The 111086-nt window shown below is 66.2% G+C and carries 110 protein-coding genes, 1 tRNA gene and 1 pseudogene (2 of these 112 only partly in view); 52 read left to right on the forward strand and 60 right to left on the reverse strand.

Going from position 1 to position 111086, the window contains the following annotated elements:
* The 5 genes from GXW78_RS03230 to GXW78_RS03245 form a co-directional block, all read left to right on the forward strand.
* Nucleotides 1-291: the final stretch of an ABC transporter permease gene (locus GXW78_RS03230; protein ID WP_211866015.1), read on the forward strand. It extends 666 nt beyond the left edge of the window; the window shows 291 of its 957 coding nt (coding positions 667-957); the start codon falls outside the window, past its left edge; its stop codon occupies nucleotides 289-291.
* The gene (locus tag GXW78_RS27750; protein ID WP_211866016.1) at nucleotides 288-1118 is read left to right on the forward strand and encodes an ABC transporter permease; all 831 of its coding nucleotides are present in this window, start codon (nucleotides 288-290) and stop codon (nucleotides 1116-1118) included. The genes GXW78_RS03230 and GXW78_RS27750 overlap by 4 nt, the downstream gene beginning before the upstream one ends.
* A gap of 1122 nt (nucleotides 1119-2240) precedes the next feature.
* Complete coding sequence (locus tag GXW78_RS27755) at nucleotides 2241-2837, forward strand: transglutaminase N-terminal domain-containing protein (protein ID WP_338147671.1); 597 nt, start codon at nucleotides 2241-2243, stop codon at nucleotides 2835-2837.
* Entirely contained in the window at nucleotides 2783-3262 is a 480-nt protein-coding gene (locus tag GXW78_RS27760) for a transglutaminase-like domain-containing protein (protein WP_246521819.1), read from the forward strand. Before GXW78_RS27755 ends, GXW78_RS27760 begins: the two co-directional genes overlap by 55 nt.
* A 34-nt stretch (nucleotides 3263-3296) precedes the next feature.
* A complete protein-coding gene (locus tag GXW78_RS03245) occupies nucleotides 3297-4106 on the forward strand; it encodes a transglutaminase-like domain-containing protein (RefSeq protein ID WP_211866017.1) in 810 nt (269 codons plus the stop codon).
* Nucleotides 4107-4143: 37 nt separating this feature from the next.
* Here the strand turns inward: GXW78_RS03245 and GXW78_RS03250 are convergent, their stop codons facing one another.
* Nucleotides 4144-4746, reverse strand: coding sequence for an exopolysaccharide biosynthesis protein (locus GXW78_RS03250; protein ID WP_211866018.1), 603 nt, complete (start codon nucleotides 4744-4746; stop codon nucleotides 4144-4146).
* Nucleotides 4747-4885: 139 nt separating this feature from the next.
* Between GXW78_RS03250 and GXW78_RS03255 the strand changes: the two genes are divergently transcribed.
* From GXW78_RS03255 to GXW78_RS03265, 3 genes are all read left to right on the forward strand, one after another.
* Nucleotides 4886-5359, forward strand: coding sequence for a CopG family transcriptional regulator (locus GXW78_RS03255; RefSeq protein WP_456307072.1), 474 nt, complete (start codon nucleotides 4886-4888; stop codon nucleotides 5357-5359).
* 130 nt (nucleotides 5360-5489) lie between these two features.
* Complete coding sequence (locus GXW78_RS03260; RefSeq protein ID WP_211866019.1) at nucleotides 5490-6731, forward strand: extracellular catalytic domain type 1 short-chain-length polyhydroxyalkanoate depolymerase; 1242 nt, start codon at nucleotides 5490-5492, stop codon at nucleotides 6729-6731.
* Between the two features lie 104 nt (nucleotides 6732-6835).
* Nucleotides 6836-7747: a class I mannose-6-phosphate isomerase gene (locus tag GXW78_RS03265; protein WP_211866020.1), complete on the forward strand. Its 912-nt coding sequence runs from the start codon at nucleotides 6836-6838 to the stop codon at nucleotides 7745-7747.
* 4 nt (nucleotides 7748-7751) lie between these two features.
* Here the strand turns inward: GXW78_RS03265 and GXW78_RS03270 are convergent, their stop codons facing one another.
* The 5 genes from GXW78_RS03270 to GXW78_RS03290 form a co-directional block, all read right to left on the reverse strand.
* A complete protein-coding gene (locus GXW78_RS03270; protein WP_338147672.1) occupies nucleotides 7752-9047 on the reverse strand; it encodes a glycoside hydrolase family 130 protein in 1296 nt (431 codons plus the stop codon).
* The gene (locus GXW78_RS03275; protein ID WP_211866021.1) at nucleotides 9044-11227 is read right to left on the reverse strand and encodes a glycosyltransferase family 4 protein; all 2184 of its coding nucleotides are present in this window, start codon (nucleotides 11225-11227) and stop codon (nucleotides 9044-9046) included. The genes GXW78_RS03270 and GXW78_RS03275 overlap by 4 nt, the downstream gene beginning before the upstream one ends.
* Nucleotides 11228-11656: 429 nt before the next feature.
* Nucleotides 11657-11938, reverse strand: a complete 282-nt coding sequence (locus tag GXW78_RS03280; protein WP_211866022.1) for a DUF1488 family protein — start codon at nucleotides 11936-11938, stop codon at nucleotides 11657-11659.
* Between the two features lie 32 nt (nucleotides 11939-11970).
* Nucleotides 11971-12234 (reverse strand): hypothetical protein, encoded by a 264-nt coding sequence (locus tag GXW78_RS03285; RefSeq protein ID WP_211866024.1) that lies wholly within the window; start codon nucleotides 12232-12234, stop codon nucleotides 11971-11973.
* A 6-nt stretch (nucleotides 12235-12240) separates the two neighbouring features.
* Entirely contained in the window at nucleotides 12241-12600 is a 360-nt protein-coding gene (locus tag GXW78_RS03290; RefSeq protein WP_211866025.1) for a hypothetical protein, read from the reverse strand.
* A gap of 943 nt (nucleotides 12601-13543) precedes the next feature.
* On the opposite strand from GXW78_RS03290, the gene GXW78_RS03295 reads away from it, so the two are divergent.
* Nucleotides 13544-14050, forward strand: coding sequence for a plasmid partitioning protein RepB C-terminal domain-containing protein (locus GXW78_RS03295; protein WP_211866026.1), 507 nt, complete (start codon nucleotides 13544-13546; stop codon nucleotides 14048-14050).
* A gap of 210 nt (nucleotides 14051-14260) precedes the next feature.
* On the opposite strand, the gene GXW78_RS03300 is transcribed toward GXW78_RS03295, so the two are convergent.
* The 7 genes from GXW78_RS03300 to GXW78_RS03330 form a co-directional block, all read right to left on the reverse strand.
* Nucleotides 14261-16087: a pectate lyase family protein gene (locus GXW78_RS03300; protein WP_211866027.1), complete on the reverse strand. Its 1827-nt coding sequence runs from the start codon at nucleotides 16085-16087 to the stop codon at nucleotides 14261-14263.
* Between the two features lie 138 nt (nucleotides 16088-16225).
* The gene (trhA, locus tag GXW78_RS03305) at nucleotides 16226-16876 is read right to left on the reverse strand and encodes a PAQR family membrane homeostasis protein TrhA (RefSeq protein WP_211866028.1); all 651 of its coding nucleotides are present in this window, start codon (nucleotides 16874-16876) and stop codon (nucleotides 16226-16228) included.
* A 37-nt stretch (nucleotides 16877-16913) separates the two neighbouring features.
* Complete coding sequence (locus tag GXW78_RS03310; RefSeq protein WP_211866029.1) at nucleotides 16914-17627, reverse strand: hypothetical protein; 714 nt, start codon at nucleotides 17625-17627, stop codon at nucleotides 16914-16916.
* 271 nt (nucleotides 17628-17898) lie between these two features.
* On the reverse strand, nucleotides 17899-18723 hold the full coding sequence (locus tag GXW78_RS03315) for a phage tail protein (protein ID WP_211866030.1): 825 nt from the start codon (nucleotides 18721-18723) through the stop codon (nucleotides 17899-17901).
* A 126-nt stretch (nucleotides 18724-18849) separates the two neighbouring features.
* Nucleotides 18850-20940, reverse strand: coding sequence for a prohead protease/major capsid protein fusion protein (locus GXW78_RS03320; RefSeq protein WP_211866032.1), 2091 nt, complete (start codon nucleotides 20938-20940; stop codon nucleotides 18850-18852).
* Between the two features lie 22 nt (nucleotides 20941-20962).
* Nucleotides 20963-22456: a ubiquitin-activating E1 FCCH domain-containing protein gene (locus GXW78_RS03325; RefSeq protein WP_211866034.1), complete on the reverse strand. Its 1494-nt coding sequence runs from the start codon at nucleotides 22454-22456 to the stop codon at nucleotides 20963-20965.
* Nucleotides 22453-23940: a phage portal protein gene (locus GXW78_RS03330; protein ID WP_211866036.1), complete on the reverse strand. Its 1488-nt coding sequence runs from the start codon at nucleotides 23938-23940 to the stop codon at nucleotides 22453-22455. The genes GXW78_RS03325 and GXW78_RS03330 overlap by 4 nt, the downstream gene beginning before the upstream one ends.
* Nucleotides 23941-24019: 79 nt before the next feature.
* Between GXW78_RS03330 and GXW78_RS03335 the strand changes: the two genes are divergently transcribed.
* Complete coding sequence (locus tag GXW78_RS03335; protein ID WP_211866038.1) at nucleotides 24020-24265, forward strand: AbrB/MazE/SpoVT family DNA-binding domain-containing protein; 246 nt, start codon at nucleotides 24020-24022, stop codon at nucleotides 24263-24265.
* 1 nt (nucleotide 24266) lies between these two features.
* Entirely contained in the window at nucleotides 24267-24671 is a 405-nt protein-coding gene (locus GXW78_RS03340) for a type II toxin-antitoxin system VapC family toxin (RefSeq protein ID WP_211866040.1), read from the forward strand.
* Nucleotides 24672-24686: 15 nt separating this feature from the next.
* On the opposite strand, the gene GXW78_RS03345 is transcribed toward GXW78_RS03340, so the two are convergent.
* Genes GXW78_RS03345 through GXW78_RS27765 form a run of 3 tightly spaced genes read right to left on the reverse strand, consistent with a single transcriptional unit; the run spans nucleotide 24687 to nucleotide 27483 of the window.
* Nucleotides 24687-24923, reverse strand: a complete 237-nt coding sequence (locus GXW78_RS03345; RefSeq protein ID WP_211866042.1) for a phage head-tail joining protein — start codon at nucleotides 24921-24923, stop codon at nucleotides 24687-24689.
* Nucleotides 24924-24937: 14 nt separating this feature from the next.
* On the reverse strand, nucleotides 24938-26905 hold the full coding sequence (locus tag GXW78_RS03350; RefSeq protein ID WP_211866044.1) for a phage terminase large subunit family protein: 1968 nt from the start codon (nucleotides 26903-26905) through the stop codon (nucleotides 24938-24940).
* A complete protein-coding gene (locus GXW78_RS27765) occupies nucleotides 26905-27483 on the reverse strand; it encodes an elements of external origin (protein WP_246521820.1) in 579 nt (192 codons plus the stop codon). The genes GXW78_RS03350 and GXW78_RS27765 overlap by 1 nt, the downstream gene beginning before the upstream one ends.
* 122 nt (nucleotides 27484-27605) lie before the next feature.
* On the opposite strand from GXW78_RS27765, the gene GXW78_RS03360 reads away from it, so the two are divergent.
* Complete coding sequence (locus GXW78_RS03360) at nucleotides 27606-27842, forward strand: hypothetical protein (protein ID WP_246521821.1); 237 nt, start codon at nucleotides 27606-27608, stop codon at nucleotides 27840-27842.
* Nucleotides 27843-27935: 93 nt separating this feature from the next.
* Nucleotides 27936-28712, forward strand: coding sequence for a DUF3489 domain-containing protein (locus tag GXW78_RS27770; protein ID WP_246521822.1), 777 nt, complete (start codon nucleotides 27936-27938; stop codon nucleotides 28710-28712).
* Nucleotides 28713-28731: 19 nt separating this feature from the next.
* Here the strand turns inward: GXW78_RS27770 and GXW78_RS03370 are convergent, their stop codons facing one another.
* The 18 genes from GXW78_RS03370 to GXW78_RS03455 all read right to left on the reverse strand — a co-directional run bounded on the left by GXW78_RS03370 (nucleotide 28732) and on the right by GXW78_RS03455 (nucleotide 45115).
* Nucleotides 28732-30000, reverse strand: coding sequence for a site-specific DNA-methyltransferase (locus GXW78_RS03370; RefSeq protein ID WP_211866046.1), 1269 nt, complete (start codon nucleotides 29998-30000; stop codon nucleotides 28732-28734).
* Entirely contained in the window at nucleotides 29990-31456 is a 1467-nt protein-coding gene (locus GXW78_RS03375; RefSeq protein WP_211866048.1) for a site-specific DNA-methyltransferase, read from the reverse strand. The genes GXW78_RS03370 and GXW78_RS03375 overlap by 11 nt, the downstream gene beginning before the upstream one ends.
* A 340-nt stretch (nucleotides 31457-31796) precedes the next feature.
* Nucleotides 31797-32852 carry a DUF4917 family protein gene (locus GXW78_RS03380; RefSeq protein ID WP_211866050.1) on the reverse strand — a complete coding sequence of 352 codons (1056 nt, stop codon included), beginning with the start codon at nucleotides 32850-32852 and terminating at the stop codon, nucleotides 31797-31799.
* A gap of 48 nt (nucleotides 32853-32900) precedes the next feature.
* Entirely contained in the window at nucleotides 32901-33449 is a 549-nt protein-coding gene (locus GXW78_RS03385; RefSeq protein WP_211866052.1) for a hypothetical protein, read from the reverse strand.
* Nucleotides 33450-33706: 257 nt separating this feature from the next.
* On the reverse strand, nucleotides 33707-34210 hold the full coding sequence (locus GXW78_RS03390; protein ID WP_211866053.1) for a Panacea domain-containing protein: 504 nt from the start codon (nucleotides 34208-34210) through the stop codon (nucleotides 33707-33709).
* A complete protein-coding gene (locus GXW78_RS03395; protein ID WP_211866055.1) occupies nucleotides 34207-34809 on the reverse strand; it encodes a DUF6456 domain-containing protein in 603 nt (200 codons plus the stop codon). The genes GXW78_RS03390 and GXW78_RS03395 overlap by 4 nt, the downstream gene beginning before the upstream one ends.
* Nucleotides 34799-35029: a hypothetical protein gene (locus GXW78_RS03400; protein ID WP_211866057.1), complete on the reverse strand. Its 231-nt coding sequence runs from the start codon at nucleotides 35027-35029 to the stop codon at nucleotides 34799-34801. The genes GXW78_RS03395 and GXW78_RS03400 overlap by 11 nt, the downstream gene beginning before the upstream one ends.
* Nucleotides 35026-35553: a crossover junction endodeoxyribonuclease RuvC gene (locus tag GXW78_RS03405; protein WP_246521823.1), complete on the reverse strand. Its 528-nt coding sequence runs from the start codon at nucleotides 35551-35553 to the stop codon at nucleotides 35026-35028. Before GXW78_RS03405 ends, GXW78_RS03400 begins: the two co-directional genes overlap by 4 nt.
* 493 nt (nucleotides 35554-36046) lie before the next feature.
* The gene (locus GXW78_RS03410; protein WP_211866060.1) at nucleotides 36047-38638 is read right to left on the reverse strand and encodes a VapE domain-containing protein; all 2592 of its coding nucleotides are present in this window, start codon (nucleotides 38636-38638) and stop codon (nucleotides 36047-36049) included.
* Nucleotides 38635-39960 (reverse strand): ATP-dependent DNA helicase, encoded by a 1326-nt coding sequence (locus GXW78_RS03415; protein ID WP_211866061.1) that lies wholly within the window; start codon nucleotides 39958-39960, stop codon nucleotides 38635-38637. The genes GXW78_RS03410 and GXW78_RS03415 overlap by 4 nt, the downstream gene beginning before the upstream one ends.
* Complete coding sequence (locus GXW78_RS03420; RefSeq protein WP_211866062.1) at nucleotides 39957-40733, reverse strand: hypothetical protein; 777 nt, start codon at nucleotides 40731-40733, stop codon at nucleotides 39957-39959. The genes GXW78_RS03415 and GXW78_RS03420 overlap by 4 nt, the downstream gene beginning before the upstream one ends.
* The gene (locus GXW78_RS03425; RefSeq protein ID WP_211866063.1) at nucleotides 40730-41503 is read right to left on the reverse strand and encodes a hypothetical protein; all 774 of its coding nucleotides are present in this window, start codon (nucleotides 41501-41503) and stop codon (nucleotides 40730-40732) included. Before GXW78_RS03425 ends, GXW78_RS03420 begins: the two co-directional genes overlap by 4 nt.
* Before the next feature lie 7 nt (nucleotides 41504-41510).
* Nucleotides 41511-41966 (reverse strand): DUF6511 domain-containing protein, encoded by a 456-nt coding sequence (locus tag GXW78_RS27775; protein ID WP_246521824.1) that lies wholly within the window; start codon nucleotides 41964-41966, stop codon nucleotides 41511-41513.
* 7 nt (nucleotides 41967-41973) lie between these two features.
* A complete protein-coding gene (locus GXW78_RS03435) occupies nucleotides 41974-42720 on the reverse strand; it encodes a hypothetical protein (RefSeq protein ID WP_211866064.1) in 747 nt (248 codons plus the stop codon).
* Nucleotides 42721-42724: 4 nt separating this feature from the next.
* Nucleotides 42725-43564, reverse strand: coding sequence for an ATP-binding protein (locus tag GXW78_RS03440; protein WP_211866065.1), 840 nt, complete (start codon nucleotides 43562-43564; stop codon nucleotides 42725-42727).
* Nucleotides 43564-44106 carry a hypothetical protein gene (locus GXW78_RS03445; RefSeq protein ID WP_211866066.1) on the reverse strand — a complete coding sequence of 181 codons (543 nt, stop codon included), beginning with the start codon at nucleotides 44104-44106 and terminating at the stop codon, nucleotides 43564-43566. The genes GXW78_RS03440 and GXW78_RS03445 overlap by 1 nt, the downstream gene beginning before the upstream one ends.
* On the reverse strand, nucleotides 44106-44489 hold the full coding sequence (locus GXW78_RS03450) for a hypothetical protein (RefSeq protein ID WP_211866067.1): 384 nt from the start codon (nucleotides 44487-44489) through the stop codon (nucleotides 44106-44108). The genes GXW78_RS03445 and GXW78_RS03450 overlap by 1 nt, the downstream gene beginning before the upstream one ends.
* Before the next feature lie 65 nt (nucleotides 44490-44554).
* Nucleotides 44555-45115, reverse strand: a complete 561-nt coding sequence (locus GXW78_RS03455) for a sigma factor (RefSeq protein WP_211866068.1) — start codon at nucleotides 45113-45115, stop codon at nucleotides 44555-44557.
* A gap of 289 nt (nucleotides 45116-45404) precedes the next feature.
* Between GXW78_RS03455 and GXW78_RS03460 the strand changes: the two genes are divergently transcribed.
* The 6 genes from GXW78_RS03460 to GXW78_RS03485 all read left to right on the forward strand — a co-directional run bounded on the left by GXW78_RS03460 (nucleotide 45405) and on the right by GXW78_RS03485 (nucleotide 49637).
* A complete protein-coding gene (locus tag GXW78_RS03460) occupies nucleotides 45405-46133 on the forward strand; it encodes an ImmA/IrrE family metallo-endopeptidase (RefSeq protein WP_211866069.1) in 729 nt (242 codons plus the stop codon).
* Nucleotides 46133-46414 (forward strand): helix-turn-helix domain-containing protein, encoded by a 282-nt coding sequence (locus tag GXW78_RS03465; RefSeq protein WP_211848865.1) that lies wholly within the window; start codon nucleotides 46133-46135, stop codon nucleotides 46412-46414. The genes GXW78_RS03460 and GXW78_RS03465 overlap by 1 nt, the downstream gene beginning before the upstream one ends.
* Before the next feature lie 10 nt (nucleotides 46415-46424).
* A complete protein-coding gene (locus tag GXW78_RS03470) occupies nucleotides 46425-47096 on the forward strand; it encodes a hypothetical protein (RefSeq protein ID WP_211866070.1) in 672 nt (223 codons plus the stop codon).
* A 284-nt stretch (nucleotides 47097-47380) separates the two neighbouring features.
* Nucleotides 47381-47899, forward strand: a complete 519-nt coding sequence (locus tag GXW78_RS03475; protein ID WP_211866071.1) for a DUF2924 domain-containing protein — start codon at nucleotides 47381-47383, stop codon at nucleotides 47897-47899.
* Entirely contained in the window at nucleotides 47896-49248 is a 1353-nt protein-coding gene (locus tag GXW78_RS03480; RefSeq protein WP_211866073.1) for a recombinase family protein, read from the forward strand. Before GXW78_RS03475 ends, GXW78_RS03480 begins: the two co-directional genes overlap by 4 nt.
* Complete coding sequence (locus GXW78_RS03485; protein WP_211866075.1) at nucleotides 49245-49637, forward strand: hypothetical protein; 393 nt, start codon at nucleotides 49245-49247, stop codon at nucleotides 49635-49637. The genes GXW78_RS03480 and GXW78_RS03485 overlap by 4 nt, the downstream gene beginning before the upstream one ends.
* 201 nt (nucleotides 49638-49838) lie before the next feature.
* Here GXW78_RS03485 and GXW78_RS03490 read toward each other — a convergent pair whose 3' ends face one another.
* The 3 genes from GXW78_RS03490 to GXW78_RS03500 form a co-directional block, all read right to left on the reverse strand.
* Nucleotides 49839-50504, reverse strand: coding sequence for a hypothetical protein (locus GXW78_RS03490; RefSeq protein ID WP_211866077.1), 666 nt, complete (start codon nucleotides 50502-50504; stop codon nucleotides 49839-49841).
* Nucleotides 50505-50930: 426 nt separating this feature from the next.
* Nucleotides 50931-52628 carry an ATP-binding protein gene (locus GXW78_RS03495; protein WP_211866078.1) on the reverse strand — a complete coding sequence of 566 codons (1698 nt, stop codon included), beginning with the start codon at nucleotides 52626-52628 and terminating at the stop codon, nucleotides 50931-50933.
* Between the two features lie 50 nt (nucleotides 52629-52678).
* Nucleotides 52679-53764 carry a dsDNA nuclease domain-containing protein gene (locus GXW78_RS03500; RefSeq protein ID WP_211866079.1) on the reverse strand — a complete coding sequence of 362 codons (1086 nt, stop codon included), beginning with the start codon at nucleotides 53762-53764 and terminating at the stop codon, nucleotides 52679-52681.
* Between the two features lie 416 nt (nucleotides 53765-54180).
* Here GXW78_RS03500 and GXW78_RS03505 point away from each other — a divergent pair, with 416 nt between their 5' ends.
* Entirely contained in the window at nucleotides 54181-54333 is a 153-nt protein-coding gene (locus tag GXW78_RS03505; RefSeq protein WP_211866080.1) for a hypothetical protein, read from the forward strand.
* Between the two features lie 287 nt (nucleotides 54334-54620).
* Here the strand turns inward: GXW78_RS03505 and GXW78_RS03510 are convergent, their stop codons facing one another.
* Nucleotides 54621-55187, reverse strand: a complete 567-nt coding sequence (locus GXW78_RS03510; protein WP_211866081.1) for a fatty acid desaturase family protein — start codon at nucleotides 55185-55187, stop codon at nucleotides 54621-54623.
* A gap of 202 nt (nucleotides 55188-55389) precedes the next feature.
* Between GXW78_RS03510 and GXW78_RS03515 the strand changes: the two genes are divergently transcribed.
* The gene (locus GXW78_RS03515) at nucleotides 55390-56268 is read left to right on the forward strand and encodes a hypothetical protein (protein ID WP_246521825.1); all 879 of its coding nucleotides are present in this window, start codon (nucleotides 55390-55392) and stop codon (nucleotides 56266-56268) included.
* A 42-nt stretch (nucleotides 56269-56310) separates the two neighbouring features.
* On the opposite strand, the gene GXW78_RS03520 is transcribed toward GXW78_RS03515, so the two are convergent.
* Complete coding sequence (locus tag GXW78_RS03520) at nucleotides 56311-56547, reverse strand: hypothetical protein (RefSeq protein ID WP_211866082.1); 237 nt, start codon at nucleotides 56545-56547, stop codon at nucleotides 56311-56313.
* A 44-nt stretch (nucleotides 56548-56591) separates the two neighbouring features.
* On the opposite strand from GXW78_RS03520, the gene GXW78_RS03525 reads away from it, so the two are divergent.
* The gene (locus GXW78_RS03525) at nucleotides 56592-57548 is read left to right on the forward strand and encodes a LysR family transcriptional regulator (RefSeq protein WP_211866083.1); all 957 of its coding nucleotides are present in this window, start codon (nucleotides 56592-56594) and stop codon (nucleotides 57546-57548) included.
* Here GXW78_RS03525 and GXW78_RS03530 read toward each other — a convergent pair.
* Nucleotides 57514-57966, reverse strand: a complete 453-nt coding sequence (locus GXW78_RS03530; RefSeq protein ID WP_211866084.1) for an OsmC family protein — start codon at nucleotides 57964-57966, stop codon at nucleotides 57514-57516. The genes GXW78_RS03525 and GXW78_RS03530 overlap by 35 nt on opposite strands.
* A gap of 330 nt (nucleotides 57967-58296) precedes the next feature.
* Here GXW78_RS03530 and GXW78_RS03535 point away from each other — a divergent pair, with 330 nt between their 5' ends.
* From GXW78_RS03535 to GXW78_RS03545, 3 genes are all read left to right on the forward strand, one after another.
* On the forward strand, nucleotides 58297-58968 hold the full coding sequence (locus GXW78_RS03535) for a mechanosensitive ion channel family protein (protein WP_211866085.1): 672 nt from the start codon (nucleotides 58297-58299) through the stop codon (nucleotides 58966-58968).
* Nucleotides 58969-59144: 176 nt separating this feature from the next.
* Complete coding sequence (locus GXW78_RS03540; RefSeq protein WP_211866087.1) at nucleotides 59145-59429, forward strand: hypothetical protein; 285 nt, start codon at nucleotides 59145-59147, stop codon at nucleotides 59427-59429.
* Nucleotides 59426-60688, forward strand: coding sequence for a cation:proton antiporter (locus GXW78_RS03545; protein WP_211866090.1), 1263 nt, complete (start codon nucleotides 59426-59428; stop codon nucleotides 60686-60688). Before GXW78_RS03540 ends, GXW78_RS03545 begins: the two co-directional genes overlap by 4 nt.
* Nucleotides 60689-60705: 17 nt before the next feature.
* On the opposite strand, the gene GXW78_RS03550 is transcribed toward GXW78_RS03545, so the two are convergent.
* The gene (locus GXW78_RS03550) at nucleotides 60706-62040 is read right to left on the reverse strand and encodes a DUF2254 domain-containing protein (RefSeq protein ID WP_211866092.1); all 1335 of its coding nucleotides are present in this window, start codon (nucleotides 62038-62040) and stop codon (nucleotides 60706-60708) included.
* Nucleotides 62041-62511: 471 nt separating this feature from the next.
* Between GXW78_RS03550 and GXW78_RS28415 the strand changes: the two genes are divergently transcribed.
* The 4 genes from GXW78_RS28415 (at nucleotide 62512) to GXW78_RS03570 (ending at nucleotide 68474) form a co-directional block, all read left to right on the forward strand.
* A complete protein-coding gene (locus GXW78_RS28415) occupies nucleotides 62512-65976 on the forward strand; it encodes a CheR family methyltransferase (RefSeq protein ID WP_211866094.1) in 3465 nt (1154 codons plus the stop codon).
* 15 nt (nucleotides 65977-65991) lie between these two features.
* Nucleotides 65992-66390, forward strand: coding sequence for a response regulator (locus GXW78_RS03560; protein WP_211866096.1), 399 nt, complete (start codon nucleotides 65992-65994; stop codon nucleotides 66388-66390).
* A gap of 501 nt (nucleotides 66391-66891) precedes the next feature.
* Nucleotides 66892-67728: a DUF3489 domain-containing protein gene (locus GXW78_RS03565; RefSeq protein WP_211866098.1), complete on the forward strand. Its 837-nt coding sequence runs from the start codon at nucleotides 66892-66894 to the stop codon at nucleotides 67726-67728.
* Nucleotides 67728-68474, forward strand: coding sequence for a recombinase family protein (locus GXW78_RS03570; protein ID WP_211866100.1), 747 nt, complete (start codon nucleotides 67728-67730; stop codon nucleotides 68472-68474). The genes GXW78_RS03565 and GXW78_RS03570 overlap by 1 nt, the downstream gene beginning before the upstream one ends.
* On the opposite strand, the gene GXW78_RS27780 is transcribed toward GXW78_RS03570, so the two are convergent.
* Both GXW78_RS27780 and GXW78_RS28705 read right to left on the reverse strand, forming a co-directional pair.
* On the reverse strand, nucleotides 68381-68851 hold the full coding sequence (locus GXW78_RS27780) for an exodeoxyribonuclease III (RefSeq protein WP_246521848.1): 471 nt from the start codon (nucleotides 68849-68851) through the stop codon (nucleotides 68381-68383). The genes GXW78_RS03570 and GXW78_RS27780 overlap by 94 nt on opposite strands.
* Complete coding sequence (locus GXW78_RS28705) at nucleotides 68775-69413, reverse strand: endonuclease/exonuclease/phosphatase family protein (RefSeq protein WP_246521827.1); 639 nt, start codon at nucleotides 69411-69413, stop codon at nucleotides 68775-68777. Before GXW78_RS28705 ends, GXW78_RS27780 begins: the two co-directional genes overlap by 77 nt.
* Here GXW78_RS28705 and GXW78_RS03580 point away from each other — a divergent pair.
* Both GXW78_RS03580 and GXW78_RS03585 read left to right on the forward strand, forming a co-directional pair.
* Nucleotides 69329-70081 (forward strand): Crp/Fnr family transcriptional regulator, encoded by a 753-nt coding sequence (locus GXW78_RS03580; protein ID WP_246521828.1) that lies wholly within the window; start codon nucleotides 69329-69331, stop codon nucleotides 70079-70081. The genes GXW78_RS28705 and GXW78_RS03580 overlap by 85 nt on opposite strands.
* A 116-nt stretch (nucleotides 70082-70197) precedes the next feature.
* Nucleotides 70198-70440 (forward strand): DUF3072 domain-containing protein, encoded by a 243-nt coding sequence (locus GXW78_RS03585; RefSeq protein ID WP_211866103.1) that lies wholly within the window; start codon nucleotides 70198-70200, stop codon nucleotides 70438-70440.
* Nucleotides 70441-70491: 51 nt separating this feature from the next.
* Here the strand turns inward: GXW78_RS03585 and GXW78_RS03590 are convergent, their stop codons facing one another.
* The 9 genes and pseudogenes from GXW78_RS03590 to GXW78_RS28430 all read right to left on the reverse strand — a co-directional run.
* The gene (locus GXW78_RS03590; protein WP_211866105.1) at nucleotides 70492-70872 is read right to left on the reverse strand and encodes a hypothetical protein; all 381 of its coding nucleotides are present in this window, start codon (nucleotides 70870-70872) and stop codon (nucleotides 70492-70494) included.
* A gap of 59 nt (nucleotides 70873-70931) precedes the next feature.
* Entirely contained in the window at nucleotides 70932-72392 is a 1461-nt protein-coding gene (gene terL / locus GXW78_RS03595) for a phage terminase large subunit (protein WP_211866107.1), read from the reverse strand.
* On the reverse strand, nucleotides 72382-72759 hold the full coding sequence (locus GXW78_RS03600; RefSeq protein WP_211866109.1) for a hypothetical protein: 378 nt from the start codon (nucleotides 72757-72759) through the stop codon (nucleotides 72382-72384). Before GXW78_RS03600 ends, terL (GXW78_RS03595) begins: the two co-directional genes overlap by 11 nt.
* Nucleotides 72756-74018, reverse strand: coding sequence for a site-specific DNA-methyltransferase (locus GXW78_RS03605; RefSeq protein WP_211866111.1), 1263 nt, complete (start codon nucleotides 74016-74018; stop codon nucleotides 72756-72758). Before GXW78_RS03605 ends, GXW78_RS03600 begins: the two co-directional genes overlap by 4 nt.
* Before the next feature lie 409 nt (nucleotides 74019-74427).
* Complete coding sequence (locus GXW78_RS03610; protein ID WP_211866113.1) at nucleotides 74428-76701, reverse strand: AAA family ATPase; 2274 nt, start codon at nucleotides 76699-76701, stop codon at nucleotides 74428-74430.
* Nucleotides 76702-76913: 212 nt separating this feature from the next.
* Complete coding sequence (locus GXW78_RS03615; protein ID WP_211866114.1) at nucleotides 76914-77096, reverse strand: helix-turn-helix transcriptional regulator; 183 nt, start codon at nucleotides 77094-77096, stop codon at nucleotides 76914-76916.
* Between the two features lie 96 nt (nucleotides 77097-77192).
* A complete protein-coding gene (locus tag GXW78_RS03620; RefSeq protein ID WP_211866115.1) occupies nucleotides 77193-78032 on the reverse strand; it encodes a hypothetical protein in 840 nt (279 codons plus the stop codon).
* 240 nt (nucleotides 78033-78272) lie between these two features.
* Complete coding sequence (locus GXW78_RS28425; protein WP_338147680.1) at nucleotides 78273-78395, reverse strand: GFA family protein; 123 nt, start codon at nucleotides 78393-78395, stop codon at nucleotides 78273-78275.
* 12 nt (nucleotides 78396-78407) lie between these two features.
* Nucleotides 78408-78671 (reverse strand): annotated as a pseudogene (locus GXW78_RS28430) (GFA family protein); the annotation flags it as partial.
* 213 nt (nucleotides 78672-78884) lie between these two features.
* Between GXW78_RS28430 and GXW78_RS03630 the strand changes: the two are divergent.
* From GXW78_RS03630 to GXW78_RS03640, 3 genes are read left to right on the forward strand one after another with little or no spacing between them, the layout of a single operon-like run.
* Nucleotides 78885-79397: a DUF2924 domain-containing protein gene (locus GXW78_RS03630; RefSeq protein WP_211866117.1), complete on the forward strand. Its 513-nt coding sequence runs from the start codon at nucleotides 78885-78887 to the stop codon at nucleotides 79395-79397.
* Nucleotides 79398-79423: 26 nt separating this feature from the next.
* Nucleotides 79424-80746 carry a recombinase family protein gene (locus tag GXW78_RS03635; RefSeq protein WP_246521829.1) on the forward strand — a complete coding sequence of 441 codons (1323 nt, stop codon included), beginning with the start codon at nucleotides 79424-79426 and terminating at the stop codon, nucleotides 80744-80746.
* Nucleotides 80743-81138: a hypothetical protein gene (locus tag GXW78_RS03640; RefSeq protein WP_211866119.1), complete on the forward strand. Its 396-nt coding sequence runs from the start codon at nucleotides 80743-80745 to the stop codon at nucleotides 81136-81138. Before GXW78_RS03635 ends, GXW78_RS03640 begins: the two co-directional genes overlap by 4 nt.
* On the opposite strand, the gene GXW78_RS03645 is transcribed toward GXW78_RS03640, so the two are convergent.
* From GXW78_RS03645 to GXW78_RS03655, 3 genes are all read right to left on the reverse strand, one after another.
* Entirely contained in the window at nucleotides 81102-83165 is a 2064-nt protein-coding gene (locus GXW78_RS03645) for an AI-2E family transporter (protein ID WP_246521830.1), read from the reverse strand. The genes GXW78_RS03640 and GXW78_RS03645 overlap by 37 nt on opposite strands.
* Before the next feature lie 613 nt (nucleotides 83166-83778).
* Nucleotides 83779-86649, reverse strand: coding sequence for a TrlF family AAA-like ATPase (locus GXW78_RS28435; RefSeq protein ID WP_338147674.1), 2871 nt, complete (start codon nucleotides 86647-86649; stop codon nucleotides 83779-83781).
* A gap of 626 nt (nucleotides 86650-87275) precedes the next feature.
* Nucleotides 87276-87665, reverse strand: coding sequence for a nuclear transport factor 2 family protein (locus GXW78_RS03655; protein ID WP_211866121.1), 390 nt, complete (start codon nucleotides 87663-87665; stop codon nucleotides 87276-87278).
* A 222-nt stretch (nucleotides 87666-87887) separates the two neighbouring features.
* On the opposite strand from GXW78_RS03655, the gene GXW78_RS03660 reads away from it, so the two are divergent.
* The gene (locus tag GXW78_RS03660; protein ID WP_211866123.1) at nucleotides 87888-88151 is read left to right on the forward strand and encodes a DksA/TraR family C4-type zinc finger protein; all 264 of its coding nucleotides are present in this window, start codon (nucleotides 87888-87890) and stop codon (nucleotides 88149-88151) included.
* 469 nt (nucleotides 88152-88620) lie between these two features.
* Complete coding sequence (locus GXW78_RS03665) at nucleotides 88621-88881, forward strand: hypothetical protein (protein ID WP_211866125.1); 261 nt, start codon at nucleotides 88621-88623, stop codon at nucleotides 88879-88881.
* Between the two features lie 382 nt (nucleotides 88882-89263).
* Here GXW78_RS03665 and GXW78_RS03670 read toward each other — a convergent pair whose 3' ends face one another.
* Nucleotides 89264-90280 (reverse strand): LysR family transcriptional regulator, encoded by a 1017-nt coding sequence (locus GXW78_RS03670; RefSeq protein WP_211866127.1) that lies wholly within the window; start codon nucleotides 90278-90280, stop codon nucleotides 89264-89266.
* A gap of 350 nt (nucleotides 90281-90630) precedes the next feature.
* Between GXW78_RS03670 and GXW78_RS03675 the strand changes: the two genes are divergently transcribed.
* The 8 genes from GXW78_RS03675 to GXW78_RS03710 all read left to right on the forward strand — a co-directional run bounded on the left by GXW78_RS03675 (nucleotide 90631) and on the right by GXW78_RS03710 (nucleotide 102146).
* On the forward strand, nucleotides 90631-92655 hold the full coding sequence (locus GXW78_RS03675; RefSeq protein WP_211866129.1) for an alkyl sulfatase dimerization domain-containing protein: 2025 nt from the start codon (nucleotides 90631-90633) through the stop codon (nucleotides 92653-92655).
* A gap of 225 nt (nucleotides 92656-92880) precedes the next feature.
* Entirely contained in the window at nucleotides 92881-94215 is a 1335-nt protein-coding gene (locus GXW78_RS03680) for a DUF1254 domain-containing protein (protein ID WP_211866131.1), read from the forward strand.
* A gap of 172 nt (nucleotides 94216-94387) precedes the next feature.
* A complete protein-coding gene (locus tag GXW78_RS03685) occupies nucleotides 94388-95827 on the forward strand; it encodes a Hint domain-containing protein (protein ID WP_211866133.1) in 1440 nt (479 codons plus the stop codon).
* 320 nt (nucleotides 95828-96147) lie between these two features.
* Nucleotides 96148-96936, forward strand: coding sequence for a transporter (locus tag GXW78_RS03690; protein ID WP_211866135.1), 789 nt, complete (start codon nucleotides 96148-96150; stop codon nucleotides 96934-96936).
* Between the two features lie 311 nt (nucleotides 96937-97247).
* Nucleotides 97248-98159 (forward strand): Hint domain-containing protein, encoded by a 912-nt coding sequence (locus GXW78_RS03695; RefSeq protein WP_211866137.1) that lies wholly within the window; start codon nucleotides 97248-97250, stop codon nucleotides 98157-98159.
* Nucleotides 98160-98351: 192 nt separating this feature from the next.
* The gene (locus GXW78_RS03700; RefSeq protein ID WP_211866139.1) at nucleotides 98352-99848 is read left to right on the forward strand and encodes a DUF3300 domain-containing protein; all 1497 of its coding nucleotides are present in this window, start codon (nucleotides 98352-98354) and stop codon (nucleotides 99846-99848) included.
* An 11-nt stretch (nucleotides 99849-99859) separates the two neighbouring features.
* A complete protein-coding gene (locus tag GXW78_RS03705; protein WP_246521831.1) occupies nucleotides 99860-100834 on the forward strand; it encodes a DUF2950 domain-containing protein in 975 nt (324 codons plus the stop codon).
* A 58-nt stretch (nucleotides 100835-100892) separates the two neighbouring features.
* Complete coding sequence (locus GXW78_RS03710) at nucleotides 100893-102146, forward strand: cation:proton antiporter (protein ID WP_211866141.1); 1254 nt, start codon at nucleotides 100893-100895, stop codon at nucleotides 102144-102146.
* An 86-nt stretch (nucleotides 102147-102232) separates the two neighbouring features.
* On the opposite strand, the gene GXW78_RS03715 is transcribed toward GXW78_RS03710, so the two are convergent.
* Entirely contained in the window at nucleotides 102233-102625 is a 393-nt protein-coding gene (locus tag GXW78_RS03715; protein ID WP_211866143.1) for a hypothetical protein, read from the reverse strand.
* A 57-nt stretch (nucleotides 102626-102682) separates the two neighbouring features.
* On the opposite strand from GXW78_RS03715, the gene GXW78_RS03720 reads away from it, so the two are divergent.
* The 3 genes from GXW78_RS03720 (at nucleotide 102683) to GXW78_RS03730 (ending at nucleotide 104746) form a co-directional block, all read left to right on the forward strand.
* On the forward strand, nucleotides 102683-102940 hold the full coding sequence (locus GXW78_RS03720) for a dodecin (protein WP_211866145.1): 258 nt from the start codon (nucleotides 102683-102685) through the stop codon (nucleotides 102938-102940).
* A 235-nt stretch (nucleotides 102941-103175) separates the two neighbouring features.
* A complete protein-coding gene (locus tag GXW78_RS03725; RefSeq protein ID WP_211866147.1) occupies nucleotides 103176-104003 on the forward strand; it encodes a DUF3489 domain-containing protein in 828 nt (275 codons plus the stop codon).
* Nucleotides 104003-104746 carry a recombinase family protein gene (locus tag GXW78_RS03730; RefSeq protein ID WP_211866149.1) on the forward strand — a complete coding sequence of 248 codons (744 nt, stop codon included), beginning with the start codon at nucleotides 104003-104005 and terminating at the stop codon, nucleotides 104744-104746. The genes GXW78_RS03725 and GXW78_RS03730 overlap by 1 nt, the downstream gene beginning before the upstream one ends.
* 2 nt (nucleotides 104747-104748) lie before the next feature.
* Here GXW78_RS03730 and GXW78_RS03735 read toward each other — a convergent pair whose 3' ends face one another.
* Complete coding sequence (locus GXW78_RS03735) at nucleotides 104749-105630, reverse strand: LysR substrate-binding domain-containing protein (protein ID WP_211866150.1); 882 nt, start codon at nucleotides 105628-105630, stop codon at nucleotides 104749-104751.
* 85 nt (nucleotides 105631-105715) lie between these two features.
* On the opposite strand from GXW78_RS03735, the gene GXW78_RS03740 reads away from it, so the two are divergent.
* Entirely contained in the window at nucleotides 105716-106459 is a 744-nt protein-coding gene (locus GXW78_RS03740) for a TSUP family transporter (protein ID WP_211866152.1), read from the forward strand.
* A gap of 10 nt (nucleotides 106460-106469) precedes the next feature.
* Nucleotides 106470-106694, forward strand: coding sequence for a hypothetical protein (locus GXW78_RS03745; RefSeq protein WP_211866154.1), 225 nt, complete (start codon nucleotides 106470-106472; stop codon nucleotides 106692-106694).
* Nucleotides 106695-106832: 138 nt separating this feature from the next.
* Here GXW78_RS03745 and terL (GXW78_RS03750) read toward each other — a convergent pair whose 3' ends face one another.
* Together terL (GXW78_RS03750) and GXW78_RS03755 are read right to left on the reverse strand one after the other, a co-directional pair.
* On the reverse strand, nucleotides 106833-108416 hold the full coding sequence (terL, locus tag GXW78_RS03750; RefSeq protein ID WP_211866156.1) for a phage terminase large subunit: 1584 nt from the start codon (nucleotides 108414-108416) through the stop codon (nucleotides 106833-106835).
* Between the two features lie 579 nt (nucleotides 108417-108995).
* A tRNA-Gly gene (locus tag GXW78_RS03755) sits at nucleotides 108996-109070 on the reverse strand.
* 141 nt (nucleotides 109071-109211) lie between these two features.
* Here GXW78_RS03755 and GXW78_RS03760 point away from each other — a divergent pair.
* The 3 genes from GXW78_RS03760 to GXW78_RS03770 all read left to right on the forward strand — a co-directional run.
* On the forward strand, nucleotides 109212-110183 hold the full coding sequence (locus tag GXW78_RS03760) for a Bug family tripartite tricarboxylate transporter substrate binding protein (RefSeq protein WP_211866158.1): 972 nt from the start codon (nucleotides 109212-109214) through the stop codon (nucleotides 110181-110183).
* Entirely contained in the window at nucleotides 110184-110693 is a 510-nt protein-coding gene (locus GXW78_RS03765; RefSeq protein WP_211866160.1) for a prolyl-tRNA synthetase associated domain-containing protein, read from the forward strand.
* 108 nt (nucleotides 110694-110801) lie between these two features.
* Nucleotides 110802-111086, forward strand: partial view of a tetratricopeptide repeat protein gene (locus GXW78_RS03770; protein ID WP_211866162.1) — the beginning only. 660 nt of this gene lie beyond the right edge of the window; 285 of the gene's 945 nt are visible here — the first part of the coding sequence; it begins with the start codon at nucleotides 110802-110804; its stop codon lies beyond the right edge, outside the window.

The raw sequence follows: 111086 nt of genomic DNA on the forward strand, positions 1-111086 counted from the left end.
CGCTCGCTCGGTGCCGCGCGGTGGCACCATGCCCTGCCCAACGCTCTGTTGCCGATGCTGACGCTCACCGGCGTGCGGTTTGGCAACCTGATTGGCGGGGCGCTGGTGATCGAGGTTGCCTTCGCTCTGCCGGGCCTCGGCCGGCTCGCAGTGACGGCGGCGATCGCCCGCGATCATCCGGTGGTCATCGGGACTGTCGTGCTGGCCTGCGCTGTCGCCTGGACGGCGAACCTGATCGTTGATCTCGTTATGCCGATGCTGGACCCACGGCTTCGGCAGCCCGCGCCGTGACCCCTGACCGGCTCGCGCTGTTCCTTCTGATCGGGATTTACGCTGCCTGCGTGTTGTTGGCGCCGGCTGGGGCGCTGCCTTCATTGCCGGTGTATGCGGCGCTGGAGGGGCCATCCCTATCGCATCCACTCGGCACGGATGACCTTGGCCGTGACATGCTTCAGGCGCTTCTACAGGGCGGCCGAACCTCGCTCACCGTCGCGGCTGCCGCTACTGCCCTCGCGCTCAGCCTGGGCCTCGCCGTCGGCGTTGCGGCTGGGCTTGCCTCGGGAATCGTTGACGAGCTGATGATGCGGACGGCGGAGATCGTCTCCAGCCTGCCTGCCCTGCTGCTAGCTGTGCTGGTCGCTGCGTTGTTCGGTGGCTCGACGTGGAACCTCGCACTGGTGCTCGGCCTGACGCGATGGCCTTTGATCGCGCGGATCGTGCGCACGGAGACGCAGGCGCTGCTGGGTCGGGATTTTCTGTGTGCAGCGTGGGCGCTCGGCGGATCGCCGTGGCATGTGGCGCGCCTTCATCTCCTCCCGCATCTGATGGCGCCGATCTCGGCCAGCGCCGGCATCGTTTTCGGCGGGGCGGTGCTGGCGGAGGCGGCCCTCTCCTTCGTCGGGTTAGGCGACCCAGCAGCAACAAGCTGGGGCCAGATGATCGCTCAAGGTTTTTCAGTGCTCGCCCGTGCTTGGTGGGCGTGGGCGTACCCGACGCTCGTGCTCATTGCAGTCAGCGGTATTGTAGCCGTCGCAGCCGATGCCTCCCTCGCGATGGAGCGTAGCGGAACCGCGACATCTTCCCGATCCCTCGTGGCCACCGAGCGCAACCCGGAATAACCGGCCTGGTAATCCAACCTGAGGAAAATCATCGAGTACCGGAACGAGGGTGACAAAACCCGCATCTACACGCAGTCCATGGCGGCGCAGTTCGAGGCAGACTCGCTGACGCTCAGGGATGAGTACGGCTTGTGACGTATGCAGCGGGGATATGCCGGCTGGATTGGTATTGCCGGCGGGTCCGGCGCGAAGGCTCGTACCTGACCGCGGAGCCGCCAGAGATATTCAGCGCTCGCGAGCATCCGGTAGGGAATTGCATCATCGAACTTCGGCGATGCGTGCCAAAAAAATAGGCCCAGAATTCAATGTTTTAAGCTTGAGGGTAAAATGGGCCTACCCTCAAGGTTCGGAGACTATCCGCTCTCTCCGGCCGCAAAACTCCGGTAGTTGCGCCGTCGAACCATCAAGGTCCGCGCGCGAACCCCGGCCAAACCTGCGCCTTAGCGCGGTGCCCTGACCAAGAGAGACAGGTTGTGAGAGAGAAGAATGGAGCAGCGGTGGGAACCGGGAAACGAAATTCTCTGGAGGGGGATAGTTCGACCCTACGGCGCTGCGAGGTCCGATTCGTACCGGGGACGCTGAGCAGCTGACGGGTGTCAGCCTCATGCTCCATACCATCTTCTCCGTGTCCGCGCGGGAAGCGCCGAGCTCCTCAGCCCGCATCAGGGCGTACATTGCCCACCCGCATGAACGTCGAACCATCGTTGGCCGCTCGGGTGTACCGCGGATCGTCAGCGGCTTCTTGTTGATCGGGTCCACCAAAGAACTGTGACAAGGTACTGCCTAGTAGCAGCCGCACCGCCCCGATCCTTAGACCGCGTGGCTATTTCCCATCGTCGGCTCGCAAAAACGCACCCGAGTCCCCATCTGGGGAGATGCAGCGCCGAATGCCCGGTGAGTTCATCGGGATCAATTTGGCTGTCGGGCAGATCGAAGCCTGAGGCGCCTGCCTCGGAAAGATGAAGATGCCCTCTCACAGCTTTCGCGTCGGCCAAACGGTTGACCTCGTTCCAACCACGGCTTCCGGGGCCAGGCGCGGGCCCTATGCGATACTGCGACTCCTCCCCAACGATGGGCTTGATCGCGAGTATCGCGTGAAGCACCTCGTGGACGGCCACGAGCGTGTCGTGCAGCAGAGCGAGATCGTCGGAGAACCCGCCGCTCCTGCGGCAAACAGCACATTGTCCTGATCGATCGTCCTGCCCGGATGGATGGCAGGACGGTGGGCGCGCCCCGTCGCGCAGGCGTAGCGGGCTGCCCCATGGAGATACCGTCATCCCCGTCCTCGATATCCGCCACCTGACGACCTACCGCTACCGGCAGCCGGTCGCCTTCGGCGAGCATCGGATGCTGCTGCGCCCCCGCGAAGGCCATGACCAACGGATCATCGAGGCACGGCTCGACATCCAGCCCGCGCCATCGGAGATCCGCTGGCTGCATGATGTGTTCGGCAACAGCGTCGGCGTCGCCTGCTTTGATGACCGCGCGCGCGAGTTGCGCGTGAGCAGCGTCGTGCGGCTGGACCACACGCCGACCAACGCCCTCGACTACCCCATGGAGCGCGACGCGGAGACCTATCCCTTCTCCTACGACGTCGACGACATGGCCGACCTAGCCCGCTCCATCGAGCGGCAGTACCAGGACCCCGACCGCGAGGTGGATCGTTGGGCCGGCAGTTCCTGCGGCGCGACGGCCCCACCGGCACGCGCGACCTGCTGACCGGCATGACCAGCGCGATCCGCCGGCACTTCACCTATATCGCCCGCTCGGAGCGCGGCGTGCAGCCGCCGGTGCAGACGCTCGCCAAGAACAGCGGCACCTGCCGCGACTTCGCCGTGCTGATGATCGAGGCGGTGCGCGCTCTCGGCATCGCGGCGCGCTTCGTCTCCGGCTACCTCTACGTGCCCGAGCGCGGCGGTCGCATCGGCGGTGGCGCCACGCACGCCTGGCTGCGCGTCTACCTGCCAGGCGCGGGCTGGGTCGAACTCGATCCCACCAACGGCATCATCGGTAACCGCGACCTGATCCGCGTCGCCGTCGCGCGTGACCACCGGCATGTCCTGCCGCTGCACGGAACCTGGACCGGCTTCCCCTCCGACAGCCTCGGCATGACCGTCGAGGTCGATGTCACGGCTGCCGGCTGACCGCGTCGCCAGCCCGCCCCTTCAAGGAACCCCCATGCGGATCACCGCCGGCTGCCAGATCACCTATGACTGCCCCCAACCCACGCCCATGCTGCTGATGGTCAGCCCGCACCCAGCACGCGAGCCCGACCTCGTCGGTCCGGCAGAGCTGTTCTTCGACCCACCCACGTCTGTCCGCGGCTACACCGACAGCTTCGGGAACCGCTGTTCGCGCATCGTGGCGCCGCCCGGGCAGTTGACCATCTCGACGCGGCTCACGGTGACGGATCCCGGCACGACGGACGTCCACGCGCCCGCCGCCTGGCAGCGCCGGGTGGAGGAGCTGCCGGACGAGATGCTGATCTATCTCCTCGGCAGCCGCTATTGCGACACGGACCGACTGTCCGAAACGGCCTGGTCGCTCTTCGGCCAGGGGCCGGCGGGCTGGGCGCTGGTGCAGAACATCTGCGACTTCGTGCATGAGCGCATCCGCTTCGGATACGAGCATGCCCGGGCGACGCGCACCGCGTCCGAAGCCTTCGAGGAAAGGCGCGGCGTCTGCCGCGACTACGCCCATCTCGCCGTCACGCTCTGCCGCTGTCTCAACATCCCGGCGCGGTACTGCACCGGCTATCTCGGCGACATCGGCATGCCGCCGCCCTATGGCCCCATGGACTTCGCGGCCTGGTTCGAGGTCTATCTGGACGACCACTGGCACACCTTCGATGCGCGCAACAACACGCCGCGTATCGGCCGCATCCTGATGGCGCGCGGGCGCGACGCGACCGATGTCGCGATCGCGACCACCTTCGGCCCCTGCACGCTGTCCGGTTTCAGCGTCTTCACCGACGAGGTTCCGGACTGACGCCGGTGGTGAGTTTCCGCGCGGCACAGTCGCCGGATTAGAGAAGACTCGGCGCCCATCCCGCCGAGCCGAGCGCCTGCCACGCCACCGCGGCGCCGAACGTCAGCAGCACGAACGCCGCGAACAGGGCGAGGCACAGCAGCATGCCGTCCTCCTCCAGATAGGCGAAGGCGATGAGCAGGATGGTCAACGACGGCGGAATGTTGCTCATCGGTACGGGGACGAAGAGGCCGAGGCTTAGCAGGAGCACGACGACGCCCACGACGCGCTTCGTCGACTGGAAGGGCGTTGCCCATCGCGGGCGGATGAATCGCTCCAGATAACGAAGCACCGGAACGACGCGGCGGAGAAGCGCGTCCAGCCTGCGCACCTCGATCTTCCGCAAGGCGAGCCTGCGCGGAAAGACCGGTCCGGCCCGCGCCAGCATCATCTGATACGCCGGGACGATCAGCAGGGCCCCGATGAAGATCGAAATGCCGGGAAGCAGGCCGAGCGGCGCGACGATCAGCAGGATCATGCCGAAGGACCGATCGCCGAGCCGGCTCATGAGCCAGTCGAGCGTCACCTGCTGTGCCGGCGCCTCGCCCAGCAGCTCCGCGAGTATCACCGAGGACGGCTTGCGTGTGGTCGTCTCGAACATGCGACGAAATCTACCATCACTCGCGGCTTCCGACGCGGGCGTTGCCAGCCCCCTCAGGCATAGGGGCCTGACGGGCAGCATGCCCGTCACAGACACCTGCCAGGGATCTTCGCGCCGCCCGGCCCCCGCCTGACCTTGAATGGCGCCTGGTGCCAGCCATATACCATCCACCTGGATGGTGAAATGCGCGATGACCGATAACGTACGATTTCTCCGGCCGAAGCCCGGGGGCGACACCGAAAAGATCACCATCAACCTCGGCTATGTCGATCTCGGGCATATCGACCTGCTGGTGCAGGACGGCTTCTACTCGAACCGGACCGACTTCATCCGCACGGCGATCCGCAACCAGATCGAGCGGCATGCCGACGCCACCAAGCAATCCGTCATCAGGAGAAGCCTGGATCTCGGATTGCGGCACTTCAGTCGCGAGGACCTCGAGGCTGCCCGCGCTGCGGGCGAGCGGCTCGACATCCGGGTCCTCGGCCTCGCCAGCATTGCGGCCGACGTCACGCCTGAGCTGGCGCAGGCTGCGATCGCCTCGATCTCCGTCCTGGGAACCCTCCAGGCCAGCGCCGCGGTGAAGGCCGCGCTTGCCGACAGAACACGCTGAAGCCGCCACCCGATCCCATTCGCCGAACTCCGGGCCGCAACAACCGCTCCCGATAGCATCCCGCCAGAACGACGCAGCGCAATCCTCGTCGCGAGGAGGCATGCCTGCATTTGCCCATTGAAAGCCGGACATGAACACCACGCTTCCGAATCACATGCTTGAGGCAACTCGCCTGACCCGCGAAGGCAAGTTGGCGGAGGCCTCGGCGTTGCTGCGGCGCGCGCTGCACGGCGAAGACCCCTCCGACACCCCGGTGCCGAAGCGGGATGCTCCCGGCCCGCCGCCTGCTGGCGGACGCCCGTCGCGAACCTTCGACATCGATCCCCGAACAGGCGAGGTGCTCGACCCGTGCTCGTCAGGCACCGGATTGTTTAGGACCGGAGCCGACCTTTGGTCGGGCGGTCGGCCGGGCAGGATGGTGACGCCGCCGATCGCGGGCGGTCTGCGTGGCCTGCTCGATCGGATCGCGCCCGGCGCATCGCCGCAGACAACCGACCCATTGCCCCAGGGCGCGCAATTCGTGACCCGGTCCTTCGAGAACCACGCCGGAAGCCGCGGCTACAAGCTCTATATTCCCAGCACGTATCGCGGCGAAGCGATGCCGCTGGTCGTCATGCTGCATGGCTGCACCCAGTCCCCCGATGACTTTGCCGCCGGCACGCGGATGAACATGTTGGCCGAGGAGCATGGCTGCCTGATCGCCTATCCCGGGCAGACGCAGGCCGCCAACGCCCAGAAGTGCTGGAACTGGTTCAGTCCCGGCGACCAGCGGCGCGATCTGGGCGAGCCCGCGCTGATCGCAGGCATCACGGAGCAGGTCATGCGCGACCACGCTGTCGATCGGCGGCGCGTCTATGTCGCCGGCCTGTCCGCCGGTGGCGCCGCGGCGGCGATCATGGGCATGACCTATCCCGACCTCTATGCTGCCGTCGGTGTGCATTCGGGCCTGGCGTGTGGCGCGGCGCGCGACGCGCCGTCCGCTTTCGCTGCCATGCGCCAGGGCGCGGCGGCGGTGAATCAGCCCGGAGACGGTTCCGCCACGGCGAGCAATGGGCGCCCGGTTCCGACCATCGTCTTTCACGGGGACAAGGACGGCACGGTGCACCCGCGCAATGGCGAGCAGGTCATCGCGCAGAGCGGAGCCGGGGGCCTGCGCAGCGAAGTTCAGCAGGGCCAGGTTTCCGGCGGCCACGCCTATAGCCGCATCCTTCACTCGGACGCCGCGGGCCAGGTCGTCCTCGAGCAATGGGTCGTGCACGGCGCGGGCCACGCATGGTCCGGCGGCAGCAGCGCGGGATCCTACACGGACCCGCGCGGTCCCGACGCGTCGCGGGAGATGCTTCGGTTCTTCCTTTCGAAGGCATCAGGTTAGCGCGCCCGATTGAATGCAGCATCGGCGCGCAGCCCGAATGCCCCGATTGACGCCGTGGCGCACCATATCCGTACAGCTCGGTCCCGAGAGGAAAGCCGATACCCATGCGCAAGCCAACGTCGCGGATCATACCCAGACTGGTCGAGAGAATCTGGGGGCGCGAGGACCTCGACGGTTGGGCCCCCGCAGCCCAACCCGCGGCAGGCAAGGTAATCGGCGAAGCCTGGCTGACCGACATTGCCTGCGAGGTCGAAACCGGCGGGACGCTGGGCGCCGTCATGGCGCGCGGGCAAGCCGACCGAAGGGCTCCGCCTCTGCTCGCCAAGCTGCTGTTCACCTCGGCACCGCTGTCGGTGCAGGTACATCCCACAGATGTCGCAGCCCTTGCGTCGGGGACGCTTCCCTCCGGCAAGGATGAAGCCTGGCACGTGCTGGAGGCGGCACCCGGGGCCCTGGTCTGGATCGGGTTCGGCCAACCCGTCACGGCCGGCACGCTGCGTGCGGCGGCGAAGGATGGAACGGTGCTCTCGCTGATGCGTCAGCACGTGGCCCGCATCGGCGAGACCCTTCTGATCCCGGCCGGCACGGTTCATGCGATCGGCGCTGGTCTGGTGCTGCTGGAGGTCCAGGATCCCATTGATGTGACATACCGTCTTTTCGACTACGGCCGACCGCGCCCGTTGCAGGCCGATGAAGCCCTGTCGGTCGCCGATCTCGGCGTGTCCCGTGTCGTCATAGGGACGGCGACGGGCGCCGCGCGACAGACATTGACGACGGGGCCGCGCTTCGTGCTGGAGCGGCTGGCGGTGCCGGCCGGCGTCGCGCTGGCGCCGGATGGCAGCCGCGAGCATATCCTTGTGCCGCTTGCGGACGGCGCCACGCTGGACGGCCGCGCCTTGGCGCGAGGCATGGCCGCGTTGGTACCGGCCACGGGCGACGCTGTCCGTATCTGCGGCGCGGCCATCGCGGTGCTGCATCGTGGCCCGGGCCCGAGCCCCTGCCTGGCGGCGGCCTGAACGGTCAGACCATCGCATCGAGCAGCGCCGCCACAGGCATCACCGCGAAGCGTGTCGCGGTATCCGATGCCGCGTAGGGCAGGATCAGCTGCCCGGCATGCACGATCGAGCCGCAGGAGTAGACGACGTTCGGCACATAGCCGTTCCGCTCGGCCCCGACCGCCGTCAGCATGGGCTTGCGCAGCCGCGCGATCATCCGGCTGGGATCGTCCAGGTCCAGCAGCGCCGCGCCGATGCAGTAGCGACGCATCGGGCCGACGCCATGCGTGATGACGAGCCAGCCCTGCGGCAACTCGATCGGGCTGCCGCAATTGCCAATCTGCACGAACTCCCAAGGTTCCGCCGCGGCGAGGATCTCCGTCGCGTCGTTCCAGACATGCAGATCGTCGGACGTGACCAGCTGCAGCGTCTCGCCATCCGAGCGCGCCAGCATCGCGTACCGCCCGCCGACGCGGCGCGGGAACAACGCCATGCCCTTGTTGCTGACCGCATCCCCGCGCAGCGGCACGAAGGAGAAGCGTCGGAAGTCGTCGGTTCGCAGCATTTCCGGCGCGATCTCCCGTCCGGAATAGGCGGTGTAGGTGGCAAAGTAGGTGATGCGGCCATCATCCTCGACGAAGCGGACGAGCCGCGCATCCTCAATGCCGTTGCGCTGCTGCTGCGTGATCGGGAAGATGACGCGTTCGCCCAGTTCGGTGGCGGGTGAGAAGGTGACATCATAGGCATCGGCCAGCCGCGCGGCCGTGCTGCGCCGCGGCGTCGTGGCAAGGCGGCCTGGCGGATCGAGGCGGATCGCTCGGGCCCCGGCGACGACGCCGGAGCAGAAGCAGATCGAGCTGATGTGACCCTCGCCGGTGGCGCGCAGGCTCATCACGAAGCGCAGCTCATCCGCCGCGAGCCCTTTCTGGTCCGGATGCGGGGTGATCGACGGATTGAACAGCGCGGTGGATTGGAAGCTGTACTCATTGCTGAAGAAGGCGCCGATCAGTAGCCGTCGTGCCTCGACCGCATCGTCCTCCAGGCCCAGCAGGTCGCGGATCTGCGCGTAGCGCTCGGCGAAGATCGTTGCGAGATCGGCGTGGCGCGCGCCGAAGTCATGCAGCGTCGTCGCGAGCTCCGCCTCGACCGCCGCCACATCCATCGCGAGGATCCGGTCGGTCAGGCGTGTCGCGCGCAGCAGGTCCGACCGGTGCAGGTCCCGCGGATCGAAGGCGGAGAGAAACGGACGCAGGATGACCCGCGTAGGGTCGGGTTCCATCAGGATCGGCAGCCTGACCAACCCAGCGAGGCCGTCGGTCACTCGGCGACCTGCATGAAGCCGGGCGATGTCGCAGCGCGTGCCGCACGAAGCTCGGCCGCGGCCATCAGGAAGGCCAGCGTCGATTCCGCGCCCTGGTTTGCGTTTACGCGATCACACAGCAACCCGTCACGGCATCCGCCGCTATTTGCATCGTACAGCGGCTGTCCGAGGTCGTTGTCCCCGAGGAACCAGGCGAAGGCGCGCTGGGCTTCGGTGAGCCAGACGCCGTCGCCGGTGACGCGCCAGGCTTCGAGGCAGGCGCCGACGGTCGCAGCGGCCTCCAGCGGCTGCTGGTCATGGACGGCGCGTTCGCCGTCGCGGCGCCAGAAGCCTTCGGAGCCGATCGGGCGGAAATGCCCGGCCTCGGCGGTCTGGGTCTGGCAGAGCCAATCCAGCGCCTCGATGCCGAGTGCAACCCATTCCGGCCGTCCGGCCTGATGGCCGGCGGCAATCAGCGCCTGCGGAAGACGGGCATTGTCGTAGGAGACGACCTCCTCGAACCAGATCCAGCCCGGACGTCGATTGCCGCGCAGATGATCGTAGAGCCGTTCCGCAAGGGCCGTCCGCAGCCGCACCAGGCGCAGATCCTCCGGCCGCGCAGCCAGGGATTCGACAATCCCCAGCAGCGCAAAGGCCCAGGCACGCTGGGAGGTCAGCGCCAGCACCGGCGGTGCGGCCAGTTCAAGCAGCCGGTAGGCCCAGGCGCGGTGCGATGCGTCGGCGGCCTGCGCCGCGACGGTTCCTATCGCCCAGACGGCGCGCCCATGGCTGTCGTCGGAACCGACGGCCTCGAGCCAGCGCCGGTCATAGGCCATGAAGTTGCGGAACCGCCCGGCCTCGGCATCCCAGGCGTGCTGGACGAAGGCTGATGTGATGCCGAACAGGTCGCCCGCGGGCGGTGGCGTCGTGCGACCGGCGGTCAACTGCGTGGCGAGGATCAACCCTCGTGCATTGTCGTCCAGGCAATAGCCATGCGTGCGGTCGACGATTGCGAGCGTCGCATGCTGCGCGAGGCCGGTCGGGTCCAACAGACGCTCGAGATGCGCGAGGTTCACCGGCGGAACGACGTCGCCCTGCGGCGAGGAACCCCGCCGCAGGGGGGCCACGACGCCCCCTATCCTGGCCGCAGCCGGCGACAGTCGCGGCCTTGCGCGATGCGACGCTTCCAGCCTGACCTGATCGAAGACGTCCCGATAGCGCTCGCCAATGCGCGGCCACCGCATCTCGTGTCCGAGCGTGTAGGCCGTCTCACGCATCGCCCGCAGCCGGTCGGGATCGGCGAGCAGACCCACCACCGCGGCGGCGATGGCCGGCGGATCGGTGAAGGGCACCAGCACCCCGCGCTCTTCCGCCAGCAGTTCCGCAGCGTGCCAGTAGGGTGTCGAGACCACCGCCTTGCCCATGCCGAAGCTGTAGGCGAGCGTGCCCGAGACGCTTTGCTCCTCGTTCAGGTAGGGGGTGAGGTAGATGTCCGCCGCGGCGATGGCGCGGGTCAGCGTCGGCAGATCCACGAAGCGGTCGAGGAACCGCACATGCCCGCTGACGCCGAGCTCCGCGGCCAGACGCTTGAGGGAGTCGCGATGCGCCTCACCTTCGCGACGCAGGATGTTCGGATGGGTGGCGCCGAGCACCAGGTAGAGTGCGTCCGGCCGGCGCGCGACGATGGCGGGCATGGCGCGGATGGCCTGTTCGATTCCCTTGCCGGGCGACAGCAGCCCAAAGGTCAGCAGCACGGTGCGCCCAACGGCGTCGAATTCGACCTTGTGACAGGCGGAAGGCTTTTCCGACGGGGCCTCGGGAATGCCGTGCGGGATCACCGTGATGCGGTCGGCCGGGACATCGTGGACGCTGGCCAGGATGCGCTGCGACCGCGCGGTCATCACTACAAGGCGACCGGCGTGACGAACGATCTCCTCCATCACACGGAACTGGCCGCGCGTGGGCCGGTCCAGCACGGTGTGCAGGGTCGCGACCACGGGCATCGCAGCGCCTTCGAGGAGGGTCAGCACCCGCTCCCCATCGTGATCGCCGAAGATGCCGTACTCATGCTGGACGCAGAGGATGTCGGCGTTCACCTCGCCGAGGAACTCCGCCGCCCGGCCATAGGCGCGTGTGTCGTTCTCCGGGACCTGAAGCCAGACCTCCGGCGGATAGGCATGACCGGCGCCCGTTTCCGTCATGGCCAGCACGAAGCATTCAGCGTCGGGCAGTGCTCCGGCAACGGCGGTCCGCAGATCGCCCGTGAATGTCGCGAGGCCACACATCCGGGGAGGATGATTTCCGAGGAAGGCGACGCGGTGGAGCGGTGAGGCGGGGGGACTCATTGTGGCGCGATTCCTGGTGCTGATCCGTCTAGCGGATGATGTGGATCCAACGCGTGCGAAGCCTCCTTCGTTGACCGGGCCGCCACCTTTGGACGCGCATCGGCGGCACAGAACCGGCGGCCTCAATCCCGTGCGGCAGGTCGGGCGCCGAGCTTGGCTCCCAAGGGTTGGGCGCCAGGCAGGACGCCTAACCAACGCAGCGACCCATTGCGCGCCCAAGGACAATCGCGGCAGGCGACCGCCAGGTTAATGACCACCATGAACATGACGGCCGGCAGCGGTCGTTCAGCCGCGCCTCCGCCCTGATCCCAACGCACAAGCGGCGGTTTCGGTGGGTTCGGGATCGAGGATGTCCTCTTCCCAGATATGCAGGACGCCGAGGGGAAGGCTCGAACGTGCGCGCAGTTTGGTGAGCGCGGCCGCCTCGATGCGCAGGCGCGCTGCTGCGAAGAGGGCCGGCAGGTCCGTGCTGCGGAGCGGAGCGTCCCCGCTGATGCCGAGCAGCGCCAGCCGGGAGATCGCGCAGCGCACCTCCATGCCATCCTCGGTCGACAGCATGAACAGCATGCGGTGGCCGTCCCAGCGCGGCGAGGCCCGCGTCATGGCCGCACCGCGCCATCGGCGGCCAAGACCGCGGCCAGCTCGGTCGGAGTGGTCGAATACGCCTGCAATAGCCGGCCGGAAGACAGACCCTGCTGCGCGATCGTCATGCTGGTTCGCCGCCAGGCGGGAAAGGAGAGCCCGTCCAGCATCTCCTCCTCGATATGCACCCGATAGCGGCCCGCCGGCAGCGGGTTAGGCCGGGCAGAGATCAAAAACGGGTAGCGGAACTCGACCAGTTCCGTCGTTGAACGGGATTCCATGGCGGTTCATCGAGTCAGACGATCGGCGCATGCGGTGGCGACGTCGGGATCGATGCTCGTGCCGCCGGCAGGATAGGTGGCGAAGCGACGTGCCAGCGCATTCCGGGCTGTCCAGTCAAGCCGAGCGGTATCCGGCGTGTCCGCGCGGGCCCGGCCGGCGCAATAGATCGCCTGCTGTTCGACGACGCCATTGTGCGCCAGGGTGCGGGCCGTGCTGGTGCGCATCTGAAAGCCGACCATCCCGGAGATGATTGGGCCGGCGACCAAGCCGGCGCAGAGCGCGAGGAGCAAGGGCTTGGCGCGAGCCCATCGCGCTGAGGCATCGGCGCGGAAGCGGGCGAAGGCGCTCGGCGTGGCGGTGGGCATGGACGTTCTCCTGGCGGCCATGTCATGCGGGGAGGGAGCCCGCATACCCCCCAAATACGAAAGAGGTATTTCGTATGAATGTGGGGAAATAAGCCGTTTCCAGAATTTGGTGAGTATTTTCTGAAATACAATGAGGCTTCAGAAGAAATTTTATGGCGCCGAGTTTAGATCAGGCACAGGCGATAAAGGCGCCCACATGCGCCCGAATGGAGAAACGCCAGCAGGCAGGCTTGCCGATCGACGCATTGCGCTTGTCGCGCGCAGGCCCATGTACGTCCGAGGCCCCTTCCCGACGATGCGAACGCGGATGCGCCTTCAACGGTGGCGCGCCGAGTCATCCGATCGATCCATTGCACCGCTTTTTATCGCAACGCTTTGCTGCAGTTGGCGCCGAGATAGCCCTGCGCAAGTGGACGCGCGACTAGCCCTGCTTGCTCCCATTCAGATCTGTGAGGATGTCCGATCGCCACGATGAAAGCCCTGTCCGTCCGACTCCTACTCGGCTGCGCCGGAGGCGCGAGGTCAGGCACCGCGACGCTGCTTGCGAAGTCCGTCGCGGTTCTGGTGTCGGCCATTGTCGTACTCCGAATGCTCAGCCTGGGATGACGGCATCTCCGACTGGCCAAATGGGCTCAACGCCGCTGAGTTGGCATTACTATACGCGCGCCGAGCAGAATACGGATTTCGCAGTACACATCCTTGGCGTCTCCGCCGCGATGGGCGCCTGCATCATGTTGAGCGTAGTGGGAAAGCCCGACGTCCCCCAGAAGTGCCGTCGCGCTGGGTCTCTACGCTGCAGGGCTCTTTGCGATGCTGGCTTGTTCAGCGCTGCCTCGATCACGCCGTGATCTTCGTCACGATCGCGGTTATCTACAGCCGCCTCGCGGTGCAGGAGCACCGCATGATCTTGCAGGCGGTCGATCGGAACGTTCCTGAATAACGCTTGGCCCGTGCGCTCAACATCGACATCAGCACGCGGCGACAGAAGAAGCGGGCTCTTCAAGGCATCTATCCGGAGGCTGTCGAGGTCCTGAAGGACAAGCCGATTTCGCTCAGCGTATTCTCCATCCTGCGACGTATGATGCCACTGCGACAGATGGAAGCTGCCGAGATGATGGTGGGCATGAACCGCTACTCGAAGGGCTATGTCCAGGCGCTGCTGGTCGCAACGCCAGAAGACCAACTGGTGCAGGACGGCAAGCCGAAGGCGCCAAAGGCGCTGACGCGGGAGCAGGTGGTTCTGATGGAGCATGAGACAGCGCAGCTCGACCGGGAGATCAAGGTCGCCGAGCAACCCTATGGTCCAGACCATCTGCGGATGGTGCTTGCGCGGACCTATTTGACGAAGCTCGTCGCGAATGTGCGTGTCGAGCGCTGGCTCCAGCAGCACCAACCGGAGATGCTGACCGAGTTTCGGAAGCTGGTGGATGGCCAAACGGCTGTCGCATAACGCCTGAGCGGCCGGGCGGGGCCGGCCACTGAGATGGGGACCCGGACCCGAAAGCGCTGGGACCGCCGGAGACGCTGCACGAGGGGCAGATCGAGGGCGGTGGTGGGGATGGCGGCGAACCCGCTGGTGCCCACCAGGTCGGCCGCCATAGGGCCGGCTGCATGGTTGGAGGCGGGTGCGGAGGTGACGGCGCCGCACCCGCCGCCCAGCTCACGGGATTCGCCGCTTCGCCACCTGTACCGACAGTGTTGCTGAGCCCAGGTCGAAGGTAGCAGCGGAGATGTTCCTGGCCATCACCCGCACGGTGTTGGTGGACCACGCGGCGGCGTCGAACTCGATGAATCGCGTCGATGAGGCGAGCGCCGCATAGGCAAGGTCCCCCTGCCGTGCGCCCGCGACGGTGACGTCGAGCAAGCTGGTCGCCCCGGGCGCCAGGCTCGGCAGGTCCCAAGACACCTCGGCCGCGAACTCTCGCTGCCCGACCGGCAGCGCTGGCGTGCCACATAGCAGCGCTGGTGCCGCCTCCGGCAGGCTGTAGAGCCGCAGCGCCTCGATTTCGATCTGCCCGTCGAAGCCGACGATGCCGATCTGCGCGAAAGCCACGCCGGCGCCGAGCCGCACCGTCATGCGCTTGTTGAGCGAGGCGTCGGCCATGGCCGCGCCACCAGTCCAGGCCTTGGACGGGACGTTCCACAGCAGCGTAGTGATCGAGGCCAGCGCGTCGCCGACGAGGTTCTCCCGCACATTCATCGCCGCATCGAAGCAGCGCACAAAGACGCGCCCGCCATCGGCGCCGCCAACGAGGGAATGGGCCAGGGCGAACTCCTTCGCCTGGGAGCACTCCATCACGAAGACCAACCCCCGCTGCGCGGCGAGCAGTAGACCGCGCCCGGTCGGCGTGATGTCGTCCAGCCCGTTGAAGGACAGGCCGGTGAGCGTGGTGGCCGAGGTGGTGGACGTGGCGACCACCGCCAGCCCCTCGACGCCGATCTCGGTCGCGCTGTGGCGGAAGGCCTTGGCACGGACAGTTGGCACGGACCCGAGCAGCCGCAGATGCCGCGACGCCGGCGCCCGGTGCCGGTTGAGCACCGTGTTCCCGCAACGGGTGGCGGTCGCCGTGTAGTCGATGCCGACCTGGTAGGTGTTGCTCCACGCCACCTCGTACTCGCAGTCCTGCGCCGCGGCGGTGTGGCGCGCGACGATCGGCGAGCAGGCCTCCATGCGCAGGGCGCGGCCGATGATCGCCGAGCCGCTCGTCTCGTTGAGGAAGGGGATGGCGACGTTCGGATCGAGCTGCCGCAGCTCGAAATTCGGCGCGTCGAACACATGCCGGTTGTGGTTGTTGTACGCGCCGTCCGCCTTGGATAGCCGGATTCCGAAGCGATCGATGGTGGGGTTGATCCCCGTCGCGATGGCGAAGTGCCCGCCATAGTAGCGGATGGAGGTGTTCCAGGCGGTGGCGGTGGCGCAGTGGATGTCGAGGCCGATGCGGTTGTTGAGGATGCGGCCGAGGTGAAAGGTGCTGTCCTCGACGCCGCGACCGTCGCCCAGCGTTCGCAGGCCGATGGTGAAGCCCGAGACCAGGCGCAGCTCGACCACCGAGGCGTCGATGTTGCGCACCAGGATGCCGATATCGGCCTCGTCGAGCCAGTCGGACTGAGTGGCGCGCACGACCTGCAGCCCGGCATAGTGCTTCTCGCCATTGCGGACGGTGCCGCCGTCGCCGAGGGTCAGGACGATCGCCGGGGCGATGCCGGTGTACCGGATGACGCCATGCATGATCAGCCCGCGGGCGCCGCCGCCGAGGGTGACACCGGCAGAGACGTTCCAGGTGCCGGGCGGGATGACCGCGAGTTTCTGGTCCGCCGCCGCGCGATCGAAGGCCGCCTGGATGGCCGCGCGATCGTCGGCGACGCCGTCACCGAGGCCGCCGAAGTCGGACGGCAGCACGGTCTCGCGGTCGCGCAGATACTTGGCGAGGCCGGTCTTGCTGACCGCGGTGTCGAGCACCAGCAGGTCGTCGATGCGGGCGGGCATGGGGGGGCTCCGGATCAGAGCGAGGTGCTGGCAAGTGGCGGCCGCGCAGACGCGATGCTCTCATCGGGTCCGACATCGTCTGCTTGGCGACCGGCGGCACCGCGCAGACCAGTGCCGCGATCGAGGAGTCCTCGGCTCTTAGGCTTGCTGCGAGAGCACCAAGCGATAGACCGCGACGAAGTGGCACCCTGCGGCGACAAGCACGAACAGGTGCCAGAGGGCATTGTGGTAGCGAAGCCGCGTCGACAGGTGCATGAGAACGCCGAAGCTGTAGAGCAGGCCACCCGCCGCGAGCAGAACCATGTCGGGCGTCCGCAGCGCATCGAGCAGTGGTCCGATCGCCGCCATGCCGGCCCAGCCAAGAACGAGGTAGGCGAGCACCGACAGGCGCTCGAAGCGGCCCGGCGCCAGGAATTTCACCGCGGCGCCCGCAACGGCGCCCGCCCATACGACGGTGAGGAGGCTCCAGCCCCATGTACCGGGGATGGCGAACACGACCACGGGAGTGTAGGTCCCGGCGATCATCACGAAGATCGCCGCATGGTCGAGCCGCCGAAGCCGGGGCCTCCAGCGGCCCTCCTTCACGAGATGGTAGAGTGCCGAGCTGCCGAGCATGGCGAGCAGCCCGATGCCGTAGAGACCCGCCACCGCGCTGACTAGGATGCTGCGCGACTGATGCCCGGCCATCACCAGCGCAGAGCAGGCGACGACCGCGGCGGACAGTCCGACCAGGTGGATGCCACCATCGGCCAGCTGCTCACCGCGGGTATAGACGCAGGTTCCGCTCATGGGGCGGGGATCCGCGACGCTGAACGTCGCGGAACCATCACAGGAAGCGCGGAAGCAGGTTCCGCGCGAGCAGGATCGTGCGATCGAGCGCGGCCTCGGAGAATTCACCCTGTCGAGCCGCGTTCGGGTGGCATCCATGCACGAGGAGATTGCCGGAGGCCTCGTCGCGGAACCACCAGAGGCTGGTGGCCTTGTCGTGTTCGCCGAGCCAGGCGGGCGCGCCATCGAGTGCCTCGCCAAGGATGCCGAAATCGTCGAGCGCGCCCACATAGACGAGGCTGTCCCGGAGATGTCCGAGTTCCTCTCGCAGCGCCGCCGCGCAGGCATGCTGCTGGCGCTCCACCAGTTCGGCGGGCCAGGTCTCCGGGCTGCCTGTGCTCCAGCCGATCTTGAGGAGGTTCGACCAGCCCCAACGGTCGGCGGTCGTGTCGTAGGAGCCACCGAGCAACCCCCGCGTCAGCCGGTCCAGGAACAGCCACACCGGCGTATGCGCCCTTGCGTGCGGCCCACGATCGCAAAGCCGGGCAGCCCTCTCGTGGCAGGCCTCGTATGTTTGCTCGCGGTCCGCGCCGTAGGGACCGTCGGTCCCGGCGCCGATCCAATAGATGCCGCGCCTTACGGCGAGTTGATGGCCGGACCACGGGAGAAAGAGACCCGCGACGCCTGCCTGATCTGAAGTCGCTGATGCAAATCCCTGATCGACGAGTTGCCTGCGGACTTGTGCGAGGCGCTCGAAGGTCGGGCGCGCCATGAAGGTCGTCATTGGTCGCACCTCGACGAGGGAATTCTCATGCGGTGGCATATCGGTGAGATCGACGCTTTGCGCTTCTCTGCCGCGCGCCATTGATGTCCGCCGATAGCGCCCATCTCCGCGCATGCGGCGCAAACTCCATAATCGTTCTAGATGGTGACGCGAGGCGCTGGGAGAAGCCCTGATCGATGCAGCTGGCTGCCTGAACTTGACGGTCGGCGAGATAGGTCGGGCCTGGGTGCCGGCACCGCGGCCGACGAACGCCTACGGGTCAGAGCGCCGTCGCTGTCACCGGCCCGACCAGGGCGGAGACGTTGCCCTCGGCCGAGACGGCGCGCAGCCAGTACCAACGGGTGTCGCCGGCGCTGAGGCCGGTGCGGTCCCAGAAGAGGCTGGTCGGTTCGTCCGGCAGCTTGGTCGCCGCGGCGAGGCTGTTGGAGCTGGCCTCGAACACCTGCAGCCGCACGGCATCGGCCGGGAACCCGCCGGACAGACGGATCCCACCGGCGATCCCCGTCGCCGTGGGCGCCGTCACCACGGCCGGGACGAGGGCCTGCCGCCAGCCCGACACCGCCCCGCTGCGCGCCACGGCGCGCACCCGGAAGCCGGTCGGCTCGGCGGTGGGGATAGCGGCGGCGGTCGCACCCAAAGACCCACCATAGCCCTGCCAGGCCGCGACGGAGGCCGGCAGGAACTCCACCTGGTAGCCGGCGAGGTGCGAGGAGCCGACCGCGGCCCAGGCCAGGGAGAGGACGGCAAAGGCGGTCGTCGTCGACGTCTCCACCGTGATGCTGGCGGGTGCTGCGATGACGCCCGGGTTGGGCAGCACCACGGCGGGGTTCGATCCGGTGGCGCGCTCATCGACCGCCGGGTTCCAGTCCCACACCGCGGCGTCCTCCTCCTCCAGGGTGAGATCAACGCCGCCCTGGGCGGCCAACGACCAGGCGGTGACCCGCGCCGGGAAGGGCGTGAGGCGGTCGAGGGCGACGGTCGCCGCCTCCCACGGCCGCAGGCGCAGCGCCGAGAGGTTGGCGGGGAAGGCCACGGTGCGCTGGCGGCGGTTGCGCTCCAGTTCGACCTTCATCAGCCGCTGCACGGTGCTAGGGGACGGCAACGGCCAGGCTGTCGCCCGGCTGGATGAAGTTCCGCATGAAGGATCTCCTGAAACGCGAAGGGCGGCCCGAAGGCCGCCCCGCGCGTCATGCTGTGGTGATGCAAGGGATCAGGTGCCCGGGTTGAACCAGGCGCCACGCCAATCGATGGCGCCGACGCCGAAATCGAAGATCACGCTGACCTCGATGCCGTCGACGCCGGAGACCGGCCCGGTGGTGACCTGCGGCCCCTCCGCGCCGTTCAGGTAGCCATAGACATAGACCGGCGCGCTGAGCGGGTCGGAGAAGAGGTACCAGCGATTGTTCTGGATCAGCGGCTCGACCAGCGGCTGTACGAAGCCCGCATAGACATTGGCGTTGCTGGTCTGCGTCGCGGCCACGCTGACGGTCAGCTGCCGGGCCGCGAGCTCCTGGTTCGGCCCGACCACCAGCCGCATCGAGGAGCCGACCGCGATCGGCAGCCCGTCGAGGGTCTTTTGCTCCATGATGGCGGCGCGGCCAGCGGCCAGCCCTCCGAGGTCCAGCACCGAGCCGGACGAGGCCTTGTTGGCGCGCGCCGCGGCGGTGCCGAATACCGTGGCGTTACCGGTGGTGAGCGTCGGGCCATCGCCATTGCCGAGGTTCAGCAGGCCATAGGCGGTGGCATTCTCGAAGTCCGCGACGCGGCGACCAATCGCCGCGGCGAAGTCGGTGAAGGCGCCGAGATCGTCGTTCACCAGCATCGGCCGGGTGACACGGATCCGGCGGGCGAAGGTCTGGAGCAGGACGATTTCCTGGCTCTCGGACATCGTCCCGGCCTGGATCTCGCCATTCTCCAGCAGCGGCAGCAGCGTCGGGAAATCGCCGACGCGCAGATGCCGGTGCGGCTTGAAGTCGCGGAAGTCGCGGCGGAGGAAGATCTGCCGGTAGGTCGGCTGCGCCGGCTGGTAGGCGGCCAGCAGCATCTTGTTGGCCGCGGCGGAAAGCAGCAGCGGAAAGTCGGAGGTGGTTTGGAAGGCGCGTTCGGCGAGCAGCGTCGGGTTGCGCGGCACGCTGCGCTCGCCGCGGGCGCGCAGGAGCTCGCCCACCATGTCGGAGGGGCGCCAGCCCATGAATTCGGCGTGGCGGCCGGACCGACCATTCTCCCCCTGGGGCGGCAGGTAGCCGGGCATGGATCGCGCAGCGAGCGCCTCGGCCATGGCGTCAATCAGCATGGCGGGATCCTCGTGACCGGGACCGGTCTCCGGCCGCGCGGGAACGGTCGGCCGCGGGCTGCCTGCCACCAGCGCATCGAACAGGGCGCGGCGGACCTGATCGGCGCTCCAGCCACGCTCCACCGCCTCGGTGCGGATCGGCGTGATCCGCTCGGGGGGCAGCAGGGCACGGGCGGTCTCGATCGCAGCGTCGATGCCGATGATGCGCTCGCGCTCGGCCCGCTGGGCTTCGGCACGGACCGTGTCGAGGTCGGGCGCCGAAGCACGGGTCAGCGCGGGCGCGGCGGCGCTGGGCGGGGTGGGCACGGTGGTCTCCTGGGGCGGGGTGACGGTGGGCGACGCGGCAGGCGGCGCCGACGGGGCAGCAGCCGGCTCGGCCGGCGTCGTCTCGGGCATGGTGGGTTCCTCGATGGGCAGGGCAGGTTCGATGGCGATGGTGGGCGCGCCCTGTGGCGCCTCGCCTCGCACGGCGGCGTCCCGATCCACGGGGATCGGCACGACGGAAATCTCGAAGGGCTCCCAATCCACCGCGCGGTGGACGGTCTCGCCCGAGCCGGCATCCGGTCGCGGCTCGTAGCGGTGCACCCGGTAGCCGACGCTGACCGCCCGCAGCGTGCCGTCGGCGATGCGTTGCCAGACCGGCTCGACATCGGCCGCGGTGGAGAATTGCAAGGTCGCGTAGCCGCGGCCGCGCTCCAGGCGAGCAGCGGTGACCCGGCCCAGCACATCCCGCGCGCCGCCGCGGCGATGGGTGTCCAGCACGGGGGCGTTGCCGGAGCGGAGCGCGGCCATCCGCACGGCGTTGGGCGACATCTCCAGCTCTTCGGTGATCAGGCCGAGGGCGGGGACGAAGTTCCGGGCGCGGGCGCCGGTGGACCACACCACCTCGACGGTGCGGGCAGCCCGGTCGACGGTGGCGGGCGCGGCGAGCGCGCGCTGCGCCAACACGGGCACAGCAGGGATGTCCGGCGCGGGGTCGGCCCCGCCCGGTTCGGTCGTCTCGGTCATGCTGGATCCTGTGACGGCGCCGCTACGGCGCGGCGTAGCCCTGGGCGTTGAGGTAGATTTGCGCCCCGGTGGTGATGCAGGCGACGTTCATCGCCGTCGCCGCCGTGCCCTTGAGCGGGGTCGGGAAGGTGATCTCGACCGGCGCCGGCATCGCCGCCGGCAGCAGCTGCCGCCAGATCACCGTGGCGCCGTCCTTGATCACCACCTCGGTCGCGACCGAGGCATGGGCGTTCCGGACGTCGATGGAGGTGACGTAGTTTCGGACGCCAGCAGCGGCCGCGGCTTTGATGGGCACGTCCGTGGTGCTGGAGATGCCGCCCGAGGCGGCCGCGTATTGCCAATCCGCCTCGGGGATCGAGAAGGGCTTGTTCACCAGGGCGCCGATCAAGGTCGCCATCAGATCGACGCCGCGGCCGGTGGTGACCGAGGTCGGGTTGGCCGAGAGGCCGGTTGCCGCCAGCACCGGCACGGCGCCGGAGGTGTTGCGAGCCTGGCCACCGACCGCGGTGACGCTGGGCGCCACCGAGCTTAGCACGTTCACCCCCAGCCCCTGGCCGGCGACGGATTGGCCGCGGCCGGCGGTGATCTCCGTTGTCAGCTCGGCATAGTCGGCGATGGTGACGAACTGCACCTTCACATCGGTGCTGGAGGCGGGGGCCAGGTTGCGGCTGACCGTGGCCCAGCCGGTGTTGACGTAAGCCCCCGTGAAGGCCGAGCCGACCAGGTCAAAGCTATTGGTGTCGATCACCGTTATGGTGAAGCTGCCATTGGCGCCGGGCACGCCCGCCACATCGGCCAGCGTCACCACATCATTGGTGACAAAGCCGTGGGATGCCCGGGTGATCCGCACCAGGCCGGAGCCGTTGTTCGCCACCGCTGAGATGCCGTTGAGGAACTGCCGGTTGCGCACCCGGATCCGCAGGCGATAGGCGGCGGTGGGGTCCGGGATCTGCTGGTGGCGGACATAGGAGTTCGACCGGGCCGCCGTGTTATCGATCAGCCGGCCGCGGAACCAGCATTCGTCATTGGTCGGCTCGATCTCCAGCACCGACCAGCCGGTCGAGGCGGTGGTCGGGATGGTCGAGCCGGAGGCGCTGACCAGCCTTGGCGCCCCCTCGCTGGCCACCTCGTAATTGGCGAGCGTCGCGCTGGTGCCGTCGAGCCGCCAGGCGGCGATGCCGCGGCCATCCGGCTCGTTGGTGGCGGGATCGACGCTGACGAGCTCGAGCCAGACGGATTGGCCGGCAATGCGCTGGCTCAGGTTGAGCGCGACCATGACCCGCACCGGCACGGTGAAGCTCGCCCGCGTGGCGATGATGATCTCGTCGTCGAGCACCGTGCCGATGGAGACCGTCAGCGTGCCGTCGGCGACGGTCATCGCCATGCCGCTGCCGGTGGCGATGACCTCCCAGCGGGCCGCGTTCAGCGCGGTGCCGTTGAAGCTGTCCCGAAACTTCTTCTGCATGCTCTTGATCTTGAGCATGTCGTCCGTCCAGTCGTAGGCGCCGGCGGTCATGGCTGTGCTCCTGTGGCCGGTGCCGGTTCGGGCCGCGGGGGCGCTGCGGCGCCGGTGGCGGCGATTTCGATGGCGGCGAGCTGCGCGGCGTCCTGGGCGGCGCCGGATTTCGCGACCCGGCGCGGATCGGTGTCGAGCGAGATGCCGGCCTCGTCGAGCAGGGCATTGGCCTCGCGGATCATCTCGACGGCCTGGCGGAAGTCGTAGCCAAAGGCGCCGGCGGCCTCGGGCTGCGGCACGAAGCCGGCGCGCACCTGGGCGATCAGCGCGGTGGTGTCCTTGAGCGGGTCGATCATCTCGTGGGCCGGCGGGACATGGCTGACGCCATCCGGCATCTCGGCACCCCACAGGCCGAGCAGCGCCCCCTGGGCGTGGAAGCGGTCCGCGATGGGCCGCACCAGCATGGGGATCAGCATGCCGTATTGCACCTGCTCGCAGAGCCGGCGGAACTCGATTTTTCCCGCGCGCAGGGACGAGTAGTTAGCCTGGGTCAGATCGCCGGAGACCTGGTCGTAGGTGAGGCCAGCGCCGACGGCGGCCGCTTCCAGCGCCCGGCGGGCGAAGGCGGCGTGCGATCCGCCGCCGGAGGGATTCACCACCTCCACGCTGCCCATGCCGCGGCGATAGAGGATCATCCCCGGCTCGAAGCTCTCGACGGCGCGGCCCTGGGCATCGCGGAGCAGGCCGGATGCCGCACCCGTCAGCGCCTCGTCACCCTCCTCGGTGACCACGGCGGCCAGGCAGGCCTCGATCTTGGCTTTCATCAGCAGCGCGGCCTCGTAGTCGCCAAGATCACGCAGGCGGAGCAGCACCGGGGCGAGCCAAGAGATGTCGCGCAGCTGGCCGGGCCGGCGCTTGCGGTAGAGGTGCAGCACGTCGCCGGCCGGAACGCGGTCGCTGGCCAGCCCCCCGCCGGGCAGCAGCCACGCCGCGCCGGGATGCAGGCGGTGCAGCCAGTAGCCGATGGGCGCACCGGCCTCGCCGAGTGCGATGCCCTGGATGGTCGGCGCGCCCTCCACCATGCCGTTGCGCGCGGTGTCGAGGTGGTCCGCCTCCAGCACCTGCAGCCGCAGACCGATCGGGTTCGCCGGCGACGGAGGGACCATCAGGAAGCGGACGAAGCATTCGCCGCTCTCGACCACCGCCCGCATCGCCAGCGCCTGGAGACCGTAGAGATCGAGCCGCCCCTCGGCGTCGCAGGCGGTGCTCTCGGCCCAACGCCGCCAGGCATCGGCGTGGCGCTGGTCCGGCCAGCGGGTGGTGATGCCAGCGCCGACCGCGTTGCCGGTCCAGAGATCGACGATGCGGCTGGCATAGGGATCGTTGCGGACGGCATCGCGGGCACGCCGAGCGACCGTCGCTGCAGCCAAACCGACCTCGACATTGGCGCTGCCGCCAGACGGCGCCCAGGCGGAAGCGCGCTGGTCCTGCGCGGCCGCGTAGCCGCGTACCGCTCGCCAGGCGGTCCGGAGACGGTCGAACATCCCGGGATCTCCACTGGAAGCCGGCCCAGAGAGGCCTTAAGTAAGACCTGCGAAGACGGCGGTATTACAGGAGTGCCCCATGGCCACGACGGTCACGACCAAGGGTCAGGTCACCATCCCCAAGGAGGTCCGCGACCTGCTGGGTATCAAGCCCGGCAGTGCCGTCACCTTCGAGGTGGCCGAGGACGGCCGCGTGGTGCTCAACAAGGCTGGACGGCGCGGCCCACCGGCACGGCCCCCGAGCCGCTTTGCCAAGCTGCGCGGCACTGCCACCGCTGGCATGACGACTGAAGAGATCATGGCACTGACCCGCGGCGAGGAATGAGGTGACTCTCGTCGACACCAACATCCTGCTCGACCTGGTCACCAACAACACGACCTGGGCTGACTGGTCACAGCGACAATTGGAAGCTGCCGCCGTGCGTGGGCCGGTGGTGATCAACGACGTGGTCTATGCCGAGCTCTCCGTGGGCTTCCTCCGCATGGAGGAGGTCAATGACCTCCTCGCGGCGGCTCAGGTGGAAGCCGCACCGATTCCTCGCGAGGCGCTGTTCCTGGCTGGCAAGGTGTTCCAACGCTATCGGGCCGGCGGCGGAACGCGCACAGGCGTGCTGCCGGATTTCTTCATTGGTGCGCATGCGGCGGTGGCGCAGCTGCCGTTGCTGACCCGCGATGTCCGCCGCTACCGCACGTATTTTCCGACCGTGCAGCTGATCGCGCCCATCGACTGAACATCACACTTCCCATCAAAGAGTGCCGTCTCGCCCAAAGCGGGCCAAGGTAACGGAGGGACGGCGCGTGGTCGCGGCTTCTGCCCCGCGCAGCACGGCAAGCGCCCGGCCGAGTTCGTCGAGGCTGCGGTACTCCACGGTTCGGCCATCGAAGGTCACGCGGGTGGTGCCGCCCGTAAAGGCCGCGGCGAGCGCCGCGGCGCGGCTGCCGGCGGGCTGCGCCAGTGCCCAGGCGAGGACGGTCGGGTCCATCGTGTCCTCCCTGTTCAGCGCAGCCAGTTGCTTCGCGGCGCAAGCCAGCCGCGCGGGCGACGGGTGTCGGGGGCGGCCTGTGGAGATGGCGGAGCAACATCCCCTGCGGCGGAAACGTCGGCTGCCGGCAGCGACAGCGCATCCACCATCCGCGCCCAGCGTCCGTCGCCCCAGCCATCCATACCGAGCGCCGCAGCCGCGGCACGCGCATAGACCCGGCAGTCGAGCGCCTCATTGCGTTCGCGGGTCTTCACCCATTCGAGCCGGCGAAAGCCGTTGCGGGCCGCGCGCGCGACCAGCTGCTCGGCGGTGAGCTGGCGGCAGAACTCCTCGCCTGCGGCATGCAGCGGCAGGTGCACGTAGCCGGCGGGGAACGGATCGCCGCTCTCCTCCGTCGGCCGATCGAGCTTCAGCCAGCCATAGGTCTCGGCCTTCAGGAAGGACGAGCCCACCGGCCAGACCTTCAGCCCGCCGAGTTTTCGGCCGTTCCGCCGCACCTCCGTCGCCGCCGGCTGGCCGATCGCAGCGCGCAGCCCGTCCTGGCCCTTCACGGCGATCGCGCGGCCGGCCCCGGCCCGCCGCACGAAGGCATAAACCTCCGCGGTGGTCATGCCGTCGCCGCTGTCGATCGCCGCCATGGCGATGGGCAGGCGATGGCCACTGGCATGCCGCCAGGTCTCACCCAGCAGCTGCCGCGCCTCCTCCCACACCGCCGCCTCGAACGGGTTCCCCGCCAGCACACGGGGCTCGACCAGCCAGGACTGCCGGTCCTGGCCCCAGGCCCAGAGGCTGGCCTCGAGCCGATCGCGCTGCACGTCGACGCCGGCGGTGAGCAGCAGCCCGCCCATCGGCACCGTGCCCGCGGGCCAGTGCTCGCGGCGATCGTAGAGCCGCTGCCAGTCCGGCGCCTCGCCGGCCTCCTGCCAAGTCTCGCCCAGCACGGTGTTGCGGAACGTCTTGATCGCCCGGTCGTCGCCCTGCGCGGCCAGCCAGAGGCGGACGATCTCGGACCAGGGCATCCAGCCCGGCGGCGAGTAGAGCGCCGAGATGTGGAAGCCGATGGCGTGCGGGTCGGCCGGCGTGGCGGTGGCCCGCCACTCTCCGGCGGCCAGCATCGCCGCCTTGTGCTGCTCGCCGATCGCGCGATCGCAGGCCTCGCAGAGATACCGTGCCGTGTCGGGTTGCCCCTCGTCCCAGACCAGCCGCTCGAACCGCAGGTGCTGGCGATGGCCGCAATGCGGACAGGGCACGAAATAGCGCCGCTGATCGGACGCCAGGTATTCGCGCTCGATCCGCGACAGGCCGGCGATGGTCGGCGTGCTGACCAGCAGCATTTTGCGCCGCCAGCCGAAGGTCCGTGCCCGGGCCTCGGCCAGCGCGATCGGGTCGCCCTCGCCCTCGACGTCGCCGGGATAGGCGTCGATCTCGTCGAGGAACAGGAAGCGCGCCGACATGGAGCGCAGGCCGACCGCGCTGTTCGCCCCGGTCATCACCAGCTGGCCGCCAGGAAATTCCTTCGAGAGCTGGCGGTTGCCCGAATCCCTGCTGCGCGCAGGCGCGACCCGCTCCCGGATCGCTGGCGTCTCCTCAATCAGCGGATCGATGCGCTGGTCCGAGAAGCGTTTTGCGAGTTCGGTGGTCGGCTGCACCGCGAGCATCGGCCCGGGCGCATGGTGGATGACGTAGCCGATCCAGTTGTTGCCGCACTCGGTCCCACCGACCTGCGCACCCTTCATGAAGACGACGCGGCGCGCCGGATGGGCCGGCGACAGCGCATCCATGATCTCGCGCAGATAGGGCGTGCGCGCCGTGCGCCAGGGCCCGGGCTCAGCGGAGCCACGGCTGCCGAGCATACGGTGACGGTCCGCCCATTCCGAGACCAACAGCGAGGGCTCCGGCGCCATGCCGTCGCGCCAGGCTTGCAGGATCTCGGCATCGCCATCGAAGCGGCCGAGTTCCTCCAGGAGATGCTCGCCCGCCATCAGCCGACGCTCACCCGGACATCGTGCCGCGCGGCCAGATGCTGGCGGAGCCGCGTGTCCATCATCGTCTGCAGCTGATGCACATCGACGCCGAGCTCGGCCGCCATCTCGGCAGCCACACGGGCCGGCCAGGCGAGGATGGCGTCACGTTCCTCCTTGGCGAGGCGGTGCACGAGCAGCAGCGCGCGCGCCTTGTCGACCAGCTTGCCCTTGCGCTCGTCGAGCCGCAGCCGGCGTTCCTGCGCTTTCAGCACCTCGTTCGCCGTGCGCGCATCGTGGAAGGTGTTCTGGGCCGCGCGCGGCAGCGGATCGGCGGCCGGCGGCACCGTGGCGATGGGCGCCGGCGCGGCAGGACGCGGTGTTGCCGGCGGTGCCGGCGCCAGCGTGGCCGTCTTCCGGACGGGATCGCTGCTCTCGGCGAGACCGGCGCGGACCTTCTCGACGTCCCAGGCGCCGTCGGCCTCCGGCGCGATGCGCCTGGCCCGCTGCGCCTTCTGCAGAGCCGTGTGGGAGATGCCAAGGCGGCGCGCCACCTCGCGCTGCGAGGCCACGCGGCCCGGCTGCGCGGTGGCGATCATGATGTGATCGAGATCCCTCGAAGATAGCAATCACCGTCGCGCCGATGGCGCTTGGCTCAGCCCCCGCCGCAGCGCGAATGGTCCGTCACGCGCGGAGCATCGCGCAGCAGACGGAGAGCACGATGACCGACCGCGAAGCCCGCGCCGCCCGCAACCAGCAGAAGAGCCTGGCCGTCTTCCTCGCAAAGAAGGCCGAGTTCGACACTCTCATCGCGGAGCTCCAGCAGGCCAGCGCGGACCATTTCGGCGCGGACCCCGAGACGGTGCTCTGGGCCGAGGCGGCCTGGCTTTCTGACGCCACCGCGAAGCTGAAGGACATCGCGGATCAGCATTTCCACCGCGGCGAATACGCCTGCTGAAGCGGCTGGCTCCCGCACCCGCCCCGACCGGCAGCGCCGGCGGGGCTCCCGGCAGTAGGGGCCGATGGTCGGCGCCCGGAACCGGAGAACACCATGATGACCAAGCTTTCCGACACCCAGCGCGTGATCCTGAGCGCCGCCGCACAGCACGAGATGGGCTTCGCCCGCGCGCCGAAGACCCTGCCGGCCGCGGCCCGCAACGCGGTGTTCCGCAGCCTGATCAAGAACAACCTGCTCACCGAGATCAACGCGCCGCGCGAGCATGTCGGTCTCGGCTGGCGCCAGGATGACGACGGGACCTGGATCGTGGCGCGCATCACCGACGAAGGGCTCCGCGCCATCGGCATCGACCCGAATGAGGGCGACGCGCCCGCCGACACGGCGCCGAAGGGCGAGGACGCCGCCGCCGAGGGGGATGCCCCCGCGGAGGAAACCGAACCCGTCCAGGGCGCACCCACACCCGCCCCGCGCGCGAGCCTGCGCGACGCCGCCGCGGCGGTGCTGGCCGCCTGGGACGCCAGCCCGGCGCAGGACGCCACCGACAACCCGATCAGCCGCGCGATCGAGATGCTGCGCAGCAGCCTCGCCGGCAAGCCGCCCCGCGCGCCGCGCGAGCCCGGCGCCCCGCGCAAGCCGCGCGAGGGCACGAAGCAGGAGACCGTGCTGGCGATGCTCCGCCGGGAGGAGGGCGCGACCATCGCGCAGATCTGCGAGGCGACCGGCTGGCAGGGTCACACGGTGCGGGGATTCTTCGCGGGCCTCAAGAAGCGCCAGGGGATCGAGGTGAAGGTGCTGGAGCGGGTGCGCCAGGTCGGGCCGAACAAGGAGGGCGCGAAGGGCTCCTTCACCATCTACCACCTGCCGGCCTGACGCGCGCCGGCCACGCGAATCACGCCGCCGCCCGCACCCCGCGGGTGGCGGCGACGTCGTCGAAGACCCGCTCCTCCCCCGCCAGCACGGCTGCGCGGCCGGTGAAGGTCTGCCAGCGCCGCACGGCGACATCGACATAGCGGGGATCAAGCTCCATCGCGTAGCAGATGCGCCCTGTCGTCTCCGCGGCGATGATGGTGCTGCCGCTGCCGGAGAACGGCTCGTAGACCTCATCACCCGGCGCACTGTTGTTCACGATCGGCCGGCGCATGCACTCGACCGGCTTCTGCGTGCCGTGCACCGTCGCCGCGTCCTCGTCGCCGCCCGTGCTGATCGGCCAGAGCGTCGCCTGGTCCCGAGCGCCCTGCCAGTGTCCGGTCGCGCCTTTGCGGACGGCGTAGAGGCAGGGCTCGTGCTGCCAATGGTAGTCGCCGCGCCCGAGCACGAAACGCGACTTCGCCCAGACGATCTGGCTGCGGACCACGAAGCCCGCTGCATCGAGGCTCTCGATCACTGTGCGCGCATGCACCCCGGCATGCCAGACATAGGCAACGTCGCCTGGGAACTGCGCCCAGGCCTCGCGCCAGTCGGCGCGGTCGTCATTCGCCACCTTGCCGGTGCGCATCGTGGCCGACACGCCCGCCTCGTTCCGCCATTCGGGGTCGTAGTTCACGCCATAGGGCGGGTCGGTGATCATCAGGTGCGGCCGTATGCCGTCCAGCAGCCGGGCCACATCGCTGGCACTGGTGGCATCGCCACAGAGGAGGCGGTGCGGGCCGAGCAGCCAGAGGTCGCCGGGCCGGGTGACAGGAGCTTCCGGCGGCGCCGGCACCGGGGCGTGCGGATCCCCGGTGGGTGCGGCCGGCGCATCTGACGGCGCCTCGCCCAGCAGGCGATCGAGCGTCCCGCCGTCGAAGCCGATCAGCCCGAGGTCGAATTCATCGGTGCGCAGCGCGCGCAGCTCGGCCGCGAGCAGGGTCTCGTCCCAGGTGGAGGTCAATGCCAGCTGGTTGTCGGCCAGCCGAAAGGCCCGCGCCTGGGCCTCGGTCAGGTGTCCGAGCCGGATGGCAGGGACCTCCTCGAGGCCGAGCGCCTTCGCGGCGAGCACGCGGCCATGGCCGGCGATGAGCACGCCGGCATCATCCACCAGCACCGGCACGTTGAAGCCGAACTCGCCGATGGAGGCGGCCAGCTGCGCCACCTGCTCGGTCGGATGCAAGCGGGCGTTGGCGGCATAGGGCGCGAGCGACGCCACCGGCATCATCTCGACGCGGAGGTCAGGCAGCATCGGACAGACCCTCCGCGCGTTCCACGGCGACAGCATCGTAACCGCGACCGTCCTCGGCCAACGTCACGGGCAGGTCGGGATGGAGCATGCGCCAGCGCGCGACCGCCAGGTCGACATAGGCCGGCGCGAGTTCGATCGCGCGGACGCGCCGCGCGGTGCGCTGGCCGGCCAGGATCGTCGTGCCGGAGCCGCCGAAGGGCTCGAACACGATGTCGCCCTCGTCCGTGTAAGCGCGCATCAGGAAATCGGGCAGCGCCACCGGGAACACCGCCGGGTGCTCCGTCTCGATGCCCCGACCCTTGTGCCGGGTGATGCGCAGCACGCTGTCCGGAATCCGCATCTCCTGCACTGGCAGGCCGGCATGCTGGTATTCCGAGATGGTGCCGTCAGCAGCGCGCAGCCCGCTGCCCTTGTTCGGCGTGCCGGCCCATTTGCAGGGGACGATCTTGTTCGCCTGCCGGGCTTGCCGGTTGAAATGGAAGATGAACTCGAAGGCGGGCGCGAGGCGGCCGTTCCAGTCACCGGGCAAGCCGGGCCCCTGGTCCCAGGTGTAGAGCCCGAAGCGCCGCCAGCCGCGGGCGCGCATCCAGTCGAGCCATTCCTGCCAATAGGGCTGCCATTCGTTGTCTCGGTGAATCAGACCGAGGTTCACCAGCACCTGACCATCCGGCCGCATGGTCGCGTCGAGATGCTGGAACACGCCCTTCATCAGCGCATCCCAATTCGTGCCGCCGCCGGTCGTGTAGTCGCGCTGATTTCCGTAGGGCGGACTGGTGAAGAGCAGCGCCGTGCGATCCTCCGCCATGACGCGCGACATGGTGGAGCGGTCGGTGCTGTCGCCGCAGAGCAGGCGATGTTCGCCGAGCAACCAGAGATCGCCAGGGCGGGTCACAGCCTGGCGCGGTGGCTCCGGCTCCGCATCCGCGGGGTCCTCCGCCGGCTCGTCGGCATTCGTGCTCGGCTGGTTGCCAGAGGCGGGTTCGGCACCGCTGGCAACCGCTGGCGCCGGCAGGTTGCCGGCCTCGGTTTCCAGCCCGGCCAGCAGTCGTTCGATCTCGGCGCCGTCGAAGCCGGTCAGCGCCAGGTCGATGCTGCCCATCTCCTGAAGCTTCGCGACCTCGGCGGCGAGCAGCGCTTCGTCCCAGCCGGCACTCAGCGCGATGCGATTGTCGGCCAGCCGATAGGCGGCCTTCTGCGCGTCGGTCAGGCCGGCGCGGACGATGGTCGGCACGGTGTCGAGGCCGAGGGACTTCGCGGCCAGCAGCCGACCGTGGCCGGCGATGACCTCGCCGCGCTCGTCGACCAGCACCGGGGCGACGAAGCCGAACTCGAGGATGCTGGCGGCAATCTGCGCCACCTGCTCGGCGGCATGCGTGCGCGCATTGCCGGCATAGGGCAGCAGCGCGGCGAGCGCGCGCGCCTCGACGGCGCTCGCAGACCATGGCGCCTGGGGCATCTGCACCTGCGTGATCGTGGAATGGTGGCGGGCGCGGCTGGCAACTGCGCGACGCTGGCAACCTGGAAAACGGGCCTGGCGCTAGGAACCTTGCGCGCTTCCGCCCCCCGCATACGCCGGGCCCAGGAAGGACCCTGCGGCTCGCGAGCCACTGTCTCGATTGAGCGACGCTGTGGCTGGCGAGCCGCGGTGCAGAAGGCTGCACCCGCAATTCGTCATCGTGGGGAGAGTCTACGAGATGTGGATTCCGCTCCGCCAGCGGGTGAATTGTAACAGAAGATCGTAGTATCTGCTCGCCCCCATGCGCGATCCCCTGAGCCCGGATTCTATCAGGCTGCGTTTAACCCCAGAGGCGCACGGACCCCGCGTTGTAGAACGTGACCGACAATGGAAAGCGGCTTCCGCGCCTTGTTTTGCGGAGTTGTATCAAGGCGTTCGCATTCGCAATCGCCTCCTGGTTAGCTCGAGATTTCGGATCCCCGTAGAGGCCGACGAGGACGTGCTCCAATCCTCCGCTGGCGATGCTGCGGAGGACATGGTTGTCGTTCTCCGCGAGAGAATGACCGAAGATCACCAACGCGTTGCCGGCCGGCTTACAGCACGACTCGAAGCTGCGGAGCGCTTTGTGGAGGTAGGCGTTGTGTAGGATGCGGGCCCGCTTGCTGGCGCTGGTGCCCTCCGCGACAAAGAGCGGGTACCGGTCTTCGTCGAGAGCCTTTCGGATCTGATCGACGATTGGGATGTCCGTCTTCGACCACGTATACTTCGTGATCTCAGTTCCCCTGTCGAACAAGTGCAGCGCGCCGTGCAGATAGTGGACGGTCGGTGAGTTCGCTTGCTGCCACGAGACGTAGGGTTGGTCGGGATCGTCTTCGGGGTGCCGGAAGCCGTCGTCCGGGCGCAGCTTGAGCTCGTCGACCTCGTCCTGCATCAAGGTCCAGTACAGAAGCACGTCGTAGTTCAGCGTAAATATGTGCTCGAAGCGCGCCAGGAATCTGCGGCACGCGGCATACTGCGCAGGCATTATGTCGTAGGGTCGGTCTGGATGGCGTCGAGCCACCGCCGCGACCAGGGCATCCTTGATGGCGGCTGCATCACGCCTCAGACTCGCTGCCAGCTTGGTCAGCTTTGGTCGGTAGACATCCACGACGGTCGCAGCGTCCTGCAGGTGGCGGATAACGATCTCGAAGTCCTGAGTTCTCAGTGCTTCAAACAGGGCCGGCACATGAGGCGCGGCGCTGAAGTCAGCGTTCTCGTAGAGGGAGCCGTAGGAGAAAATGTCAGGTTTCAGCGCGATGCTGAAGCCATTGCCAAGCAGCAGATGGCGATGTTTGGCGCGATCGATCTTCCGGATTGCGGTCTCGAAACTGGCTACTTCAACTTTGGCCAAGGCCATGTCCCCACGAATCGGTGCGGGAACGCATCATACATCCTGAATCCGCTGCTATGGGAACATGGTGCCTTGTCCCGGCGGCTCCTTGCGCCTGCGCGCGCGATGCTCAGCCCGTGTCTTGGCGAAGCCCTCCGCAACCAGCTGTGCGTGCGCGTCGGCGAAAATCTGCAGCATCGCCTCTGCATCTGCTTCGTCCGGAATGCTGAGATCACCGATCTCATAGGGACGGACAACGCGGCGACCATCCGCCGTTTCCCTGAGGTCGAGGATGGTCAGTCCGACGTCCTCGTAGTCGCTGTCCTTGGCCTTCAGCAGGAAGAGGCGCTGCAGCATGCCAAGCTGCGCGGCGGAGGGAGCACCGCCGCGCCGCGTCTGGAGCCATACGAGGCTGGCGCGACCACTCTCGACCACTAGGAGGTCGGCCGCGATCCTGACCGCAAAGCCGGCGAGGAAGTCGAAATGCCATGTGGGAGCGTCGTGGGTCGCAATCGAACGACCTTCGGCGAAGTGCCACAGGGCTTCGACGACCTCGGCGTTGGCATCCCTGCCGAGCGGCCGACTGGCGGCCCGGCACTGCCGAACCAGCACGTCGAGTGGCATCTCGCGGCTGAGCGCGAACCGGGCCGCCGCCCTAGCCGGGTCGTTGGAGAACGCTGCAGGGCCGCCGAGAAGCCAACGGCGGTAGCTTCGAGCCATGTCCGTCGGCGAGGTGCGGGGGAGCCGGACCAAATCGTGCGCTGGGGGGACGGGGAATCGCTGCATGTATCATGCCTTAGCACAGAGCCGCCGCCGTCGCGCAAGTTCATCCCGAAATACCAACGAGGTGGAACGGAGATGCACTTGACGCGCGATTCGCTTCAAGCGTTCTGATGGGAGGCGGCCACCCTTTGGAAGTGCTTCCGAATGGCATCGTGGGGAATCCGCATGCCGAGCGTAACCTTGCGATTCGGCGCATTCCAGACAGCGTCCCATGGGCCACCGGGGGCGTGCGTCATCTCCGACAATTCGAATGCGTGTATGTGTCCGTAGGCGGACAGGATGTCGCCGAGGAAGCGCTGGTCATCGGTGTCCAGATTAGGCTTGACGATCTCCCGAACCTGAAAAATCGGGTCGAGGCGAGTCGCGCGCTCTGTCACCGGCTTGGCCCCGGCTTCCCGCAGGGACTCCCACACGAGTCGGAGCACGGGTCCGTCCTTCCACGCCTCGAACTCCTGGCGCACCAGCGGCTTTCCATGCCGGGCAAAGTACCAGCCGTGCGCGTAGTAAATGATCTTATGGACAGCCATGTGGGTGAGCGGGATGCCCCGCTCGCTCGCTAGGTCGAGAAGGGCATTTGCTATCGCGCGCGCGTCGTACGTCACGGATGCCTCCCTCTCTCGGTCCCAGGATCTGCGTTGGGGCGGTTGGCCGCTCCCGCCCTCCCTTTGTCAAGCCCATAGTGCCACGCTAAGACGCCGAGCGCGGCGACGAGCATGCCCTGCGCCTGGGCATGCCCAACGTTGCGCCCGCCCCAGCCCTGACGCAGCGCCCACTCGCGCACGGAGCGCTCAAGGCCGATGACGTGCCAGGCACAGGAGCCGGCCGCGCTCTCAAAGCCGCCCAGCGCCGTGATGGCGTGCGCGACCTGCTCGCGTGCCGCGACCTGGCGATCGGTGAGGGAATCGCCAGAGCCACCGGGAACGCGGATCAGTGGCATCGCACGCAGCTGGTCGAGCGCCGCAACACGGAACTGCCGCCGGAACACGGTGCCGGCGTCGTGCATCTCCTGCGTGATGGTGCCGTTGGCGAGCATCTGGCCGAGGGTGTCGACCGTGCGGCGGTGCACCACCGGCAGGCCAGTCTCGGGATCGGCCTCGCGCATCGGCTCCCCCACCGGCCCGTGCTGCAGCCGCCACTTCGAGGGCATTGCCAGATCCTCGCCCTTCGGCTTCGCGGCTCTGGTCCTGCGCTTACCGGCCATGGTGGTTCTCCCCGTTGCGTCGGCCCCAGCGCCGGTTGGCCTCGTTCGTGATCGCCTGGCGCAGCCAGGGATCCAGGACGTCGTCCACAGGAATGGCCGCCACACCGTGCCGATGCCACGCGGCGGCGCGCATGGCGTTGACCTCCGTGTCGCTGGTCGGGCTGCGCGTGCCGCGGTTGAGGCAGGAGCGGGGCGCCAGCGGTGCACCGTGCATGCTCATGCGCGGCCTCCCGTGGGCTCGGTCGCCCAGAGCAGCAGAGCGATCGCGTCTGCCTCGTTGTCGTCAGCCGGGGCGAAGCCGCGGGCCCTCATCGCCGCGATCATCGCCGCCTTGTCGGCATTGCCCTTGCCGGTGGCGTAGCGCTTGATGGTGCCGACCGGAACGCCCTCGTAGGGGACGCCGTGCTCCTCGCACCATGCGGTCAGCACGCCGAGGAAGCCGCCGTAGATGTGCGCCGCATCGGTGCCTGCATGCGCACGGACTTCCTCGAACACGATCCGCGCCATACCGCCGGACAAGGCGGCGACCTCAGCCAGCCATCCGCGGAAGCGCAGGAAGCGCATGCCCCCACCCTCGAAGCGGGTTGGCTTGAAGGTGATGGTGCCGGAGGTGATGCCACCGTCGCGCGACTGCAGCGCCCAGCCGGTGGTGGTGCCGAGATCCAGGGCGAGCACGGCATGGTGCGCCAGGCTGATCGATGGCGGGAGCGCGATGGGCGGACCGCTTGCATGCGCGCCGGGCATGGGGAGAGTCGCAAGAGCCATGATGGTCTCCGAGAGGGGATGATCGCGGTGAGGGCGGCGACGGCGCGGTTCTTGGCGGAGCACGCCGTCGCTGCCCGGCTTTCAGTCGGCTGCTGCCTGGGCGGTCCGGTGGCAGGCGGACGCTGCCCACACCCTTTCGCGGAGGCTGACCTGAGGCGCTGTCCCATCCGGTGGCCCGACCTGGTCCAACGGAGGGAGGGCGCCACGGGGCAAATTGTGCGCCTAATCAGCGCTTTAGGTGCGCACGTCCCAACGTCCCAACCCGGGGCGACCTCCCCTAAACCTATAATGGGAATGTATGTCCGGCCCGACCCGGACCTTCCGCATCTAGGTTTCAGACCCGTTGGGACGGTTGGGACGTTGGGACACCGGTCAGCAAGTGACTGAGTTGCAGTCGATTTCGCCTGACCCAACCTCAGCGCATGGGTTGGGACGTGGCGGGGGCGTTGGGACGTGAGCGCGGCAGTGGCCATCACGCGCTGCCGCCCGGGCGAGGAGCCCGATATCGCCACTCCCGTGTGCCGCCATCCTTATCGGGCACGCTGGCCTTGTAGCGCTCCCACTTCCTGGCCTTCAGGAAGCTCGAAACCCGCATCTGGTCTGCCCGGGTCCACTTCGCGGGCTCGATGCTGAGCGCCTGCTCCAGCACCTCGCCGACGGAGACATCGGTCAACGGCTTCGGGCGAGGGACGTGGCGGTCCTGCCAGTCGTCATAGCTGCCGAAGCCGACATTCACGCTGCGCCGCTCGGAGACCAGCCAGCGCTCGATCAGCGCGTCCCATGCATCCGGCTCGTAGCGCGCCTCCTGCTCGGCGGTGGCGGAGACGATGAGGTCGCGATCCTCCAGCCACCACGGCGCCCCAGCATTGAAGCGGGCGACGGCCTCGGCCCACAGCTGGTCGCGGCCACGACGCAGCCCGTCGAGATCGATCTCCCCGCATCGGAGCGGCCAGAAGCGTCGATTGCCGGTCTCGTCGCGCAGATAGGTGTCGGGATTGACGCTGCCGGCGAAGACGCATTGCCGCGGCACGGTGACGACGTAACGCTCGTAGGGTGGTCGATAGCGATCGGCGGTGCGGGTGAGGAAGGCCTTGATGCGCGACACCTCGGCCCTGCCGATGGCATCGAGCTCGGCCATCTCGATGATCCACACGCCGCGCATCTGCTGCGCGGCGTCCTTCGAGCCGATCTCCGCCAGTTCGTCCGTGAACCAGGCATCGGAGGCGAGCATCCTCAGCGCCGTGGATTTCCGGATGCCCTGCGGCCCCTCCAGGATCAGCATGTGGTCGGCCTTCGCGCCGGGCCGCATGATGCGCGCGACGGCAGAGATCATCCACAGTGAGGCCATGGCCCGGTTCAGCGTCGTATCGGCGGCGCCGAGATAGGTCACGGCCCATGCGTCGAGCCGCGGCGTGCCGTCCCATGCGAGCGCGGTGAGATAGTCCCGTACCGGGTGGATGCGGATATTGCGGGCGACGGCCACGACGCTGCGGCCGACCACGACGGGGGGAACGTTGATCTCGTGCCGCTGCAGCCATTCCGCGCAGCGGACATCGTCCGCATCACCCCAGGCCCGCGGCAGGGTGCTGCCGACCGGTTCCCATGGCAGGGCGCGAGTGACCAGGATCTCCTGCGCGAATTCGTCGAACACCAGCGCACCCGCGAAGGCTGCGTCGAGAGAGAGCGCGGTGATCACGTTGGCCTCGTTTCGCTCCGGCGTGCCGCCCGGGTCGAGGCGCAGCAGGGAGGCCCAGCGGGGACGGATGGGCGCCTGGTTCACATCGCCCGTGGTGTTGAAGCGGCGCCGCAGTTCCCCGAGCTGTTTCTCCAGGATGGAGACGGCGATACCGGTCGCGGATTTGATGGCGCCGAGGACCTGTCGCTCCGGCAGTGGCTCGAGGCGCAGGGTAACGAGGCGCCCCAGCAGCTGCGACAGCGGCCCCATCTCGGGCGGGTTGGTGAGCGTGGCCGCGGCCGCCAGCAACTCCTCGACGGTGGCAGGTGGCGGGATCTGCTCGCCCGCCACGTGGGCCTCGGCATAGTCCGCAGCGGTCACGCCATGCCGGAGGTCGTCGTTGAAGTCGTCGCCATGCAGCGGCGCGATGATGCGGGAGGGGATGTTGGCGAGGTTCAGCTGGTCCGCAAGCGTGGCCGCGGCCTGCATGCCGGGAAGTCCGGCGTCGGCGAAGATCGTGACGTGGGCGGTGCCGGCGGGCCACTGCCAGCGCCGCAGCCCATCCGCGGAGAGCGCCGCCATGGTCGGCACGCCGAAGACGGTCTGCGCTGCGAGGGCGGTCTCGATGCCCTCGGCCACGCCGATACGGCCGTCATCGGGGAGCGGCGCCAGGCGCACCGCGCCGCCGGCTATGGGCCCGAGCATCTTCTTCCCCGGCGGCGCCTTCGCCGAGCCGTCATCCAGTAGGTAGGTGCGGTGAATGCCGCCGGTGGCCTCCCCGGCGCCATCGCGGACGATTGCCACGATCCCGGCCCAGCCACGCTTCGTCTCGAAGTCAGCAAGGTCCGGGTGGAACAGCAGGTCGGGGCTGTCCGGCACCTCCAGCCCGCGGCCGCGCAGATAGGTCTCGGCCACCGTGCCGGCGAGTGGCTGGCAGCCCTCCAGCAGGCGCGCCACCTCGCGGCTATGGTCCGGCCTCGGCTCCTGCGGCCGTGGATTGGGCGCCGGCTGCTCCATCTGGGCAAGCCGCGCGGCCTCCGCGAAGAGCCGCGCCTCCGTCAGCCCCGTCCCGTGATAGACCATATCGATCGGCCCGGCGCTCTCGCCGGTGGCATGGTCGAAGCCCCATCCCGCGAAGCGACCGTCGAGGTGCAGAACGCAGGATCCCTCGCCACGGGGGCGGCGGCCGGACAGGTCGGCGCAGCGCAGCGTCTTCCGGTCGGGGGCGCGGACCGCTTGCGGGAACAGCGCAGGCAGCCAGTCCCGCGCTGTGTCAGCCAGCCTGCGGCGCACCTCGGCCAGGTCGTGCCGAACCGGTAGCACGAGCCCGGCATCGTTGAGGTCGATGCGGGCGGATGCGGTGATGGTGGGATGCGGCTCGGCGTTCATGCCAGGATCACGAGCCCCTGCTCGGCGCGGGTGATGGTGGTGTAGAGCCAGCGGCGCCGATCCAGCTCCGTGCGGCCGAGACCATCGTCCCAGACCACCACGTTCTCCCACTGCGACCCCTGGCTCTTATGGCCGGTGATGGCCCAGCCGAAGGTCGCTTCGGTCAGTGCACGCTTGGTCTTCCAGTCGCGGTCATGGCGCTGCTTGTCGAAGGCGATGTGGTCCTCGAAGTGCCCCTTGTAGATGCGCAGCCGGCCGCGGCTGCCGTCCTGCTGCGGCGGCCCGATGCGATTGCCGTCCTCGTCGGTCACCACCGCCGAGAAGTAGTGGGTCCCCTCATCGACGACGGCGTCGAGCGAGAGGAACATCCCGTTGATCAGCCCGAGGTCGTTCTGGTTCCTCAGGCAGACGATCTTCTCGGCCGGGCCGGTCGGCAGCCAGCCTGGCCCGAAGCCGGCGGCCTGGCGCATGGCGTTGTTCAGCTGCAGGCGCGTCGCGTTCATGCCGCAGATGACCTGCCCACCGCGCAGCGCCTGCTCCGGCGTCACGTCGGATTTGCGCATCTTCCAGACGTGGGTGTCGTATTGGCCGAAGCCGATCGCCATGCCCTCGCGGGCCATGGTGGCGAGGCGGATGATGGCGCTCTCCGCGGCCTGGCGGTGGATTTCGGTGAGCATGATGTTGGGCGCGTCCTTGGTGAAGGCGCCCTCGCCCTGGATGGGGGGCAACTGACCTGGATCGCCGAGGACCAGGATCGGCTTGCCGAAGCTCATGAGGTCGCGCGCCATGTCCTCGCCGACCATCGACACTTCATCCAGCACGATGAGCCGCGCATGCGCCGCGTCGCTTTTCGGGTTCAGCGCGAAGCGGGGCCGCTTCATCTCAGAGACGGCCTGGCGCATCGCCTCGATGGTCGCCTCGGCGGTGGTGCGATCGAAGCCCGAGAGCTGCCGCGCGCTGGCCATCGCCTCGGTGATCTTCTTTTCGGCCGCCTCGACTTCCTCCTCGGTCGCCTCGATGACGCTGTAGATCAGGCTGTGGATGGTGCGTGCGGGCGTGCCCTTGCGGCGCAGGACCAGCGCAGCCTTGCCGGTGAAGGTGGCTGTGACGACACCGGGCACGCAGCCCTCGCCATCACCGCCGGCGCGATGCGGCTCGAGGCCGATCTCACCCAGTGCGAACTTCAGCACGGTCGATTTGCCCGTGCCGGCGAAGCCGAACAGCCGGAACACCTGCTGCTGCTCGGTGCCGTGCTCGAACCACGCCCGGATCGCGCTGATGGCGCGGTGCTGAGTGTCGGAGGGCGTGATGTCGCCGCTCATGCTGCACTTCCCAGTTCCATGCGGTAGTCCTTCACGACAGCCCCGCGCGACTGATCGCCGACCTCGCATTCGCGGACGAACACGCGCCGCCCGTCGGCGAGCGTGCGCCAGTGCCCACGGCGAATGTGCCAGCGCGGCGAAGCGTGTGTTCCGCCGCGAAGCGCGACTTCGGCCGCAACCTTCGTCGTGTCGATTTCGGCGATGCGGTAGGTCCATCCGCGGACACCGTGCTTGGCGAGCGAAGCGCGCCGCAGCGGCGACACCACGTGTTCCCGGAGCTGGGTGCCGACCGACAGCAGGCCAAGCGCACGCCAGACCATGCCGGTGAGCGCCTGAAAGTATGGAGTGTGCTCTGCCGGATCGACGAGGGTCGGATGCGCTTCGACGTCCGCGACGCCGTCGGGCAGGAAGCTGGCCCGAGCCAAGACGTCGGTCCAGAGCTTGCGACGGGTGTCGAAGCGAAAGAGGAATGCATCGACGCCCTGCTCGGTCCCGACCGCGTAGGCAACAAGAGATGCGCCGGGATGGAGCTGTTCGGTGACCTCGAACAGCACACGCTCGTGAGGCAGCCGCAGCGGGCCGGCCATGATGGTCTGCGACAGCAGCTGGACCTCGTCCGAGTCAAAGCTGGTCTGGTCGGGAAAGAGGTAGACCGGCGCGCTGAGGACGCCGGATGCATCGACGGGACACCAGAAGCGGTTCGCGTAACGATGAATGTGGCGCTTGAGCGCGTAGGCCAGCGGCACTGGCGGAAATGGCGAAGGTGACCTCATGGGTTGGCCTCCCAGCAGCGGGCCGCGTACGGGCAGAAGCGGCAGAGATAGAAATCGGCGTGAGCCGCGATCCGCGGCGGCAATTCGCCGGACTCAGCCGCGTGCAGGATGTCGACCGCCCGATCGGACAGGCGCTGCGCCTCGGCTGCGTCGAAGGGCACCGCCTCGTGGTGCAGGGCGAGCGTGTCGCGGTTCAGCGCGGTGAGCAGCGCCACCTCGAGCTCGAGATAGGCCATGTAGAGCTGCAGCTGGGCGAAGTAGATCGGCTTGGACAGGCGCAGGCCGCGCTTGACCAGGTCGGTCCAGGATTTTTGGCCGAGCGCCTTGTGCTCCCAGAGGCTGGGCCAGCGAATGCCGATATCGGGCCCGGCGACGATGACGCCGTCGGCGTGGCCGCGCAGCTTCCCGCCCGCGGCAGCAAAGCCGAACTGCTCGCCATCGGAGCCGCGATCCCATAGCTCGAAGCCTGCCTGCTTCAGCCAGCGGATCGACAGCGCCTCGAACTGATGGCCCGCGTCGAAGATGCGCAGGATGCCGCCGTCGAAGTCGCGCTCCGGATCCTTCGGTGCGTGCATGACCTCATAGACCAGCTTTCGGGCGCAGGCCTCGCCGATGCGGCTGCCGCCGAGATAGTCGCGCGGACGCTGCCGCTGGTTGCGCGCCACCAGTGCGGCATCGACATGCGCATTGATGCGAGGCGTGGTGTCGGCCACACCGTGCGCGGCGCGTCCATAGACCAGACCGGATTGGTGATTGAGATCGACGAGCATGGGTCCCCTAAAATGGAATCGGGTCGTCGAGCGGATCCCGCTCGGTGGCCTGGCGCTGCATGGACGCCTGGAAGCCGTCGATGCAGGCCTCGATGATGCGGTCGATCTCCGCCGCGCTGCGGTCGTGGAACGGCGCCATCAGGTTCAGCTCCACCAGCACTTCGGCGAGTGGACGACGCGCGTCCTTCACCGCGCGCTCCTCCATCTGAGTTTTGTCGATCACGCCATTGGACCTCCGGCCCAGCGTGCCACCGGCCTCGCAGCACCGCATCGAGCAAAAGCGGTGATGCGGGAATTCGCCCCAACGAAGCTGATGGACGTAGCCGAAGCCCTTCGCCTCCCGGCCGCAGAGCGCGCAGGTGAGGCGACGGACCTGATCCTCGGGCGAGCAGCCGCGCGGCGGTGGCAGGGACTGCGCCGCAGCACGCGGCTGCGTCGGCCGCGTCCAGCGGCGACGAACCATCGGTGCATCACCCGTTCAGCCAGGCCGGACCGCCGGCCGCCGACGCCGGCGCCGGGGCGGGCGGGGGCTGCAGCGCGGCGGGGGTGGGGCTGGTGCCGGCCGGTCGTTCCCACATGCGGGGCGCCGGAGCCGCGGGTGCGGTGGCAGCCTGGCCCGACCAGGCCGGCGGCGTGGCCGCAGCGGCAGCGGGCGGACGCGCCGGGCGGTTGCTGGGCGCGGCGGCGACGCCTTCGCCAGCCATGACCTTGGCGTATTCCGGCTCGCCCGGCAGCACGACACGGTCCAGCCGGTTGCTGTCGGCGTAACGCGGGTCATTCGCGGGCTCGACGCGCACCTTGGCCGCGAAGGTGATGCCGTGCAGGTCGGACAGGCCGCGCAGCATGCGCTTGGCCTTCGCCGCCTCGCTCATATCCTGCGGATCGAGGCCGAGCGCGCTGTCAATCATCGCTCGGAAGATGCCCTTCGAGATCTTCCAGCCGATCGACACGCCCTGCTCGTCGAGCTTCCCGCCGACGACGGTGAAGGTCTGCCAGAACTTCCGGCGGATGTGCGGCCCGACCACCACCGTGAACTCGCAGTCCAGCATCTTCACGTCGCTGCCCTGCGTTTTGGTCGCCTTGAGCAGGCCGCGGTCGGCCTCGCCCTGGCCATCCAGCCCTCCCTTGCGAAGATGCATGATGACCTTCACGAAGCTGCCGTCCGGGATGAGGTCGGAGCCGCGCGGCAGTTCGGCATCGTTCATGTCATAAGTCATGTCATCATCCCTGGTTGGTGCTGGTGGCGTTGATCTTGCGAAGCAGGGCGGCGAGGTCCGCAGGCTCGGTCTCGTCGAGACGGCCGGAGCGGTCCTGCGCGGGCAGGCCGAAGCTATTGCCGGCGCGGCAGACAAGGCGACGCTCGGTTCCGCGCTCCGGGTCGTATCGCCAGGCGTCGCCTTCGCGACTGAACAGCCCCATGGTGACGACCTGATCGACGATGCCCGGCAGTTCCCGCGCGGCCTTGCCGCCTTCCATCTGCGGCTGCCAGGTGACCTTGCCGAACTCGTCGGTCACCTTCTCCAGGATGCCGACCATGATCGTGGTCTTGCCTGGCGCGTGCTGCAGGTGCTTCAGCAGGCCGATCACCTCGCGCGCCATCAAGCCATAGGCGCCACGGGTGTCCGGTTTGCCGGTCTTTTCCGAGAAGGCTTCGGGCCGCGTCTTGGCCCAGGCCATGGCCTGCCGTGTGAGGTCGGTGATGCTGTCCAGGAACACGATGGACTTGCTGGCGATCAGCCGCACCAGGTCGGGATGCGCCGCGGCGAGATGCTGATAGTGGCCTTCGGAAAAGAACCCGGTCGGATCGGCTGCCGGATTCACACCGCCGACCAAGCAGGCGATGTCGATCGCATCTTCGAAGCAGCGGACGGGGATGCTGTCGCCGCGCCAGTCCTGCACCGACTTGAGGCCGGCCTCGAGATCGATGCAGATGGCCTTCTCGGCGGGCATCGTTTTGACCTGCGTGGTCTTGCCCACGCCGCTGGGCCCGAACAGCGCCAGGGTGGTCTTGTTGACGGCGCTCGACAGGCGCTCGTCGGCCGTGACGATGCGGAGTGCCATCAGCGGCCTCCCTGCATCGGGATGACGCCGCCGGCGTGCGGGCTGTCGCGCAGCGCGGTCTCAGACAGGATGGTCAAGCGATAGGTGGCGCGGCCGGTGCGGACCGTGCGCGCCGGCTCGAAGGCCGCGCGAATGCGCTCTGGCCAGGCGGCGTAGGCGCGCTCTGCCACCTTGAAGCTGACCTCGACATACTCACCGGGATCCTCGCCGCCGGTACGGATCTGCTCGGTGAGCGCGGCGAGCCGACGCTGATCCCACTCGACTTTCTTAGGAAGGTCGGCGGCGATCTCGACCGTGCCGTCCATGAAGCGCACCGTGCCGGTGTCCTTGCCGGCCGCGGCGCGGGCACCGATGGCGCGCTGCTCGTAGCGCATGGCAATGGCACCCTCGATCCAGTCGAGTGCGCGCTTGGCGATGTCGAGGCGAGACCGCGCCTCCTCCTGCAGGAGGGCGAGATGCTCCGCCGGTAGGTCAATGACCTGGCCGATGGGCAGCAGGCGCATGTCGTCGATCGTCGGGTGGTTGCGGCGCGAGGCGTCCATCACGCCGCCTCCCGACCGAGCAGGTCGGCCAGCGCGTATCCGGCGGCGCTGCGGGCACTCAGCGGCCGCGGCCGGACGATCAACAGATAGGCGCAGCGACCTTCAGCGATCCGGCGCTGCACGAGGTGCCCAAGGCCAGTCTCCGCCATCGCCCAGACGCGGCGTGCAACCGCTTCGAGATCAGCGCGCCGGTCAGGCGGCAGGTCTGAGGTGATCCTGTCGCGATCGCGGGCGAGCAGGCCGATGTGATAGACGATGGCATCGCCGGGCGCCGCGTCGGCGAAGCGATCGCACAGGCCGTTCTCGGTCAGCACGACGTCGAGCAGATCCTCCAAGTTCAGCAGGATCTCGGTCGACAGCATCTCTGGGGGTGTGAAGCGCACCGGTCGGCTCTCCCTCTCACGCAAGGTCGTCATCTGGTTTCATACGGATCAGCGAGAATCCGTTCTCACGGCCTCGACGCGGTGAAGGCGGAGGGATGCGCGCCTGCCGCACGGAGCCAGCAGCGGAGATCGGCAAGAGCGCGATAGAAGGTCGCCGACGACACGCCGCTCGCGTCGCGCGCATCGACCACGTCGCGATGCGCGACGATCAGGTCGAGCAGCGTCCGCGAAGCCCCCGGCAGTTCGATGGCGGCGCTGCGCAGCGCGATCGGCAGGTCGGGATCGAACCAGGCTGCCGGGAGCGTGCTGGCGATGCCGTGGCCGTCGTTGCCGTCGAGCGGAACGGTGTCGATCGAGGCCGGCGCCCGCGCACGGTCGATGACCACGTGCTGGGCGAGCAGGCTGACAAAGGTCGACCAGGAAGCCCGCCGCGCATCGTAGCGGTCGGACGCCTCGACGATGGCGAGCAGGATGTCCTGGGTCAGGTCCTCCCGATCCACCCGACTCAAGCGCCGGTGCCGGGAGAAGCGGCCGGCATGGTGACGGGCGGATGCCAGCGCCACCCGGATACGATCATTGTCCCAGTTCTGGGGATTCTCTGCCTCTCGGGACTGTTGCTCGGGCACGGTGCGGATCCTTGGATGAGGCGGCTGCGACGACCTCAAGCCAGCACGGCGTTCCCCGGTGCGACGAGGGTGGAAAGGTGCCGAATGGGGCGGAAATGCCCCCGAACGATTTCCGCACCAACGTTGTTTCAATGACTTAGGTGCGCGCCGACGCCTCCTGGCGCTCCCGAGGTGCCGAATTCCGATTTGCGCACCACCCCGGCAAACGACTGCTGGACGTCACCCGAGTAAGGAACGTAAAGTGAACACACGCGTTGCCGAAACGTGGCTTCCCGAGGACCGCACTCCTATGACGCTGATGATCGACTATGCCTGCCGACCGGGGAGCGCGGCGCCACGCTCGCTCACCGTGGCCGCCATCCGGGCGGTCGCCGGGCAGGTGCGCCAGCAGATCCCGCGCGAGCCGAGCGAGCTGGCGCTATCTCTCGCCGCGTTGGTGGATGCCAGTCGAAACGTTGCCGTGAACGGGCGCCGGCTGCTGGTGTCCTGGGACATTGCGGGCGCGCTGCAGGACGAGATTGGCCGGCCGGTGCTCGGCCTGTGCGACACCGATCCTGACGAGCCGGGTTGGGCCTTTCTGGCGGTCAATGGGCCGATGACCGTCCATCGGCCAGATCTCGCGCTTAGCACCGCCGCGCATGAGCTTGGGCATCTGCTGTTCGACGTGCCGGCCGCGCTAGAAGGTGGTCCGCGGCGCTATCGCGCCGTTGCCAGCTCGCCGCAGGCGCTCGATCGCGTAGGCCGTGGTGCTGAGGGGCGGGCGAATGCGTTCATGGGGGCGTTGTTGGCGCCGCCGGTGCCGCTGCACACGCGGTTGCTGGCCCATGCCCGTGGCGAGGGGCTGCGTTTGGCGCGCGGACCACATCAGGGCCGGCCGGGCAGCCCCATCCTTGCCTCCGGCAACGCACCCGACGCCGTCGCCGGCGTCATGGCGGCGCTTGCCGGGGATTTCGGCGTGTCAGAACGGTTCATTGCCGTGCGCCTGGCGCGCTACGGCCTTATCCAGGGAGAGGTGTGATGGCGTTTGGGGCAGCGGTTCGCGCCCGGCGCACCGAGTTGCGCATCGGGCTCAATGACATGGCGGAGCGGATGGGCATCTCGCCCGGCTACTGGTCGCGCGTTGAACGGGAGATCGAGAAACCACCCAGCGACGAACTCGTGCAGCGCGCCGCGGCGATCCTCGGGATCCAGCTCGACGACCTGTTCGTGGAGGCGCAGCGCCTGCCGCCCGATATGCGACGGGACATCGGCAAGGTGGTGCTCGCCTATCGGCGGATGCGCCCATTCGCCGCTGGCTGAGGAATCTGACATGGCGACGCGGCCCAAACACAAACGCTTCTTCAGCATCGACGACGTCGGCGCTCATTTCGGTCTGTCGCTCGTCGACATGGGGGTCATGGCGGCCGAGGGGCAACTACGGCTCAGTGTCCCGGTTGCTGGCCTGCGCGTGGAAATCGGCGACTGGGAGGAGGACGGTGATGGCCATGGGTTCAGGATTCCGGCCGGCTATCGCATGCTGAATGGCCTCGTCGATCTCTACCCCGTCGATGGATGGACCATCTTGCGCAACGGCACCGGTGTTGTGCACGCGCTCCCGACAGAAGGTGCTGGGTATACGAGCATCGAAACCGGCAATCCGGATCAGGAGGGCCTGCTGGTAACGCGCGACGAGCTTGGGGTGCGCCGTGAAGAATGGCGTCGTCTCGAAGCGCAGGACGGCGATCACGAGGCGGAGGCGGATGCACCTGCCCGTTCTCGCCGAGGGGTGCAACCGACCCATGATTGGGATGCCGCAAGGCTGGAAGCGTGCCGGCTGTTCTATTTCGAAGGGGTGCCGGAGTCCCAGGCAGCCCTGATCCGCCACATGCAGACCTGGTTCGCGTCCAAGGGGCTCAAGGTGCCCGATGACAGCACCTTGAAGCGCCGCCTTCGCGATGTGTGGGCGATGTTCGGACCGGAAGCGAAGAAGCGCGCCGCTTGATCATCATGTCCTGCGCGATGCCGTGAGAACGATGCCGCGCAGATCCGTAGATAAGGGGCAGGACGATTGTGGATCGCCATGCCCCCCACACCGATCAATCATCACCTTGCACCCCACCTTCGTGAGGTCTGTGACCTGCTTGCGCGCGGCATCCTGCGGCTGCGCAGCCGCGCTGCCGAGGATCTCGCCCGTGATGCCGCGCAGGTCGAGGCTCGCGGAGACGTTCGCCTACACTCCACCGCCCGGCAGCGCCGTCATGCGAATCCCAGGAGAAAGGGAGCCGCATGACCAGACGATCAACCACGAAGGCGAAGCAGCAGGATTCTGCGTCGCCGGCGCCCTCCATTCCGAAGATGCCGCCCGCTCAGGTGCTACCGCGGCTGGCCGCCCTGAAGTCGGCGCCGATCGCGCAGCTGAAGCAGCAATGGCGGGAACTGTTCGGGAAGGAGCCGCCGCCGTTCAGCCGCAGCTACATCACCAGCCGGCTCGCCTATCGCATCCAGGAACTCGCCTATGGCGGGCTGAAGCCGGAGACGCGGGCCCGGCTCGAGGCGCTTGGAGAGCAACTGGACGGCGGCAATGTCGTGCTGCGGCGTATCCGCGCCGACAGCCGGCCGCTGCCGGGAACGCGACTGCTTCGCGAGCATGACGGCGCGCAGCATGTCGTCACCGTCCGAGCGGACGACTTCGAGTATGAGGGGCGGCCGTATCGCTCGCTCTCTGCCATCGCGCGCCACATCACCGGCACGCGCTGGAACGGCTGGGCATTCTTCGGGCTGCGCCAGCCAGGCGGTAGCGCATGAGGCGGAAGGCATCTGCCGGCGACGTGATGCCGGCGACCACAAGAAAGCTCCGCTGCGCGGTCTACACGCGCAAGAGCACGGACGAGGGGCTCGACAAGGAGTTCAACACGCTCGATGCGCAGCGCGAGGCGTGCGAGGCGTATGTCGCCAGCCAGCGCGCCGAGGGCTGGACCTTAGTCAGGGACCGCTATGACGATGGCGGGTTCTCCGGCGGCACCCTAGAACGCCCGGCGCTGAGGCGCCTGCTGGCCGACATCGAGCAAGGGCTGGTCGACGTCATCGTGGTCTACAAGATCGACCGGCTGTCCCGATCGCTGATGGACTTCGCCAAGCTGGTCGAGACGATGGAGGCGCACGGCGTCACGTTCGTTTCCGTCACGCAGTCGTTTAATACCACCACCAGCATGGGGCGGCTGACGCTGAACATCCTGCTCAGCTTTGCCCAGTTCGAACGCGAGGTGATCGGGGAGCGCATCCGAGACAAGGTGGCGGCGTCGAAGGCGCGCGGCATGTGGATGGGCGGAAAGGTGCCGCTCGGGTATGATGTCGCCAACCGGAAGCTGATCATCAACGATGCGGAGGCGCCCCGCGTCCGGCGCGTCTTCGAACTCTTCGTCGAGACGGGCTCAGGCGTCGAGACGGTCCGCCGCCTGCAGGACGAGGGCATCACCAGCAAGTCCGGGAAGCTGCTGGACAAGGGGGACGTCTACAAGGCGCTGAACCTGCGGACCTACATCGGGGAGGTGACGCACAAGGGCAACGTTTACCGCGGCGAGCACGAGGGCATCGTGCCGCGGGACCTGTGGGACCGGGCGCATGCCATTCTGCAGGTGAGCCCACGAACTCGGGCCGCGCAGAACCGGCAGCACGCGCCCGCGCTGCTGAAAGGGCTGATCTACGGCATCGATGGGCGGGCGCTGTCGCCGACGCATGCGGTGAAGAATGGCCGGCGCTACTGCTACTACGTCGCACAGCGGGTGCTGAGGGCGGACATGATCGTGGACGACAGCATCGTGCGGCGCGTGTCGGCGGCGCAGATCGAGGGCGCCGTGATCAGCCAGGTCCGCGCCCTGCTGCGCCAACCGGAGATCGTGGTTGGCACTTGGCTCGCGGCGAGGAAGGAGGCGCCGGAGCTGACCGAGCGCGAGGTTCGCGATGCGCTGCATCGGCTCGACCCACTATGGGAGGAGTTGTTCCCGGCGGAGCATGCGCGGATCGTGCGGGCGCTGGTGGAGCGGGTGGTGGTCGGGCCCGCCGGCGCCGATATCCGGCTCCGCGTTGAGGGGCTGGCCGGCCTGGTCCGCGACCTCACGGCGATCGCGCCCGAAGCGCTGAGGGCTGCCGCATGACTGCAGCAACGAGCATCACGGTGCGGGTGCCGCTGAAGATCCGGCGTCGGCCGGGGCGGAGGACGGTGGTGACGCCGGTGGCAGCAGAGGGCGGTGATGCTGCCATCGCGACGCGCGCGGACCCGGCGCTGGTGAAGGCGCTGGCGCGGGCGTTCCGCTACCAACGACTGCTCGACGATGGGCGGTACGCCTCGATCAGCGAGATGGCGGCGGCGGAGCGGATCGAGCGCGGATACCTGGGAACACTGCTACGGCTGACTCTGCTGTCGCCCGCGTTGGTGGAGGAAATGATGGACGCAAGGGCCAGATGCGCCGCGACGCTTCCCGAACTACTCCAGCCATTTCCTGAAATCTGGGAACACCAGCAGGCGCAATTGATGCCACGTTGACGGCAGCGCGCTCGTCCGCTCCACGCCACCCATTCCAGTCGTTCGGGGTAGGAAATCCGCCTCCACGAGCAGAAAGTGGCGCCATGGGCGTCAACCCGCTGCTGGGAGGAAGAGCCAGTGAGGGGTGGCGTGACTGCGTTCGCATTAAGGGCGCGATTGGTCGCCCTGGCCATACTCGCACCTGCGCGCCTGCACCCCACCTTACCCCTTGATACGCGACACCGTGTACGTCGGATTGCTAAGGTCGACTTCGATCTCCGAAGTGAAGGGCCTCATATATGCGCCCGCGTCGAACCCCTTGAATTCGATGCCGGCTGCCTTCATCGCTTTGAAAACTCGGCAGACGGCGGAGGTGAATACGGGGACCAGATCTAGATAGATCTGACTTTCGGGATGGCGCTCGGTCAGACCTTTCTGGCGGATTGCCGCAAGCCTCAGTTGGCTCTCGATTAGCATGAACCGTTGCTCTGCTTTGTCGAGCCTCAGGAACGTATCGAGGTGCGGTGACGCGAGCTTCGGATCAAGTCGCGCGTCGAGATCAGTCAATCTGATATAGTGACTCATGCGAATGGGCGCGCCTTGGGCTGTCGGATAGGTTGCGAGCAGGAACGAAGCGCCAATCCACCGCAAGGGTTCGTCATCGAGAAACAGGCGGGAATAGAGGCTGCGGAACAACGGATGGTCACGATGATGGATCGCGTTCCGCACGGCAATTAGCAGCGCGGTATCACCGTGATCGAAGTAAGGGAAGAGCGCCTTGCTTACGTCGTAGAGGGTGTGGAATGCCTCCAGCTTCGCTTCGAAGGCGCGATCCAGATTGTTGATGGCCTCCTCCCGATCAACCTTAAAGAGTTCCGTGAACCTCATGTGAGCCTCGACATACAAGCGCATCGTGTTAGCCAGGATGCTGATCGCTCCCTCAATCGGACTGTTACGTCGCAACCGTTTCACTCCTGCCTAGGACCCCGCGATCATGCCTCGGGACGCCTCCTGTTCATTGCTCACCCTCAGAGATGGCAATCGCAGCTTCGATTTCCGCGAGCGTAACGCCAAAACCGAGTTCCGTTTCGATGCTGCCTTGCCGCATCGTGCTTGCCTCGATGCATGTGCAATCCAAGCGAATTCGGAACGAAGCTGAACTACGGTCGCTCATACCTGCGCCCCGCATCGTCGCTCATCGAGCTGGAAATCGGGCAGGCTGCCGCCGGCCAATACCGCCTTTCTGAGGCGCACCCAGCGTCGCTTGCTCGGGGTAGCGCCCACACTGCGACAAAACTGTTGGCCTTCAAATTTTCATGTCGACGGTCCCGGTCTCACCATCTGGGCCAGGAACGGCTGGATGTACGCCGCGACGGGCTCATAAGCCGCCTCGCTCAGGAGCTGATTCCTGCCCTGTCCAACACGGACGATGGCGGCCTGGTCGGGGGATACGCCGACGGCCTCTTCCACCGCGACGATCAATTGACTGTCCTTAGGCCGGTCGGAGACCAGGAACTTGATGATCGCCGGCAGATGCTCGTGGTCCTGTCCCTGCTGGTTGGGCGCGTCGATCACGATGGGGCAGAAGGTCGCCGACCCGTACTCCCTGACGGCGTGAAGGAAAGCGTAATAGTAAGCCGCCAGGCCCCTTGGCCCTTCGCTTCCCCGCGCACGAGGCGGGGACGCAATCGATCCCTCGTCCTCCAGCCCCACATCGAGCCACTGCGCCACCCTGTGGAGCTGCTTACCGAAGTAGTCCATGATGGACTGCGTCCGCTTTTTTTCGAGTAAGCGGCGCATTTCGGCCTGACGCTCCTTGATCAGCACAGTCAAGCGCCCGATTGCCGTGTCCGCTTCGTCTATGCGGCGGCGCAGCGCGCGCGTCGCCGCATTTCTGCCCTCGGCGGCGACGACGTCGCCGAGGCTGATGTCGCGCCGCCTAGCGGAGAGGACTGCCTGCACCCGCACGATCGCCTCAGCCACCGCCGACACATTCAACCGAACTTTCTCCATTTCGGCGCTGGTCTTGCGGATCTCTTCTTGGGCCTGCTGAGCCACAGCGGTCAGGGTGTCGCCGTCGGCCGCGATCTTGAAGCGTGCCGCAATGTCGTTCGAGTAGTGCTCGCCACAGGTCGGGCATTCCACGTCGACTGGCTGGTGCGTCGCGCTGGCAAATACCTCGTCGAGCTCACTCAGCGCGCCGCGGGCGACGGCGAGCTGCGCAGACCACAGGGCGCGGACTTCGGTCAACTCGGCGAGCTTTTCCCGATGCGCGACCTCATGCTCGTGTAGCCGCTGGCTCTCCTCGACGAGACGAGCCGCCTCGTCCTCGAAGTCCGAGAGCGTCAGGTGGAGGGTCAGATCTGGCGCTGTGTCCTCCAGATGGGCAACCGCATCGACTAGGCCGCGGCGGCGAAGCTCGGCCTCGCTCAGCTCCCGTGCCATCCGGTCCCGCTCGGCGCGGGCGACGTAGTACTCGTTGGGCTTCAGACCTGAGTGGTAGTCCGCGAGCGTCCTCGCGGAATCGGGAAGGTACATATTCGTGAACGATGCCCAGGGTATGCTCCAGCTCCGGTCCTGATCGACATAGTAGGGCGCAAATGCGTAGGCCGGAGGCGGCATGACGACATTCTTCCGCTGGTCCGTCATCAGTAGGCGGAAGTCGAGCATCTCAGCGAGCTGTGGGCCGAGCTCGGACGACACAGAGCTGGTCTGGAACTTCCAGTTCCCCGCTTCGTCGAAGATTGCGTACACGCCGCCGGACTTCACGATCGTCCGCACCACCCCGTCGATGATGAACTCGACCGCAGTAACGACCCGCTCGGACTTCCATCGACCATCGATGCGGTGTGGCTCCGCGCCGAAGGTGTCATACAGGCTTTTCAGGAGTGCGGATTTGCCGAACCCGTTCGCCGCCTGGATCACCGTCGCGCCCGGGCCGAACTCCATCGTGAACGCGCGGCGTCTGTCGCGCGAGAGCAAGAAGACCCTTCGAAACTTCATCATACGCACGACGCCGTCCCCCCAGGCTCAGCAGTAGCCGCCGCAAGCCATAGCCGCGTTCACTGTCCATTCACGGCATCGAACGCCTCAACGAGAAGCGCCGCCTCCCACGTCCAGTCATCGTACTTCGCCCGAAAACTCGGATCGACCTGCGCCGACAACTCGGCTGCCGCACCCAACATGTCCAGCACCTTCGACAGGCTGCACGCAGCGACGCCAGCCGCGGCCCGTAGTGTCGAGTGAAGCTCATCAATCGCCGGCAATCGCTTCGAGCGGTTTCGCTGGTACAACGTGACGGCCGTCTTAAGGCGGATGCGATCCAACGAAGATCGACTGGCGGCCTGGAGTTCGCTGTCGATGACGGCCCAATCGTCCAGGATGTTGCGGCGCGTCTGCGCCTCACAAAACACCTTCTCCAGGTCATCGCGGCATAGGCTCTTGTTCGCATAGAGCTCGACGAGCTGCGCGCATTCGGTGGTGTCGTTTGTCTTCGCCGTCACCTCCGTGATCAGCGTCTTGTAGACCGCGTTCACCGAGCCGGCGGCCCCTTCATCGAGGAACTCGACCAGCCGGCCGCGCAAGTAGGTATCGTAGCCCGGCAGCGGAACGCGCGTGCGCTCGAAGCGGACGATGCTGCTCTCGTCGGGCGCACGCGGTGATGGGAAATCCTGCTCGAGAGCCTTCGCGAATGCCTTCTTTGCCTTCGGTCCGAGATCCGGGTACGCAAGGACTGCATGATCAGGCGATGATAGCTTGCCGGTGGCCAAATCGAATTCAAAGTACGCGTTCGTCAGAAACACTGTTGCTACCAGCATGTCGGCGAAGGCGATCGTGTGATGGTACATCTTGCCGATCGTCGTGCGCGGGTTCGCGCCCTCTGCTTTGCACAGTGGGGCCGTCTTCCATGGGCCTGTCTCTCGCCCCTTTATCTGGATGAACTCGATGCTGGTGGGCTCGTTCGATCCCACTAGGATCGCCAAGTCATCGAAGTGATCGAACAGGGCGCGGTAATCGACGCCGTTCTGATGCAGTTCGAGGAGTTTCGCCAGCGAGGCGTGCACCTGGAACGCGAACCGCGCACCGGTCCGAGGGCCAGCCTTTTCGCGGGGTTGTGCCATCAGCATAACGCTGGAAAGCGACGACATCGGATCACTTGTAGGTTTCGAGAGACTAGTACTTTGAAACTAGATGGCGAACCGAGCAAGGCCCGGCTGAGTGTCCGGTCGGTGGGATCATCCTAGCACAGAGACTGGAGGCTTTCGGGGTGGTGCAGCGGCATCCAGGGCACGCCGCCCGGCGAGATCCCGCCGCACTTCCAGTTGCGCCCGTGCGGTCAGCGTGTGGCACAGTGGTGGGCTCTGCAAGAATCGGAGCGACGACCGGCGGCTTTGGCGGCAACCCGCCATCCCAGGATGTCGCGCGAACGTGCGCATCGACGCGTTGCAGCCTGTCCATCGTGGCGCCGCCGGACATGACGTTCACGACCTCGACGAACCTACTGCCTGGCGAACCAGAGTGCCGCGGAATGGTCAGAAGCTCGCGCCGGTCGGGAGCTTCGTGTTTGTCGTCCTTCTACGCGACCGATGACGCGATCATTGCCGCCTATGGGCGTCCGGGATTGCCGGGCGAGGCGGCGCTCGATGTCGCTATCAGGCTTGCGGACGGATCAACGGTTGGCAGCAATGAAAGATTGCTGGGGCAATCGGATTACTGATTTTCGGAAGCGGCCGCGGAAAAACAAGCCCATAGTTCAACAGCTTAAGCTTGAGGGTAAAATCGGCCTACCCTCAAGGTTCAGAGACTCTCCGCTCTCTCCGGCCCAGAAACGCCAGTAGTTGCGCCGTCGAACCATCAAGGTCCACGCGCAAACCCCGGCCAAACCTGCGCCTCAGCGCGGTGCCCTGACCAGGAGAGACAGGTTGTGAGAGAGAAGAATGGAGCAGCGGTGGCAACCGGGGAATGAAGTTCTCTGAGGCGGAAACCCAGCCTAACTCCTAAGGCTTAGGCCGTTCGTGGGGGCTGAGGCGCGCGAACGCCATCGACCTGCTCGAAAGTGACCATGCGGTCAGCTTCCTCATCCCATAGTAGGTGGTCGGGTGCCGAGAAGGCTTCACGCAGGGTGACGACACGTGCCGTGGCGAAGGCAGGATGGGCCTGGTGGCAGGCCTCCAACAAGTAGTTCGGAATGCGCGGCGCGAGATGGTGTATGTGGTGGAAGCCGATGCTCGCTGTCAGCCAGCGCAGGACCGCCGGTAGCCGAAGGTAAGAACTCCCGGCGAGAGAGGCCGCCACCCGATCCCAAGCGGCGTGCCGCGCCCAGTGCACATCCTCGAAGCGATGCTGCACGGAGAAGAGCCATACGCCGACGATGCTCGCCGGCAGTATCACAGCGACCACCCCGGCAACCACTGGCCAGACGCCGAGCAGCAGCGAGAGTCCACCGTAGAAGACGATCAGGGACAGATTGGTCAGATGCACGCTGCGGTGCTCCCGTCCCCAGCCGAGCGGCGCATCGTAGGGCAGACGGTAGAGCATCAAGAACACCAGCGGAGGGAACAGCACCAGCATGCATAGGGGGTGGCGCATAATGCGGTATCAGTTGGCCAAGGTGGTGGCCGGCCCGTCGCGCGGGCAGTCCGCGAATGCGGTTAGTCCCTATGCGGAAATGCGGTGATCCCCTCTCAGCGCCTTCGGCGTTGAGTCGCTCATCAAGCCATTTATGAAAGTCGCACCGATGGCCTCCGACACGACCGGCACAGTCCGGACCACCATGCTCCTGCCCGAAGGCGGGCCGGCGCTACCGTCTCGCATCTCCTGGGGCGCTGTGCTTGCCGGCAGCCTCATCGCCGCGGTGATCGCCGCCACGCTGAACATTCTCGGTCTCGCGGTCGGTGCAACCACAGTGGATGCCGTTGCTCATGCCACGCCAGGCGCGGCGCAGATGGGCATCGGCGCGGCGATTTGGCTCGTCATCGCCAACACGCTAGCCCTCGCGGCTGGTGGCTATACCGCGGCTCGTCTTTCTGGAACAACGGACGATACAGACAGTGTCCTGCATGGCCTCGCCGTTTGGGCCCTGGCATTTCTCGTGTCAGCGGTGCTCGTTGGCAATCTGCTCGCAGGCCTGGTTTCGACGGCCTCCAGCGCCGTCAGCAACGTGGCCGGAGGCGCAGCGTCAGCGGTTTCGGGCGTTGCAAGCCAGGCGATGCCGGACACATCGCCATCAGCCCTCGTGGATCGCGCGCGGGACACGCTTCGCGGCGTCGGCGGCGAGCCGCAAGCCATGACGACCGAGCAGCGCGGCGCTGAGATCACTTCTCTGTTGGGACGCCGAATTGCCCGCGGCTCATTTGCTGGTGAGGAACGTGTCCGGCTCGACACGTTGGTCGCGGCAGAATTTGGCATCGCGCCTGAGGAGGCGTCGCGTCGTGTGCAGGCAATGGAGGCTGAGGCCCAGCGCAGCGCGGCCCAAGCCGCTGCACTCGCTCGCCAAGCCGCCGATGCAACGGCGCGAGCCGCTTCAATCGGCGCGTTCGGCACGGTAGCCGCGCTGCTGCTTGGAGCCGCCGCAGCGGTGCTCGGCGCGCGGCGCGGCACCCGCGATCGAGTTGCCCTGACGACGTCAGGCACGGTTCGGCGCGCGGCCTGATCTCTCGATGCGGCCGTGGCCTCATTCGTGAGGTCACGGCCGCTACGGCGCAATCAGGGTCCCATCAGTAGGACTTGGTAGAACGCTCCAGTCACAGGCCGAACGTGGGTCGCATACGGCACGCGAATGGATATGGTGCCGCAAGCGTTTTCCTTCGGAACCGACCGGAACGTTGGTCGCCATGACGCCTGACGCCGCGGCCGTTGCAATTTGACGAGCAAAGAAGACCGAGCCGAACGGACCTTCAAACCCGGTGACGCCTTCGAGCGTTACGCTCATGCGCTGCCGACATTTGCGGCAGCATAGGGAGCGCAGGCGCGGCGTTGCTGGATTGGGACGATCTTCGCTTTTTTTTAGCTGTCGCGCGGACTGGCAGCCTGTCCGCCGCGGCCCGGGACTTGCGCGTCACCCAATCTACCGTTGGCCGCCGCCTCGGATCACTTGAAGGTGGTCTCAATGCCCGTCTGCTTCATCGCACCCCGGAAGGCTACGTTCTCACGCTGGCAGGCGAGGCTATTCTCGCCCAGGCCGAACGTGTTGAGGCTGAGGCACGCGCGGTGGAGCGGACGGTCGGCGGCCGTGATTCGCTCCTCGAAGGGGTAGTGCGGGTAACGGCGGTCGAAACGCTGGCCAGCCACGTTCTGCCGCCGGCCTTCTGCGCACTGCAACTTGGCAGCCCTGAGATCAGCATCGAGTTGCTGGCCAACGTACGGCATATGAGCCTTGCAATGCGGGAGGCGGATATCGCGGTGCGGCTCACGCGCTTCGAGCAGCATGACCTCGTCGCCCGAAGAATCGGCACCATGTCGCATGGGCTCTACGCCAGCCCCACGTATCTGGAGCGCCACGGCCCACCGGATTTCACGGCTGGATGCCCAGGGCACCGGCTAGTGACAGGCTTGGACGGAACCGAAGTGCCGGAACTCGCAAAGTGGCTCGCTGAGGTCGCTCCCCGCGCCACGGCGGCATTGCGCACCGACAGTCCGGAGGCCCAATTGCAGGCCACCATGTGCGGCCAGGGCATGGCCTGCCTTCCCCGGCTCAGAGGCGATGCGTTGGGACATGGGCTGCGACGCCTGCGACCACCTGTCGCACCGGCGGTGGTTGAGGTTTGGCTTGCTGTACATAAGGACAATCGCAGAATACCTAGAGTGCGGCTGGTGATTGATGCCGTGGCGGCCGCCGTCCGGGATCTGGCAAGTCCATTGGATCCACCTAACCTTCAAGACGACACGCAACCCGAGTCTAGATTCCCGGACCCTCGGCCAGAGCAATCTTGAGTTCAGTGCCATCGTGAAGCGTATTCGCCACTGGCGATCGCAAGGCTGCTCGAACTATCAGCGCTTCCAGAACTTGGCGCGGAGCGTCGGATACGATGTGGACCTCGACGCGAACCGCAGCAAGGCCGAGCGGGGGCGGCGCACTCATGTCCATCGGCGCGACTGCGATGTCTGCTTCGAGATCGAGCGCCAAATGCGCGAGCGCGATACCACGGGCAGTGGCGTTGGCCCGAATAGCTATCGTGAGATCAGACCCAAGTGCCGTCAGGAGTACCTCGAGCGGCTCGGGCGCCGGCTCCAAGTCAGCTATTCCTCCAGGCTCATCGACGACGATCGCTGGCACGTCGCGGATGTGCGTGAACTGGCGGACACGGCCGCTGACCACAGTCCGGGAACGGATGGTTCTCAGCATCGCCATGCCGGCGCAAATCTCCTCGCGCATATGCGGGCCTCTGAGAAAGCGAGGTTGGCATGCATCTCCAACGTGGGATGCCGAGCGGCTGAAAGCGCGGTGCAAAGCTGCTCACCGAATGTGCGGAGATGCGCAGGCCAATACCAGCGCCAGAACTTGCACGCAGTGCTAGAGAACGAGGTGTCCTGACGGACATGCGTGAAGCCTACCACCAAGGCATCTCGGAATGCGCGGGACCTAAAGTGAGATCGTAGCAATGCGGGATGATAGAGTAACCTCCGGCGGACACGCCTCGCATTCGAGTCGATGTGATCGCTTCCTCTGGCGGGAGGCAGCATGTTCGACCAAGCCATAGAGAGGCTCCGCAGCCTCGGCGATACTGCGATGACAATCCTGCCCAGCATGTTGCTCGGCCTGTTAATTTTCAGCCTCGGCCTTCTCGTGGTGCGCGGTGTGCGTACCGGCGTGACAAGAGCCGCATCGTTGCGGGACGCATCAGCGGGATCTGCTGCCGTCTTCGGGCGAATCGCGGGTGGCGTCGCGACGCTGATCGCTTTCCTTATCGCCGCATCGGTCGCGTTTCCTTCGGTCTCCGCGGCTGACCGCTTCAATCTCCTTGGTATCGGCGGCGTGGCTATCGGGTTCGCTTTCCGCGATGTCCTACAGAACCTGCTTGCAGGGGTGTTGATCCTGCTGACGCGCCCGTTCCGGATCGGCGATCAGATCAGCCAGGGCGGGCAAGAGGGCACGGTGGAAGACATCTGGATCCGTGCGACGGTGCTGCGGACCTACGATAATCGGCGCATCCTCATCCCCAATGCATCGCTCTTCACCGACAAGATAGAGGTCATCACCGCGTATGAGACCTGGCGGTTGCAATTCGCGCTAACCATCGGAAACGGCGACGACATCGCCAAGGCGCGCAGCGTCGTGGTAGCTGCCTTGCGCGGCGCTGATGGCGTGCTTCCGGAGCCGACACCGGCAGCGTTGGTAACCCGGACTGGGTAGTGCCGGTGTGGACATGGTGGCGAGATTCTGGATCAACCCGCCGCGCCGCCGTGATGCGGTGGACGCGTTGGACAGCACCATCGAGGCTGTAAAGCTCGCACTGACCGAGGCCGGGCTGGACCTACCCTATCCCACCACACAAATCCTGTTCCACGACCAGACCGAGGAGACGGACGGTGATCGCGGCCTTCAGCGAGAGGGTTGGCCAGCCGGGGGGCAAGCGGTACCTCGAGGCCGATGGCGCGTTGAACGGGAGGAAAGACGTGCCGCCGAGGAGAGTACTGCTCGCGGCGGCCAGCCATGACTGCGATCAGTGGCCCGATCTTCGTGATGCGCACCGTATTTGCGCACGGAAAACTCAAGTGGCTAGAGGGATTGCTCGGCTGAGCCTCCATCTGCTCGGGGGCCGCTCCAGCAACATCGTGCCTGGCATCCGTACCGATGAAGGCAACGCGGTGTGATCTCTAACTTTGACCTGATCGCCCTGCTGCTGACCCTGTCGGCGACGTTCGGGTGGTTCAATCGCCGTTACCTGCGAATGCCGCACAGCATAGGCCTGCTTGTCATGGGCCTGATGGCCTCCGTCCTACTCATCCTCGTGGACCTCGCCTTCCCGGCGCAGCATCTCTACGGCGACCTGACCCGCACCCTGCGGCGGATCGATTTCACTGCACTCGTCATGGACGGCATGCTGGCCTTCCTACTGTTCGCCGGCGCAATCAACCTCGATCTCCGCGCCATTCGCGCTCGTGCCTGGCCCATTGCCTCCCTCGCGCTGATCGGCACGCTCATCTCAACTGCATTGGTCGGTGGATGCCTCTGGCTGGCGGCCGGCTGGCTCGGCATGCCGATGACGCTGAGCTGGGCAATGGTATTCGGCGCGTTGATCAGCCCGACCGATCCGGTGGCAGTGCTCACCATGCTCAAGAACGTGGATGTTCCGGATATTCTGCAGGCAGAAATGCAGGGTGAGGCTCTGTTCAATGACGGCGTCGGCGTCGTGGTCTTCACGCTGATGGTGAGTATCGCCTCGAGTGGCAGCGCCGCGGTTCCTCCTGGTGTTGCGGAGGTTATGTGGCATGTTCTCTTGGAAGTCGGCGGCGGGTTGGTGCTGGGTGCGGCCACGGGCTACGTGGCCTATCGTGCCCTGAGATCGATTGACGATTTCGCGGTCGAGGTGCTTATTACACTGGCTCTTGTAGCGGGCACCTACGGGCTGACGCAAGCGTTGGGTGCCAGCGGCCCGCTGGCGGTAGTGGCGGCCGGGCTACTTGTTGGTCACCGCGCGCCGCAAGACGCCATGAGCGATCATACCCAAGGCTATGTAACTGCCCTGTGGACCCTGATCGATGAAGTGCTGAACTCGATACTGTTCCTACTGATCGGCCTGGAAGTGCTGGTGCTCAGCTTCGATCTTGGGGTGGTCTGGCTAGCGCTGGCAGCGGTGCCGATCGTGCTTGTGGGACGGCTGGCCGCTGTTTCGGCACCTCTTCTCCTCCGTCGATGGGCAGTGATGGGCTCCATCAGCAACGTGCCGTTTCTCACGTGGGCGGGCGTGCGCGGCGGCATTTCGGTGGCACTCGCGTTGTCGCTGCCTGAGACCGAGGCGAAATCGGTGCTGCTGGCCGCGACCTATGGCGTGGTCGTTTTCTCCATCGTGGTTCAGGGATCAACACTTGGGCTGGTGGCGCGACACACGGTGAAGGCGGATGGGCGTTGATTGCGTCGGCCATATGCTCACAACTCTCCGGCCATGCGTTGAGGAAGATGCGCGGTTTGCTGATCATCCCGACGTGCCACTGACGCGGTGAGAGCAGCGAAATGGGATTCCAGGTCACTCAAGCCCACGGGGTCGGTGATACTAGTGCGGCCGACTGCCAGAGCCAGTTGCGCGTGGCGCACAAGGATCGCCTGGCGCTCCGGTCGCTTCTCAACCTGCAAAGCTTTTTGAAGAACATCGATCAAACGTATCAGCACAGCTGCGGAACTCGCGGCGTTCTGTCGGATCATGTGGAACATCGCATCGCACAAACCGGCATAGTCGGTGACTTTTCGGTGCAACGCTACGGTTCCATCCCGCAGCAGGACGTTGCCGGCCAAATTGCGCGGCGCCACCTCGGTCAACGCGGCGCCGAGGTGATCCAGAACCGCCGTGGCAGTGAAGGGATCGTTGATACCCGGCGACAGGGCACGTACCGCCACTTCGACAAGTTGGCGCACGGCGAATTCGAGATCCTGGGCCGCGGCCGGTCGCGACCCGATTGAACAGGCCGAAGCGATCTCGATCTGTGCAGCACTGGCAACACCGGGATCGGCGACTTCTGCAATTGGCAAACCGGGCAGGATGTAGTCGCCGGGGCGTACCAACAGCGTCAATGCGGTTTGGTGCTTGGCCGCCCAGTCGGCCAGGGCCTCATCATCGACCGTCCTGAGGTAGCCAGCCTTGGAAATTGCAATTGGAGTACCCGCCAGAGGAGCTGCCGGAGACGACATTGCGGGTTTCTCCGACGTCAATGCGAGGATGGCGTCAGAGAGATCGCGGTGTACCAGATCAATGACAATATTTACGTTGATGCCATTGGCGATGTGATGAACGAACCAGATGAGGGTGCCGACGCAGAGCAGGGCAAGCAGTAATGCGCCGGAGACGCCAAGATGCGGAATGAACGCGCCTTCATCAGCCGATCTGACACTCCGCAATAGCATAAGCGCATAAACGAACGTGCCCAGGAAGATACCGAGTGCGACCTGATTGCCGCCATCGCGCGTAAAGTTGCGCAGAAGGCGCGGACCCATCTGACCCGACGCAAGTGAAAGCGCGGCGACAGTGATGGAGAAGACGGTGCCTGCTACCCCGATTGTGGAGGAGGCGACGGCCCCCAGGAGCGCACGCGCGCCAGCCTCGCCTCCCGAGTAAATCCAACCGGTCCACCAGGGCGGGCCAAAATTTGCTCGCCCTTCGGCCCAAATGGCAAGTGCGCTCAATATGATGCCTGCCGCCACAATACAGGCTGGCCTCAACCAGAACAAGTCGCCGAGTGATTCGAAGGCGCCCCTTAAGCGGTGCATCATGATAGCTGCCTTAGAACGTCTTTCGCAGCTTATGCGGAATGTGCGAGGCGGCGCGTAAAATCACGGGGAAACCCAAACGAACCAGGCAACGCCGCTCGCCGGATCGCGTCGTCACGATCGACCCGTGCAGCTCAAGCGTGAGTGGCGGGGCGCGACGATGCGTTGGCCTCAAGTCGCTACAGCAATAAGTGCGCCCAGAGTGGTCAGGGGCTTGTGCCGTGGCGTGAAGCGTCATCTGCAGGACGCCCATGGCGCAGGCGAGCGGCAGGCATGAACAAGTCGTGTGCCCGCCCGCGTGTGCGCGGCCGACTGGCGTTAGCCCGGCGGTTCAGAAACGCCTTGGAGCGCGACCGTTCGAGCAAATGCTGTTACGCTGCAACCAAACGAGCGGCCCGACTTTACGTATCGATGCATTGATGCCGTTCTATGGCGGAATCTGCTGGGTAAGGACCTTGTGCGGGATGCGGCATAGTGGCGGCTAAGCCAGTCCAAACGGAACGGTCTGGCGCCGGGATTGTCGTCGGCATCGGTGCGTCGGCTGGCGGCCTCGACGCATTCAAGGTATTTTTCTCGAACATGCCCACCGACACAGGCATGGCGTTCGTCATCGTCCAGCACCTCGATCCCCATCACGAGAGTTCCTTGGCCGCTATCATCGGCGGCTACACGGCGATGCCGATACGCGTTGCCGCGAACGGGGACGCGGTGCGCCCGAACCACATCCACGTCATCCCGCCCGACGCCATCCTGACAATCCAGGGCGGCACTCTCGACGTGGCCCGCCCGGCGTCACCCGCCGCCCGCCGCACCTCGGTCAACACGTTCCTCACCTCGCTGGCCCAGGATCAAGGGGAGAACGCAGTGGGCATAATCCTCTCCGGATTCGGCAGCGACGGCGCGCTCGGCATCGCCGCGATCAAGGAGCGCGGCGGCCTCACCCTCAGCCAAGCCGACTTCGATCACCACGCCAAAGCCGGCATGCCACAGAGCGCCGCGTCGGGCGGCTTCGTTGACCACGTTCTCGCGGTGGAGGACATGCCAAAGGCGCTGCTGGATTACGGGCAGCGACGTGCAATCTCGGATGTCATCAAAGGGCCGGATGGTATCCGCCAAGACCTTCCGCGCCATCTCGAGACAGTCTACGCGGTACTGCACAGCACGCTGGGTCGCGACTTCAGCCAGTACAAGCCCGGCACGCTGATGCGTCGCATCCAGCGCCGGATGCAAGTGCTCGGGACCAATGAAGTGTCGGCCTACATCGAGCAGTTGCGGTCGCAGCCTGACGAGGCGGCGCTGCTGTTTCGCGAACTCCTTATCAGCGTGACCCAGTTTTTTCGCGACCCGGACGCGTTCGAGGCGCTCGCGGCCCAGGTGCTGCCCGGACTGATGACGGATGCGTACGGCTCGGAGCCAATTCGGGTCTGGGTCGCCGGGTGTGCCACGGGTGAAGAAGCCTATTCAATGGCGATTCTACTCAGGGAAAGTCTGGCCCGGCATCACTGCCGTCGCCCGGTGCAGGTCTTTGCAACCGATCTGGATGACCGGGCAATCGCCATCGCCAGAGCCGGGCTCTATCCGCTGACGATCGCTGAGGACCTCTCCGCCAAGCGCCTGGAACAGAACTTCGTCAAGGAGGACGGCTGCTTCCGAGTGAGCAAGCATCTTCGCGAAGCGTGCCTGTTCTCCGTGCACGATATTGTGAGTGACCCGCCATTCTCGCGGCTTGACCTGATCACCTGTCGCAATCTGATGATCTATTTCAAGCCGACGCTGCAGCAACGCGTGCTCGCTACGTTCCATTACGGCTTGCGCCCTGACCGGGCCTTGTTTCTGGGGATCTCGGAGGGCGTTTCCAGTCAGACGCGCCTGTTCGCACCGCTAGACAAGCGGCATCGCATTTACAAACGTCGAGACGCAGCGGCAACTCTTCCTTCGTTCACCGCGTCCGGATCGCTCGGCCAGCCGGCACCACGAGTCGAGTCGTCGATCGCGACCGGCATGGACCGGCAGACGGCCCGCATCATCGCCCGTTACGCGCCGGCATTTGTCATCGTCGATCGCCGATATGACGTGCTGCGCTTTTCTGGCCAGTTGAAGAAGTACATCGAGCCGAGCACCGGCGAGGCGAGCCTCAATCTGTTCGCCCTCCTGAATGCGGATCTGCAGTACGTGGTGCGCGGGGCCCTCAAGCAAGCAGTCGACACGGGCAGGCGGGTGCTGAGCGAGCGGCTCGTCATGGATGTGGGCGAGCATCGCGAGTTTGTCAGCCTGGCCGTCGAGCCGTTTTCCGGCCCGGCAGGCGAGCCCTTGTTCCTCGTTGCCTTCCGGGAGGTAGGGTTTGTACCGCAGGATGCAGCAGCGGAGCGTGGCGTGTCGGACCAGGGTGGCGCCGTGGAAGCGCTGAACGAAGAGCTGCTGGTAGCCCAAGAACGGCTGCGCGATCTCACGGAAGAGCTCGAAGCGGCCAAAGAGGAGTACCTGTCCGTTAACGAGGAGCTGAATGCGGCGAATGAGGAACTAGAGACCTCCCGGGAGGAACTGCAATCTCTCAACGAGGAGCTGCAGACGATCAACGCGGAGCTGAGCAACAGGAACGAAAGCCTAGTGCGCTCCAACAGCGACCTCGTGAATCTGTTGGACAGCACCCCCATCGCGATCTTGTTTCTCGACGGTGACATGCGAATCCGGCGCTTCACGCCGCGGCTTCTGGACATCTTTAAGGTGCGCGAGGGGGACGAGGGTCGTCCGATCAGCGACATCGTCACTCGCCTGGGCAGCAATGGGCTAGAAGAGGACGTGCAGCAGGTCCTGCGTACGCAAGCGCCGATCGCACGCGAGGTAACGCTGACAGACAGCGATACGAGCTACGTGATGCAGATCCGCCCGTATCGCGACCTGAACAATGTCCTGGACGGCGTTATCATCACCTTCATAGACATCTCCGAGCGCAAGCGGATCGAGGAAGTGCGTTCGAGGATCGCGGCGATTGTGGACTCGTCACAGGACGCGATCATCAGCACTGACCTGGATGGAATCATCACAAGTTGGAACATGGGTGCCGAGCAACTTTACGGCTACCCGGCAGCCGAGGCGGCCGGCAAGCCGCTCTCCATACTGCTTGCCGCGCCTGCGTTGGACGATTGGCCAGAAGTCTTGGAAAAGCTGCGGCAAGGCGAGCGCATCGCGCAATTCGACAGCATCAGGGTCGCCCAGGGTGGGCTCTCGATCGACGTCGCCATCACGATATCGCCGGTCAAGGGTGCCGAGGAGCGGATCACCGGCGCCTCGGTGGTCGCGCGGGACATCACCCATCGCCGGGAGGCGGAACTGAAGACGGCCTTGCTCCTCGGCGAGTTAGACCACCGCGTGAAGAACATTCTCGCGATTGTGTCCGCTGTGGTGTCGCAGACGTTAAAGGCCACGCCCTCGCCCGAGGTCTTCGCCGTCGAGGTGGAGGGGCGGATCCAGGCCATTGCCAAGGCGCACAGTCTGCTGACGCAGACTGGGCGAGGCGAGATGTCGCTGCGCATCCTTGTCGAGACGGAACTGGCGCCTTACGATCGGGAGGGCCGCAACCTTTCCATCAAGGGAGGAGACGTTGCGTTGACACCGAAGGCCGGCATGGCGCTGGCTCTGGCGATTCACGAGCTCGCAAGCAACGCCGCCAAGTACGGCGCGCTTTCGACCCCGGCCGGCCATCTGGCCGTCGAGTGGACGATAGCGGAGGATGAAATGTTGACGCTGATCTGGGCGGAAGCCGGGGGTCCCCATGTGCGGCCGCCGTCCCGGCGCGGGTTCGGGACGACGCTTATCGAGCGGGCACTTACAGCAGAGCTCGATGCCGAGGTGAACCGGCAGTTCCTTGCATCCGGCCTACTGTGCACCATCAGGTTGGCGTTGACCGACGAGATCGGGAGGCCGCGGGCGAGCCGATAGCCTAGGGGCAGTTCCATGACCGACGACGACCTGGCCGGACGGCGCATCCTGGTGGTGGAGGATGAGACGATCATCGCCATATCGATCGAGAACGATCTTCAAGCCCTCGGCTGCGAGGTCGTGGGCCCGGTCGCCAAGCTGGAGCTGGCCTTGCGGCTGGCGCAACACGAAGCGCTGGACGCGGCGGTACTGGACGTGACGATCCGCGGCGGGAACGTGTACCCCGTCGCTGAGCAACTTCTTGTCCGTGGGGTGCCCTTTGCGCTGGCTAGCGGATACAGTGACTGGGCACTGCCCGATAACCTGCAGGCCCTACCGCGTTTGACCAAACCTTTCACGAAGCGAGAGCTGGAAGATCAGGTGAGGTCGCTTATTCAGGGGGCGGCCTTGCGGCCGCGGACGCCGCCCCGCTGACGGCGGCAAAGGGGTGCATGCCGGATTGCCTGCTGAAGGACGTTTGGATCATCGAGCGGTCTTTCACATTCGCCAACGCCGTTACTGTTTTCGATCGGCGAGACGGTCGCGACGGTATTTCCAGGATGTGACCAGCGTTGCGTAGGCTTTGACCATTGGCCGTCGCGAGGAAGTTGACTGGCTTACTCGTCATACCGTGCGGCGATGTCGCGGAATTCCTCGTGTCTTTGCAGACGGAGACCCCGCCCCGAAAGCGCGGGGACCGCCGGAGACGCGGCAGCCCGTAGAGCCTCAGCGCCTCGACCTCGATCTGCCCGCCGAGCCCGTCTGCGCGACGGCGTCGGAAGGCAACATCCTGGTCGCGAACTTCGCTTGGCTTCGCGCTGCTTTGGAGCGAATGGTCGCGTGCGCGGACAGAGCCGCGCTGCCCCGCTGAGGCTCGAACGGCGGGGCTCAGGCTCGTAACACCCGGATCATCGGGTGCGGATCCGGAGCCCGACCATGACCAAGCTTTCCGACACCCAGCGCATCATCCTCAGCCAAGCCAGCCAGCGCGACGACCAGTTCGCGTTACCACCCGAGCGCCTGCCGGCCGCGGCGCGGCAGACGGTGGCGAGGTCGCTGATGAAGCAGGGCCTAGTCAGCGGCGAACAGACCGGCACTGCGAACGCGGACGCTTGGCAGATCGACGGCCAGTTCCACCTGCTGCGCATAACCGAAGCGGGGCTGCGCGCCATCGGCGTGGAGCCGGACACGGACGATGCTCCTCAAGCGACGCCGATCCCGCCCGCCGCGACCGACATGCCCGCCGTGCCCGCGGCGGGCCAGGGAGACTCACACGCGGCGTCTACCGCTGGCCCGCTCTCAGCCAGCGACAATAAGGCGGAGGCCCCTCAGCGCCCGCCGGTGAGTCCGCACGGGGGTATCGGTCGCGTGGCGGCGCTGCGGACGGCCGCGTCCGCCATCATATCCGCCTGGGAGGCGCCGGACCGCGAGGGTCTGGACGATGCCGTTGCTGCCCTGCGCGCCGTCCTCGCCGCGAAGCCAGGCCGCCCGTCGCGCGACCCGAGCGTAGCGCGCCAGCCCCGCAGCGGCACTAAGCAGGAATTGGTGCTCGCGCTGCTACGCCGCGACGACGGTGCGACCATCGCCCAGGTCGTCGAGGCGACTAGTTGGCAGCAGCACACGGTCCGCGGCTTCCTCGCCGGCCTCAAGCGCAAGGGCATCACCGTCGAGGTCCTGGAACGGATCCGCCAGGTCGGGCCGAACAAGCAGGGCGCGAAGGGGTCGTACTCCATCTATCGGATCACTGCGGCCGCGCCGGTGGAGGCAGGCTGATGCGCACCGGTGCACAGTACCCTCGCCTGGCGGTCGGGCTGATCCGGGTGTCGACCGCCGAGCAGGGCAACAGCGGCCTGGGCCTGGAGGCTCAGCAGGCCAGCATCCGCGCCTTCGTCGCCGCGCAAGGCTGGACCCTGGTCGCCGAGTATTCCGACATCGCGTCGGGCAAGGACGATCGCCGACCCGGCTTCCAGGCCGCCCTCGCTCGCTGCCGGCAGTTGGGCGCCGTGCTGGTGGCCGCGCGGCTGGATCGCATAACTCGACGTGCCCACACGCTGTCGCAGCTGCTGGAGGACGGGATCTCCATCCGCGCCGCCGACATGCCCAATGCTGACGACCTGATGCTCCGGATCTACGCCGCCATGGCGCAGAAGGAGCGCGAGCTGATCAGCGAACGCACCAAGGCGGCGCTGGCGGCAGCCAAGGCGAGGGGTACGGTGCTGGGCGGGGACAGGGGCTACCGGTCCGCAGCGGGTCCAGATGCGACTGCGGCGGCGCGGGCGCGGCGAGAGAGCGCGGACCGCGCGGCCCATCGGCTCGGGCTGGAGTTAGACCGCCTGCGAGCCGAGGGCGTGGAGGGCCATGCCGCCCTGGCCCGGGCGCTCAACGACCGCGGGGTGCCGACGGCGAGCGACCGCGGACGCTGGACTCATACCTCGGTTGCCCGCCTCCTGGCTCGAACAGGGGATGCTCCTCCGGAGCGCCTGCGAGGTGCGCCGAGCTCGATCCAAACCGGCGCATGATCGCTGGCTCCCTCCTCTCCGCGGACCGCCCGGTCGACACCGGCAGATCGCAGCCTCGGAGCGAGATCAGGACTTAGCAGCAGGTGGTCCAGCCGGAGGCCCGCGTCGCGCGGCCATCGCTGCCGCTTATAGTCCCAGAAGGTGTAGATGCGTTCCTGTGGGTACAGGTGCCTGATCGAATCGGTCCAGTCCTGGTCGAGCAGGCGCTGATAGGCAGCGCGCGGCGCTGGCTGCACGAGCGCATCCTTGGACCATGAGGTGGTGGGGTAGATGTCGATCTCGGTCGGCGCGACGTTGAAATCACCAGCGACGACGGCCGGGAAGCCACCGGCAAGGAGCGTGGCGGCATGCGCAGACAGGCGCTTGAACCACGCCAGCTTGTAGTCGAACTTTGGCCCCGGCTGCGGATTGCCGTTGGGCAGGTAGAGTGGCGATCAGGACGCCGTTGACCGCTGCCTCAACATAGCGAGCCTGGTGATCGCTGGGATCGCCAGGCAGGGCGGTGCGGGTCAGCACTGGCTCCCGGCCCCTCGCGAGAATGGCGACGCCGTTCCAGCTACTCTGGCCCACCCAAACGGCTTCATAGCCCTCGCTTCGTAAGGTGGCCTGAGGAAAGCTGCGCTGATCCGCCTTCAGCTCCGGCAGACAAACAACGTCGGGCTTGGCCCGGCGCAGCCATGCCACCAGGTTTTCGATGCGTCGATTGACGTTGTTGATGTTGAAGGTCGCAATCTTCAGCGCTGAACACCTCCGTCTCGGCAGGTCAGAACGTTTCCCGCTCGCGCAATTCTGAAGCAGCCAGCCGAACCATCCTGGCCGCTCCCCGTTACGACCGCGCGAAGGGGAAGCACGATATGTCGGATAACTCGAAGAATGAACCGGTGACGCCGATCTCGCCCCTCCTTCATACGCTGGCGAGGCGGGACCGCATAAGTGCAAAGGACCGCACGATCCTGGAGGAATTGCCCTTCGGGATCCGGACCTACCGGCGCGAAGAGGAGATCATTACCGCAGGCTCCCGCCCAGAGCAGAGTTGCCTCGTCGTACAAGGCTTCACCGCGCGAGTGAACAGTTTTGAGGACGGTACCCGACAAGTCACTGGCCTCTATATCCCTGGCGATTTCGTCGACTTACACGCATTGCTATTGCGCACTATGGATCACAGTGTCGTCGCGCTCAGTCCCTGTGTGGCGGCGTTTACGTCACATCGTGACCTGCGTCGGGTAGTTGACCAAGCGCCCCATCTGACGCGCCTGTTTTGGCTAACCACCGTGATCGACGCGGCGATTCAACGCACATGGATCGCGAACTACAGCCGAAGGCCCTCACTCCTGCACCTCGCTCACTTCGTATGCGAGATCTACCTGCGCCTCGAGGCGGCCGGGATGGTCGACGGCGACCAGTTCGATCTTGATATCACCCAACAGCAGTTATCCGAGGTGATGGGCCTCTCGCCGGTTCACATGAACCGCACCGTGCAGAAGTTGAGGCAGACCCAGTTGGTCTCGTGGACAGGGTCCCGGGTCCACATTGCCGATTTCCGCGCCCTCGCGAGATTTGCCTCGTTCGATCCGCTCTATCTCAGCTTAAGTCGTGAGCCCCGCTAGGAAGCGCGGCTGCCTGCCAGGGAGTTCCGGCTCATTCAGCCGATCAGCCTCGACAGCAACTTCAGCGCCTAAGAGAACGTTAGGCGAACAGGTAACCCTCTGTTGGGAGTAGTTCTATGGCCGGACGCGATGATGGTCAGCACCCTGACAACCCGAAGCTGGACCCGGATCCTGGTTCGAACACCGTCAAGGATCCTGACGATTGGACCACCGGCGACGAAGCGATGACTGGCGCTCAGGCAAGCTATCTGAAGACGCTGTGTGAAGAGGCGGGCGACGAGTTCGACGCGGGGCTCACAAAGGCGGAAGCGTCGCGGCGAATTGACGAACTGCAGGCCAAGACTGGCCGAGGGCGGTAACGCACCAACCATCTTGATGCCTGGTTGACCCATGGGCGGCGAGTCCACCGATCAATCTTCGCCGCCGCACATGTGCTCGCCGCACGTTGTCGCTAACTTCCATCCCAAGAGGAACACGACATGACAAAGGTCACTGGTTGGTTCGAGACGCGGCGCGCAGCAGATCTCGCCATTGAGCACCTGGTTCAGCAGGCAGGTGTCCGCCGCGAGGCGATACAGGCGTCGGCCGAGGGAGAGAAGAATACGGTCGGCGTCCGGACGGCGGGCTCCGACCGCGCCGACGCTCAGCCCGGTAGTCACAATCGCAACGACGCTCCACTGGAGGGCGCTGTAAAGATAAGCATTGCTGTGGAGAACGCGGATGTTGCCGAGGTGCGCCGCGTGCTCGGCGAGGCGCGAGTGCGAGACATCAGCGAGGGCTAGACCTTCCATGTTCACCACCCATCAACGGTCGTTGGTCGGTGTTGAACAGATGCGATGCATTGATGCTGTCAGGCGACCTTCCAGCCCTCCACGTCACCGTCGTTCAGGCGGTCGAAAAGCCTTGCCCAGCTGTCCTTCGGCGGCGCTGGCTCTGGCCTCGCCGCAGGACCCGTGACCATCTGGTCGAGCAACTGCCCGATCAGCCCCAGCGCATCCACCTGATCGTCGTGCTTCCCCGCCGGGAAGGTCACCAGCTCCGCCTCCAAGGCCTGCCGCCACGGCGCATGCCGCGGCAGGTGCAGCCCCTCCAATGCCATACGGCCGCGGATTGATTGCGCCCTCACCGCCTTGTCCCCACGCGTCGGGAAAGCGTGGCGAGCCACATAGGCTTGGCGCTCCCGCATGCGCCGCTGCAAGAACGGCCCAATGCCGGCTCGGATTTGACCCGTTTCCTCGGCCCAGCCAATCGGCCGCCACCGCGTCACCAAATCACAGAACGCCTCGATCCACGCATCCGCCGCGGTCTGCCCTCGCCACAGGTCCAGCAGCCAAAGCTGACCTGCCGGATCCATCCCCACCACCGCGTGCACGGTGAAATCGCCTCCATCGGCGGTGACGGCATAGTCCGAACCGCCATAGATGCGCATCGTGGTCCGATCCGGCAGGACGTCGACGTGGCGCAGCCATTCGGCCTGGAAGTAGTCGCCGGTGTCCGGCACCGGGCGCTGCATATACAGTGCCGACCAGCTGCGGGTGCTGGCCTCGGCCTTCACGCGGTGGAGTGACGCGGCGTAGCCGTAACCATCATCCCCCCACAGCATCTCGCCGGGCGCACGCCCCAGTGGATCGTCCACCTCCGCCTCGGCCGGTAGCGACACCACCCGCCACTGGTCCCCCTGCGCCTCCAGCAGCCTTCCGGAGAGGTCGTCCTGATGCCAGCGGGTCTGGACAACCACGATGGCTGCACCGGGCCGCAGGCGCGTGCGGAGGTCGTCCTGGAACCATTCCCACACGCGAGCCCGGCGCGCCTCGCTATCGGCTTCCTCGCGGGATTTCACCGGGTCGTCGATCAGAGCCAGGTCGGCCCGTAGGCCCGTGATGACCCCGCCGATCCCCGCTGCGCGGTATTCCCCTCCATTGCTGGTGGTCCAGAGGTCCTCCGCCTCGCGCTCCAGCCGGTAGCCGAGCATCGGGCCATGGCTGCGGATGCGGCCCCGCACCCGGCGGGAGAAGGTGCCTGCCAGGTCGGCGGTGTTGCTGGTGGCAATGACCCGACGGTCGCGGCCCTGGGCGAGGAACCAGGCGGGGAACAGGTCGGAGGTGTAGGTGCTCTTCGCCGATCCCGGCGGCATGAACACCATGAGCCGGTCATGCACGCCGTCGGCCACGGCCTGCAGTTCGCGGATCAACAGGCGGTGGTGGGCGGCGGGGACCAGGCCCTGCGGCGCGAGGGCGTGTTCGCACCACAGGCCAAACTCGCGGCGGATGCTGCGCCGCTGGCCAAGCTCCCAGGCGGCGTCATTCGCCATCGATCGTGAGCCGCGCCGTCCGCGCCCGCGCGATCTCCTCCATCAACTCCTCGTCGGTCATCTCGCCGGGCTCCTTGGCCGTCAGCACCAGCTCGTGCTTTTCGCGCCAGCCGGCCCGGGCCTTCATCCAGAAAATGGCGGCGGCGACGTTCTGGCCCTCGGTGGCCATGCGGAACAGGGACTGCGCGACCTTACTGGTGGCCTCGATCGAGCCGAGGTCCAGCTCGTCGCGGAAGTGCTTGCGCAGGGTCTTGGCGTCCACGCGCAGGTAGGTCGCGATGTCGGTTTGCGGGATCCCGAAGCCGGCCATGGCCCGGACGGTCCGGCGCTGGTCGTCGGTGGGAACGTAGGGGAGACCCTGGGTCATGGGGTGGCCTCGGTGCCGCGCTGGGCCGCCATAGCCGCGAAGCTGGACCCACCGCCCTCCAGCACCGCCTGCTGGCCCGTGAACGCCTCCCACCGCGCCACCGCGACGTCGACATAGGCCGAGCAGAGTTCGATGGCGTGGCAGGTCCTACCCGTCATCTCCGCCGCGATGATGGTGGTGCCGGATCCTGAGAACGGCTCGTACACCGCCTGGCCGAGGGAGGAGTTGTTCTCGATCGGCCGCCGCATGCATTCGACGGGCTTCTGGGTACCGTGGATGGTCTGAGCGTCCTCACTTCGGCCGGCGATCTGCCAGAGGGTTGTCTGCTTGCGGTCGCCCGACCAATGGCTCTGGCCGCGCACGGCATACCATGCCGGTTCATGTTGCCAGTGATAGTGCCCGCGGCCGAGGACCAGCCGATCCTTCGCCCAGATGATCTGCGCGCGGATGTCGAAGCCGCAGGCAGTGAGGCTCTCTGCCACGGTGGTGGCGTGCAGGGCGCCGTGCCAGACATAGGCCACGTCGCCGGGGAACAGCGCCCAGGCTTCCCGCCAGTCGGCACGGTGGTCGTTCTCGACCTTGCCGGTGCGGCGGGTGGCGCTGAGGCCGGCGCGGTTCCGCCAGTCGGGGTCATACTCCACGCCGTACGGCGGATCGGTGACCATCAGGTGGGGCCGCACGCCGCCCAGTGCCGTCGCCACCACGGCAGCATCGGTGCAATCCCCGCAGGTCAGGCGGTGCCGACCCAGTAACCAGACGTCGCCAGGCTGCGTCACCGGCATCTCGGGCAGCGGCGGGATGTCATCGGGGTCGGTCAGGCCCGTGGTCGGCTCGGCGAGGAACCCGGCGATTTCGTCGGCGTCGAAGCCCGTTAGCTGGAGGTCGAAGCCCAGGTCCTGCAGCTCGGCGAGTTCCAGACGGAGCAGGTCCTCGTCCCAGCCAGCGTTCAGCGCCAGCTTGTTGTCGGCCAGCACATAGGCGCGACGCTGGGCGGCGGTGAGATGGGCCAGCTCGATCACCGGCACCTCGGCGAGACCCAGCTTGCGCGCCGCCAGCACGCGGCCGTGGCCGGCGATGATGCCGTTGGCCCCGTCGGTCAGCACCGGGTTGGTGAAGCCGAACTCGCGGATGGACGCGGCGATCTGCGCGACCTGGTCGTCAGAATGCGCGCGGGCGTTCCGAGCGTAGGGGATTAGGTCTGCTGTTCTGACCCTTTTGTAGGCGGGGAAGTCTGCAGGCTGCGGGGCGGATACAGGCATCTCGAAACCCTCCGTCATGGGAGTGGCGTCGGGCCATCGCCGCGACCTCCATTAGATACTGGATCGGAAGTTCTCGGCACAATCGACCGCAATTGCGCGGCGCTACGCTGGACTGCGATTGGCGCATTTTTCTGCTTTTCACCCGTCCCCACTGCCTGGACGAGGCAACCGCCTCATCGCGGACCCGGGTGAACCAGATTCCCAGATCTGGTTCCCCCCGTAGGGGGAGATCTTGGGAATCCGGGAATGTCGCAGAAAACCGCCATTTTTTGGCGTTCCCAGCCTCGTGGGAAGCGATTGCCTGGGAATGTCTCCAAAGCCGCGAAAGAGCTGGGCTACAGCGATTCCCAGCATCAGCGATTCCCAGCGGGAAGCGGGAAGCGGGAAGCGGGAACGCCAGGAGACTGCATCAACCGGCTTTCCGGGCCCGATACTGCGCGATCGCCTCGGCGCGCGAACCCTGAAACATCTCTTCCCCGACCCCCTTCGCAAGCGGACCGTCGGGCACGTCAAGGTATTTGGGGGCACCCTGGCTCCACGTCGTTCGGGCTTTGACGAGAGCGCCGCTTTCCAGCGCAAGGGTCCCAAGTTCCTCCAGGCGGCGCTTTGTCAGCGAGGATAGCGCTTCCGGCAGATCGGCACGGTGCGTCCACAATCCTGCTACGCCGCTATACGAGTAGGGCATCGCGGCTGCGGCACTTTCCGCGCATGCGTCGACCAGCAGCTTCAACAGCTCCTGGTTGTCTACCGCTCCTTGCCGCGTTCGATTGCTCACGTCGACCAAGTGACCAGTGTGCTTCTGCCGCAGGAAGAGTTTGGCGATGCCGATAGGGGCCCCCGCGTGGTTCGCCTTGACCAGCTTGCCACAGACCAAGCCTTCGGCAGGCTCTTGGATCTGCTTCGCCAGCCGCTCAGCCTCAGCGGGTGCGGGCGCCCATAGAGCATAAGCAAACCTGCTGTTGGCGATCCAGGCGCTGCTGCCACGCATCGTCGGATTGTCCACGTCGATTCCCTTTGCGACATGACCAACGAGGATGATGGTGCAGCCATGGCGCGCAGCGACAGCGCGCAGATGGCGCATCAGCACCTTTACGAAGGTGGCGTCGTTCTCATCGGCATTCATGAAGTCACCGGCCGGATCCAACACCAGAAGTCGGACCTCCCGACCCGACAACTGCTCGATGTTGCACAACAGGCGGTCCAGACCATCGGTGGCCAGCGCAGTCAGCTTAGCCGCCCGTCCGTCCGGCACGACAAGCGCTGGGTCGAGGCTCAAGACGTCGACGGCGGGTATGACGAAACACGGCGCGTCCTCGCGTTGTCCTTGCGGGTCAAGGGCGGCGACGCGGCGGTGGATCTCTGCCGTATCGTCCTCCAGTGTCAGGAAGACGCTCGCGCCCGCCGCCTCCAACGGCACCTGGCCCCCCAGGATCGAGAATCCGCCGAGGGCCACCTCGCCGAACCGTCCGCGGATTGCCACGAGTAGGCAGAGGGCGAGCGCGACGAGCGACTTCCCAATGCCCCCTGCGCCAAAGATGAGCCCCACCTTCCCAAGCGGCATCAGCGGCGCCAGCAGGAACTCCTGAACCGGAGGCGCTCCGGCGGTCATGGCATCCAAACGGAACCCGCCGATCCGCGCGGAGCCGAACATGTCGTCCGATGCTGCCTTCGCCTTGTCCGCCTCGATCTCAGCCCGGGCAGTGCTGACGGCGCGCGGGATGTCGTTGTAGCGCGACAGCCACCGCAGGGGATGCACGACGCCATCCTTGACGTCGCGAACCGCCTCGGGCACGGCGAGCATGAGACCCTGCAGCGTCAGCACCACCTGCGCGTCGGTCATGCCGCCCTTGAGATACCGCATCGCCAGGGCGGCGATCGGCGCATGATAGTCGGACCCCGTCGTGATCGCCCTGACGAGTTCCCGACTATCCCGTGCCTCGCCCTTCTTCGGTTCCTCCTCCTGCCCCCCCTGAGACTGTGGCCGAGACGCGTTGAAGATGTCCCAGGCCTCGCGGAGCCGCTGCTCGGCATCGGCGAGATCGAGTTCGTTTTCGGCCTCGGTGACGATGCGGCAGAGCCGCGGCGATGACTTCCTGTGCCACGAACCCGGCCAGCGCATCGGGTGCACCATGGGATTGCTAGTGGCATCGCCGCCCACCAGGTCCTTCGCCATCGCGCGGCAGCGCTTCAGTTGTGCGTGGCTGGCGGGGTCCGAGGTCGGTTCCGTCAGACGCCAATGAAGATGGACCTTCGGCTGAAGCTCACCGGTAGTCGGGTCCGGCCAATCTCCACCGCTGGCAACGACGACGGTGGCAGGTCCGAGCAGATGTTCCAGGCGCTGCCTCGCCACGTCGGGCTGGCTGTCGCACTCAACGCTGAGGCAGAGCCCATTGTGAAGATCCGCTTCCGTAGCCCCGCGATCATTGGAGAGCGTGGCGATAGGCGGAGCGAACACCACGGGCCGGCTGCTCTGTGCCGCCCTGGTCACGAGATTGCAGGCGTCATCGATCAGGCTAGAACGGTCGGCCGTGAGCCTGTGTGCCCTGATGTCAAAGACCTGGTTTGCATCGTCGTAGAAGGCGCGGAGCGAGACATAGCTGCCATCCTCCGCATAGCGGAACAACACATCGACAAAGCGCGCGATCTGATCGCGATCCGCCGCGCGGGGCGGGGTGGCGTTCATCGCGGCGGCTCGCCCTTGCTGCTGCCGACCGCTTGGGCTTGCTCGGCGCGCCGGCGACGCTGCATCTCCTCTTCTAGCGCGACGCCCAACGTGCCGATTGCAGCAACGCGAGACGCGGGCGATGCTCCACTCTCGACATCGTCGTTCCAACGACGACGAAAGTTGGGATTCCGGTCCGGGTCGGACATCGCGGCGGCGCTCGCGGCATCCATTTACGCCCTACCCCGCAGCTGCTCGGCCTCATAGGCCTCGATGTCCTCCAACCTGTAGACGACGCGGCTGCCGATCTTGATGTAGGCGGGCCCGATGCCGAGCCATCGCCAACGCTCGAGAGTGCGCAAGGAAACCCGCCAGCGTTCGGCGAGATCTTTTTGCTGAAGGTGGCGCACGGCCATCTCGGGGCTCCTCGAAGCGGTGACGGCTTCAAGGGTGGAGCGCGACCGAAGCCCGATCCAACGGTCAGATCGGGCTTGTGAAAGGTCAGAATCGAATCAGATCTGACTGTTGGATCGGGGCTTTAGCTCCGCGTATCTGACCCGAATGGCAGATTCCACCGTGCTCTGGCTGATCCGATGATACGACGGGGCAACCTCTCTGGCCCAGTCCGAGAGCCATTGGGCCTCGTGTCCGACTCGGTCCATCGTTTCGCCATTGGCGACGCGATGCTCAAATTTCCGCCGTACCAACGGGGCGAGGCTAACTACGCCGCTGCCCAGCAGCTTGATCCCGTGCTCTTCCACTACTCGCCGTGCGTGCTCCTCAAGCAGTGCCGCTATCACCTCGCACGAAAGCAGGCCGACGTCGGCCGTCGCCAGAACAATTCGTCCATCAATACCGACGGTGAATGGATTTGGAGTAGGCGCAGCTTGAGTCGCCGCGACCAACACCGGGGCATCGGAGGTAGGGGGAAGAACGTCCGTCGCTCTCACACTGACGAAGCGTTGGTCGCCCATCTCTATCGTGTTCGCCAGGACGTCGAAGTTGAAATCCGCCGCCCAGTGGCCGGCTATGTGGACGGGTTCCTGTCCGCGGGTGGGGCGGCTCTGGACGCCCCAGAGATAAATTCTGCGCCGCTCGAGCAACTGACGAAAGTTCAGCAGGAGGGCCCGCCAGGCGTTGTCGAGGTGCGTTTGGGCTTCCTCCCGAGAAATATGCTCGAGCGGAACCGGCTGACCTCGATTCGAGGCGCCCCCAAGGTTCGGCCAACCGAACGTCGCGAGCTCCTGAGAGAGAAAGTAGACCTCAAACTCCTGCACATCCTCCACCCGTTCCGGGAAGCACCATTGAAGGAGCGCTTCGCGGAGAGGAAGGGAGATCTGGTTTCCGCTCATAGGTTAAGTTCTTTCGTCTCCGGGCCGCCGCGGGCGTCAGCGATGAGGCGGGTCAGCACCAATCGACCCGCGTGCGCGGTGCGGCCCGCATGATGGCCCGCGCGCCCCATAGCTCCAACCTCCCGCCCCACCTGCGGGAGGTCTGCGACATCCTCGCCCGCGGCCTGCTGCGGCTGCGGCTGCGGCTGCGCAGCAGCGACCGTGGGACGGAGGTGGACGACGGTGACACCGCCCTGGTGTTCAGTCCTCCGGCCGTAACTCGGGATAGGTCGGTAGCCCGTCGTCGAGGTGAACCCAACTCAGCTGGGTCGCGGTCCGCGTATGGTCGGCCGGCGGCATCGTCTCCGGGTCATCGAGGCTCACCGTCGTGATGTCGATCTCATCCGGCGAGTACGCCGATTCGAATGTCAGCGGCGTGCCGCACCTGGGACAGAAGGTCCTGAACGCCTGCGGGCTCGAGGCGAACCTGGTCGGCTCGCCGGCCACGACCCGGTACTCGGCGCGAGGGACGCTGAACCATGCGACCATCGGCGCGCCGGCCACCCGTCGGCACATCGAGCAGTGGCAGACCGTCGAATGGAAGGGCGTGCCGCCGGCCTCGTACCGGACGTATCCGCAGAAGCATCCGCCTTTGAGCATGTCGGGCGTCTCCCAATGGATTGGTGATCAGGTTTCCCATCAGCGTGCCCACCGGGCAGCGGTTTCCGCGATCACCCCCTGTTTGCCAAGGCTGCGGCCACAAAGCCGCACTGTCCACAACATCGACCGCGACCTCGGGGCCCACGGAGAGAGTTCGCTACACTATCCCGGCCACCAGAGCGTGCATGTGGTCCCCTTGGAGAGGACTTCCGCATGACCCGCCGAACCTGCAGTTCCGACGCCATTGAGCCCGTCGCCCGCAGCACCATCCCCGCCGTCCCAAAGGACCAGGTCCTGGGCCGGCTTGCCTGGATCCGGACCGCGCCCATCGCGGAGTTGAAGGATGAATGGCGCCGCCTCTACGCCAAGGAGCCGCCGCCGTTCAGCCGCAGCTATATCACGAGCCGCCTGGCCTACCGGGTGCAGGAACTGGCCTATGGCGGCCTGAAGCCGGAGACGCGGGCGCGGCTGGAGGCGCTCGGCGAACAGCTGGATGGCGGGAACATCGTGCTTCGACGGATCCGGGCCGACAGCCGCCCGTTGCCCGGGACGCGGCTGCTGCGGGAGCATGACGGCGTCCAGCACGTCGTCACCGTGCGGGCCGATGACTTTGAGTATGAGGGGCGGCCGTATCGGTCGCTCTCCGCCATTGCGCGGCATATCACCGGGACGCGGTGGAACGGCTGGGCGTTCTTTGGGCTGCGGCAGCCGGGCGGTGGCGCATGAGGCGGAAGGCGCCCGAAGGCGGGGTCATGCCGGCGACCACGAAGAAGCTACGCTGCGCGGTCTATACCCGGAAATCGACTGACGAGGGGTTGGATAAGGAGTTCAATACCCTGGATGCGCAACGCGACGCCTGCGAGGCGTATGTCGCCAGCCAGCGGGCGGAAGGCTGGACCCTGGTCAAGGATCGCTACGACGATGGCGGGTTCTCAGGCGGCACGCTGGAGCGCCCTGCGCTGAAGCGGCTGCTGGCGGACATCGAGCGCGGCTCGGTGGATGTCGTCGTCACCTACAAATTGGACAGGCTGTCGCGATCCCTGACTGACTTCGTGAAGCTCATGGATCGGATGGAGGCGCATGGCGTGACCTTCGTCTCCGTCACGCAGTCGTTCAACACCACGACCAGCATGGGTCGGCTGACGCTGAACATCCTGCTCAGCTTTGCCCAGTTCGAGCGCGAGGTCATCGGGGAGCGCATTCGGGACAAGTTTGCCGCATCGCGCGCCCGCGGCATGTGGATGGGGGGCAGGGTGCCGCTCGGCTACGATGTCGTAGCCAGGAAACTGGTGATCAACGAGGCCGAGGCCCCGCGGGTGCGCAGGGTGTTCGAGATCTTCGCCGAGACTGGATCGGGCATCGAGACGGTGGCCCGCCTCCGGGCGGAGGACGCCACCAGCAAGGCAGGGCGGCCGCTGGACAAGGGCGACGTCTACAAGCTGCTGAACAATCGGACCTATGTCGGCGAGGTAGCGCACAAGGGGCAGGTCTATCCTGGCGAGCACCAGGCGATCGTGCCGCGGGAACTGTGGGAAGAGGTTCATGCCATCCTGCAGGTCAGTCCGCGGACCCGTGCCGCGCAGAACCGGCAGCAGAGCCCGGCGCTGCTCAAGGGTATCTTGTACGGCATCGACGGCAGGGCATTGTCGCCGACACACACCAGGAAACGCGGTAGGCTGTATCGCTACTACGTGGCGCAGCGGGTGATGAAGGGTGATGCCGACGACGACGGCAGCATCGTCCGCCGGATCGCGGCAGCGCAGATCGAGGCCGCAGTCATGAGCCAGGTTCGCGCCCTGCTGTGGCAGCCGGAGATCGTGGTCGGCACCTGGCTCGCGGCGCGGCGTGAAGCGCCCGACTTGACGGAACGTGAGGTTCGGGACGCGCTGCATCGCCTCGACCCGTTGTGGGATGAACTCTTTCCGGCGGAGCAAGCACGGATCGTGCGGGCTCTAGTAGAGCGGGTGGTGGTCGGTCCTGCCGGCGCCGACATCCGGCTGCGCGTCGAGGGGCTGGCCGGGCTGGTCAGAGACCTCGGCGCCATCGCGCCCGCAGTACTGGATGCCGCGGCGTGACGGCCGCAACCAGCATCACGGTCCGAGTGCCGCTGAAGATCCGGCGGCGACCGGGGCGGAAGACAGTTGTGATTCCCATTGGCGGAGAGGGCGGCGCCGTACTAACGCGCACCGATCCGGCGCTGGTGAAAGCGCTGGCCAGGGCGTTCCGGTATCAGCGGCTGCTCGACGACGGTCGATATGCCTCGATCACTGAGATGGCCGAGGCGGAGCGGGTCGAGCGGGGATACTTGGGGACCCTGCTACGGCTGACGCTGCTTGCTCCAGACATTATTCAGACAATGATTGATGCGCGGGCGCCCGAAGGCGCAAATCTGCCGTTTCTGCTGGGGGCGTTTCCGGAGTGCTGGACAGATCAGCGGGATGCGCTCCGCGTCGGGTCGACCGGTTGATGCTCGCCTCGTGAGCTGGACCCCTGCGATGCGCGAGACATGGTATCAAGGCATGCTAGCACGGCCTCGTGCAGAGAGCCGACATAGTGGTCGGCGCCGATCGACGTCCGGACTTGTGGATCGCTCAGCGCAGCCTCTCGGGCGGGCCAACCGCCTACCAGGATCGGTGTGTCTGGCGCTAGGCGCTGGCGTAGCCGGCGGAGCAGGTAGCGCAAATGCGCTGGGCTGCCACTAGCCTCGAAGTAGGAAACGCAAACCATCGCCACACCTGTCCCGTCGAGCCTTGCCACTTCTTCGCGGGAAACGGCCGTGTTGGGCAGAGTCTCCGCACCAAGTCCACTCCGACGGAGTAGCTGGGCGAGCATTTCTGCGGCGACCTCGTCGAGGGTGCCGCGGCCGCCGATGCAAAGCACCGAGCGCGGTGCCCGCCAAGCCGGGGGCGGGCTTTCCGGCACGCTCGGGATTGAGGCGTTCGGGACGGACTGTTCGGTCATCGAATGTGTCACCGGCGCTGCAGCGTCCGAGGGCGGTTCCGGCTGTGCCTCGGTATGGCTGGCGAGGTCTGCGATGACGTTGTGAGCCGATGTGATAACAGCTGCTAGCTGTGGAGATGGCAGTGTGCCTCGTGCGGCATCGCGGGCGGCGAATTGTAGGCCTTTCAGCAACACGTCGTCGTAATAAGTAATGAGCAGGTGATCCTTCAGGAACAGTTCCGCTTGATCCAACGCCTCGTCGGCGTCGCCGGATAGCATGCGCTGATAAAAGCTCTCGGCCGGCGTCAGCGCAGGCTGGTCGCCAAGCAGCACATCGAGGAATTCCAGGCGCTCGACATGCCGCCCGAGTACGACGAGGCAGAGAGTGAGAGGCATGGAGAGGATTAGGCCAATTGGGCCCCAGATCCAACTCCAGAAGATAGCCGCGACAATCACCGATACAGGTGTGATACCGCTACTTTTTCCGAAGGCGACTGGTTCCACGATCTGCCCCATCGTGCCCTCGCCAACAAGAAAGAAGAGCGCTGTCGAGAGCGCCATGGTCCAAGCTGGGTCGACGGCGGCAGCCATTAGGATCGGCGGCGCGGCGGCAATTATGCTACCGACGTAGGGTACGAATCGCATCAGCCCCGCGAGGATGCCCCACAGCAGGGCGCCGGGAACGCCGATAAAGGAAAGCACCGCCCAGGTCGCCGTCCCATAGGCGGTATTCATTGCGAATTGGGCAAGGAAGAAGCGGCTAAGGCGCCGGGCAGCTTCGTCCAACGCAACAGTCGTGCGGTGCAGGTCCGTTGAGCCGACCAAGCGGATTAAGCGGTCACGCAAATCCGTCCGCTGCAGCAGAATGAAGATAGCGACGACGAAGACGATGCCTGCTGTGGTCAGTGGGTGCACTGCGGGCGTCAACACCTGCCGGGCGATCTCAATAGGTGTAGCGTCAGGCTGGCGAACCTCAACCTGGATGGGCGGCGTCTCCTCCGCCGTGGTGGGCGGGCTGGTGCGGCGTTCTCGCGTGGCCGCGCTGTCAGCCCCACCAAACCGGCGACCCACATCGTTCAGCACAGCGGATAGCCGGCCGACAGTGGCCTCCTGCACCACCTCAAGCTTTCGCTCCACCGTCGACACGTATCGTGGTGCGTCGGCGGCCAGCCCCGCGAGCTGTGTGGCGATCAGAGCGCCCACGATCGCTACGGCCCCGAGCGCGAGCAGCGCCGCGAGTAGGACCGACAGGACGCGTCCAAGGTACAGACGCCGCAGCAGGTCAGTGACCGGCGCCAAAATGAAAGATAGCAGCACCGCGAGGGTAATTGGGATCAGCACCTCTCTTCCCACATACAGAGCGGCGACGATGGCAATGCTCACGACTACCGCGAGCAGGGCGCGGACGCCGGGGACTTCGGCCGCAGCGATAGAGTGTGACGGAAAACCGATCGCGCGGGCAGAGACGGGGGGCTGCGGGGAACGAGGTGTATTATCCGCCATGTTGGGTGCCTTCCAAATGTGGCGCTCGGCGATGTCTGCGTCGACGAACATCGTCGGGAGGACTGGAGGCCAAAACAGGAACGCTGTTGGCGGTTCGTCGTTTCAATCACTCGCGCGCCTTGTGGTGATCTCATTGCAGGCGCGCACAGAAGAAGTGGCGCGAGCGGGGGAGGACAACGGCGGCGATGCCTGTGCATTGGCAGGTCGGGGAACGTTAGCATTCGACTCGGCTGACCCAGCGTCGGCACTAGGGCGGGCGCAGGCGTTCCGGTATCAGCGACTGCTCGACGAGGGGCGGTACGCGTCGATCAGCGAGATGGCGGTGGCTGAGCGGATCGAACGGGGGTATGTCGGCTCGCCGGTGCGGCTCACACTGCTGGCGCCTGCCGTAGTGGGGGAACTTACGGAGGGAAGAGCTGGGCTTGAAGCGGTACTACCGGAACTGCTTCGACCATTTCCCGAGATCTGGGAATATCAGCGAGAGGCTTTCGTATCATAGCGCCGACGGCCGTTCGTCAGCTTTGCGCCCAACTCAGTAACGTCGGCCGATCTTGGCGTTTACCGAAACTGGACATGTCGAACGCTATGCGCGCAGGCCAGCGCCGTCCAGATCTCACCGAGGGCGGCTACCTTTCGCCAGTAGTGGTCAACCAACCCTCCGCTTTCACGAACCGACCATGATAGTCTCGCGCCCATATTTGCGCGCCCGGAGTTGGAACGCCTTCGCGCCCCCTTCCATGATGTGTGTGATCACCTGCCTGATGCTCGGCGTTTCTATGGCTCCGTCGACCTCGACGCGAACCTTCGGCACATCCGAACCGGCCCGATCTTCCGGCACGGTCGCGGTCATGGTTATGACCTTGTCCGCATCCCCGTTCACAACCAGATTGGGGTTGTGGGTGGCGAAGATCAGCTGCCGGTTTGATTTCGATATCCGGATCAACTCGACAATCTCCATCATGACTCGATTGTCGAGGTCATCCTCGGGCTGGTCGACGATCAGCGTGCCTGCTTCCTGTCGGAGAAGGAGCCTGAGAAGAGCCGACGCTTGTTGGCCCGGCGAAGCCTCCTCGAAGCGGATGTCTTGACCGTTGCTGACATATGTCAGGTTGATCGTGTCCTTCGGGGTGGCCGCGAGAACCAAACCGAGCGTCTGGTCGCTGAGCTTCGCGTAGGCCCGGTTAATCTGGTTAGGCGTCATTTCTACCCGCCCACCGAAGAAGGCGTCCTTGATCGTGGCAGAGGCCTCTGCGCCGGGCTCGACCGGGCTGCCGGCCAGGATCTTGCCCTTGTAGATCGAGACAAGCGTGTCGCAGACCGCTGTCCAACCGATGGCCCCGTCCTCATAGGCCTTGCCCACCCATTCGTCGCAATGGACCTCGGGGTTCCGGAAATGACTCCCTTCGAGCAAGCCGCAGAGTGCTTGCACGCAGTCGATAGGTTTCCTGTCGCGCTTGGGGCGCGCCTTGAGGACGCCGCCTGATTTCTCCACGACCTGGTCGGACGCCCGCTTGAGCAGCGCATGGCGTTCGCCGACGAGGCGGACGAGCTCTCCACGGGCAGTGGCGAACCGATTCAACGCGGGGAGGGTCGCTGCATAGGCAGCAGCGGCCCTGTCCTGTTCGACCGAGGCGACCTGCAGCTGGGTGCCGAGCTTCTCGTTCTCGACAATAAGGGCTCGATGGTCGGCCTGCCTTGCCTTGGCTTGTTCGTAGAGCACGAGGAAGCTTTCGTGTTCGAGACCGAACTTCCTTTTCATTTCTGACCGCGCGGAATCCAGTCGACCGAGAAGGTCCAGCACCGGCTCCAGAGCCGCTCCAACTGCCGTACGGGCCTCCGCTACCTTCTCGGCCAGCTCTTGGACATGTGCAAACTCCATGGCCTCGGCGAAACGCCCGGCCTCGACGCCAAGCGCCGTCTCAACAAGTGACTTCACTCGCTCCCGATCCGCCGCGACCTGCCGCTCCACCGCGTCGATGAAGTTCACCGCACGGTCCCACTTCGGGGCCTCTGCCAGGGTCTTGACGTCTTCCGGCGTCACACCCCCCTGGCTCATCCGCTCCGTGAGCGCGGCACGGCGGAGCCGCAGATCCTCCACCTTGCTCTGAGCTTGTAGGTGTTCGAGCTCCGCCTGCCAGTGGGCCGCGGCATCCTGGAGTGCAGTGGTCACCGACCGCTTCGAATTCGCAATGCCGAGCTCGTTACGTCGCTTCTCCTCGATCACTTCGGCCGCGGCGATCCCGGTGATGTTGTCCGCCGCCACGACTGGATCCACCATCGTCGTCGAGAGCTCCTTCTGGTGGAACGCCCGCGCTCGGAAGCGCTCCCGGGCCGCCAGGATGTTGAGAGGCTCCGGGTCACGCCCATCCTGCTCGACACTGATGTCTTCGGGATTGTCGCCGTGCCGCGTCCAGGTCTCGAGGACGGTGTCGCGTTCGAGCACCACCTTGACCCAGCCGCCCTTCAGCGTGTCCTCAATCAGCTTCACCTCGCGGTCGCGGGGCCGGCGCCCGGGCGCATCCTCACCAATAAAGTCGCGCTCAGCGCGCCCAAGCCCGAAACGAAGATATTCGAGGATCGAGCTTTTACCCGAACCACGCCCGCCGATGAGCGCCGTGTAGCCATCGTTGAAGCTGATCCGCACAGGTACGTCGCCGGTCAGCTTCGACTTGACCTCGATCTCGACGACCCGCTCGGTCGGACGCTCGGGCGGGCCGTAAGCGATCCGCGCCTCATCGGCGAGAAACGCTTGCCGGATCGCCTCTACCGAGTTCTCACCAAGCTTGATCCAGCACTCGTGAAGACCAAGTCGGCGCCAGTCTCCGAACCGGTTGTCTCCCGTGGCCAAGATGGCGCGCCTACGGGTTCCCCACTCCTCTATGCGGCCTTGGATCTTGGCAACGGTAACAACGTCCAGCTCGGAGTATTGGCATTCGATGTACACGCCGTCGAAGGGGAGTTCCTTCGCCCTCGGCGCATGCCCGGGGGAGTTCAGGGTCTTATGGTCGGTCTCCCGACCGAAGTGGGGGATCAGAAGCACGCAATCACGCAGAACGGTGTCCACCTCCACCGCATCGAAGAGCTCTGTAAGCGTCAGCCCGCAATGCTCCGTTTGAGAGGTATGCGGCTCTTTGTCGCCCGCAGGCACAACGTTCCGCAAGTTATGTAGGAGGCGCGCCCACTCGGCCGTCGTCGTGGTTGGATCAAAAATCGCTAGACATTGTACCGAGTCGGAACAAGTGATCTCTATCCCGGGTAGGACCAGGAGGCGCGGAACGCCCTCGGCATCCCGGGAAGCTTCCAGCACATAGGGCAGGAAGGCGACGTCGTGGTGGTCGGTCACGGCGACGATTGAGAGCCCTTTGTCCAGCGCTGCCGTGACGAAGGTGGACGCCCAGACTTGCCTGGCCGCTTCGCGTCCTGGAGCGCACCTGGGAAGCTCCGCTCCATACCACTTTCGATCACGAGGGGTGTGGCACTGGAAGTCCGCCCGTCGCCAGGTGGCGCCCGGATGAAGTCCAACTTCAATTGCCATTGCCGCCCCCCGTATTCATTTTCCCGGCACGCAGACCAAACAGCGTCCTGCTCTCGACCCTGGGCACGGGCTTGTCACCGCTATGCCGGCCGCCAGCCTTGGGCATGTGTGTCCGCCTTCCACTCCCCGCGGCCCCGGATTCGCACAAGCCGTATTAAGTATCTACCCATAATTGCGCCGCATCAGGTCCTTGTCTGCTACGTTCGTCATGGGGCAGGATCGAGGGCGCAAACTCTGAGCCAAGTCTACGTAGCGCAGTTGCTCTCGGGCGGCTCCTCAAATGCCAAGCTGTCTTGCATTAATGAGCCGAGTGCAGCCGGTCCACGCTGCCGGTGAGAGCACTGGCCGAGCATTTCGCTGATGCTCACCATGATCGGAGTGGGACCATCTCGATCCCACAGCGTCAAGGTGGTTGGAATGTCTGCCTTCCGCGCAAGCTCCCTGCAAACGGACGGTCGCTTGTCGGCCAGCATGAGACGTTCCGGCCCCTCCGCCCTAGCTGCAGGCGAGACACGACCTCAGCTCACGCTTGTCCCGCGCTGCCTCGATCGCAGATCCGATGCGGATGCAGTCCGCGCCATCGTCGGATGCCTCAACTGACGGATGACGCGGTTCTCCCGCGCCTGCTACTTTAGAAATGTCTCGCTGTGCGCGTGGCAGTGCCACCCATCGGCATCGCGCACCCAGGTGGAGCTATCCGCGGCCTTTAATTCTTGCCGTTTGCCGTCCATCGTCACGGTCTGCCGAACGGAATATGCGATGATCGCGACGTTCTCAGCAGGCTGCACAACATGCACATCCGCAAACTCGTAGTCTTCCAGGGTCCAGTGCCCGTCCTCGGTCATTTTCCCCATCTTGGACCGAGGTATGCTCACGACGCCGCGCGCGCCGGTCACGAGGCTGTTTGTGCCCGACAGGCTCGCAGTTCGCTTCCCGTCTTTCGCCTTCATCGCTTCCCAGTAATCCGTCTCTAGTTGGACGATTTCGTCCTTCGCAGCCTTGCTGGAGCTAGCCATTCGATCCTCCTGTGCAACTTCGCTGCTCGGAGAAGCGTATGGAGGTTACTATGGTTGCCGGCGGGCTTGTCCCTCACGCCATTACAAGGGCGTGTACGCCCTGCGGCTCCGTATCACTCGTCGGCGCGTTGAAGATGATGATTAAGGACGGTGCGGCGCGATATTGGTTGATGCGCGGGCGAGGCCAACTACTGTTCGAGAGAGAGCAACTCGGAGTTGACGATGGCAACCGGCTGGGCTCCAGACGGGGCTGTGCAGTCCCAGATCGACGACACGGTGAAGGATGGCGTGCTCCGCGCGCGGGCGGCAATGCCTGCAGGCGAGAGCCCTTTCCACTGTGCCGAGTGCGGCGACGAGATTCCAGAGGCTCGCCGACGTGCCGTGCGCGGCGTCAGGACTTGCGTCCCTTGTCAGACTGAGCGCGACCGGCGTCCCGTGTCGTTCGGGATCAACCGCCGGGGCAGCAAGGACAGCCAGCTCAAGTAGCGGCGACTACGGCCGAGCGACCTCAGCCACACTTCGCGCAGGTCACCATTCCGCGCTTCTCTCTACCTGTCTCAATCGCGTAGCCGCAGCGCATGCAGTTCGCGCCGTCGTCGGAGGCGTCAAACGGATCGGCGACGCGTCGGGCCGTCGCCCTAGCCACGGCCCCGCTCGGTTGACCAGCGATCGGGTGCGGCGGGGTGTTGGGCGCATCAGGGCCAGCCGTCCCGGCTTCGGCGCCCGCAGGCCCGGATACCAGGACATTCCTCGGCCGTGCCCGACCGCGCCTCGGTGGCGCGACCAAGGCTTCAACTGGCTCTGGATCTGCGGGCACTACCGCACGCTCCCACGCGGGCATCACATGCGCGGTGGGAGGCACTGGGCGCTCGGCTGCGGGAGCGACCTCTAGAACTGCGGGAACGGCAAGGGGCGCCTTGGTTGGAAAGCCTCCCTCCCAAGACGCCGCTCGAACATGCGGATCGATGCGCTGAGACCGTTCGCGGACAGCGCCGCCGGTTCGAAGCCGGACGACTTCGACAGTCCTGCGACCGGGCTCGCCGACGCGTCGCGGGATGGTCAGCACTTCGCGCCGGTCTGGAGCGTCAGTCCGATCGTCCTTGAAGTTGGCGAAGACGCGATCCTTGTCTTCCATGGACTTCCAGTAAGGCTGGCTAAGGCGGCACTTGGGCGCCGCAGAGAAGCTTGGGGGTCGATCAGCGATTCGCAGCAATGAACGATTGCTGGAGCGATGGCATTACTGAACTTCGGGAACAGCTGCGGAAAAACAATATCAGAATTCAATGGTTTAAGCTTGAGGGTAAAATCGGCCTACCCTCAAGGTTCGGAGACTCTCCGCTCTCTCCCGCGCGAATCTGTCGCTGATTGCGCCGCTGAACCATCAAGGTTCGCCCGCAAACCGCGGCCAAACCTGCACCTCAGCGCGATGCGCCGTGCAAGAGAGACAGGTTGTGAGAGAGAAGATTGGAGCAGCGGTGGGAACTGGGAACTGAAATTCTCTGGCGCAGCACGCCGCAGCGCCAGGTCACCGAGGCTTCGCTCCCATCGCGTCACATATGCGCGCGCTTCATCACCGCACGCCCACAGGTGCTGCGCGCTCATCGCTTCTCGACCGCAGGATTAAGCCTCCTCCCGATGGTCGCGGGCTTTTTCACTGCGGTGGCCAGCACGTTAGGTTGAAGCTCGATGGACTCGTCGAACAGCGCTTCGTCGGCCTGCGTAAGCAGCCGGACCAAGGCTTGGCTGACCGCGGACTGTCGCCTACCGCGCAGAGCAAGTATCCCGAAGTTCACAGTAAACCAGGGTTCAAACCACGCCACCGCCCGCAGATGGCCAGCTTCAACGGCTTTGACGGCAGGAGGCACCGTAGCTGCGGCCAGAAGATCGGCATGCATCGCCATGGCCAATGCAGTCGCGACGGGCTCAAGGACAACCGCCGGAAACGCCGCGTGGCCGCCAACGCGCCGAGCCTCCTCCCGGGCCTTTGCCACTGGTAGCGATATGCGGGTCGTCAGGTAGCTCGGAGCGATTACCGGGTGGGCAAGGATCTCACCCAGCTCGGGTCGGCGCTTCAGGGTGAGAAGCGGGTGCCCGGGACGAGCGAAGAACAAGATGGGGTGCCGGAGCAATGGCGTGGCGACAAATGCCTCTGGCGTGTCGAGTTCCGAGATGTCGGCAATTGCGAGATCCACGCGCCGTTCGTGCAGCATTCGCTGCGCCTCGATCGGCGTGCACGCGACGATCTGGAGTTGCGTCTCTGGATGCTGCGCCGTGAACTCCGCCGCCGCCTGCACTAAGACTGTCTCAAGTGGATAGGGCGCAGCTGCGACCCTCAGGGCACTGTCCTGCCCTCCCCGCAATTCGGCGATCGTGGAATTCAGGGATGCCAGGCGCGTCAGGATGTCCGTGCTGCTCGCGAGAATCGCGCGGCAGATATCCGTCGGCCAGAGACCACGACGCTTCCTGTCGAACAGCGGGGCACCCAGCCGTGATTCGATAGCGGCGAGGTTGCGCGAAAGCGTCGGCTGCGTGACACCTTGCATCCGCGCGACGCGCACGATGCTGCCATGGGCCGCCAGGTCAGCAATGAGGCGTAAATCTCTGATCTCGAGCATAGCCATTCCGTATTCAAATTATGCCTAGAACGTATAGTTCGAAAATCAACCGATGGCTGCATTCTGATGCGGAGCGGTTCGGAACAGTTGGATGGCGAAACTCGTAAGCTGCTTTCTGGTCTGAGCAACCCGCTGCCGCGCACGCCGCAGTGCTTCTTCGAAGTTGGACGAACAAGGTGAACGTCTCGCCATCGCCCGTGATCCGCGAATGGCTATCGAGAAGAGGAGTGAACTATGGCCGGGCTTGAGACCGCATTTTACCGCCGAGTGCTGGCCGGCATCGCGACAGGCCTCGCAGCAGCCGTAGGTGCGGCCGGCGTGGCTCGGTCGTGCCAGAAGGGAGCCTTTCCATGACATCTCGTGACGAACTCGCGGAAGCGCCTCCCTCTGAGCAAAGGCAGGATTCAAAGACTGGTCGACGCAAGGTGCTGTTGAGCGCCTCGGCGGCCATCGCAACATCTGCCTTCGGCGCAATGGTGGCGGCGCCGTCGCAAGGCTTAGCGCAAACTCCGTCCCCACATACAGGTCGCACCGGCGCGGCGGCAGCACTTGGTCCGCTCAACAGCCCCGTACGAAGCACCAATCCTGCTGCGTTCGAGAGCCGCGCAGTGCTGGATCATCTGGCACCAATCGCGTGGGAAAGCGACAACCTCGCCTACACCGACGAAGCCCCCACCGTGCACCCGGCGCAGACTGCATTCGCGCGGATGATGACCAAGAAGATTCAGGAGCCGGTGAAGGACAAGATCTACCTTGTCTCCGGCTTTCAGGCGGCCTCGACGCTTATCGTGGTTGGCGATCAAGGATTGATCGTCGTCGACCCGGGTTCGGACGATGACAGTGCCAAGGCTTCGTTTGATGCGTTTAAGAGGCTGCGCCCCGAGGCCGGCGCGCTACCCGTGGTCGTCATAGTCTACACGCACCGACACATCGACCATGCCTTCGGCGCAGCGGGCTTCGGCGTCACGCAGGCGGATATCGACGCCGGCAAGGTCAAGGTGATCGCGTCCACGAATTTCATCGATAATCTGGTCAGTGACGTTGGTGTGGTGGGCAACATTCTGACCCAGCGCACGGCCTACGCTGGGGGCTACGTCGCTCCCGGCCCACAGGGGCCGGTGCACTTCGGACTGGGTCCTGCCTTTGGGGCCGGCCCGATTTCTTTCTTTCTCCCTACCGACCTGGTGCCCGCAAACCAGCCGTTGAAAACCACCATTGCCGGCATCGAGTTGGAAATCTTCCCCGCCTATGGCGACGCTGGCGACGACGAGATCGATATCTATTTCCCGCAGTTCCGCCACGTCCACGGCTCCGAGACCATCCAGGGCGAGACCTTCCCGAACCTCTACACCTTGCGTGGAACGAGCTACCGCGACGTCCAGCAGTGGATGAAGGGGGTGGAGACAACGCTCGAATATGCAAGGAAGTCAGACACCTACTCGGGCTCCCACATGCGTGCCTGGAAAGGGAACGAGTTCATTGTCGAGCGCATCCAGAACTACCGGGATGCGATTCAGTATGTCCACGACCAGTCCATCTACCTCATCAACCTCGGATACAAGCGTGACCAACTTGCCGACATGGTCGTGCTGCCCGAGCCCTATGCCAGCGATCCCTGGCTGCAGGAATACTACGGTGCCGTCGCCCACTCGGTTCGAAACATTTACGATGGATACCTCGGGTGGTGGCAGGGCGATGCGACCGATCTCGCCAAGCCCGACTTCATGGAGACAGCGCGGCAATACGTCCGTGTCATGGGTGGCCGCGACAAGGTTCTGGAGGAAGGCAGGAGCGCGATTGCAGCCAGGAATTACGGCTGGGCCGCTGAAGTGCTAACGCACCTGACCCGTGCGGAACCTCGCGACATGGAGGCGCGGCGCCTCAAGGCCGAGGCGCTGCGGAACTGGGGATACGCGCAGACCAACATCTACTGGCGGATGTATGGGATCGCCGGCGCGATGGAACTTGATGGGACACTCGACCGCTCCAAGCCGTGGAACTTTACGGATCCTGCCATCGTACGAGTGCTGCCTACCAACAAGATCCTCAGCACCATGAGCGTACGGCTGAATGCGGAGCGGGCCAAAGGTCAGAACCTCTCGGTCCAGTTCATCATTGCCGATACTGGCGAGAAGTCTGGCTTCCATGTGCGCAATCAGATTGCGGCATTCAGCGAAGGCGAATTGGCAGGCGCCACCGTGACGATCCGCGGCAACAAGGCCGCTATCTTGCAAACCGTTGCCACCGGCCGACTGAGTGACGGTGTGGAAGTAGGGGGCAGTATCGAGGTCGCATCTCGGTTCCTTGGGCTGTTCGAAGTCATTGCCCCCAATGACGTGAACCTCCTGCTGCCACCCGGTGTGCCGATCAAATGAAGGCAATCGATCAGCAAGACCACACCGTTCCTGCGGCGAATACGCTGAAGAAGGATCCACGAAATGACCCTTGATCGAAGAAATCTTTCCCGCCTTGCTGCCGGCACGGCCACGGCGGCTGTATTGCCCATCTCTGCGGGCGTGGCGCATGCCCAGACGTCGCCTGCCGGAGCGCCCGCACCCAGCAGCGCTCAGCCACCACGAGGCCCGGTAGCTGGCACCACTATGCCGGAAGCCTATGCGCGCGTGATTGGTCAGTTCGCCTATGTTTGGGCGTGGCCGATGGTGAACATGCACAATCGACGCAACAGATTCGACCAGGTGCCCGAACCAGGCCTGTTGGACGGCGTGGCCCCCGCCGCACCGGTCAATGAGATCTGCATGTTGACCGACTACGTCGATCCGATGGAGCGCATCGTGGCGACGCCCAACCAGGACGTCGTCTACGGCTTCGGCCTGCTGTCGCTGGACCGCGAGCCAGTGGTCGTGCAGGTGCCGGATTTCGGGGATCGCTTCTGGGTCTACCAGGCCGCCGACCAGCGCACGGATGGCTTCGCGCAACTCGGTTCGATGTACGGCACGCGGCCAGGCCTCTACATGCTCGTCGGGCCCAACTGGCAAGGCGCGACGCCGCCCGGCATCAACGCCGTCTTCCGCAGCCCGACCACAGTCGGCGCCTTCGCCCCGCGCGTCTTCCAGGATGATACCGCCGAGGATCGTCAGCGCGTGCAGCCGCTGATCCGCCAGATCATGGCCTATCCGCTCAGCCGCTCAACCGGCCGGATGCAGACCCGGGACTGGACCACGGTGCCGCGCTTTCCGGCCCCCGCTGGCGCCAGTGCGGGCGAGACGAAGTGGGTGGACCCGGAGACGTTCTTTGATTCGCTGCCGAAGGTGCTGGAGGAGGCCCCGCCCCTGCCGGGCGAGGAGGCCATCTATGGCCAAGTGCGCGCCCTGCTCGATGCGGCTAAGGCGAAGCCGGAACTGATGGCCGTGCTGAAGCGGGTGGCGGCGGAAACCGAAGATGGCCTGATCTCAACGCTGTTCAACTGGCGCAACCAGGGCATTCCAGTGGCCAACGGCTGGACCACCATGGTCAATGCCGCAGCGTGGGGCACCGATTATCTCACCCGCGCCTCGGCCGCGAGGGCGAACATTTTCTCCAACGTCGCTGTTGAGACGCGGTACTTCGCCATCGACCTGGAGTCGGACGGCTCTCGGTTAGAAGGCAGCCACCGCTACACGGTGACCTTCCCCGCCGGGCAGTTGCCGCCGGTGCGGGGCTTCTGGTCGCTCACAATGTATGGCGAGACCCATTTCTTCGAGCGCAATGACCTCAACCGCTATTCGCTCGGCACGAAGAATCATCACCTCAAGACCGGACCAGATGGATCGCTTACGATCCATGTTTCCGGGGAGCCACCCGAGGACGCGGCGCAGCGGACAAATTGGCTGCCGGCGCCGCGCGGCAAGTTCTCGCTTTATCTGCGCGCCTACTGGCCGGGGCCTGAGATCCTGGACGGACGTTGGACGCCACCGCCTGTGCGGCGCACTTCCTGAGTTCTAGCAATGCTGCGTGCATGGTCCTCTTCATCCGAGGCCTTGACAGGTCGCGTTGGTGGATCGGCGAGGCGGGAGGAAGTTCTTCCTCGGCTGGCGATGCGTATATTGGGAAACCGTAGTTCCACAGACCGCGCGCACTGCGACATCCGCTTCACGGAGATTCGTCCGCATGTCCTGGTCCAACAATAGTACTCCAACCACCGGCCCCACTTCGGGCGATGACGTTTTCAATGGCACTCCCGCTGGCGAAAGTCCGGAAGGTGGCGGAGGCGGCGACGACACGATGCATGGTGCCGGCGGCGATGATTCGCTGCGGGGAGAAGACGGTAACGACTACCTCTACGGCGGAATCGGCTCGGACACCATCGAAGGTGGCGCGGGAACCGATTGGATCTTCAGCGGGGACAGCGGCCTGCTCACCGATAGCCTGGACGGTGCTGTGGTGATCGGTTACGGCGGCGATGATACTATCCTCGTGACGGTCGCCGGTGCGCTCGATACCAGCGTTGCGCCTGGAATCGCGATCGCGTCGCGGGGAGGCAACGACTTCATCGCCCTTACCGGCGACGCAGACGGCTTTGCGCCAACGGTGGATGGGGGCGCCGGCGACGATACGATTGTGGGATCGGGCCCCCACGACAGCCTGTACGGTGGCGAGGGTAACGACCTCATCGAAGCCGGCAGCGGCAACGATATCGTTACGTGGAATCTGGGCGACGGCGACGACACGATCGATCTTGGTGCTGGGCACGACACACTGTACCTCGAAGGCTGGGATGGCGCCGACACCGCGAATGACGACTGGGAACTCTCGGTGGTCGGTAGCACCGCGACCTTCACCGGCAATGGCAACGTCGGGAATGCGGTCGTTACCGTGCTTAACTACGACGTCGGTGACAGTGTCGTGTGTTTCGCCGAGGGCACACGGATCATGACCGCGCGTGGCGAGGTCCCGATCGAGGCGCTGCGCGTCGGCGATTTAGCGCTCACGGCCGGTCGCACGCCAGCCCTGCGGCCGATCCGCTGGGTCGGGCATATCAAAGTTGACCTATCACGTCACCGCGCGAGGAATCGTGCGGCGCCGGTGCTCATCCTAGCCGGTGCTCTCGGCGAGGGCGTGCCGCACCGGGACCTGCGTGTTTCGCCGGAGCATGCGCTATTGATCGATGGCGCGCTTGTGCCGGCTGGCCTGCTTCTGAATGGAACGACAATTCTGCAGGAGGTCTGGCTGCCAAGCGTCATCTACTGGCACGTCGAACTGGACACCCACGACGTGCTCGTGGCTGAAGGCGCTTACGCCGAGAGCTATCTCGACGACGGCAATCGGCAGTTCTTCGGGAATGCCGCTCTCGTGTTGCTTGATCCGGATTTCGCGGCACGGCGCACGGGACGTGTCTACGTGGCGCGTGCTTGCTCGCCGGTGGTTGCCGAAGGCGATTTCCGCCTTGAGCAAATCCGGCAACGCCTATCACTACTTTGGCAGAATAGAATTGGGACGGACGGCGAAGCATCGGCTGCGATCGGGACATCGGCCGTGGGATACGCGGAATTAGTGCTGCTGGATGGCTCGGCGGACGGCAGGGAGGGTGGGCTCAGGCGGTGGTCCTGACGTGCGTGTCCTGTTCGTGCCAACTGCTGTGCGCAGCTTGCTCCCGTCAGGACGTTGGCGTGGTGTGCGATCTACCGCTCAAATCGCCATCTGCGCGAGCGGGCTCGTGTCGAACTGTCGCCGCAGCCGCCATGAGTGACGATGAAAGTGGGACGATCGGTCCACGGATATTCCGCCGTGTTGCTCCTGCATCGCCGCGTCGCAAATCGATTGAAGGGAACACACTGCCAATGTACTCAGGACCAGCCCGCCGGGGTGAGTATGGGAAGCGGCGTCGTTGCACGACGAGTGAGCGCGCCTCGTTCCGAGATTTGACGGCGATGACGCTGCGGCATCTCGCTTCCACAGCGCTCATCCTGGCTGCGGCAATACCGGACGCCAGTGCTCAGCAGGCCGACAGTGACCTGGCGGCGCAGCTCGCCAATCCTGTCGCTGCGCTGATCAGCGTACCGTTCCAGAATAACCTCGACTTCGGGGGCGGGACAGGCGACGCATTTCGCTACGTAATGAATTTCCAGCCTGTCGTGCCGCTGACGCTCGGGCCGGACTGGAACCTGATCCTGCGCACCATCGTCCCATTGCAGTATTCCGAGCGGGTCTACCCGGATCATCGCTGGGGCCTTGGCGACACGGTGCAGTCGTTCTTTTTCTCGCCGTCCCAGCCGGTGAACGGAATCACGTGGGGCGTCGGCCCGGTCATGCTGTATCCCACTGCGACCGAGGGCATTGGCCAGCGGCAGTGGGGGGCGGGGCCGACGGGCGTACTCCTGCGGCAGTCGGGGCCATGGATCTATGGCGCGCTCGTCAACCACATCTGGTCCATGGGCGGCACGCCGAATGGCCAGGAGGCGATCAACGCTACCTTCATGCAGCCATTCATCAATTACGTCTTTCCGAGCCAGACCACGCTCTTCCTGAACACCGAGACAACCTATGACTGGTCGCGCCGGCAATGGAGTGTGCCCATCAATGCCGGCGTGAACCAGCTTGTGAACATCGGTGGCCAGGCGGTGCAGGTCGGCGCGGGCATTCGGTACTTCGCCGAGGGGCCGCAGGGCGGGCCTGACTGGGGTCTGCGCCTGAACCTGACCTTTGTCTTCCCGAAGTAGGTCACGGCTCGCTCACATGTCTCCCCGGCAGGAGCATCCATTGGAACTCGGCACTCGGTCAAATTGTAAGACAGATGTGCCGCTGGGCATTCGCCACGTTCAGCAAGGGGGTTCCTGAGGCGGTCCCAATGTTCGGAGAAACGATTGTCGCGCGCTTTTGAAGCCGCGATTCCCGTAGACCGACTGGGAGCAGCGCGGGTGTTCTATATCATTCCCCAATTATGTTGGTTCCGCTTCTAGTAACGGCGAGGCGGAAAACTAGGCAGAATTCCGCCGCCCGAGATACCGCAACGTGAAGAGGAGATCTATCGATGGCAACTTTCGAGTCCAGCTACTACACCATCCTCAACTTCGACGGCACCACCTACACGGCCGCCACTGACAGCATCGCCGGCGACGTGACGAGCTTCGACAACGAGCCGTCCGGCGGTGGCCAGCCAGGTTCGGAAACCTTCGAGGAGGGGGACAACATGACGACATCCGGCGCCATCAGTGGCGGCGGTCAGTACGTCGGATTCTATGGCGACGGCTACATCGGCAACCAGGGTGGGACCTACTACTACTTCTCCAACACGCCGATTTCCGCGAACGACGTTGTTCCCGTCGATCCCGGTGATTTTGACGTCGTCTGTTTCCTGGAAGGGACAATGATTGCCACGCCGGATGGCGAGGTTCCGGTCCAGACGCTCCGCTCCGGTGACCTGGTTCTAACGCTGCAACACGGACAGGTTCGGGTCCGACCGCTCATCTGGGTGGGGCGAATGGAGGTGGCTGTACCGCGCGGCCCCGCGGGCCGACATGGGACCCCCATCACCTTTCTCCCAGGCTCGTTGGGCGATGGCATGCCGTGCCGTGGCCTGCGAGTTAGCCCTGCACACGGCATCCTCATCGACAACGCGCTGGTGCCCGCGGGACTGTTGGTGAATGGCGAGACGATTTTGCAGGACACGGTCCAGCCCAGTGTCACCTACTTTCATCTTGAGCTCGAGAAGCATGGCCTGCTGCTGTCGGATGGCGCCTGGAGCGAAAGCTATCTCGACGATGACAACCGTCATCTATTCGGTAATGGCACACTGGCCGTCCTGCTGCATGGCGCCGATGCCCTTGTGGCCAGGCACAAGGACAACCGGTCATGCCTCCCAGTGCTGCGCAGCGGGCCAGCGCTAGATCGCATCAGGGTGGCGCTCAGCTTGCGGGCCCAGTCTCTGTTGGCCGCAGCGTAACTTCTAGTGGGGGCGGAGGCCGCGTCAGGCGCGGCCTTTTCCGCCTTAGCCATCCGACGGCGACGGCCGCTAGCCGTCTCGCCGGATGGGGCTATGACCGGGCCCAGTTTGTGCGTTGCCGCTGGGGTGCGCGCCGCGTCCAATCAGTATCGTCGGGAGGAATGAATGCGGAACCGGTCCAAATCATGTCGGATGACGATCAAATCGCTCCGCTGCATCGCAGTCGCACTCGCCTTGCCTGTCGCGTCGTTAGGGCCGGTCATCTTAGCCAACCTCGCTGCGGCGCAATCGGCACCGGCCGCTCCGCCCGCCGGGCAAACGGTCGCGGCCAGCGAGGAGCGTCTCACCCAGGCGCAGCTCGAACAATTGCTTGCGCCGATCGCGCTGTATCCGGACGACCTGCTGATGCAGGTGCTGATGGCCGCGACCTATCCGCTCGAGATTGTGCAGGCAAAGCGCTGGCTGGCTGAAGGACAAAACGCCTCCCTTACCGGCGACGCTCTGGTGCAGGCGCTGAACGAGCAGCCCTGGGACCCATCTGTGAAGTCGGTCGTGCCCTTCGCCGATGTGTTGGCCCTGATGAACGACCAGCTCGACTGGACGCAGCAGGTCGGCGATGCGGTGCTCGCACAGCAGGATGACGTTCTGAATGCGGTGCAGGTGCTGCGCGGCCGCGCGCAGGCCAGTGGATCGCTGCAGAGCGGCCCGCAGCAGACGGTGAACGTGACGCAAACCGTCAACGCCGCCCCGGCGCAGGGTGCCGCCGTCGCGCCGCCGCCGCAGACCATCGTCATCGAGCCGACCAATCCCGATCAGGTCTTTGTGCCGGCCTACAATCCCTCGGTGGTGTATGGCAGCTGGCCGTATGCGGAGTATCCGCCAGCCTATTATCCGCCGCCAGTCGGTTGGGGCGTAGGCAACGCCATCCTCACCGGCATGGCCTTCGCCGGCAGCGTCGCGGTGGTGAACTCGCTCTGGGGCTGGGCGCGACCAGGCTGGGGACGCGGTGACATCGACGTGAACGTCAACCGCTTCAACAACATCAATGTCAATCGCAGCCAGATCAGCGGCAATCGCTGGCAGCATGACGTCTCGCACCGACATGGGGTGGCCTATCGCAATGACGCGGTGCGCGATCGTGTCGGCGGTCATCGCACTGGCGGCGGGCGCGACCGGGTACAAGCGCGCGAGCAGTTTCGCGGCCGCGCCCAACAGGCCGATCGCGGGCAGGGGATTGGCGGGCGGCGTCCCGATGCAGATCGACCCACCCTTGGGGACCGTCGTCCCGGCGGGGGTGATCGACCGGCGATAGGTGGCCAGCAGGCCGGCGGACGTGGCGACCGGCCCGGGTTGGCTGACCGCGGCCACGGCGGCGCGGCGACCCATCGACCCGGTGGACAGCGACCGGCCGCGCAGCGCCCTGCCGTGGCGCACCGGCAAAGTGGGCGCCCCCAGGCGCGCCCGGCACCGACGCGACAAGCACCGCAGGGCCTTCGTGGCGCGGGCGAGGGCAGGCATGAGCGCGCGGCCGCGAGCCGTGGCAGGGCGAGCCGTCAGGGCCAACCCGCGGCCCGCGCCCATGCGCAGCAGCGGCGCGCTGCCCAACCCCATCGCGGAGGGGGCGCCGCGGCGCATCGTGGACGAGGCGGTGGTGGCCATGCCGGACGCGGCGGCGGGCGGCATCGGTGAGGAGACGGAGCATGAACACGACCATTGCCCCCCTTCTGCTTGTCGCATCCCTGATCGCGATGCCGGTGTCGGCGCAGGCTCCCGCAACGCAAGGACCGACCGAGGCGGCCCCACGTCCGAGCGCGCCTCGGCCGATTGCCCCCCGCGCCTTCCAATCCCCCGAGGAAGGCTTCGCCGCGCTCATCGCCGCGCTGCGCGCGGACGACGATCGCGCCCTGCTGAGCATCCTGGGTTCGGCCGGGCAGCGCCTGGTGCGATCCGGCGACCGCGCCATCGACCGCGCGGCACGCACAAGGGTCCTCGATGAGTACGCTTTGAAGAACGAGATCCTGCGCCCGACACCGAACGAAGCGATCCTGCAACTCGGCGCGGATGACTGGCCTATGCCGCTTCCGATGGTGGAGCGCAGAGGCGCTTGGCGCTTCGACGCTGCCGCGGCGACACAGGAGATCGTTGACCGCCGGATCGGCCGCAACGAACTCGACACCATCGAGACGCTGCGAGCTATGGGCGATGCGCAGGACGAGTACGCGCGCACAGCGGGCCGGCATGGAGCGCTGCGCGCCTATGCGCGGCGTTTCTTCTCTACGCCGGGACAGCGTGACGGGCTCTATTGGCCGACCGCAGAAGTCGAGGACGAAAGCCCGCTTGGCCCACTGGCGGCCGCAGCCAGCGCCGGCGACTATGGCCGTCGGCAGCGCGGCGAACGGCCCGAGCCCTATCACGGCTATGTCTACCGCATTCTGGAACGCCAAGGTGCCGCCGCCCCCGGTGGCGCGATGGACTACGTGGTGAATGGACGGATGATCGGCGGCTTCGCCATCATCGCCGCGCCGGCGCAATATGGTTCGACCGGCATCAAGACCTTCATGATCAGCCACGATGGCGTGGTGTGGGAACAGGACCTCGGCCCTGGTACGGTTCGGGAAGCGGCTGCCATCACGACCTTCGACCCGGGCGAGGGGTGGGTGCGGGTGGCCGAGTAAGCGTATCGCCGTGACCGCCGACAGGGCGCGGTTGCGGCGGCCAAGAGGGGGCGCGTCCATGGTTGTCGACCAAGCCGGGCTCGAGGCGCCGCCGCTTGCACGCTTTGCAATTTTGCTGCTCGGCGTGATGGCAGCTCGGTGGATCTGCCCGCGGCTGCGCCTGCCGGAGTGCATCGGATATATCCTGATCGGCGTGTTGGTCGGCCCCCATCTGATCGGCATCATCCCGAGGCATGCCGAGGTAGCCACCTTTTTCGGCGAGATCGGCAAGCTGCTGCTGATGTTCTTCGTCGGGCTGGAGATCGATCTCGACCAGTTCGCACGAGCGCGACGACGGGCGCTTTCCTTCGGCGTCGCGACCTTCGCGCTTCCGCTGGCCGGTGGCTTTGCGGTCGGCCATGCATTTGGGTATTCGCCGGTCGCCGCGCTACTCATTGGCTCGTTGATCGCCTCGCACACGCTGATCGCCTTTCCCATAGTGACCGCGGCGGGGCTGTCGGCGCGCCCTTCGGTCACCGTGACGGTGGGTGCGACCGTGCTGACCGACATGCTGGCCCTGCTCGTGCTCGCTGCATGCCTGACGACGCATCGCAGCGGCTTTGCTCCGATGGCAATCGTGATCCAGGTCGGCGAACTCATCGCGTTTGCGGTGATTCTGCTCGGCATCGTCGGGCCGCTTGCCCGCCGTGCAGTTTGCGCGCATGGGAATAGTGAACAGGCAAGCTTTACTCTGCTGCTGATCGTCGTCAGCGTCGCCGCGATGACAGCGGAAATGATCCAGCTCGAAGGCATCATTGGTGCGTTCTTGGCGGGCATTGCGGTCAACCAGGCGGTCAAGACGTCCAGCGCGAAGGAGAAGCTCGAATTCCTCGGGAATGGGGTGTTCATCCCCGCCTTCTTCATCGTGACCGGATTCCTGGTGGACCTGCGGCTCTTGGTCTCGTCGCTCACCACCGACCTGCCGCTTGTGCTGGCCATCGTCCTCGCCCTGTTGGGAACCAAATGGATCGCCGCGGAAGTCTCGGGGCGGACCTTCGGTTTCCGAGCGACAGATAGGCTGTTGATGGCCTCACTCACCGTGCCGCAGGTGGCGGCAACCCTTGCAGCGACACTCGTCGGCTATGAGGCGTTGAACGGCGCGGGGGAACGTCTGCTCGACGGCCGGATGCTGAATGCGGTGCTGGTTCTGGTGATGGTCACCGCAGTGGTCGGGCCGGTTTTGACGGAGCGTGCGGTGGCGCGGCTGCGTGGATGTGTCGGTGAGAACGATACCACGCAAAGCCCTGCAGCCTCTCTACCGGTGCAAGGCTGACGACTGACGAATCGGGACAGCCTTGTGATTTGGCCGATGGAACGTCCAGTCCGCTGTCCGGCTCATGGCGCTCGCCGCTTTGTCACCTACACCGACAGCGTTGCGGAGCCCAGATCGAAGATGGCTGGCGAGATGTTCCTGGCCATAACGCACGCGGTGTTGTTGGACCATGCGGCGGCGTCGAGCTCGATGAAGCGCGTCGACGATGCCAACGCCGCGTGGGCGAAGTCCCCCTGCCGTGCGCCGGGGACGGTGACGTCGAGCAGGTTGGTATCTCCCGGCGCCAGGTTCGGCAGGTCCCAGGCCACCTCCGCCGCGAACTCCCGCTGTCCGACCGGCAGGGCGGGGGTGCCGCAGAGCAGCGCCGGCGCCGCCTCCGGCAGCCCATAGAGGCGCAACGCCTCGACCTCGATCTGCCCGTCGAAGCCGACGATGCCGATCTGCGCGAAAGAGACAGCCGGCCCGAGCCGCACCGTCACACTGTCGGGGTGCTAGCTTGGCCTGGCCCGAGAATGGGCAGATTCATGGAGGCGACGATGGAAGAGGAGCCCGTCTATCATAGGACTGATCTGGTTGGCAGCTCGAGGAAATCCGTCAGCGACGCCATCGAGACCGCGATAGGGCGCGCGGTGAAATCGCTGCGCCACATCGAGTGGTTCGAAGTCAGTGAGATCCGAGGACGCGTGCAGGACGGCAAAGTCTCCCAGTACCAAGTCAGCATACCAGTACCAAGTCAGCATAAGAGTGGGGTTCCGCGTCGAGGCGTGATGGCGGACCCGTCCTGTCGGGCGTGAATTCATGGGTGGCGTCCGAGCGGCACGGGCAGGACGTCTAGTGCCTGCATGCCGGCTCCATGGCCGTGTGGCGATCAGTAAGCACCATTCTGATCGAACCCTTCGCTTGGCTTCGCGCTGCTTTGGAGCGAATGGTCGTGTGCGCGTAGAGAGCCGCGCTGCCCCGCCGAGGCTCTATCCGCGGGGCTCGGGCTGGTAGCACCCGGATCATCGGGTGTGGCACCGGAGCCCAACGATGACGCAGCTGTCCGATACCCAGCGTGTGATCCTCAGCAAAGCAAGGCAGCGCGACGATCGGCTGGCCGTTCCACCCGACCGGCTCCCCGCCGCCGCGCGGCAGACGGTGGCGAAGTCGCTGATCAAGCAGGGCCTAGTCACTGACGAGGACGTGGGAGCTGCCAATGCGCTGAACGCGTGGCAGATCGACGGCCAGCCCCGGGTGCTCCGGATCACGCTGGGTGCCATCGGCGTTGAGCCGGATAGTGGCGCGGCAGCCCCGGCAATGCCGGACCTCCCCCCAGCAGCGGCATCGCTCAGCCTGCCCGTCGAGGGCCAGGGAGACTCACACGCGGCGTCTGCGCCCGTGCCGCCCGCCACCAGCGACCTGGGGTCAGAGGCCCATCAGCAGCCGCCGCTGAGTCAGCACGGCCGCAACGGGCGCGCAGCAGCCCTTCGCCCAGCGGCGGCAGCCGTCGTGACCGCCTGGAATGGGTCTGGGCGCGACGGTCTCGACGACGCTGTTACTGCTTTGCGCCCAGCCCCGGCTGCGGCGCCTCACTCTCGGCGCGATGCCGCTGTACTGCGGCAGCCGCGTACGGGTACCAAGCAGCAGGCGATCCTCGCATTGCTCCGCCGAGACGAGGGCGCGACCATCGCCCAGATCATTGAGGCGACCGGCTGGCAGCAGCACACCGTCCGGGGCTTCCTCGCTGGCCTCAAGCGGCGCGGCATCACGGTGGAGGTTCTGGAGCGGGTCCGGCAGGTCGGGCCGAGCAAGCAGGGTGCGAAGGGCTCCTACTCCATCTACCGGATCACCGCCGCCGCGCCGGTGGAGGCTGGCTGATGCGCAGCGGCGCACCGGGACCTCGTCTCGCGGTCGGGGTCATCCGGGTCTCGACCGCCGAGCAGGGCAACAGCGGGCTGGGGCTGGAGGCCCAGCAAACCAGCATCCGCGCCTTCGTCGCAAATCAGGGCTGGACCCTGGTCGCGGAGTACTCGGACATCGCGTCGGGCAAGGACGACCGGCGCGCAGGATTCCAGGCGGCCCTTGCCCGCTGCCGGCAGCTGGACGCCGTGTTAGTGGCGGCGCGGCTCGACCGCATCACGCGTAGGGCCCACACGCTGTCGCAACTGCTAGAGGACGGCATCTCCATTCGCGCTGCCGACATGCCCAATGCTGACGATCTGATGCTCCGGATCTATGCTGCAATGGCGCAGAGGGAGCGGGATCTCATCAGCGAGCGGACCCGGGCAGCGCTGGCGGCAGCCAAGGCGAGAGGGAAGGTGCTGGGCGGGGACAGGGGATATCGTCCGACCGTAGGCCCAGACGGAACTGCAGCCGCGCGGGCGCGACGCAAGTTGGCGGCCCAGACCGCTCATCGACTGCATCTCCAGATCGGCGAGCCCCACCCTGGCGATGTACCGAGCTTCTCTGCAATGGCGCGATCGTTGAATGAACGCGGCGTCCCGACACCGAAAGGTACTGGAGCGTGGACCCATACGAGTGTCGCAAGAATCGTGCGGCGCATCTCGTATCGCCACGCAGGTGATCTCGAACAGCAGGATGATTCACCTCTGACGACCTGAACTTATGCGCGTCTAGCGGCTGTCCGGATCCAATCTCTAAAGGCGGAGAGCGCGGGATCTGCCGTGCGAGTGGGTCGGTAGACCAAGTGCCAGCCGCCTATTTTCGGCGCGGTGATGCCGAAGAGTGCAACTAGGCGCCCCGCCGCCAAATCATCGTCAACGTAAGGCCGAACTCCGAGGGCGACGCCTACCCCATCGGCCGCCGCCTGCTGCGCCTGTCCATAGAAGTCAAAGATAGGCCCTGCGGCTCGCAACTCTGACAAGCCCGCCGTTGACGCCCAGCGCAGCCAGTCGTCGGCGGCGTGAGCAACCCGAAGCAGCATGCCCGGTACCAGATCAGATGGATCGCTTAGTTTTGCTGCGACGGCCGGTGCGCAAACCGGCACGAGATCAGCAGAGACGAGAAACTCGGAAACAAGTCCCGGCCAAGTGCCATCGCCGAGCCGAATCCCGCAACTCCATCCATCGGCGAAGGGAGCCGCGGCGCCGCCTGTGGCGATGCGAACATCGATGCCGGGTTGAGTTCGGGTAAAGTCCGCGAGGCGCGGGATCAACCAGCGGATCGCGAAGGAGGGCCCGACGCCCACCGTCAGCACATGGTGACAACCCGCGTCGACCACCTCCGCCGTCAGTCTGGCAAGCCGGTCCAGCAGCGGCGTCAGCCCAGCCCTAAAGGCTTCTCCTGCCGCAGTCGGAGTAAGTCGGTTGGCGTGGCGGTCAAACAAGACGATGCCGAGCCTCTGTTCCAGCAGCCGCACCAGCCTGCTGACCGCGGCGGGGGTGACGTTCAGCTCGGCAGCCGCCGTCGTGAATGCGCCGCTGCGGGCCGCAGCCTCGAAGGCGCGGATTCCATTCAACGACGGCAGGCGGCGTGGTCTGAGCATCAGGAAAACTTAGCCTCAGGCTCAGGTAACGCTGTTTGTGATGATCCTGCAACTGGCACAGAAGCGGTCAACGGAGAGCCAGCTCATGTCACCCCTTCTGACCGCCGCGCTGATCCTGACCATGGTGGGAACCTCCCTGCTGTCCGGCGTGTTCGGCATGGCGGGGGGGCTAGTGTTGGTAGGCGTACTCCTGGTGCTGCTGCCGGTACCCGATGCCATGGCGCTGCATGCGGTGACTCAAGTTGCCTCGAATGGCTGGAGGGCGGCGCTATGGTGGCGGCGCATCCGGCCGTGGCCGGTGGTGGCGCATGCGGCCGGATGCCTGGTGGCACTGGGTGCCTGGTCGCTGGTGCTGCTGGTGCCCGACCGCGGTGCGGCGCTGCTGCTCCTGGGTGCCAGCCCGTTCCTGGCGCAGGCGCTACCGGCGCGCATCCGCCCGAATCCGCAGAAACCGCTGCATGGCGCGATCGTCGGTGCGATCTCGATGTCGCTGATGGTGCTGACCGGGGTGTCGGGTCCGTTGCTCGACCGCCATTTCCTCGGCGGCGCGATGGACCGACGGGAGATCGTGGCCACTAAGGCGGCCTGTCAGGCGATCGGGCACGCGCTGAAACTGGTCTATTTCGGACTGTTGGTGGCCGATGCCGGGCAGATCGACCCGTGGCTCGCGGCGATGGCCGTGGTGGCGTCGATGACCGGCACGATGCTGGCCAAGCGGCTGCTGGAGGCCATGAGCGACACTACCTACCGGCTGTGGGCCGGGCGCATCGTCACCGCGCTGGGGGGTTTCTACATCGGCCAGGGTGGCTGGCTGCTGCTGACGGAATGAGGAGGTTGGAATGTCCGAGACGCTGCGCCCGCTCATGCTCGACCTGGTCGCCTTCGTGGCGGAGCGACCACGGCCCTATGCCGAGGTGCTGGATGCCTGGCGCACCAGCTGCCCACGCCTGTCGGTGTGGGAGGACACTGTGGAGGCAGGGTTGGTCCACGTGTTAGATGGTAAGGTGATGGCGACGGCGGCGGGGCACGCTGCACTGACACGACGGGTGTCGCGCGTTCTGTGAGCGCCCCACCAACGCGACATTGCTTCGGCGAGTCAAGATATGGCCGCATCAGAATGCTAGCGTCTTGTCGAGGCGCCCCGTTCACGACCGACCAACGGTCGTTGCTCGGTGTTGAACAGATGCGATGCATGGAGGCTGTCAGGCGACCTTCCAGCCCTCCACGTCACCATCGTTCAGGCGCTCGAAAAGCCTTGCCCAGCTGTCCTTCGGCGGCGCCGGCTCTGGCGTCGCAGCCGGACCCGTGACCATCTGGTCGAGCAACTGCCCGATCAGGCCCAGCGCATCCACCTGGTCATCGTGCTTCCCTGCCGGGAAGGTCATGAGCTCCGCCTCAAATGCCTGTCGCCACGGCGCGTGCCGCGGCAGGTGAAGCCCCTCCAATGCCATGCGGCCGCGGATTGATTGCGCCCTCACCGCCTTGTCCCCACGCGTTGGGAAAGCGTGGCGAGCCACATAGGCTTGGCGCTCGCGCATGCGCCGCTGCAAGAACGGCCCAATGCCGGCTCGGATTTGACCCGTTTCTTCGGCCCAGCCGATCGGCCGCCACCGCTTCACCAGATCACAGAACGCCTCGATCCACGCATCCGCCGCGGTCTGCCCTCGCCAGAGGTCCAGCAGCCAAAGCTGACCTGCCGGATCCATCCCCACCACCGCATGCACGGTGAAATCGCCACCGTCGGCGGTGACGGCGTAATCCGAACCGCCATAGATCCGCAGAGTGGCCCGATCCGGCAGGACGTCGACGTGACGCAGCCACTCGGCCTGGAAATAGTCACCGGTGTCCGGCACCGGGCGCTGCATATACAGTGCCGACCAACTGCGGGTGCTGGCCTCGGCCTTCACGCGCTGGAGTGACGCCGCGTAGCCGTAACCATCATCGCCCCACAGCATCTCGCCAGGGGCACGCCCCAGGGGATCGTCCACCTCCGCCTCGGCCGGTAGCGACACCACCCGCCACTTGTCCCCCTGCGCCTCGAGCAGCCTTCCGGACAGATCGTCCTGATGCCAGCGGGTTTGGACAACCACGATGGCTGCACCGGGCCGCAGGCGCGTGCGCAGGTCGTCCTGGAACCATTCCCACACGCGGGCCCGGCGCGCCTCGCTATCGGCTTCCTCGCGGGATTTCACCGGGTCGTCGATTAGAGCCAGGTCGGCCCGTAGGCCCGTGATGACCCCGCCGATCCCGGCGGCGCGGTATTCCCCTCCATTGCTGGTGGTCCAGAGGTCCTCCGCCTCGCGGTCCAGCCGATAGCCGAGCATCGGGCCATGGCTGCGGATGCGGCCCCGCACACGGCGGGAGAACGTCCCCGCAAGATCAGCGGTGTTGCTGGTGGCAATGACCCGACGGTCGCGGCCCTGGGCGAGGAACCAGGCGGGGAACAGGTCGGAGGTGTAGGTGCTCTTTGCCGATCCCGGCGGCATGAACACCATCAGCCGGTCATGCACGCCGTCGGCCATCCGGCTCCGCGTCGAGGGACTGGCCGGTTTGGTCCGCGACCTCACGGCCATCGCGCACAGCGCGCTGGCGGCGGCGGCATGAGCACCGCGACCAGCATCACAGTCCGGGTACCACTGGCGATTCGTCACCGGCCGGGACGCAAGACCATCGTCATGCCAGCGAAGGCGGAGCCGGCCGCGGTTGCCACAAGGGCCGATCCGGCGCTGGTGAAGGCGCTGGCTCGCGCGCACCGATACCAACGCCAACTCGACCAAGGTCGCCATGGATCGTTGACCGAACTGGCGGCGGCCGAGAAAGTCGACCGGTCCTTCCTTGGGAAGCTGCTCAGCCTGACTCTCCTGGCGCCGGATCTGGTCGAGGCGATCCTGGACGGCCGCTGTGAGGCCGGCCTGACGACGCTACTCCGGCCTCTACCGGTACTCTGGCCGGACCAGAGCAGAGCGTTGGCCTCCGAGAGCAGGCCGGCTTCGTCTCAGCCGAAGAATTCCGAAGGGTAATGCGGCGAGTCGACTGAAGGACTCGTCCGCGGCCATATGGCGGGCCGATATGCGACGAGGCTCGGGGGCAACAGAGCCGGGAGTTCCGTCCCGGTTTTCATCGCCGGGCGACGCTGGGCACAACTATGAGCGCCGGCGTCTTGGGGAATGTTGTGCAGAATCAGTCGGCTATTATCTCGGGAACTAATCGCGCAAGTCCCAAGGTGCCGAGAGAATTGGCTCGACAGAGAGAGAAACCGGGCTGCTCGGTTTGGGTCACTTCCCGACCCACATGCAGAATGGCCCGCCAAACGTGGCCCTGGCCGCGACTGACACCAGACGGGAGAATGGTGTTGGGAAACCGATTGGAGCGGGCGAAGGGATTCGAACCCTCGACCCCGACCTTGGCAAGGTCGTGCTCTACCCCTGAGCTACGCCCGCGCTCCGTGCGGAGGCCGGGCTTCTACCATGCTGCGCCCGGATTGCAACCCACCCGCCGCAAGGATTCTGTCATCCTCCTCGACAGCCGCCCGTCGACCGCGCGATCATGACCGCAACGACATCTCCCGGGAGAATTACGTCATGGATCGCCGCACCGCCCTCGGCCTCGCCGCCGGCGCGCTTGTCCTGCCCATGGGCCGCAGGGCTGCCGCCCAGGCCTTCGACCATCCCGTCCGTCTCATCGTCCCCTTCGCGCCGGGCGGCACCTCCGACATCCTCGCCCGGCTCCTCGCGCCAGACCTGACGCGCGCCTTCGGCCAGAACGTGGTGGTGGAAAACCGCACCGGCGCCGGCGGCAACATCGGCGCCGACCTGGTCGCGAAATCCCCGCCGGACGGCCACACCCTGCTGATCATCGACGTTTCGACGCTGGCTACCGCGCCCTCGCTCTACACGCGCTTCCCCTTCGACCTGAAGCGGGACCTCGCGCCGGTCACGATGCTGATCTACGCGCCCTACATTCTCGCGATCCATCCCTCGGTTCCCGCGCGGAACGCCGCCGAACTCGTCGCCTATGCCAGGGCGAATCCCCCGAGGGTGAACGTCGGCCATGCCGGTGTCGGCGTCGGCAACCACCTCACCGGGCTCCTGGTCACACAGCACTGGGGCGCGGACCTCACCCAGGTGCCCTATCGCGGCGGTGCGGCGGCCCTGACGGCGGTCGCCGCCGGCGAATCGCAGATGATCATCAACGGCGCGACTGCCACCGCGCCTTTCTGCAAACAGGGCACGCTGCGCCCCATCGCCGTCACCGGCCCGGCGCGACTGGCGGACTTCCCGGACGTACCGACCTTCCAGGAACTCGGCTGGCCGGCGGCCGATTCCGGCACCTGGCAGGGCGTCCTGGCGCAGGGCGGCACGCCGGCGCCGATGGTGAACCGCATCGCCAACGATCTCCGTACAGCCATGGCGGTGCCGACCACGGCCGAACGCATCGCCGCCCTCGGCGCCGTGAATCGCGTCGAGGGGCCGGACAGTTTCCGCACCTGGCTCGACAATGAGATCGAGGTCTGGTCCAGGGTGGTCCGCGCCAACAACATCAAACTGGACTGAATGCCCGAATCGCCTGAGGGGCTGCTCGCCCGCCTCGCCGCCGCCGGTATCGCCGCCGAGACGCATCACCACCGCCCGGTCTTCACCGTGGCGGAAAGCCGGGATGTCTCCATGCGGCTGCCCGGCGGTCACACCAAGAACCTGTTCCTCCGTCCCGCGAAAGGGGACGGGCCGTTCCTGCTCGCGACGCTGGAGGCCGACCGCCAGGTTTCGGTCAATGCCCTCGCGCGCCTCGCCGGCGCGGGAAAGGTGTCGATGGCGAGTGCGGACCAGCTCGAGGCGACCCTCGGCGTCCCGCCAGGCTCCGTCACCCCCTTCGGCCTGGTCAATGCCGCGCCGGGCGCCGTGCGCTTCGTGATGGACCGCCAGCTGGCGGACGGCTTCGACCGCATCTGGGTGCATCCACTGACCAACGCAGCGAGCACCGGCCTCCCGCCCGCCGAACTCCTTCGGTTCTTCGCCGGGCTCGGCCATCCCTGCACGCTGTTGGACCTTGGCGATCCCAACTGAGCCGCTGCGGCGCGTCCTGCTCCACCTCCCCTGCCGCTCCCGCCGATCAGCGCTTGCGCGCCGCTTCGGACGGCGCATCTATGCGGCAGGATTAGAGGAATGCCCGCCATGGACGTCATCATCGACCCTACCCGCCAGGGTGCGCCTGCTGCTGCTGCTCCCGAAGGCGTCATCAAGGACGGCGACCAGAAGACCTTCATGCAGGACGTTATCGAGGCGTCCCGTCAGGTTCCCGTCCTGGTCGATTTTTGGGCAACCTGGTGCGGCCCCTGCAAGACCTTGACCCCGGCGCTGGAGAAGGTTGTCAACGCCGCGGCAGGGCGGGTCCGGCTGGTGAAGGTCGATATCGACCAGAACCGCTCGCTCGTTGCCCAGCTCACTCAGATGGGCCTG

The sequence above is a fragment of the Neoroseomonas terrae genome (assembly GCF_018129025.1).
In the GTDB taxonomy this organism is placed as follows: domain Bacteria; phylum Pseudomonadota; class Alphaproteobacteria; order Acetobacterales; family Acetobacteraceae; genus Neoroseomonas; species Neoroseomonas terrae.

Bases quoted from the DNA above. Each gene is read 5' to 3' on its own strand.
- GXW78_RS28435 (WP_338147674.1), bottom strand. From the start codon at position 86,649: ATGGCAATTGAAGTTGGACTTCATCCGGGCGCCACCTGGCGACGGGCG.
- GXW78_RS03660 (WP_211866123.1), top strand. From the start codon at position 87,888: ATGGCAACCGGCTGGGCTCCAGACGGGGCTGTGCAGTCCCAGATCGAC.
- GXW78_RS03335 (WP_211866038.1), top strand. From the start codon at position 24,020: ATGGCCACGACGGTCACGACCAAGGGTCAGGTCACCATCCCCAAGGAG.
- GXW78_RS03740 (WP_211866152.1), top strand. From the start codon at position 105,716: ATGTCACCCCTTCTGACCGCCGCGCTGATCCTGACCATGGTGGGAACC.
- terL (WP_211866107.1), bottom strand. From the start codon at position 72,392: ATGGCGAATGACGCCGCCTGGGAGCTTGGCCAGCGGCGCAGCATCCGC.
- GXW78_RS03445 (WP_211866066.1), bottom strand. From the start codon at position 44,106: ATGGACGCCTCGCGCCGCAACCACCCGACGATCGACGACATGCGCCTG.
- GXW78_RS03550 (WP_211866092.1), bottom strand. From the start codon at position 62,040: ATGATGCACCGCTTAAGGGGCGCCTTCGAATCACTCGGCGACTTGTTC.
- GXW78_RS03510 (WP_211866081.1), bottom strand. From the start codon at position 55,187: ATGCTGGTGCTGTTCCCTCCGCTGGTGTTCTTGATGCTCTACCGTCTG.
- GXW78_RS03520 (WP_211866082.1), bottom strand. From the start codon at position 56,547: ATGAGCGTAACGCTCGAAGGCGTCACCGGGTTTGAAGGTCCGTTCGGC.
- GXW78_RS03360 (WP_246521821.1), top strand. From the start codon at position 27,606: ATGACCGACCGCGAAGCCCGCGCCGCCCGCAACCAGCAGAAGAGCCTG.
- GXW78_RS03710 (WP_211866141.1), top strand. From the start codon at position 100,893: ATGGTTGTCGACCAAGCCGGGCTCGAGGCGCCGCCGCTTGCACGCTTT.
- GXW78_RS03290 (WP_211866025.1), bottom strand. From the start codon at position 12,600: ATGCCCACCGCCACGCCGAGCGCCTTCGCCCGCTTCCGCGCCGATGCC.
- GXW78_RS03700 (WP_211866139.1), top strand. From the start codon at position 98,352: ATGACGATCAAATCGCTCCGCTGCATCGCAGTCGCACTCGCCTTGCCT.
- GXW78_RS03410 (WP_211866060.1), bottom strand. From the start codon at position 38,638: ATGAACGCCGAGCCGCATCCCACCATCACCGCATCCGCCCGCATCGAC.
- GXW78_RS03470 (WP_211866070.1), top strand. From the start codon at position 46,425: ATGGCGACGCGGCCCAAACACAAACGCTTCTTCAGCATCGACGACGTC.
- GXW78_RS03690 (WP_211866135.1), top strand. From the start codon at position 96,148: ATGACGCTGCGGCATCTCGCTTCCACAGCGCTCATCCTGGCTGCGGCA.
- GXW78_RS03590 (WP_211866105.1), bottom strand. From the start codon at position 70,872: ATGGAAGGTCTAGCCCTCGCTGATGTCTCGCACTCGCGCCTCGCCGAG.
- GXW78_RS03245 (WP_211866017.1), top strand. From the start codon at position 3,297: ATGCGGATCACCGCCGGCTGCCAGATCACCTATGACTGCCCCCAACCC.
- GXW78_RS27765 (WP_246521820.1), bottom strand. From the start codon at position 27,483: ATGATCGCCACCGCGCAGCCGGGCCGCGTGGCCTCGCAGCGCGAGGTG.
- GXW78_RS03440 (WP_211866065.1), bottom strand. From the start codon at position 43,564: ATGGCACTCCGCATCGTCACGGCCGACGAGCGCCTGTCGAGCGCCGTC.
- GXW78_RS03385 (WP_211866052.1), bottom strand. From the start codon at position 33,449: ATGCCACTCGACGTGCTGGTTCGGCAGTGCCGGGCCGCCAGTCGGCCG.
- GXW78_RS03670 (WP_211866127.1), bottom strand. From the start codon at position 90,280: ATGCTCGAGATCAGAGATTTACGCCTCATTGCTGACCTGGCGGCCCAT.
- GXW78_RS03285 (WP_211866024.1), bottom strand. From the start codon at position 12,234: ATGGAATCCCGTTCAACGACGGAACTGGTCGAGTTCCGCTACCCGTTT.
- GXW78_RS03330 (WP_211866036.1), bottom strand. From the start codon at position 23,940: ATGTTCGACCGTCTCCGGACCGCCTGGCGAGCGGTACGCGGCTACGCG.
- GXW78_RS03600 (WP_211866109.1), bottom strand. From the start codon at position 72,759: ATGACCCAGGGTCTCCCCTACGTTCCCACCGACGACCAGCGCCGGACC.
- GXW78_RS03655 (WP_211866121.1), bottom strand. From the start codon at position 87,665: ATGGCTAGCTCCAGCAAGGCTGCGAAGGACGAAATCGTCCAACTAGAG.
- GXW78_RS03350 (WP_211866044.1), bottom strand. From the start codon at position 26,905: ATGGCGGGCGAGCATCTCCTGGAGGAACTCGGCCGCTTCGATGGCGAT.
- GXW78_RS03425 (WP_211866063.1), bottom strand. From the start codon at position 41,503: ATGCTCGTCGATCTCAATCACCAATCCGGTCTGGTCTATGGACGCGCC.
- GXW78_RS03610 (WP_211866113.1), bottom strand. From the start codon at position 76,701: ATGAACGCCACCCCGCCCCGCGCGGCGGATCGCGATCAGATCGCGCGC.
- GXW78_RS03665 (WP_211866125.1), top strand. From the start codon at position 88,621: ATGCGGATCGATGCGCTGAGACCGTTCGCGGACAGCGCCGCCGGTTCG.
- GXW78_RS03375 (WP_211866048.1), bottom strand. From the start codon at position 31,456: ATGCCCCAGGCGCCATGGTCTGCGAGCGCCGTCGAGGCGCGCGCGCTC.
- GXW78_RS03620 (WP_211866115.1), bottom strand. From the start codon at position 78,032: ATGAGCGGAAACCAGATCTCCCTTCCTCTCCGCGAAGCGCTCCTTCAA.
- GXW78_RS03325 (WP_211866034.1), bottom strand. From the start codon at position 22,456: ATGACCGCCGGCGCCTACGACTGGACGGACGACATGCTCAAGATCAAG.
- GXW78_RS03420 (WP_211866062.1), bottom strand. From the start codon at position 40,733: ATGAGGTCACCTTCGCCATTTCCGCCAGTGCCGCTGGCCTACGCGCTC.
- GXW78_RS03380 (WP_211866050.1), bottom strand. From the start codon at position 32,852: ATGGCCTTGGCCAAAGTTGAAGTAGCCAGTTTCGAGACCGCAATCCGG.
- GXW78_RS03615 (WP_211866114.1), bottom strand. From the start codon at position 77,096: ATGGCCGTGCGCCACCTTCAGCAAAAAGATCTCGCCGAACGCTGGCGG.
- GXW78_RS03515 (WP_246521825.1), top strand. From the start codon at position 55,390: ATGCTCCTGCCCGAAGGCGGGCCGGCGCTACCGTCTCGCATCTCCTGG.
- GXW78_RS03255 (WP_456307072.1), top strand. From the start codon at position 4,886: ATGGCGCCTGGTGCCAGCCATATACCATCCACCTGGATGGTGAAATGC.
- GXW78_RS03730 (WP_211866149.1), top strand. From the start codon at position 104,003: ATGCGCAGCGGCGCACCGGGACCTCGTCTCGCGGTCGGGGTCATCCGG.
- GXW78_RS03250 (WP_211866018.1), bottom strand. From the start codon at position 4,746: ATGTTCGAGACGACCACACGCAAGCCGTCCTCGGTGATACTCGCGGAG.
- GXW78_RS03725 (WP_211866147.1), top strand. From the start codon at position 103,176: ATGACGCAGCTGTCCGATACCCAGCGTGTGATCCTCAGCAAAGCAAGG.
- GXW78_RS03585 (WP_211866103.1), top strand. From the start codon at position 70,198: ATGGCCGGACGCGATGATGGTCAGCACCCTGACAACCCGAAGCTGGAC.
- GXW78_RS03675 (WP_211866129.1), top strand. From the start codon at position 90,631: ATGACATCTCGTGACGAACTCGCGGAAGCGCCTCCCTCTGAGCAAAGG.
- GXW78_RS03320 (WP_211866032.1), bottom strand. From the start codon at position 20,940: ATGACCGAGACGACCGAACCGGGCGGGGCCGACCCCGCGCCGGACATC.
- GXW78_RS03435 (WP_211866064.1), bottom strand. From the start codon at position 42,720: ATGACTTATGACATGAACGATGCCGAACTGCCGCGCGGCTCCGACCTC.
- GXW78_RS03560 (WP_211866096.1), top strand. From the start codon at position 65,992: ATGACCGACGACGACCTGGCCGGACGGCGCATCCTGGTGGTGGAGGAT.
- GXW78_RS03400 (WP_211866057.1), bottom strand. From the start codon at position 35,029: ATGAGCATGCACGGTGCACCGCTGGCGCCCCGCTCCTGCCTCAACCGC.
- GXW78_RS03685 (WP_211866133.1), top strand. From the start codon at position 94,388: ATGTCCTGGTCCAACAATAGTACTCCAACCACCGGCCCCACTTCGGGC.
- GXW78_RS03645 (WP_246521830.1), bottom strand. From the start codon at position 83,165: ATGTTCGTCGACGCAGACATCGCCGAGCGCCACATTTGGAAGGCACCC.
- GXW78_RS03570 (WP_211866100.1), top strand. From the start codon at position 67,728: ATGCGCACCGGTGCACAGTACCCTCGCCTGGCGGTCGGGCTGATCCGG.
- GXW78_RS03530 (WP_211866084.1), bottom strand. From the start codon at position 57,966: ATGGCGATGCTGAGAACCATCCGTTCCCGGACTGTGGTCAGCGGCCGT.
- GXW78_RS03405 (WP_246521823.1), bottom strand. From the start codon at position 35,553: ATGCCCGGCGCGCATGCAAGCGGTCCGCCCATCGCGCTCCCGCCATCG.
- GXW78_RS03635 (WP_246521829.1), top strand. From the start codon at position 79,424: ATGCCGGCGACCACGAAGAAGCTACGCTGCGCGGTCTATACCCGGAAA.
- GXW78_RS03605 (WP_211866111.1), bottom strand. From the start codon at position 74,018: ATGCCTGTATCCGCCCCGCAGCCTGCAGACTTCCCCGCCTACAAAAGG.
- GXW78_RS03475 (WP_211866071.1), top strand. From the start codon at position 47,381: ATGACCAGACGATCAACCACGAAGGCGAAGCAGCAGGATTCTGCGTCG.
- GXW78_RS03680 (WP_211866131.1), top strand. From the start codon at position 92,881: ATGCCGGAAGCCTATGCGCGCGTGATTGGTCAGTTCGCCTATGTTTGG.
- GXW78_RS03280 (WP_211866022.1), bottom strand. From the start codon at position 11,938: ATGCTGTTCATGCTGTCGACCGAGGATGGCATGGAGGTGCGCTGCGCG.
- GXW78_RS03745 (WP_211866154.1), top strand. From the start codon at position 106,470: ATGTCCGAGACGCTGCGCCCGCTCATGCTCGACCTGGTCGCCTTCGTG.
- GXW78_RS03265 (WP_211866020.1), top strand. From the start codon at position 6,836: ATGCGCAAGCCAACGTCGCGGATCATACCCAGACTGGTCGAGAGAATC.
- GXW78_RS03580 (WP_246521828.1), top strand. From the start codon at position 69,329: ATGTCGGATAACTCGAAGAATGAACCGGTGACGCCGATCTCGCCCCTC.
- GXW78_RS03310 (WP_211866029.1), bottom strand. From the start codon at position 17,627: ATGGCGCGCCCGACCTTCGAGCGCCTCGCACAAGTCCGCAGGCAACTC.
- GXW78_RS03720 (WP_211866145.1), top strand. From the start codon at position 102,683: ATGGAAGAGGAGCCCGTCTATCATAGGACTGATCTGGTTGGCAGCTCG.
- terL (WP_211866156.1), bottom strand. From the start codon at position 108,416: ATGGCGACCTTGGTCGAGTTGGCGTTGGTATCGGTGCGCGCGAGCCAG.
- GXW78_RS03695 (WP_211866137.1), top strand. From the start codon at position 97,248: ATGGCAACTTTCGAGTCCAGCTACTACACCATCCTCAACTTCGACGGC.
- GXW78_RS03760 (WP_211866158.1), top strand. From the start codon at position 109,212: ATGGATCGCCGCACCGCCCTCGGCCTCGCCGCCGGCGCGCTTGTCCTG.
- GXW78_RS03395 (WP_211866055.1), bottom strand. From the start codon at position 34,809: ATGGCCGGTAAGCGCAGGACCAGAGCCGCGAAGCCGAAGGGCGAGGAT.
- GXW78_RS03705 (WP_246521831.1), top strand. From the start codon at position 99,860: ATGAACACGACCATTGCCCCCCTTCTGCTTGTCGCATCCCTGATCGCG.
- GXW78_RS03300 (WP_211866027.1), bottom strand. From the start codon at position 16,087: ATGCCCGCCCGCATCGACGACCTGCTGGTGCTCGACACCGCGGTCAGC.
- GXW78_RS03415 (WP_211866061.1), bottom strand. From the start codon at position 39,960: ATGAGCGGCGACATCACGCCCTCCGACACTCAGCACCGCGCCATCAGC.
- GXW78_RS03490 (WP_211866077.1), bottom strand. From the start codon at position 50,504: ATGAGGTTCACGGAACTCTTTAAGGTTGATCGGGAGGAGGCCATCAAC.
- GXW78_RS03485 (WP_211866075.1), top strand. From the start codon at position 49,245: ATGACTGCAGCAACGAGCATCACGGTGCGGGTGCCGCTGAAGATCCGG.
- GXW78_RS03345 (WP_211866042.1), bottom strand. From the start codon at position 24,923: ATGGACCCGACCGTCCTCGCCTGGGCACTGGCGCAGCCCGCCGGCAGC.
- trhA (WP_211866028.1), bottom strand. From the start codon at position 16,876: ATGAGCGGAACCTGCGTCTATACCCGCGGTGAGCAGCTGGCCGATGGT.
- GXW78_RS03275 (WP_211866021.1), bottom strand. From the start codon at position 11,227: ATGACGGAAACGGGCGCCGGTCATGCCTATCCGCCGGAGGTCTGGCTT.
- GXW78_RS03535 (WP_211866085.1), top strand. From the start codon at position 58,297: ATGTTCGACCAAGCCATAGAGAGGCTCCGCAGCCTCGGCGATACTGCG.
- GXW78_RS03565 (WP_211866098.1), top strand. From the start codon at position 66,892: ATGACCAAGCTTTCCGACACCCAGCGCATCATCCTCAGCCAAGCCAGC.
- GXW78_RS03630 (WP_211866117.1), top strand. From the start codon at position 78,885: ATGACCCGCCGAACCTGCAGTTCCGACGCCATTGAGCCCGTCGCCCGC.
- GXW78_RS03370 (WP_211866046.1), bottom strand. From the start codon at position 30,000: ATGCTGCCTGACCTCCGCGTCGAGATGATGCCGGTGGCGTCGCTCGCG.
- GXW78_RS03260 (WP_211866019.1), top strand. From the start codon at position 5,490: ATGAACACCACGCTTCCGAATCACATGCTTGAGGCAACTCGCCTGACC.
- GXW78_RS03465 (WP_211848865.1), top strand. From the start codon at position 46,133: ATGGCGTTTGGGGCAGCGGTTCGCGCCCGGCGCACCGAGTTGCGCATC.
- GXW78_RS03480 (WP_211866073.1), top strand. From the start codon at position 47,896: ATGAGGCGGAAGGCATCTGCCGGCGACGTGATGCCGGCGACCACAAGA.
- GXW78_RS27775 (WP_246521824.1), bottom strand. From the start codon at position 41,966: ATGGTTCGTCGCCGCTGGACGCGGCCGACGCAGCCGCGTGCTGCGGCG.
- GXW78_RS03765 (WP_211866160.1), top strand. From the start codon at position 110,184: ATGCCCGAATCGCCTGAGGGGCTGCTCGCCCGCCTCGCCGCCGCCGGT.
- GXW78_RS03460 (WP_211866069.1), top strand. From the start codon at position 45,405: ATGACGCTGATGATCGACTATGCCTGCCGACCGGGGAGCGCGGCGCCA.
- GXW78_RS03500 (WP_211866079.1), bottom strand. From the start codon at position 53,764: ATGTCGTCGCTTTCCAGCGTTATGCTGATGGCACAACCCCGCGAAAAG.
- GXW78_RS27770 (WP_246521822.1), top strand. From the start codon at position 27,936: ATGATGACCAAGCTTTCCGACACCCAGCGCGTGATCCTGAGCGCCGCC.
- GXW78_RS03735 (WP_211866150.1), bottom strand. From the start codon at position 105,630: ATGCTCAGACCACGCCGCCTGCCGTCGTTGAATGGAATCCGCGCCTTC.